103 protein-coding genes (1 of these 103 cut by a window edge) are annotated in these 112,987 nt (G+C 64.8%); 55 read left to right on the top strand and 48 right to left on the bottom strand.

The window, feature by feature from the left end:
- The 9 genes from ureC to AC0YKC_RS22915 form a co-directional block, all read left to right on the top strand.
- Window positions 1-1,310, top strand: partial view of an urease subunit alpha gene (gene ureC / locus AC0YKC_RS22955; protein WP_430699224.1) — the 3' portion only. The gene continues 403 nt to the left of window position 1, outside the view; only the last 1,310 of its 1,713 coding nucleotides appear in the window; its start codon lies off the left edge, out of view; its stop codon occupies window positions 1,308-1,310.
- A 62-nt stretch (window positions 1,311-1,372) separates the two neighbouring features.
- Window positions 1,373-1,861, top strand: coding sequence for a DUF29 domain-containing protein (locus AC0YKC_RS22950; RefSeq protein ID WP_488512695.1), 489 nt, complete (start codon window positions 1,373-1,375; stop codon window positions 1,859-1,861).
- Window positions 1,862-1,899: 38 nt separating this feature from the next.
- Window positions 1,900-2,493, top strand: coding sequence for a hypothetical protein (locus AC0YKC_RS22945; protein ID WP_488512693.1), 594 nt, complete (start codon window positions 1,900-1,902; stop codon window positions 2,491-2,493).
- 56 nt (window positions 2,494-2,549) lie between these two features.
- Entirely contained in the window at window positions 2,550-3,185 is a 636-nt protein-coding gene (locus AC0YKC_RS22940; RefSeq protein WP_488512692.1) for a glutathione S-transferase family protein, read from the top strand.
- 72 nt (window positions 3,186-3,257) lie between these two features.
- The gene (gene ureE / locus AC0YKC_RS22935) at window positions 3,258-3,842 is read left to right on the top strand and encodes an urease accessory protein UreE (protein WP_488512691.1); all 585 of its coding nucleotides are present in this window, start codon (window positions 3,258-3,260) and stop codon (window positions 3,840-3,842) included.
- Entirely contained in the window at window positions 3,805-4,506 is a 702-nt protein-coding gene (locus tag AC0YKC_RS22930) for an urease accessory protein UreF (RefSeq protein ID WP_488512740.1), read from the top strand. The genes ureE and AC0YKC_RS22930 overlap by 38 nt, the downstream gene beginning before the upstream one ends.
- Window positions 4,503-4,943: a DUF3995 domain-containing protein gene (locus AC0YKC_RS22925; RefSeq protein WP_488512690.1), complete on the top strand. Its 441-nt coding sequence runs from the start codon at window positions 4,503-4,505 to the stop codon at window positions 4,941-4,943. Before AC0YKC_RS22930 ends, AC0YKC_RS22925 begins: the two co-directional genes overlap by 4 nt.
- A complete protein-coding gene (gene ureG / locus AC0YKC_RS22920; protein ID WP_434724825.1) occupies window positions 4,940-5,572 on the top strand; it encodes an urease accessory protein UreG in 633 nt (210 codons plus the stop codon). The genes AC0YKC_RS22925 and ureG overlap by 4 nt, the downstream gene beginning before the upstream one ends.
- A gap of 74 nt (window positions 5,573-5,646) precedes the next feature.
- A complete protein-coding gene (locus AC0YKC_RS22915) occupies window positions 5,647-6,414 on the top strand; it encodes a class II aldolase and adducin N-terminal domain-containing protein (RefSeq protein WP_488512689.1) in 768 nt (255 codons plus the stop codon).
- Window positions 6,415-6,492: 78 nt separating this feature from the next.
- Here AC0YKC_RS22915 and AC0YKC_RS22910 read toward each other — a convergent pair whose 3' ends face one another.
- Window positions 6,493-7,125 carry an HAD family hydrolase gene (locus AC0YKC_RS22910; protein ID WP_488512688.1) on the bottom strand — a complete coding sequence of 211 codons (633 nt, stop codon included), beginning with the start codon at window positions 7,123-7,125 and terminating at the stop codon, window positions 6,493-6,495.
- Between the two features lie 207 nt (window positions 7,126-7,332).
- Between AC0YKC_RS22910 and AC0YKC_RS22905 the strand changes: the two genes are divergently transcribed.
- On the top strand, window positions 7,333-8,289 hold the full coding sequence (locus tag AC0YKC_RS22905; protein ID WP_320294070.1) for a sugar-binding transcriptional regulator: 957 nt from the start codon (window positions 7,333-7,335) through the stop codon (window positions 8,287-8,289).
- Window positions 8,290-8,308: 19 nt separating this feature from the next.
- Here the strand turns inward: AC0YKC_RS22905 and AC0YKC_RS22900 are convergent, their stop codons facing one another.
- On the bottom strand, window positions 8,309-8,494 hold the full coding sequence (locus AC0YKC_RS22900) for a hypothetical protein (RefSeq protein ID WP_127883346.1): 186 nt from the start codon (window positions 8,492-8,494) through the stop codon (window positions 8,309-8,311).
- A 212-nt stretch (window positions 8,495-8,706) separates the two neighbouring features.
- Between AC0YKC_RS22900 and gcvA (AC0YKC_RS22895) the strand changes: the two genes are divergently transcribed.
- The 9 genes from gcvA (AC0YKC_RS22895) to AC0YKC_RS22855 all read left to right on the top strand — a co-directional run bounded on the left by gcvA (AC0YKC_RS22895) (window position 8,707) and on the right by AC0YKC_RS22855 (window position 18,827).
- Entirely contained in the window at window positions 8,707-9,615 is a 909-nt protein-coding gene (gcvA, locus tag AC0YKC_RS22895) for a transcriptional regulator GcvA (RefSeq protein ID WP_488512687.1), read from the top strand.
- Window positions 9,616-9,788: 173 nt separating this feature from the next.
- The gene (locus tag AC0YKC_RS22890; protein WP_320294072.1) at window positions 9,789-11,099 is read left to right on the top strand and encodes an ABC transporter substrate-binding protein; all 1,311 of its coding nucleotides are present in this window, start codon (window positions 9,789-9,791) and stop codon (window positions 11,097-11,099) included.
- 141 nt (window positions 11,100-11,240) lie between these two features.
- Entirely contained in the window at window positions 11,241-12,113 is an 873-nt protein-coding gene (locus AC0YKC_RS22885) for a carbohydrate ABC transporter permease (RefSeq protein WP_320294073.1), read from the top strand.
- A 10-nt stretch (window positions 12,114-12,123) separates the two neighbouring features.
- The gene (locus AC0YKC_RS22880; RefSeq protein ID WP_434724828.1) at window positions 12,124-12,948 is read left to right on the top strand and encodes a carbohydrate ABC transporter permease; all 825 of its coding nucleotides are present in this window, start codon (window positions 12,124-12,126) and stop codon (window positions 12,946-12,948) included.
- Between the two features lie 46 nt (window positions 12,949-12,994).
- Window positions 12,995-13,999 carry an ABC transporter ATP-binding protein gene (locus AC0YKC_RS22875; RefSeq protein WP_320294075.1) on the top strand — a complete coding sequence of 335 codons (1,005 nt, stop codon included), beginning with the start codon at window positions 12,995-12,997 and terminating at the stop codon, window positions 13,997-13,999.
- A gap of 24 nt (window positions 14,000-14,023) precedes the next feature.
- Window positions 14,024-14,794, top strand: coding sequence for an L-iditol 2-dehydrogenase (locus tag AC0YKC_RS22870; protein WP_320294076.1), 771 nt, complete (start codon window positions 14,024-14,026; stop codon window positions 14,792-14,794).
- A gap of 164 nt (window positions 14,795-14,958) precedes the next feature.
- The gene (locus tag AC0YKC_RS22865) at window positions 14,959-16,437 is read left to right on the top strand and encodes a mannitol dehydrogenase family protein (protein ID WP_488512686.1); all 1,479 of its coding nucleotides are present in this window, start codon (window positions 14,959-14,961) and stop codon (window positions 16,435-16,437) included.
- Between the two features lie 123 nt (window positions 16,438-16,560).
- Window positions 16,561-17,244, top strand: a complete 684-nt coding sequence (locus AC0YKC_RS22860) for an HAD family hydrolase (protein WP_320294078.1) — start codon at window positions 16,561-16,563, stop codon at window positions 17,242-17,244.
- Entirely contained in the window at window positions 17,241-18,827 is a 1,587-nt protein-coding gene (locus tag AC0YKC_RS22855; RefSeq protein WP_488512684.1) for an FGGY-family carbohydrate kinase, read from the top strand. The genes AC0YKC_RS22860 and AC0YKC_RS22855 overlap by 4 nt, the downstream gene beginning before the upstream one ends.
- A gap of 27 nt (window positions 18,828-18,854) precedes the next feature.
- Here the strand turns inward: AC0YKC_RS22855 and AC0YKC_RS22850 are convergent, their stop codons facing one another.
- The 6 genes from AC0YKC_RS22850 to AC0YKC_RS22825 all read right to left on the bottom strand — a co-directional run bounded on the left by AC0YKC_RS22850 (window position 18,855) and on the right by AC0YKC_RS22825 (window position 25,219).
- On the bottom strand, window positions 18,855-19,940 hold the full coding sequence (locus tag AC0YKC_RS22850) for an ABC transporter ATP-binding protein (protein ID WP_488512683.1): 1,086 nt from the start codon (window positions 19,938-19,940) through the stop codon (window positions 18,855-18,857).
- A gap of 3 nt (window positions 19,941-19,943) precedes the next feature.
- Window positions 19,944-20,990 carry an NAD(P)-dependent alcohol dehydrogenase gene (locus tag AC0YKC_RS22845; RefSeq protein ID WP_488512739.1) on the bottom strand — a complete coding sequence of 349 codons (1,047 nt, stop codon included), beginning with the start codon at window positions 20,988-20,990 and terminating at the stop codon, window positions 19,944-19,946.
- A 16-nt stretch (window positions 20,991-21,006) separates the two neighbouring features.
- Complete coding sequence (locus AC0YKC_RS22840) at window positions 21,007-21,834, bottom strand: carbohydrate ABC transporter permease (RefSeq protein ID WP_434724831.1); 828 nt, start codon at window positions 21,832-21,834, stop codon at window positions 21,007-21,009.
- A complete protein-coding gene (locus AC0YKC_RS22835; protein ID WP_488512682.1) occupies window positions 21,831-22,697 on the bottom strand; it encodes a carbohydrate ABC transporter permease in 867 nt (288 codons plus the stop codon). The genes AC0YKC_RS22840 and AC0YKC_RS22835 overlap by 4 nt, the downstream gene beginning before the upstream one ends.
- A 100-nt stretch (window positions 22,698-22,797) precedes the next feature.
- A complete protein-coding gene (locus AC0YKC_RS22830) occupies window positions 22,798-24,072 on the bottom strand; it encodes an ABC transporter substrate-binding protein (RefSeq protein WP_488512681.1) in 1,275 nt (424 codons plus the stop codon).
- Window positions 24,073-24,301: 229 nt separating this feature from the next.
- Window positions 24,302-25,219, bottom strand: coding sequence for an AraC family transcriptional regulator (locus AC0YKC_RS22825; protein WP_488512680.1), 918 nt, complete (start codon window positions 25,217-25,219; stop codon window positions 24,302-24,304).
- A gap of 244 nt (window positions 25,220-25,463) precedes the next feature.
- Between AC0YKC_RS22825 and AC0YKC_RS22820 the strand changes: the two genes are divergently transcribed.
- Window positions 25,464-26,867, top strand: coding sequence for an MATE family efflux transporter (locus AC0YKC_RS22820; protein WP_488512679.1), 1,404 nt, complete (start codon window positions 25,464-25,466; stop codon window positions 26,865-26,867).
- A 21-nt stretch (window positions 26,868-26,888) separates the two neighbouring features.
- On the opposite strand, the gene AC0YKC_RS22815 is transcribed toward AC0YKC_RS22820, so the two are convergent.
- From AC0YKC_RS22815 to speB, 5 genes are all read right to left on the bottom strand, one after another.
- Window positions 26,889-27,749, bottom strand: coding sequence for a dienelactone hydrolase family protein (locus AC0YKC_RS22815; RefSeq protein ID WP_488512678.1), 861 nt, complete (start codon window positions 27,747-27,749; stop codon window positions 26,889-26,891).
- Window positions 27,750-27,865: 116 nt separating this feature from the next.
- Window positions 27,866-28,510 (bottom strand): amino acid ABC transporter permease, encoded by a 645-nt coding sequence (locus AC0YKC_RS22810; protein WP_434724836.1) that lies wholly within the window; start codon window positions 28,508-28,510, stop codon window positions 27,866-27,868.
- Window positions 28,507-29,175 (bottom strand): amino acid ABC transporter permease, encoded by a 669-nt coding sequence (locus AC0YKC_RS22805; protein ID WP_488512677.1) that lies wholly within the window; start codon window positions 29,173-29,175, stop codon window positions 28,507-28,509. Before AC0YKC_RS22805 ends, AC0YKC_RS22810 begins: the two co-directional genes overlap by 4 nt.
- Before the next feature lie 67 nt (window positions 29,176-29,242).
- Window positions 29,243-30,052, bottom strand: coding sequence for a transporter substrate-binding domain-containing protein (locus AC0YKC_RS22800; protein ID WP_320294088.1), 810 nt, complete (start codon window positions 30,050-30,052; stop codon window positions 29,243-29,245).
- A gap of 162 nt (window positions 30,053-30,214) precedes the next feature.
- Complete coding sequence (gene speB / locus AC0YKC_RS22795) at window positions 30,215-31,270, bottom strand: agmatinase (RefSeq protein ID WP_488512676.1); 1,056 nt, start codon at window positions 31,268-31,270, stop codon at window positions 30,215-30,217.
- 218 nt (window positions 31,271-31,488) lie between these two features.
- On the opposite strand from speB, the gene gcvA (AC0YKC_RS22790) reads away from it, so the two are divergent.
- The 8 genes from gcvA (AC0YKC_RS22790) to AC0YKC_RS22755 all read left to right on the top strand — a co-directional run bounded on the left by gcvA (AC0YKC_RS22790) (window position 31,489) and on the right by AC0YKC_RS22755 (window position 40,579).
- Complete coding sequence (gene gcvA, locus AC0YKC_RS22790) at window positions 31,489-32,463, top strand: transcriptional regulator GcvA (protein ID WP_320294090.1); 975 nt, start codon at window positions 31,489-31,491, stop codon at window positions 32,461-32,463.
- 199 nt (window positions 32,464-32,662) lie between these two features.
- Complete coding sequence (gene pncB, locus AC0YKC_RS22785) at window positions 32,663-33,967, top strand: nicotinate phosphoribosyltransferase (RefSeq protein WP_488512675.1); 1,305 nt, start codon at window positions 32,663-32,665, stop codon at window positions 33,965-33,967.
- Window positions 33,968-34,177: 210 nt separating this feature from the next.
- Window positions 34,178-35,617, top strand: coding sequence for a hypothetical protein (locus AC0YKC_RS22780; RefSeq protein WP_488512674.1), 1,440 nt, complete (start codon window positions 34,178-34,180; stop codon window positions 35,615-35,617).
- Window positions 35,618-35,772: 155 nt separating this feature from the next.
- Window positions 35,773-37,077: an ABC transporter substrate-binding protein gene (locus AC0YKC_RS22775; protein ID WP_488512673.1), complete on the top strand. Its 1,305-nt coding sequence runs from the start codon at window positions 35,773-35,775 to the stop codon at window positions 37,075-37,077.
- Between the two features lie 215 nt (window positions 37,078-37,292).
- Window positions 37,293-38,174 (top strand): branched-chain amino acid ABC transporter permease, encoded by an 882-nt coding sequence (locus AC0YKC_RS22770; protein ID WP_434724841.1) that lies wholly within the window; start codon window positions 37,293-37,295, stop codon window positions 38,172-38,174.
- Window positions 38,171-39,133: a branched-chain amino acid ABC transporter permease gene (locus tag AC0YKC_RS22765; RefSeq protein ID WP_488512672.1), complete on the top strand. Its 963-nt coding sequence runs from the start codon at window positions 38,171-38,173 to the stop codon at window positions 39,131-39,133. The genes AC0YKC_RS22770 and AC0YKC_RS22765 overlap by 4 nt, the downstream gene beginning before the upstream one ends.
- On the top strand, window positions 39,130-39,858 hold the full coding sequence (locus AC0YKC_RS22760; RefSeq protein WP_488512671.1) for an ABC transporter ATP-binding protein: 729 nt from the start codon (window positions 39,130-39,132) through the stop codon (window positions 39,856-39,858). Before AC0YKC_RS22765 ends, AC0YKC_RS22760 begins: the two co-directional genes overlap by 4 nt.
- Window positions 39,851-40,579, top strand: a complete 729-nt coding sequence (locus AC0YKC_RS22755; RefSeq protein WP_488512670.1) for an ABC transporter ATP-binding protein — start codon at window positions 39,851-39,853, stop codon at window positions 40,577-40,579. Before AC0YKC_RS22760 ends, AC0YKC_RS22755 begins: the two co-directional genes overlap by 8 nt.
- Window positions 40,580-40,677: 98 nt before the next feature.
- Here AC0YKC_RS22755 and AC0YKC_RS22750 read toward each other — a convergent pair whose 3' ends face one another.
- The 3 genes from AC0YKC_RS22750 to pncA form a co-directional block, all read right to left on the bottom strand.
- Window positions 40,678-41,640, bottom strand: a complete 963-nt coding sequence (locus tag AC0YKC_RS22750; RefSeq protein WP_488512669.1) for an ornithine cyclodeaminase family protein — start codon at window positions 41,638-41,640, stop codon at window positions 40,678-40,680.
- A 58-nt stretch (window positions 41,641-41,698) separates the two neighbouring features.
- Window positions 41,699-43,108, bottom strand: coding sequence for a sodium:proton antiporter (locus AC0YKC_RS22745; protein ID WP_488512668.1), 1,410 nt, complete (start codon window positions 43,106-43,108; stop codon window positions 41,699-41,701).
- Between the two features lie 157 nt (window positions 43,109-43,265).
- The gene (gene pncA / locus AC0YKC_RS22740) at window positions 43,266-43,880 is read right to left on the bottom strand and encodes a bifunctional nicotinamidase/pyrazinamidase (protein WP_320294098.1); all 615 of its coding nucleotides are present in this window, start codon (window positions 43,878-43,880) and stop codon (window positions 43,266-43,268) included.
- Between the two features lie 303 nt (window positions 43,881-44,183).
- Here pncA and AC0YKC_RS22735 point away from each other — a divergent pair, with 303 nt between their 5' ends.
- The 6 genes from AC0YKC_RS22735 (at window position 44,184) to AC0YKC_RS22710 (ending at window position 51,338) form a co-directional block, all read left to right on the top strand.
- Window positions 44,184-45,041, top strand: a complete 858-nt coding sequence (locus AC0YKC_RS22735) for an FAD binding domain-containing protein (RefSeq protein ID WP_488512667.1) — start codon at window positions 44,184-44,186, stop codon at window positions 45,039-45,041.
- 92 nt (window positions 45,042-45,133) lie between these two features.
- Window positions 45,134-47,881 carry a molybdopterin-dependent oxidoreductase gene (locus tag AC0YKC_RS22730; protein ID WP_488512738.1) on the top strand — a complete coding sequence of 916 codons (2,748 nt, stop codon included), beginning with the start codon at window positions 45,134-45,136 and terminating at the stop codon, window positions 47,879-47,881.
- A complete protein-coding gene (locus AC0YKC_RS22725) occupies window positions 47,878-49,419 on the top strand; it encodes a 6-hydroxynicotinate reductase (RefSeq protein ID WP_488512666.1) in 1,542 nt (513 codons plus the stop codon). The genes AC0YKC_RS22730 and AC0YKC_RS22725 overlap by 4 nt, the downstream gene beginning before the upstream one ends.
- Entirely contained in the window at window positions 49,419-50,303 is an 885-nt protein-coding gene (locus AC0YKC_RS22720) for a UPF0280 family protein (protein WP_488512665.1), read from the top strand. The genes AC0YKC_RS22725 and AC0YKC_RS22720 overlap by 1 nt, the downstream gene beginning before the upstream one ends.
- Window positions 50,296-50,880 (top strand): amino acid synthesis family protein, encoded by a 585-nt coding sequence (locus AC0YKC_RS22715; RefSeq protein ID WP_488512664.1) that lies wholly within the window; start codon window positions 50,296-50,298, stop codon window positions 50,878-50,880. Before AC0YKC_RS22720 ends, AC0YKC_RS22715 begins: the two co-directional genes overlap by 8 nt.
- Window positions 50,877-51,338: a MarR family winged helix-turn-helix transcriptional regulator gene (locus AC0YKC_RS22710; protein ID WP_320294459.1), complete on the top strand. Its 462-nt coding sequence runs from the start codon at window positions 50,877-50,879 to the stop codon at window positions 51,336-51,338. Before AC0YKC_RS22715 ends, AC0YKC_RS22710 begins: the two co-directional genes overlap by 4 nt.
- Before the next feature lie 264 nt (window positions 51,339-51,602).
- Here AC0YKC_RS22710 and AC0YKC_RS22705 read toward each other — a convergent pair whose 3' ends face one another.
- Both AC0YKC_RS22705 and AC0YKC_RS22700 read right to left on the bottom strand, forming a co-directional pair.
- On the bottom strand, window positions 51,603-53,291 hold the full coding sequence (locus tag AC0YKC_RS22705; protein ID WP_488512663.1) for a hydantoinase B/oxoprolinase family protein: 1,689 nt from the start codon (window positions 53,289-53,291) through the stop codon (window positions 51,603-51,605).
- A gap of 1 nt (window position 53,292) precedes the next feature.
- The gene (locus AC0YKC_RS22700; protein WP_488512662.1) at window positions 53,293-55,365 is read right to left on the bottom strand and encodes a hydantoinase/oxoprolinase family protein; all 2,073 of its coding nucleotides are present in this window, start codon (window positions 55,363-55,365) and stop codon (window positions 53,293-53,295) included.
- Window positions 55,366-55,586: 221 nt separating this feature from the next.
- On the opposite strand from AC0YKC_RS22700, the gene AC0YKC_RS22695 reads away from it, so the two are divergent.
- The 5 genes from AC0YKC_RS22695 to AC0YKC_RS22675 all read left to right on the top strand — a co-directional run bounded on the left by AC0YKC_RS22695 (window position 55,587) and on the right by AC0YKC_RS22675 (window position 62,298).
- Entirely contained in the window at window positions 55,587-56,414 is an 828-nt protein-coding gene (locus AC0YKC_RS22695; protein ID WP_320294105.1) for a ferredoxin--NADP reductase, read from the top strand.
- Between the two features lie 397 nt (window positions 56,415-56,811).
- Complete coding sequence (gene deoC, locus AC0YKC_RS22690; protein WP_488512661.1) at window positions 56,812-57,858, top strand: deoxyribose-phosphate aldolase; 1,047 nt, start codon at window positions 56,812-56,814, stop codon at window positions 57,856-57,858.
- 72 nt (window positions 57,859-57,930) lie between these two features.
- The gene (locus AC0YKC_RS22685; protein WP_488512660.1) at window positions 57,931-60,306 is read left to right on the top strand and encodes an aldehyde dehydrogenase family protein; all 2,376 of its coding nucleotides are present in this window, start codon (window positions 57,931-57,933) and stop codon (window positions 60,304-60,306) included.
- A gap of 218 nt (window positions 60,307-60,524) precedes the next feature.
- Window positions 60,525-61,256 carry an SDR family oxidoreductase gene (locus AC0YKC_RS22680; RefSeq protein WP_488512659.1) on the top strand — a complete coding sequence of 244 codons (732 nt, stop codon included), beginning with the start codon at window positions 60,525-60,527 and terminating at the stop codon, window positions 61,254-61,256.
- 196 nt (window positions 61,257-61,452) lie between these two features.
- Window positions 61,453-62,298 (top strand): fumarylacetoacetate hydrolase family protein, encoded by an 846-nt coding sequence (locus AC0YKC_RS22675; protein WP_488512658.1) that lies wholly within the window; start codon window positions 61,453-61,455, stop codon window positions 62,296-62,298.
- 208 nt (window positions 62,299-62,506) lie between these two features.
- On the opposite strand, the gene AC0YKC_RS22670 is transcribed toward AC0YKC_RS22675, so the two are convergent.
- The 6 genes from AC0YKC_RS22670 to AC0YKC_RS22645 form a co-directional block, all read right to left on the bottom strand.
- Window positions 62,507-63,505, bottom strand: coding sequence for an ABC transporter ATP-binding protein (locus AC0YKC_RS22670; protein ID WP_320294110.1), 999 nt, complete (start codon window positions 63,503-63,505; stop codon window positions 62,507-62,509).
- A gap of 226 nt (window positions 63,506-63,731) precedes the next feature.
- On the bottom strand, window positions 63,732-64,793 hold the full coding sequence (locus tag AC0YKC_RS22665) for a Gfo/Idh/MocA family protein (protein ID WP_488512657.1): 1,062 nt from the start codon (window positions 64,791-64,793) through the stop codon (window positions 63,732-63,734).
- Window positions 64,790-65,629: a carbohydrate ABC transporter permease gene (locus AC0YKC_RS22660; RefSeq protein ID WP_434724858.1), complete on the bottom strand. Its 840-nt coding sequence runs from the start codon at window positions 65,627-65,629 to the stop codon at window positions 64,790-64,792. Before AC0YKC_RS22660 ends, AC0YKC_RS22665 begins: the two co-directional genes overlap by 4 nt.
- Before the next feature lie 8 nt (window positions 65,630-65,637).
- The gene (locus AC0YKC_RS22655; RefSeq protein ID WP_320294460.1) at window positions 65,638-66,567 is read right to left on the bottom strand and encodes a carbohydrate ABC transporter permease; all 930 of its coding nucleotides are present in this window, start codon (window positions 66,565-66,567) and stop codon (window positions 65,638-65,640) included.
- A 242-nt stretch (window positions 66,568-66,809) separates the two neighbouring features.
- Complete coding sequence (locus AC0YKC_RS22650) at window positions 66,810-68,069, bottom strand: ABC transporter substrate-binding protein (RefSeq protein WP_320294113.1); 1,260 nt, start codon at window positions 68,067-68,069, stop codon at window positions 66,810-66,812.
- 50 nt (window positions 68,070-68,119) lie between these two features.
- Window positions 68,120-69,028: an N-acetylmuramic acid 6-phosphate etherase gene (locus AC0YKC_RS22645; RefSeq protein WP_488512655.1), complete on the bottom strand. Its 909-nt coding sequence runs from the start codon at window positions 69,026-69,028 to the stop codon at window positions 68,120-68,122.
- A gap of 200 nt (window positions 69,029-69,228) precedes the next feature.
- On the opposite strand from AC0YKC_RS22645, the gene AC0YKC_RS22640 reads away from it, so the two are divergent.
- From AC0YKC_RS22640 to nagA, 4 genes are read left to right on the top strand one after another with little or no spacing between them, the layout of a single operon-like run.
- Window positions 69,229-70,110, top strand: coding sequence for a glucosamine kinase nucleotide-binding domain-containing protein (locus AC0YKC_RS22640; RefSeq protein ID WP_434724861.1), 882 nt, complete (start codon window positions 69,229-69,231; stop codon window positions 70,108-70,110).
- A complete protein-coding gene (locus AC0YKC_RS22635; RefSeq protein WP_040979934.1) occupies window positions 70,107-70,886 on the top strand; it encodes a GntR family transcriptional regulator in 780 nt (259 codons plus the stop codon). The genes AC0YKC_RS22640 and AC0YKC_RS22635 overlap by 4 nt, the downstream gene beginning before the upstream one ends.
- On the top strand, window positions 70,883-71,914 hold the full coding sequence (locus tag AC0YKC_RS22630) for an SIS domain-containing protein (RefSeq protein WP_488512654.1): 1,032 nt from the start codon (window positions 70,883-70,885) through the stop codon (window positions 71,912-71,914). The genes AC0YKC_RS22635 and AC0YKC_RS22630 overlap by 4 nt, the downstream gene beginning before the upstream one ends.
- Window positions 71,911-73,071, top strand: coding sequence for an N-acetylglucosamine-6-phosphate deacetylase (gene nagA, locus AC0YKC_RS22625; protein ID WP_488512652.1), 1,161 nt, complete (start codon window positions 71,911-71,913; stop codon window positions 73,069-73,071). The genes AC0YKC_RS22630 and nagA overlap by 4 nt, the downstream gene beginning before the upstream one ends.
- Before the next feature lie 230 nt (window positions 73,072-73,301).
- Here nagA and AC0YKC_RS22620 read toward each other — a convergent pair whose 3' ends face one another.
- The 12 genes from AC0YKC_RS22620 to bcoG all read right to left on the bottom strand — a co-directional run bounded on the left by AC0YKC_RS22620 (window position 73,302) and on the right by bcoG (window position 91,215).
- Window positions 73,302-74,819: a malonate--CoA ligase gene (locus AC0YKC_RS22620; RefSeq protein ID WP_488512649.1), complete on the bottom strand. Its 1,518-nt coding sequence runs from the start codon at window positions 74,817-74,819 to the stop codon at window positions 73,302-73,304.
- Window positions 74,820-75,022: 203 nt separating this feature from the next.
- Complete coding sequence (locus AC0YKC_RS22615; RefSeq protein WP_488512646.1) at window positions 75,023-75,760, bottom strand: GntR family transcriptional regulator; 738 nt, start codon at window positions 75,758-75,760, stop codon at window positions 75,023-75,025.
- A gap of 261 nt (window positions 75,761-76,021) precedes the next feature.
- Window positions 76,022-76,699, bottom strand: a complete 678-nt coding sequence (rpe, locus tag AC0YKC_RS22610; protein WP_488512644.1) for a ribulose-phosphate 3-epimerase — start codon at window positions 76,697-76,699, stop codon at window positions 76,022-76,024.
- 277 nt (window positions 76,700-76,976) lie between these two features.
- Window positions 76,977-80,855 (bottom strand): DUF7929 domain-containing protein, encoded by a 3,879-nt coding sequence (locus tag AC0YKC_RS22605; RefSeq protein ID WP_488512641.1) that lies wholly within the window; start codon window positions 80,853-80,855, stop codon window positions 76,977-76,979.
- An 11-nt stretch (window positions 80,856-80,866) separates the two neighbouring features.
- A complete protein-coding gene (locus AC0YKC_RS22600; RefSeq protein ID WP_488512640.1) occupies window positions 80,867-82,819 on the bottom strand; it encodes a hypothetical protein in 1,953 nt (650 codons plus the stop codon).
- Between the two features lie 463 nt (window positions 82,820-83,282).
- Complete coding sequence (locus AC0YKC_RS22595; protein ID WP_488512639.1) at window positions 83,283-84,218, bottom strand: alpha/beta hydrolase; 936 nt, start codon at window positions 84,216-84,218, stop codon at window positions 83,283-83,285.
- Window positions 84,219-84,432: 214 nt separating this feature from the next.
- On the bottom strand, window positions 84,433-85,215 hold the full coding sequence (locus tag AC0YKC_RS22590) for a carnitinyl-CoA dehydratase (RefSeq protein ID WP_488512638.1): 783 nt from the start codon (window positions 85,213-85,215) through the stop codon (window positions 84,433-84,435).
- A complete protein-coding gene (locus AC0YKC_RS22585; protein ID WP_320294125.1) occupies window positions 85,208-87,286 on the bottom strand; it encodes an acetate--CoA ligase family protein in 2,079 nt (692 codons plus the stop codon). Before AC0YKC_RS22585 ends, AC0YKC_RS22590 begins: the two co-directional genes overlap by 8 nt.
- Window positions 87,287-87,350: 64 nt before the next feature.
- Window positions 87,351-88,514: an acyl-CoA dehydrogenase family protein gene (locus AC0YKC_RS22580; protein WP_320294126.1), complete on the bottom strand. Its 1,164-nt coding sequence runs from the start codon at window positions 88,512-88,514 to the stop codon at window positions 87,351-87,353.
- A 4-nt stretch (window positions 88,515-88,518) separates the two neighbouring features.
- Complete coding sequence (locus tag AC0YKC_RS22575) at window positions 88,519-89,649, bottom strand: carnitine 3-dehydrogenase (RefSeq protein ID WP_488512636.1); 1,131 nt, start codon at window positions 89,647-89,649, stop codon at window positions 88,519-88,521.
- Between the two features lie 5 nt (window positions 89,650-89,654).
- Window positions 89,655-90,278 carry an HD domain-containing protein gene (locus AC0YKC_RS22570; protein ID WP_488512633.1) on the bottom strand — a complete coding sequence of 208 codons (624 nt, stop codon included), beginning with the start codon at window positions 90,276-90,278 and terminating at the stop codon, window positions 89,655-89,657.
- 13 nt (window positions 90,279-90,291) lie between these two features.
- The gene (bcoG, locus tag AC0YKC_RS22565) at window positions 90,292-91,215 is read right to left on the bottom strand and encodes a 3-dehydrocarnitine:acetyl-CoA trimethylamine transferase BcoG (RefSeq protein ID WP_320294129.1); all 924 of its coding nucleotides are present in this window, start codon (window positions 91,213-91,215) and stop codon (window positions 90,292-90,294) included.
- Between the two features lie 131 nt (window positions 91,216-91,346).
- On the opposite strand from bcoG, the gene AC0YKC_RS22560 reads away from it, so the two are divergent.
- A complete protein-coding gene (locus AC0YKC_RS22560) occupies window positions 91,347-92,327 on the top strand; it encodes a GlxA family transcriptional regulator (RefSeq protein WP_488512632.1) in 981 nt (326 codons plus the stop codon).
- Window positions 92,328-92,489: 162 nt separating this feature from the next.
- On the opposite strand, the gene AC0YKC_RS22555 is transcribed toward AC0YKC_RS22560, so the two are convergent.
- From AC0YKC_RS22555 to xylA, 3 genes are all read right to left on the bottom strand, one after another.
- A complete protein-coding gene (locus AC0YKC_RS22555; RefSeq protein ID WP_488512631.1) occupies window positions 92,490-93,275 on the bottom strand; it encodes a TIGR01458 family HAD-type hydrolase in 786 nt (261 codons plus the stop codon).
- A gap of 61 nt (window positions 93,276-93,336) precedes the next feature.
- Window positions 93,337-93,540 (bottom strand): hypothetical protein, encoded by a 204-nt coding sequence (locus AC0YKC_RS22550; RefSeq protein ID WP_488512630.1) that lies wholly within the window; start codon window positions 93,538-93,540, stop codon window positions 93,337-93,339.
- Between the two features lie 230 nt (window positions 93,541-93,770).
- Entirely contained in the window at window positions 93,771-95,096 is a 1,326-nt protein-coding gene (gene xylA, locus AC0YKC_RS22545; protein ID WP_488512629.1) for a xylose isomerase, read from the bottom strand.
- A 113-nt stretch (window positions 95,097-95,209) separates the two neighbouring features.
- Here xylA and AC0YKC_RS22540 point away from each other — a divergent pair, with 113 nt between their 5' ends.
- Window positions 95,210-95,572, top strand: coding sequence for a nuclear transport factor 2 family protein (locus tag AC0YKC_RS22540; RefSeq protein ID WP_488512627.1), 363 nt, complete (start codon window positions 95,210-95,212; stop codon window positions 95,570-95,572).
- A gap of 197 nt (window positions 95,573-95,769) precedes the next feature.
- Here AC0YKC_RS22540 and xylB read toward each other — a convergent pair whose 3' ends face one another.
- The 3 genes from xylB to AC0YKC_RS22525 all read right to left on the bottom strand — a co-directional run bounded on the left by xylB (window position 95,770) and on the right by AC0YKC_RS22525 (window position 99,254).
- Complete coding sequence (xylB, locus tag AC0YKC_RS22535) at window positions 95,770-97,224, bottom strand: xylulokinase (RefSeq protein ID WP_488512626.1); 1,455 nt, start codon at window positions 97,222-97,224, stop codon at window positions 95,770-95,772.
- Between the two features lie 82 nt (window positions 97,225-97,306).
- A complete protein-coding gene (locus AC0YKC_RS22530) occupies window positions 97,307-98,626 on the bottom strand; it encodes a tetratricopeptide repeat protein (RefSeq protein WP_488512624.1) in 1,320 nt (439 codons plus the stop codon).
- 4 nt (window positions 98,627-98,630) lie between these two features.
- On the bottom strand, window positions 98,631-99,254 hold the full coding sequence (locus AC0YKC_RS22525; RefSeq protein ID WP_488512622.1) for a LysE family translocator: 624 nt from the start codon (window positions 99,252-99,254) through the stop codon (window positions 98,631-98,633).
- 332 nt (window positions 99,255-99,586) lie between these two features.
- Here AC0YKC_RS22525 and AC0YKC_RS22520 point away from each other — a divergent pair, with 332 nt between their 5' ends.
- The 8 genes from AC0YKC_RS22520 (at window position 99,587) to AC0YKC_RS22485 (ending at window position 106,386) form a co-directional block, all read left to right on the top strand.
- Entirely contained in the window at window positions 99,587-100,255 is a 669-nt protein-coding gene (locus AC0YKC_RS22520) for a L,D-transpeptidase (protein ID WP_224610225.1), read from the top strand.
- Window positions 100,256-100,515: 260 nt separating this feature from the next.
- Window positions 100,516-101,682 carry a diphosphate--fructose-6-phosphate 1-phosphotransferase gene (locus AC0YKC_RS22515; RefSeq protein WP_488512621.1) on the top strand — a complete coding sequence of 389 codons (1,167 nt, stop codon included), beginning with the start codon at window positions 100,516-100,518 and terminating at the stop codon, window positions 101,680-101,682.
- Window positions 101,683-101,696: 14 nt separating this feature from the next.
- Window positions 101,697-102,443 carry an MBL fold metallo-hydrolase gene (locus AC0YKC_RS22510; RefSeq protein WP_488512620.1) on the top strand — a complete coding sequence of 249 codons (747 nt, stop codon included), beginning with the start codon at window positions 101,697-101,699 and terminating at the stop codon, window positions 102,441-102,443.
- A 186-nt stretch (window positions 102,444-102,629) separates the two neighbouring features.
- A complete protein-coding gene (locus AC0YKC_RS22505; protein ID WP_320294140.1) occupies window positions 102,630-104,165 on the top strand; it encodes a DegQ family serine endoprotease in 1,536 nt (511 codons plus the stop codon).
- A gap of 112 nt (window positions 104,166-104,277) precedes the next feature.
- Window positions 104,278-104,889, top strand: a complete 612-nt coding sequence (locus AC0YKC_RS22500) for a molybdopterin-dependent oxidoreductase (protein ID WP_434724880.1) — start codon at window positions 104,278-104,280, stop codon at window positions 104,887-104,889.
- Between the two features lie 38 nt (window positions 104,890-104,927).
- On the top strand, window positions 104,928-105,674 hold the full coding sequence (locus tag AC0YKC_RS22495; protein WP_488512617.1) for a ferredoxin reductase: 747 nt from the start codon (window positions 104,928-104,930) through the stop codon (window positions 105,672-105,674).
- Between the two features lie 77 nt (window positions 105,675-105,751).
- Window positions 105,752-105,985, top strand: coding sequence for an AbrB/MazE/SpoVT family DNA-binding domain-containing protein (locus AC0YKC_RS22490; protein ID WP_488512616.1), 234 nt, complete (start codon window positions 105,752-105,754; stop codon window positions 105,983-105,985).
- Entirely contained in the window at window positions 105,982-106,386 is a 405-nt protein-coding gene (locus AC0YKC_RS22485) for a type II toxin-antitoxin system VapC family toxin (protein WP_488512615.1), read from the top strand. The genes AC0YKC_RS22490 and AC0YKC_RS22485 overlap by 4 nt, the downstream gene beginning before the upstream one ends.
- A gap of 65 nt (window positions 106,387-106,451) precedes the next feature.
- Here the strand turns inward: AC0YKC_RS22485 and AC0YKC_RS22480 are convergent, their stop codons facing one another.
- Genes AC0YKC_RS22480 through AC0YKC_RS22455 form a run of 6 tightly spaced genes read right to left on the bottom strand, consistent with a single transcriptional unit; the run spans window position 106,452 to window position 111,663 of the window.
- Complete coding sequence (locus AC0YKC_RS22480; protein WP_488512613.1) at window positions 106,452-107,924, bottom strand: nucleotidyltransferase family protein; 1,473 nt, start codon at window positions 107,922-107,924, stop codon at window positions 106,452-106,454.
- The gene (locus AC0YKC_RS22475; RefSeq protein WP_488512611.1) at window positions 107,924-108,601 is read right to left on the bottom strand and encodes a glycosyltransferase family 2 protein; all 678 of its coding nucleotides are present in this window, start codon (window positions 108,599-108,601) and stop codon (window positions 107,924-107,926) included. The genes AC0YKC_RS22480 and AC0YKC_RS22475 overlap by 1 nt, the downstream gene beginning before the upstream one ends.
- Window positions 108,601-109,353 carry a glycosyltransferase family 2 protein gene (locus tag AC0YKC_RS22470; protein WP_320294147.1) on the bottom strand — a complete coding sequence of 251 codons (753 nt, stop codon included), beginning with the start codon at window positions 109,351-109,353 and terminating at the stop codon, window positions 108,601-108,603. Before AC0YKC_RS22470 ends, AC0YKC_RS22475 begins: the two co-directional genes overlap by 1 nt.
- A 46-nt stretch (window positions 109,354-109,399) precedes the next feature.
- Window positions 109,400-110,152, bottom strand: coding sequence for a glycosyltransferase family 2 protein (locus AC0YKC_RS22465; protein ID WP_488512609.1), 753 nt, complete (start codon window positions 110,150-110,152; stop codon window positions 109,400-109,402).
- Window positions 110,121-111,197, bottom strand: coding sequence for a serine kinase (locus AC0YKC_RS22460; RefSeq protein WP_488512608.1), 1,077 nt, complete (start codon window positions 111,195-111,197; stop codon window positions 110,121-110,123). Before AC0YKC_RS22460 ends, AC0YKC_RS22465 begins: the two co-directional genes overlap by 32 nt.
- A gap of 37 nt (window positions 111,198-111,234) precedes the next feature.
- Window positions 111,235-111,663 (bottom strand): PqqD family protein, encoded by a 429-nt coding sequence (locus AC0YKC_RS22455; protein WP_488512607.1) that lies wholly within the window; start codon window positions 111,661-111,663, stop codon window positions 111,235-111,237.
- A 622-nt stretch (window positions 111,664-112,285) separates the two neighbouring features.
- Between AC0YKC_RS22455 and AC0YKC_RS22450 the strand changes: the two genes are divergently transcribed.
- Together AC0YKC_RS22450 and AC0YKC_RS22445 are read left to right on the top strand one after the other, a co-directional pair.
- The gene (locus AC0YKC_RS22450; RefSeq protein WP_434724890.1) at window positions 112,286-112,492 is read left to right on the top strand and encodes a DUF680 domain-containing protein; all 207 of its coding nucleotides are present in this window, start codon (window positions 112,286-112,288) and stop codon (window positions 112,490-112,492) included.
- A gap of 69 nt (window positions 112,493-112,561) precedes the next feature.
- Window positions 112,562-112,795 carry a DUF680 domain-containing protein gene (locus AC0YKC_RS22445; RefSeq protein WP_320294152.1) on the top strand — a complete coding sequence of 78 codons (234 nt, stop codon included), beginning with the start codon at window positions 112,562-112,564 and terminating at the stop codon, window positions 112,793-112,795.
- Window positions 112,796-112,987: the final 192 nt, after the last annotated feature.

Raw genomic sequence — 112,987 nt, 5'->3', positions numbered from 1 at the left:
CGCATATCCACTTCATCTGCCCGCAGCAGATCGAGGAAGCGCTGATGAGCGGCGTCACCACGATGCTGGGCGGCGGCACTGGCCCGGCGCATGGCACTTTAGCCACCACCTGCACGCCCGGCCCCTGGCACATGGCGCGCATGATCCAATCCTTCGACGCCTTCCCGATGAACATCGGCCTGTCCGGCAAGGGCAACGCGTCAAAGCCGGCGGCGCTGGAAGAGATGGTGCTGGCCGGCGCCTGCTCGCTGAAGCTGCATGAGGACTGGGGCACGACGCCGGCGGCGATCGACTGCTGCCTGTCGGTCGCCGACGCCTACGATGTGCAGGTGATGATCCACACCGACACCCTGAACGAATCGGGCTTCGTCGAGAACACGGTGGCGGCCATCAAGGGCCGCACCATCCACGCCTTCCACACCGAAGGCGCCGGCGGCGGCCATGCGCCCGACATCATCAAGGTCTGCGGCCTGCCCAACGTCATCCCGTCCTCGACCAATCCGACCAGGCCCTACACGGTCAACACGCTGGCCGAGCATCTCGACATGCTGATGGTCTGCCATCATCTGTCGCCCTCGATCCCCGAGGACATCGCCTTTGCCGAAAGCCGCATCCGCAAGGAGACGATCGCCGCCGAGGACATACTGCACGACATCGGCGCCTTCTCGATCATCTCCTCCGACAGCCAGGCCATGGGCCGTGTCGGCGAGGTGGCGATCCGCTGCTGGCAGACCGCCGACAAGATGAAACGCCAGCGCGGCGCGCTGCCCGGCGAGACCGGCGACAACGACAATTTCCGCGTCCGCCGCTACATCGCCAAATACACCATCAATCCGGCCATCGCGCATGGCCTATCGAAGGAGATCGGCTCGATCACGGTCGGCAAGCGCGCCGATCTGGTGCTGTGGAATCCGGCCTTCTTCGGCGTCAAGCCGGAGATGGTGCTGGTCGGCGGCTCGATCGCCGCGGCCCCGATGGGCGATCCCAACGCCTCGATCCCGACGCCGCAGCCGATGCACTACCGGCCGATGTTCGGCGCCTATGGCAAGGCGCTGACCAATTCATCGGTCACCTTCGTCTCGAAGGCCGCCCTCGACGCCGGACTGCAGGGCAGGCTGGGTGTCGACAAGGCGATGATCGCGGTCGAGAACACGCGCGGCGGCATCGGCAAGCGCTCCATGGTGCTCAACGACGCGACGCCGCATGTCGAAGTCGATCCGGAAACTTATGAGGTTCGCGCCGACGGCGAGCTGCTGACCTGCGAGCCGGCGACCGTGCTGCCTATGGCGCAGCGGTATTTCCTGTTTTGAATGTCCACCTGTCCTGTGCGGCATTTCTTTGCGATTTTCGCGAATTGGGGCATGATGCGCAGATGAACAGGATTGATCGTCTCAGGGCGTCGACGCCCTACGAAGCGGACTTCGTCCAGTGGTGTGCGGAGCAGGGCGCCCTGCTGCGCGAAGGACGTCTTTCCGAGCTTGACCGCGAGAATTTGGCCGAGGAGATCGAGAGCTTGGGGAGGAGGGACAGGCGCGAGATTCGCAGCCGTATGGAGGTATTGATTGCGCATCTCCTGAAATGGGAATTTCAGCCGGGGCACAGATGCCACAGCTGGCAGGCATCAATCTCCGAGCAACGCACCTGGATTGGCAATATCGTCAAGGATAGCCCAAGCCTTCGCCGATTTCCCGCTCAAGTTTTCGAAGAGGCGTACAAAGACGCTTTGCCCGTTGCAGTGCGAGAAACGGGATTAAGAAAGTCGCACTTCCCGATTGAACCTTCTTTCACGGCCAAGCAAGCGCTCGACGACCGATTTTGGCCCGGCGGACCGCTTTCGATGGATGATTTCCTGCGAGACTGACCTACCCGTGTCTCTCCTCCGCATTCCCAGCTAAGGCCATGGCCACCGAAATCGCCTCTCCGCACGATATCTTTCCGCATATCCGCATCGTCATGGGCATGGTGATCGGCCTCGGTGTGACCCGACTGCTTTCGGGAACCGCCCGTATCGTCCAGCACCCCGGCCAGTACCGGATCTACGCGGTGCACCTCGCCTGGGTCGGCTCGGTGCTGCTGATGCTGGTGCATTTCTGGTGGTGGGAGTTCGGGCTCTACGCCATCGAGACCTGGACCTTCGGAAAATACCTTTTCATCATCTTCTACGCCATCACGCTGTTCCTGCTCTGCGCGCTGCTGTTCCCGGATTCGATGCTCGATTACACCTCCTACGAGGACTATTTCTACTCGCGCCGTGCCTGGTTCTTCGGGCTGCTCGGCGCGACTTATCTGCTCGACGTGATCGATACGCTGCTGAAGGGGCCGGAGCATTTCGCCCGCTTCGGCAACGAATATCTGTTCCGCACGCCGGTCTTCGTCGCGCTCTGCGTCGCCGCTATCCTGGTCCGCGACCGCCGCTTCCACATCGCCTTCGTCGCGGCGACGCTGATCTACCAGATATCGTTCATCCTGCGGCTGTTCGACACCATCGTCTAAGTGGGATTGGGCCGATGCCTGCGTTGGTCTAGGATTGGGAGATGCAGGATTCAATCATGTACAAGGCCGTCGGATCGCGCGGCTCCCGCGTCAGCCGGGTGCTCTGGATGCTCGAGGAGCTCGGGCAGCCCTATGAGTTCGTCGAGGTCAAATTGCGCTCGCCCGAGGCCTTTGCGCTCAATCCTTCCGGCAAGGTGCCGATCCTGATCGACGGCGACGTTGAGATTACGGATTCGGCGGCGATCTGCGTCTATCTGGCGGACAAGCACGCGGAGCAGGGCATGGGCGCCACTCCCGGCCTTGCCGGCCGCGCCGAGATGGATTCCTGGATGCATTTCGCCCAGAGCGAATTGGAAGCGCCGCTATGGAACAAGCTGCGCCATCGCTTTCTTTTGCCCAGGGACGTGCGTGTGGATGTCGGGCCAGCCGCGGCCTATGACTTCGCATCCGAAATAAAGGCGCTGGACCGCCGGCTCGGCGACAGGCCCTTTGCGTTGGGCGACCGGTTTTCCGCTGTCGATGTACTGCTCGGCGACATGGGCGGCTGGGCGCGCGCCGGCCGTTTCCCGATCGAATCCGAACGGGTCGATGCCTATTTCGACCGTGTGCTGTCGCGACCCGCTCGTGCCCGCGCCCAAGCCAATGCATCGGCCCGAAAATCGGAATCGATTTTCGGAAAGCACGATGCATAGATTCAAAAAGTGTTAGAGCGTCCTTTTGTGCGTCCAAGAGGACGCGCGGCGCTCTAATGGCGGAGCCATGAAATGAAGCTCAACATCAACACCGATTTCACCAAGTTCCCGCGCGCTGTGTCGGTTCTTGCAGCCGGCCAAGCCGGGGCAGCGAAGCCCTACGACAAGGCCGTGCTGCCGCATGACGAGCGGCATCTGCGCCGACGTGCTATCGAGACCGCGAGCGGCGACAAGGTGCTGGTCGACCTGCCCGAACCGGTCGCTTTAGCCAATGGCGACCGGCTGGTGCTGGAGGACGGCCGCCAGCTTGAGATCGTCGCGGCGCCGGAAGAGGTCTACGACATCCGCGCCCGCGACGCGGTTCATCTCACCGAGCTTGCATGGCACATCGGCAACCGCCATCTCGCGGCGGCGATCGAGGCGGACAGCATCCTCATCCTGCGCGACCATGTCATCAAGGCGATGCTGGAAGGCCTCGGCGCCACGGTAAGCGAGGTTTCGCAACCGTTCAGCCCGGTGCGCGGCGCGTATTCCGGCCATGGCCACGACCACGGCCATTCGCATGATCACCACGATCATGACCACCATGACCATGATCATGACCACGGTCACGATCATCATGATCACGACCATGGTCACCACCATCGCCATGACTGAGCAGCCTTCCACCGTCGCGCTGCTGCGGCTGATGGCCTGGCTGTCGCCGGCCTTTCCGGTCGGTGGCTTCGCCTACAGTCATGGGCTCGAGCGCGCCGTGCATGACGGACTGATCGCTGATCGGAAAGATCTCGCCGGCTGGCTGGAGACGCTGGTCGAGTTGGGGTCGGGCTGGAACGACGCCGTGCTCTTCGCGGAAAGCTGGCGGCGTGCCCGCGACGGTGGCGATCTCGGCGAAGTTGCCGCGCTGGCCGAAGCGCTTGCCGGGTCGCGGGAGCGGCACATGGAAACCATGCTGCAGGGCGCGGCCTTTCTGCGGGCGGCGTCTGCCTGGTCGTCTCCGGCTTTGGAGCGTTTGCCGGCCGATTGCCCCTATTGCGTTGCGGTCGGCGCCGTTGCCGGCAGCGGCGGCATCGATCTTTCGCAAGCGCTGTCCGCCTTCCTGCAGGCATTCTTCTCCAATCTCGTGCAAGCGGCGATCAGGCTCGGCGTGGTTGGCCAGGCCGACGCCGTCGCATTGTTAGCCGGCTTCGAACCTCTGGCGCTGGCGACCGCATCGCGCGCCGCTGCTTCCAGCCTGGACGATCTGGGCGGCGCGGCCTTCATGTCCGACATAGCGGCGATGAGCCACGAGACACAATATTCGCGGCTGTTCCGCTCATGACCGTCCTTGCCGTCATCCTCTCTTTCGTCCTGCTCTTGATCACCACCTTGCATGTCTATTGGGGCATAGGCGGCATCTGGCCGGGCACGGATCAGGCCTCCTGCGCGCGCGCCGTCGTCGGCTTCCGTGGCGTCGACGAGATGCCCTCGACGGTCGCAAGCTTTGCTGTCGCCGCTTGCCTTATTCTCGCGACGCTCTGGCCGCTGGCGCTCGCCGGCGTCTTTGCGACGCCCTTTCCAAGAGAAGGCCTGGCAGCCACGGCGCTGATGATCGGCCTCGTCTTCCTCGGACGCGGCATCGCCGGCTTCACGCCCTGGTGGCGCAAGCTTGCGCCCGAGCAGCCTTTCGCGCGGCTCGACCAGCGTCTCTATTCGCCGCTCTGCCTGCTGATCGGGTTGGGCTTCGCAATCCTTGCAATCACGGAGTTCCCGGCATGACGTCGAAAAACGGTCCTCTTCGCATCGGCATCGGCGGCCCGGTCGGCTCCGGCAAGACCACGCTGACCGAGAAGCTCTGCAAGGCGCTACGCGACGACTTCTCCATCGCCGTCGTCACGAACGACATCTACACCAAGGAAGATGCGATGATGCTCGCGCGGCTACAAGCATTGCCTGAAGAGCGCATTGTCGGCGTCGAGACCGGCGGCTGCCCGCACACCGCCATCCGCGAGGACGCCTCGATCAATTTGCGGGCGATTGCGGAGCTGAACAAAAAGTTCCCGGACCTCGACATCATCTTCATCGAATCCGGCGGCGACAATCTCGCCGCCACCTTCTCGCCAGACCTCGCCGATCTCACCCTCTATGTCATCTCGGTCTGCCAGGGCGAGGAAATCCCGCGCAAGGGCGGCCCGGCCATCACCCGTTCGGATTTCCTGATCATCAACAAGAGCGATCTGGCGCCCTATGTGAACGTCAACCTCGACGTCATGGAGTCCGATGCCGGCCGCATGCGCGGCAAGCGGCCCTTCGGCTTCACCGATCTGTCGCGGGGCAAGGGTCTCAAGGAGGTCGTCGACTTCATCGTCGAGCAGGGCGGGCTGCAATCGGAACGGCCTGCCGCCTGAGCCGCTGACCCACCAGTTTGCGGTTGCTGGCAGCCGTCAGGCACGGCATTCTCATCCAAACAGGAGGATTTTCGATGAGCCTTGCCCGCCTGCACAAGGAACCGCTGAGCAACCTGCCCTATTATGAGGAGCGGGTCGATCTCGCCGCCGCGTTCCGCTGGACGGCCCGGCTCAACATGCATGAGGCGGTGGCCAACCACTTCTCGCTGTCCGTCAACGAGGATGGCACCAAGTTCCTGATGAACCCCAACCAGGTGCATTTCTCGCGCATCAAGGCGAGCGACCTGCTGTTGATCGACGCCAACGATCCCGAAACGCTGTCCGGCCCCAACGCGCCCGACCCGACCGCCTGGGGTCTGCATGGCGCCATCCATCGCAATGTCCCGCATGCGCGCTGCGCCATGCATGTCCATTCGATCCACGCCACCGTGCTTGCCTCGCTCGCCGACTCGACGCTGCCGCCGGTCGACCAGAACTCGGCCATGTTCTTCAATCGCCATGTCGTCGACGCCAATTATGGCGGCCTGGCTTTCGAGGAGGAAGGCGAGCGCTGTTCGCAGCTTCTCACCGACCCTAAGGTCAAGGTGATGGTCATGGGCAATCACGGCGTCATGGTCATCGGCGACACTGTCGCCGACGCCTTCAACCGCATGTTCTATTTCGAGCGCGCCGCCGAGACCTACATCAAGGCGCTGTGGACCGGCCGCCCGCTGCGCACGCTCTCCAACGAGATCGCCGAGAAGACCGCGCGCGAGATGGACGATTATCCTGGCCAGGCCGAACGCCATCTGGCCGAGTTGAAGGCGATCCTCGACGAGGAAGAGTCGGTCTACCGGAATTGAGCGGTCATTTCCCTTCTCCCTGTTCACGGGGAGAAGGTGCCCGAAGGGCGGATGAGGGGCAGCGCTGACGTCCGAGGGCTAAAGCCCCAGCTGCGCCCGCAATTCCGCCGCGCTGTTGATGACGATGGCGCCGGGCGGACCTTCCATCGGCGCTTCCGGCCAGAAGATCGTCTTCATGCCCGCAGCCAGTCCGGCCATGGCGCCGGTCAGGCTGTCGTCGACGGCAAAAGCATCCACCGGATCGACGCCGGCGAGATAGGCGGCGCGCAGGAAGGGTTCGGGAAGCGGCTTGCCGTCGATCACGTCGTTGCGGCTGACCGTCATCATGCCCGGATAGATGAGGCCGACGGCGCGCAGATTGGCATCGACGATCAGCCGGTCGGAGTTGGACACCACCGCCTGCTCGACGCCGAGCGCGCGCAATTCGTTGAACACTTCGATCGCGCCCGGGCGTGGCTTCAGCGTTTCGGCCAGCGGCAGATAGTGATCATATTTGCGCACGATCCAGTCGTCGAAGGGCAGGCTAAGGCCGAACTCGTCGCGCAGCATCTCGTAGACCGGCCATGCGGCGACGCCAAGCACACGCTCGTGCAGGTCGACCGGCGGCGCGACGCCGACGCTGCGCAGCGCCGCCACAAGCGCCGCCTCATGCAGCGGCTCGCTGTCGACCAGCGTTCCGTCCATATCCCAGAAAACGGCTTTCGGCGTCATGTGCGGCTCCCTTCGCCGATCCCCTTAATGGGTTTCCCGGTTGAGATAAACCGTCCCGTCGGCAAATGGTTGGGCAAGCGGCGGATTGGTCCTTCGGCAGCCTGCGACACCCCCAAGCAATTGCCCTTTCGATAGACAATTGCGCGCTGGCATATTCGCTGTAAGCTATGGCGCCCGTTTCAGCATCGCGCGGGCTGGAGGCAGGACGTGAATTCGCGACAGGAAACCGGCAGCACCAGGTTGGACGACGCCGCGCGCGCCGGCTGGCTTTATTATGTTGCCGGCAACACGCAGGACCAGATCGCGGCCAAGCTTGGTATCTCCAGGCAGACGGCGCAGCGGCTGGTGTCGCTCGCCATGTCGGAGGGGTTGATCAAGGTGCGCGTCGATCATCCGATCGCCAACTGCCTGGATCTTGCCGCGCGGCTCAAGTCACGCTTCGCGCTCGACCTTGTCGAGGTGGTGCCGAGCGACCCGACATCGAACTCGACGACGATCGGCATCGCCGAGGCTGCAGCGGCCGAAATCGAACGCCGGCTGCGCTCGGAGGCGCCCATCGTCATGGCGATAGGCACCGGGCGCACGCTGAAGGCGGCGATCGAGCAGCTGCCGCCGATGGAATGCCCGCAGCACAAGGTCGTGTCGTTGACCGGCAACATCTCGCCCGACGGTTCGGCCGCTTTCTACAACGTCATCTTCACCATGGCCGACCGCGTCAAGGCGCGGTCCTTCCCGATGCCGCTGCCGGTCATCGCGTCCTCGCCGGAAGAGCGCGAGATGCTGCTCAACCAGCCGATGATCCAGCCTACATTGGCGCTGGCAGCCGAGGCCGACGTCACCTTTGTCGGCATCGGCGATCTCGGGCCTAGGGCACCCCTCTACGAGGACGGCTTCATTTCCGAAAGCGAGCTGAAGGCGCTGCAGAAGGCCGGCGGCATTGCCGAGATCGTCGGCTGGGTCTTCGACCGCGAAGGCCGCATGATCGAAGGCATCACCAACGACCGCGTCTCTTCCGCCGCGCTGCCGTCGCGGGAACGGTCGCTGGTCATCGCTTTGGCCATGGGCGAGCGCAAGCTGCCGGGCATCCTGGCCGCCGTGAATCGGCGGCTGGTCAACGGCCTCATCACCGACGAACGGACGGCCGAAGCCTTGCTTGCCGGCTGACTGCCCATAAAAAGAATGGCTATTGCGAAGGGCCGCGCGGGTCGTTGCCGTCGAGAAAACCCATGTCGCGCTGCAGATGCTCGGATAGTTCCCGAACATCGATATAGCCGCGCCTGCGGCCCGAAAACCGTGCAAATTCCCGCACGAGCGTGAAAAGCCAGCCGCGTGCCGGGGTGGAAACGAGTTTTTCCTGAACCGTGACCATGATCGTCAGCCTTCGTTAGAGCAATTCCAGGAAAAGTGTGAGCGGTTTTCCGTCCGGAATTGCGTAAAATCAAAGAGTTAGAGCGATTTGCCGTTTCCGTGAAACGGCGAAGCGCTCTAGCGCTTGAACTGGATTGATCGTCGACCCCAAATATCGGGTTGGCCGGTTCGTGCTTCCAATTAAACCTCGATCATGACCCATAAGGAGGCCTTATGCCCGATCTCAGCTCTCCGCAGCTTGCGCCGCTGCCGCCGCTGCAGGCGGTCCGGGTGTTCGAAGCGGTGGCTAGGCACCTGTCGTTCACCAAGGCGGCGCAGGAATTGGGCATGACCCAGGCGGCTGCCAGCTACCAGATCAAGCTGCTCGAGGAGCGCATTGGCGCGCCACTGTTCCTGCGTCGTCCACGGCAGATCGAGTTGACCGAGCCCGGCCAGCGCCTGGCGCCTGCCGTCAGCGAGGCCTTCGCCATCCTGGGCCAGGCCTATGCCGCGGCGCGCGGCGGCGCCGACGGCCTGCTCTGCGTCACCACCGTGCTGACCTTCGCCTCGAACTGGCTGGCGCAGCATCTGGGCTCGTTCCAGATCGCCCATCCGGCACTTGCCGTGCGGCTCGACACGTCGAGCCGCCTGACCGATTTCGCGCGCGAGGATGTCGATCTCGCCATCCGCTCGGGCGGCGGCAAATGGCCGGGCCTCGAGGCGCACAAGCTGCTCGACGCCGATTTCACCCCGATGCTTAGCCCCAAGCTCGCGGCGAGCATCGGCGGCGTCAACGAACCGGCGGATCTGCTGCGATTGCCGATCCTCGACCCCGGCGACATCTGGTGGACGCAATGGTTCGAGGCCGCCGGCGTGAGCGGGCATGATCTCGCCAAACGGCCGGGCTCAAGCATGGGCGCGCAGGCCTATGAGGCGAACGCGGCGATGGCTGGCCATGGCGTGGCGATCCTGACCAGGGCCCTGTTCAAGAACGAGATCGCCGACGGTCGCCTGGTCCAGCCCTTCGATCTGGTTGGCGACGACGGCCATGCCTATTGGCTGGTCTATCCGACGGCACGCCGCAACGTGCCGAAGATCCGCGCTTTCCGCGACTGGATCCTGGCCGAGATCGCCTGCCCTTAAGCCGACTGCCCGTACCTTCCACCGCCAAAGTGACCGGCCGCGTCGCCGGGCGGGTCACGTAGCGTCATTTCTGCTGCGTTGCAGCATAGATTCAGGGTTGACATAAATCACGGCAAGTGAGTAATTGCTCAAAGCCAAGGCAAATGCTCATCTTGGTTTATGGGAGGAATTTGATGAAACTTCGCACGCTCACCCTGGGCCTGTTGTCGGCAAGCGCTCTCGCTTTCGCCGCGCACGCCGAATCCATCACCATCGCCACCGTCAACAATGGCGACATGGTCCGCATGCAGAAGCTGACGGACGACTTCACCAAGGCCAACCCCGACATCCAGCTCAACTGGGTCACGCTTGAAGAGAACGTGCTGCGCGAGCGCGTCACCACCGACATCGCCACCAAGGGCGGCCAGTACGACGTCATGACCATCGGCACCTACGAGGTTCCGATCTGGGCCAAGCAGAGCTGGCTGCTGCCGCTCGACAAGCTCGGCGACGACTACGACGTCAAGGACATCATCCCGGCCATTGCCGGCGGCCTTTCGGTCGACGGCAAGCTCTATGCCGCGCCCTTCTACGGCGAAAGCTCCTTCGTCATGTACCGCAAGGACCTGATGGAGAAGGCGGGCCTCAAGATGCCCGACGCGCCGACCTGGGACTTCATCAAGCAGGCCGCCGACAAGATGACCGACCGCGCCAACGGCGTGAACGGCGTGTGCCTGCGCGGCAAGGCAGGCTGGGGCGAGAACATGGCTTTCCTGACCGCCATGTCGAACTCCTTCGGCGCGCGCTGGTTCGACGAGAACTGGAAGCCGCAGTTCGACCAGCCCGAGTGGAAGAAGACGCTGCAGTTCTATGTCGACCTGATGAAGGCCGACGGCCCGGAAGGCGCTTCGTCCAACGGCTTCAACGAGAACCTGGCGCTATTCCAGCAGGGCAAGTGCGGCATGTGGATCGACGCCACCGTCGCCGCGTCCTTCGTCTCCGATCCGAAGGCCTCGAAGGTCGCCGACAAGGTCGGCTATGCGCTGGCGCCCGACAATGGTCTCGGCAAGCGCGGCAACTGGCTGTGGGCATGGTCGCTGGCGGTCCCCGCCGGCACCCAGAAGGCCGCCGCCGCCGAGAAGTTCGTCTCCTGGGCAACCAGCAAGCATTATGCCGAGCTGGTCGCTTCGAAGGAAGGCTGGGCCAACGTTCCTCCGGGCACGCGCTCCTCGCTCTACGCCAATCCGGAGTACCAGAAGGCAGCGCCTTTCGCGAAGATGACGCTGGACTCCATCAACGCCGCCGACCCGACGCATCCGACCGTCAAGCCGGTGCCCTATGTCGGCGTGCAGTTCGTCGCCATTCCTGAATTCCAGGGCCTCGGCACCACCGTCGGCCAACTCTTCTCGGCAGCGCTTGCCGGCCAGTCGAGCGTCGACGATGCCCTCAAGCAGGCCCAGGACGCAGCCACCGCGGCGATGACCGAAGGCGGCTACATCAAGTAAGGCTCCTCCCGGTGCCGAACGCCGGTCGCGCATCATGACCGGCAGGTGGGCGCCCGAAACCCAGTTCGGGCGGCCACTTCTCAAAACCAGGAAAATTCTGGCACAACTCTTAATCCGGCTGACCTTGGGAGGGTGACCGTCATGGCTACTCAGCAAACCCGTTCGCTTGCGCGCTTCATGATGGCGCCATCGGTGATCCTGCTGTTTGTCTGGATGATCGTGCCGCTCGTCTTCACGCTGTGGTTCTCGTTCCAGCAGTACAATCCGCTGAACCCGATCCGTGACGGCTTCGTCGGTTTCTCCAACTACGCGCTGTTCTACTCCAACCCGGCCTTCCTCTCCTCGATCCTCAACACGCTGACCATCGTCGTCAGCGTGCTGGTCATCACCGTTGTCGGCGGCATCCTTCTGGCGATGCTGCTCGACCAGCCGATCTGGGGCCAGGGCATCGTGCGCATCCTGGTTATCTCGCCGTTCTTCGTCATGCCGCCGGTCGCGGCCCTTGTCTGGAAGAACATGATCATGCACCCGCAATACGGCGTCTTCGCCGATATCGCGCGCTTCTTCGGCGCCGAGCCGATCGACTGGTTCGGCCAGCATCCGCTAACCGCCATCATCCTCATCGTCGCCTGGCAGTGGCTGCCCTTCGCGACGCTGATCCTGCTCACTTCCTTGCAGTCGCTCGACGGCGAGCAGAAGGAAGCGGCCGAGATGGACGGCGCCGGCTTCCTCAGCCGCTTCTGGTATCTGACGCTGCCGCACATGTCGCGGGCGATCACCGTCGTCATCCTGATCCAGACGATCTTCCTGCTCTCGGTCTATGCCGAGATCCTGGTCACCACCAATGGCGGCCCGGGCTACGCCTCCACCAATCTGCCCTTCCTCGTCTACCAGAAGGCGCTGCTGGAGTTCAAAATCGGTCAGGCATCCGCCGGTGGCGTGATCGCCGTCATTCTGGCCAACATCGTTGCCTTCTTCGCCATGCGCGCCGTCGGCAAGAACCTGGACAAATAGGGAGGACAAGATGGCCCGCGCAGTCACCACCCAGCACAAGACCATCGCCACGGCCGCGGCCTGGATCGTCGCCCTGCTGATCTTCTTTCCGATCCTTTATACGATCATCACCTCGTTCAAGTCGGAGCAGGAGGCGATCCAGGGCTTCAACCTGATCCCCTCCGGGACCTTCGAGAGCTATTCCGAGGTGCAGGCGCAGAGCGGCTACTTCAAGTTCTTTTTCAATTCTGTGCTGCTCTCGGTCGGTTCGACCATTCTGGCCTTGCTGGTCGCGATCCCGGCGGCATGGTCGATGGCTTTCTCGCCGACCAAGCGCACCAAGGACATCCTGATGTGGATGCTGTCCACCAAGATGATGCCGGCGGTCGCGGTGCTTTTCCCGATCTACCTGATCTTCCGCGACACCGGCCTGCTCGACAGCCGCATCGGCCTGATGGTCATGCTGATGCTGATCAACCTGCCGATCGTGGTCTGGATGCTCTACACCTATTTCCGCGAGATACCGGGCGAGATCCTGGAAGCGGCGCGCATGGACGGCGCCTCGCTGTGGAACGAGATCATCTATGTGCTGACGCCGATGGCTGTTCCCGGCATCGCCTCGACCATGCTCTTGAACATCATCCTGGCCTGGAACGAGGCGTTCTGGACCATCCGGCTCACCACCACCAATGCCGCGCCGCTCACCGCCTTCATCAGCTCTTTCTCCAGTCCGCAAGGCCTGTTCTGGGCCAAGCTCTCCGCGGCCTCGACGCTGGCGATCGCGCCGATCCTGATCATGGGCTGGTTCAGCCAGAAGCAGTTGGTGCGCGGCCTGACCTTTGGCGCCGTGAAGTAAAAGCGCCCAAGCGGCGGACGACGAAGACCATCCCCGGGAGGAAACCATGGGAAACATCACGCTCAAGAACGTCTCCAAGTCCTTCGGGTCGACGGTGATCATTCCGAACATCGACCTCAACATCGAGGACGGCGAGTTCGTCGTGTTCGTCGGCCCATCGGGTTGCGGCAAGTCCACGCTGCTCAGGCTGATCGCCGGGCTCGAGGATACCAGCGGCGGCACCATCTCGATCGATGGCCGTGACGTCACCCGCGAGGCGCCGGCCAAGCGCAAGCTTGCCATGGTGTTCCAGTCCTACGCGCTCTATCCGCACATGACGGTCGCCAAGAACATCGCCTTCCCATTGAAGATGGCCGGCGAGGACCAGGCGACCATCGACAAGAAGGTGAAGGACGCCGCGCGCGTGCTCAACCTCACCAACTACCTCGAGCGCCGCCCCGGCCAGCTCTCCGGCGGCCAGCGCCAGCGCGTCGCCATCGGCCGCGCCATCGTGCGACAGCCCTCGGCCTTCCTGTTCGACGAGCCGCTGTCCAACCTCGACGCGGCTCTGCGCGGCACCATGCGGCTGGAGATCAGCGAGCTGCACCATCAGCTGAAGACGACGATGATCTACGTCACCCACGACCAGGTCGAAGCCATGACCATGGCCGACAAGATCGTCGTGCTCAACGCCGGCAACATCGAGCAGGTCGGCTCGCCGATGGAACTCTACAAGACGCCGAAGAACCTCTTCGTCGCCGGCTTCATCGGCTCGCCCAAGATGAACCTCATCGAAGGCGCGCCGGCAGACAAATACGGCGCCAAGACCATCGGCATCCGGCCCGAACACTTGAACATCTCGACCACGGCCGGAGACTGGAAGGCGACGGTGGGCGTTGCCGAGCATCTTGGCTCCGACACTTTCCTGCATGTCCAGACCGACGGCATCGGCACGATCAATGTCCGCGCCGACGGCGAGGTCGCGGTGAAGCACGGCGACACCGTCTACCTGACCCCCGACAAGACCAAGCTGCATCGCTTCGGCGCCGACGGCAAGGCGCTGGCCCAGTGACGACGGCAAAGTGAGGACGGGACAGTGAGGTTGAAAGGCAAATCGGCGCTGATCACCGGATCGGCGCGCGGCATCGGCAGGGCTTTCGCCGAGGCCTATGCGCGCGAAGGCGCGACGGTGGCGATTGCCGACATCGACCTCAAAGCGGCGGAAGCGACGGCGAAAGCGATCGGTCCACAAGCTTACGCTGTCCAACTCGACGTGACCGATCAGTCTTCGATCGAGGCGGCGGTGAAGGCGGTCGAAGCGAAGACCGGTGGGCTCGACGTGCTGGTCAACAACGCCGCGATCTTCGATCTCGCGCCGATCGTCGAAATAACGAAGGCGAGCTACGAAAAACTGTTCTCCGTCAACGTCGCCGGCACGCTGTTCATGCTGCAGGCGGCGGCCCGTTCGATGATCGCGCGCGGCAAGGGCGGCAGGATCATCAACATGGCGAGCCAGGCCGGCCGCCGCGGCGAGCCGCTGGTCGCGGTCTATTGCGCCACCAAGGCCGCCGTCATTTCGCTGACGCAGTCAGCGGGTCTCGACCTCATCAAGCATCGCATCAACGTCAACGGCATCGCGCCGGGCGTCGTGGACAGCGACATGTGGGACCAGGTCGACGCGCTGTTCGCCAAATACGAGAACCGCCCGAAGGGCGAGAAGAAGCGCTTGGTCGGCGAAGGCGTTCCCTACGGCCGCATGGGCAAGCCGGAAGATCTCGCCGGCATGGCGGTTTTCCTCGCCAGCGACGAGGCCGAATACATTGTCGCCCAGACCTACAATGTCGATGGCGGCCAATGGATGAGTTGACGGGGATGGGTTGAGGGGGGAGGCGCTTCTCTTCTTCCTCCGGAGAAGACGCCGCGGGGCAGGTGAGGGGCAGCATACTGGAACACCGGGTGTTGCCCCTCATCCTCGCTCTCCCGAAGGAGGCGTTAACAGTCGGGCTGCAGATCGGCCAAAGGGTGAATGAGATGACCGTGAAACTCTCCTCCTCGAACCTCGCCAGGCTGCCGGCCAAGGTCGCCGGCCCGAAATATGACCGCTCCGTCCTGAAGGCCGGCATCGTCCATTTTGGCGTCGGCAACTTCCACCGCTCGCACCAGGCGGTCTATCTCGACGACCTGTTCGGCACCGGCGAGGGCCATGACTGGGCGCTGATCGGCGCCGGCGTGTTCGAAGGCGAGAAGATCGGCCGTTCCAAGCTGCAGGAACAGGACTGGCTGACCACCGTCGTCGAGCAGGACCAGGGTCATATGAGCGCCCGTGTCACCGGCGCCATGATCGATTTCCTGACGCCCGGCGATGCCGCTGCGATCATCGAGCGGCTTGCCGATCCGGCGATCAAGATCGTGTCGCTGACCATCACCGAAGGCGGCTATTTCATCGACCCGGCCTCCGGCAAGTTCAACCCGGCTCATCCCGACATCGTCGCCGACGCGCAGCCTGGGGCCGTGCCGAAGACCGTCTTCGGCATCATCCTTGCCGGGCTGCTGCGCCGGCGCGCCGACGGCATCGTGCCGTTCACCGTCATGTCCTGCGACAACATCCCCCATAACGGCCACGTCACCTCCGACGGCGTCATCGGCCTAGCCCGGCTGATCGACGAGGACCTCGCCAAATGGGTGGAAGACAAGGTCGCCTTCCCGAACGGCATGGTCGACCGCATCACGCCGGCCACCAGCGACCGTGAGCGCAAGATCCTCGCCGACGATTTCGGGCTGGAGGACAACTGGCCGGTGTTCTGCGAGCCGTTCAAGCAATGGGTGCTGGAGGACCATTTCACCGCCGGCCGCCCGGCGCTGGAAAAGGTCGGCGTGCAATTCGTCAAGGACGTCTCGCCCTACGAATTGATGAAGATCCGCATCCTCAACGGCGGCCACGCCACGATCGCCTATCCGGCGGGGCTGATGGACATCCATTTCGTCCATGAAGGCATGCAGGAGCCGCTGGTGCGCGCCTTCCTGTCGAAGCTCGAGCATGACGAGATCATTCCGACCGTGCCGCCGGTGCCTAACACCGATCTGGAGGAGTACTACCAGCTCATCGAGCGCCGCTTCTCCAACCCCAAGATCGGCGACACCATCCGCCGGCTTTGCCTCGACGGCTCCAACCGCCAGCCGAAATTCATCATCCCGACGATCGCCGACCGGCTGAAGGCTGGCAAGGGCGTCGCCGGCCTCGCGCTGGAATCCGCACTCTGGTGCCGCTACTGTTTCGGCACCACCGACAGCGGCGCCGTCATCGAGCCGAATGATCCCAGCTGGGATCGCATGCAGGCCACCGCGAAGGCGGCGAAGGGCGATCCGAAGGCCTGGCTGGCGATGGAGGACATCTATGGTGATGTCGGCCGCTCGCCCGTCTTCGCCGAGGCCTTCGCCCATGCCTTGAAGGCGCTGTGGGCGAACGGCGCGCGCGAAACCCTGACGCGCTATCTCGCCGGCAAGCTCTAGAGCGTGATCCCAAAAAGTGGGAACCGGTTTTCGGCAAAGATCACGCTCCGACAAAAAGTTGGATCAGGATGACGATCCAACGAAGCGTTATCCTGATCTAACCGCGCTGGAAGCAACGCCGCGATGACGCCTGAGCTGGTCATCTTCGACTGTGACGGCGTGCTGGTCGACAGCGAGGCGCTTTCGGTCTCGGCGCTGCTTGGCATGATCGAGCTCGCCGGCGGCACGGTCAGCGAGGACGCCGCCTACGAGCATTTCCTCGGCAAGAGCATGAAGAGCGTGCGCGAGATCCTCGGCCAAGAGTTCGGGCTGGAGATCAACGACCAGCATCTGACCGCCATGCGCGTCGACCTGATGCGCAAATTCCGCGAGGAGTTGAAGCCGATCCCGGGCGTCAAGGAGGTGCTGCCGAAGCTCGGCCTGCCTTGCTGCGTCGCCTCGTCCGGCACGCTGGAGCGCATCCGCTACGCGCTCGACGTCACCGGCCTGCTCCCCTTGCTGGAGCCGCATCTGTTCAGCGCCAGCATGGTCGAGCGCGGCAAGCCGGCGCCCGACCTGTTCCTGCACGCCGCCGCCAGCATGCGGGCGCATCCGCGCGCGTGCCTGGTGATCGAGGACAGTCCCGCCGGCGTTGCCGCCGCCCGCGCGGCGGGCATGCGCGTCCTCGCTTTCACCGGCGGCTCGCATGCCTCCAATCCCGCCCTCAAAGCGCGGCTTGCGTCGACGGAACCGGACTTTATATTCGCTGACATGCTGCAATTGCCCGATCTGATTGCAGGCCTGGGAGCGAGAGTAAAAGCATCTTGACGAAAAGTTTCGTTTGCGCGGTCGATGTCGGCACCGGGAGCGCTCGCGCGGGCATTCTCGACTCCGAGGGCAACCTGCTCGGCCGCGCCGATCATCCGATCGCCATGCATCAGCCCAAGCCCGATCATGCCGAGCATGATTCGGAAGATATCTGGTCGGCGGTGTGCAAATCCGTGCGGTCCGCCCTGCAGAAATCCGGCGTCGCCGCCGGCGATATCGCCGGCATCTCCTTCGACGCGACCTGCTCGCTGGTCGCGCGCGACAGACAAGGCGACCAGATCAGCGTCTCGGTCAGCGGCGAGAAGCGCTGGGACACGATGGTTTGGCTCGATCACCGTGCCATCGCCGAGGCCGACGAATGCACGACGAGCGGCCACGCCGTTCTCGATTACATCGGCGGCGTGATGTCGCCCGAGATGGAAACGCCGAAGCTGATGTGGCTGAAGCGTCATCTGCCGAAGACATGGAATGAAGCCGGCTATCTGTTCGACCTTGCCGATTTCCTGACCTGGAAGGCATCGGGCTCGCTCGCCCGTTCGCAATGCACGCTGACGGCGAAGTGGACCTATCTCGCCCACGAGGAAAAAAGCTGGCGGCGCGATTTCTTCGAGCTGGTCGGCCTCGGCGATCTTTTCGAGCACGGCAATCTTCCGGAAAAGGCAAGCCCGGTCGGCGCCGATATCGGACCGCTGACGGCGAAAGCCGCCGCCGCGCTCGGCCTGACCGAGAAATGCCGCGTGGGCGCCGGCGTCATCGATGCCTATGCCGGCGCGCTCGGCGTTTTGGGCGGCTTTGCCGGCGACGAGAAGGACATCAGCCGGCATCTGGCGCTCATTGCCGGCACATCGTCCTGCGTCATGGCGATGTCGCTCGACCCGCAGCCCTTCGCCGGCGTCTGGGGTCCCTATTACGGCGCGGCCTTGCCGACGCTGTGGCTCTCGGAAGGCGGCCAGTCGGCCACCGGCGCGCTGCTCGACCATATCATCCGCTGGCATGGCGCCGGCGGCGAGCCGGACGCGGCCATGCACATGAAGATCGCCCGGCGTGTCGCCGAGCTGCGCGCCGAGGATGGCGATGCGCTTGCTGCAAGGCTGCATGTGCTGCCGGATTTCCACGGCAACCGTTCGCCGCTCGCCGACCCGCACGCGGTCGGCGTCATCAGCGGCCTGACGCTCGACGCCTCCTTCGACAGCCTGTGCAAGCTCTACTGGCGCACCGCCGTCGGCATCGCGCTCGGCGTGCGCCATGTGCTCGAGGCGCTGAACGAGAACGGCTATCTGATCGACACGCTGCATGTCACCGGCGGCCACACCAAGAACCCGCTTTTGATGGAGCTCTATGCCGACGCAACCGGCTGCACCGTGGTCGAGCCGCTGGCCGACGAGGCGGTGCTGCTCGGCACCGGCATGGTGGCGGCGACCGCCGCCGGGCTCTATCGCGACCTCAACGCGGCCTGCGTCGCCATGCAGCAGGGCGGCAAGACCCGCGCGCCCAACAAGGAAGCCGGCGCCCGCTTCGACCGCGACTACCGGATCTTCCTCGAAATGCACCGCCAGCGGCAGATGCTCGACGCGATCGGGTAGAGCGCTTCCAGCGACGCTCTGGCCGTCTTATTGTCGGCGCAGCGACTTGCCGGTCTCGGCGGCGAACAGATGGATGCTGTCCTCGTCAAACGTGTAGCGGACAGGCGTGCTCTGCTCAGGGCATTCGCGGGCCGGCACCAGTGCGCTGATCTCCTTGCCACCGGAGCCGAACGTCACCAGCGCGTCATTGCCATGGAACTCGATGAGGTCGGCGGTGCCTTGCAACAGGTTTCCTGTGCCGGCTTCCGCCGTCTTCAGATCCGGGGGCCGGATGCCGAGCACCACGCGATCGCCATGCTGCAGATGGAAGTCGCCGCCTTCCAGCGATAGCACCGTCCCGGCGCCGGTCAGCGTCCAGCCATCGCCCTTCCGGCCGACCATGGCCTCGATGAAATTCATGTTCGGCGTGCCGATGAAGCCGGCGACGAACAGATTGCCGGGACGGCGATAGATCTCCGCCGGCGAGCCGATCTGCTCGATCACGCCGTCCTTCAGAAGCACGATGCGGTCGGCCAGCGTCATCGCCTCGAGCTGGTCATGCGTGACATAGACGGTTGTCGTCTTCAGCGACTGGTGCAGCCTGGCTATCTCGACCCGCATATGGTTGCGCAGCTTGGCGTCGAGGTTGGACAGCGGCTCGTCGAAGAGAAAAACTTTCGGCGTCTTGATCATGGCGCGCGCGATCGCCACGCGCTGCTGCTGGCCGCCGGAAAGCTCGGTCGGCTTGCGGCCGAGATAGGGTTCGAGGCCAAGCGTCTTCGCGACGGCTTCGACGCGCTTCTTGATTTCGGCCGCCGGCACCTTCTGCCGCTTCAATCCGAAGGCGACATTGTCGAAAATCGTCATATGCGGATAGAGCGCATAGTTCTGGAACACCATGGCGATGCCGCGGTCACCGGGATCGAGATCGTTCACCACCTTGCCGCCGATCGACACCTCGCCGCCGCTGATGTCTTCCAGACCCGCCAGCATCCGCAGAAGCGTGGACTTGCCGCAGCCGGAGGGCCCTAGGAACACGACGAATTCATGCTCCTCGATCGCGAGGTTGAGGTCGCGGATGACGGACGTGGCGCCATAGGCCTTGTCGACATGGGAGCAGGTGATCGCGGACATCCCTTAATCCTTCTCGCCGGTCAGCAGGATCTGCAGCTTCACGTCCTGCGGCTGGCCTTGCGCGGCGCGCTCGAACGCCTTGATGCTCTCGGAAAAATCATAGGTGCCGGTGATCAGCGGCTTGAGGTCGACCTTGCCGGAGGCGATCAACTGCAGTGCACGATCGAAGATGTTGGCGTAGCGGAACACGGTCTCGATGCGCACTTCCTTGGAGATCGCCGCCGGCACATTGAGCTCGACCGTTTCCACCGGCAGCCCGACCAGCACCACCGCGCCGCCCGGCCGCACGATGTCGAACAGATTGGCGAAGGCCTTCGGGCTGCCGCTCGCCTCGAACACGATGTCGGCGCCCCAATTGCCGGTGGCCGACCGCACCGCCTCGACCAGGGACTGCTCGCCGATATTGACCGGCACGATGCCGGTATACTGTGCGGCGATCTCCAATTTGGGGGCGGAAAAATCGGAGATCAGAACCTTGGAGCACCCGCCCGCCAGCGCCGCGAGCGCGATCATGATGCCGATCGGGCCGCAGCCGACGACGACGGCGACATCGCCCGGCACGATCCGGGCGCGCGCCGCCGCCTGCATGCCGATGGCGAAGGGCTCGACCATCGCGCCTTCGGCAAACGAGACATTGTCCGGCAGTTTGTAGGTGAAGGCCGCGGGGTGCACGGCGTAGGGCGCGAGCACTCCATGCACCGGCGGCGTCGCCCAGAAGCGGACGTCCGGATCGACATTGTAGATGCCGAGCTTCGTCGCGCGTGACGAAAGGTTAGGCACGCCGGGTTCCATGCAGACGCGGTCGCCAACCTTCAGGCTCGTGACATTGGCGCCGACCTCGACGATCGTGCCCGACGCCTCATGGCCGAGCACCATGGGCTGGCGCACGATATAGCTGCCGATGGCGCCATGCGTGTAGTAGTGCACGTCGCTGCCGCAGACGCCGACCGTATGGATGGCGATCCTGACGTCGTCCGGCCCGACATCTTGCGGCAACGCGATCTCGCGCAGCGACAGTTCGCCTTTTTTCTCAAGCACCAGTGCTCGCATCGGGATAAGCCTCACTTCAACTTTTCTTTTGCCGGAAAACGGAATTCAGGAAGCCGCTCAAGACGCCGAGGAACAGCAGCGGTGGCAGCGACAGGAGCACGACCGAGGCGTTGAGGATGCCCCACGGCACGTTCATGCCTTGCTGGGAGAGTTCCGAAGCGACGATCGGCAGCGTCTTGGCGTTGGAGCTCGACAGCATCAGCGCGATCAGGAACTCGTTCCAGACCAGCACGAAGCTGAAGGCGATGGCGCCTATGAGCGAGCGCGCCGCCACCGGAAGCGCGATCCGCCAGAACACCGAATAGGCGCCGTAGCCGTCGACGAAGGCAGCTTCCTCGATCTCCTTAGGCACGCCCTGGAAGGCAGGAATCGCCAGCCACATGATCACCGAGATGGTCAGCAGCGAATAAGTGACGATCAGCGCCGGCAAAGTGTCGTAGAGCCCGACCTGCAGCCAGATCACCATCAGCGGGATGGCCACCGCCACTGGCGGCAGGAAGCGCAGCGACAGCACGAAGAACTGGATGTCTCCGGCAAAGCGATTGGGATAGCGCGCCACCGCATAGGCCGCCGGCAACCCCAGTACGATGCCGATCAGCACCGCCGAGCCGCAGGCGACGACCGAATTGTAGAGGCCGGTCAGCACGCTGTCGCGGCCGAGGATATAGGTGATGTTGGCCAGCGTCGGCGTGAAGATCACCTTCGGCACGCGCGTGATGATGTCGACATTGTTCTTCAGCGCATTGAGCGCCGTCCACACCAGCGGGAACACGGCCAGGAATCCGGCCAGCGCCAGGATGGCCTTGGCGATCAGGCGGCCCGGTCTTGCCCGAAACTGCCTCATGCCTGCACCCGCTTCCAAAGCATTGTGAAGGTGATGACGGTCGCGATCATCATCAGCACCGCCATCGCCGAAGCGTAGGAGACCTTGCCGGACTCGATGAAGCCTTGCGAGAAGGCGTACATGTCGAGCGTCTCGGTCGCGACGCCGGGACCGCCGCGCGTCATCACATAGATCAGGTCGAAGGAGCGCAGCGACTCGATCATCTTGACGAACATCAGGCTGATCAGCGGCGCTTTCAGCATCGGCAAGGTGACATAGGCATGGATCTGCCAGCGCTTGGCGTGATCGAGCCGCGCCGCCTCGATCGGTTGCGGCGGCAGGGTTTCGAGCAGCTTCAGCACGATGACGGCGAAGAACAACCCCCATTGCCAGACATCGACCGATGCCACGGCAAACAACGCGGTCGCGGGCTTGGACAGCGGATCGAAGATGAGGCCGCCCGTCACCAGCCGGTAGGGATAGGTGGCGATGCCGTAGAGCGGGTGGTAGGCGAACTTCCAGACGAAGGCGGCCGAGACGCGCGGCAACAGCACCGGGATGATGAACAAGAGGCAATAGAAATTGCGCAGGCGTGGGCCGGCGACCTCGAACATCAGCACGCCGAGCCCGATCGCCACCACCATCGTCGCCACCACGGTGACGATCTCCCATTTCACCGAAACCCAGACGGCGTTGAGGAAACGGCGGTCGAGGAAGAGATCGGCGAAGTTAGAGAACCAGACCCAGGAATAGCCCGTCGTGCTCAGCTCGCGGTTCTGCAAGGCGATGACGATGGCGTAGAGCGTCGGCACCATCGACAGCACCAGCAGGATGGCTAAAGTCGGAACCAGAAATGTGACCGGCAGGGAAGAGCGTCGGCGCATTGCCTATCCTCGGATTTTTGCTGTGTCTGGCGAAGGTCCCGCGGCGCGCAGATCCGGCATTCCTTCGAATGCCGTGGACCGCGCGCCACGGGTGGGAGGATTACTTCTTCTTCACCAACTCGTTGGCATAGGCCTCGAGCTCGTTGAGGCCGCCCTTGATGTCGGTGCGCGTGCCGGTGACGAGCTCTTCGAGGATAATGCCCCAGCGGTCGCCGAGATCGGGCCAGCGCGGATCCTGCCAGAAGTTCACTGCCGTCACCTTGCCGGTATCGGCCAGCGCCTTGCCGAGATCGGCGCCGTAGATGTCGGCGAATTCCTTGCTGGTGAGGATGCTGGTGCGGTTCAACTCGCCGAACTGATGCGCGTCGAGCCGGCGCTTTTCATTTTCCTTGGACGTTGCCCAGGCGATGAACAGGCCGGCGCATTTCTTCGCGGCGTCATCCGCATTGGCCTTGGTGCCGATGGCGAGCCCGTGGCCGTAGCCGCCGCCGGGCAGTGGCGAGGGCGGCGGCAGGAAGCCGACCTTGCCGACAACCTGCGAGGTCTTCGGGTCGACCGCCATGCCCGACAGCGGCGTCGATTCGACAAGGATGGCGACCTGGCCCGACAGGAAAGCGCCGGTCGATTCATCCCAGCTGCCGGTCTGTGTGCCGGGCGCCGAGTCCTTGAACAGCTTCAAATAGGTCTCGGTCGCCTTGACGGCAGCGTCCGAATTGAAAGCCGGCTTGTCGCCGTCGAACCACTTGCCGCCATAAGCCTTGAAGAACGGCATCCAGCGCCAGACATTGGCGCCCGAGCCGCGCGCGCCGCGCAGCGCAATGCCGTATATGCCCTTGTCGGGATCGTTCAGTTTCTGGACGTCGGCAATCAGCTCGTCCAGCGTCGTCGGTGGCTGGATGCCGGCGGCCTCCAGCACGTCCTTGCGATAGACCATCAGGTCGCCGCCGCCGGTCAGCGGCGCGAACCACACCTTGCCGTCATAGGTGGCGACCTTCTGGCGGCCGGGATCGAAATCGGCATAGTCGTAGTCAGCCGGATAATAATCGGTCAGCGGCGCGATCCAGCCGGAAGACGCGAACAGCGCCACATTGGCCTCGTCGACATAGTAGACGTTGTAGTTGCCGACGGTGGAGGCGTCGGCGCGCGACTTGGCGCGTCGGTCGTTCTCGTTGAGGTAATCGATCTGGAAGGAAGCGCCGGAGAGTTTTTTGAACTCATCCTTGGAGTCCTCCAGAAGCGTCAGGCCGTCGCGCGGCTGCGCCAGCACCTTGACCGGCGCCGAGCAGACCGGCGCCTGGGCAAGTGCTGCGGTTGATACGGAAGCGGTAAGCACGAAAGCTGCACCGAGGCTGGCAGCGAGCCGTGTTGATTTCATTGATGTTTCTCCTCCAGGAACAAGCAAGTCTGTGGGCTAAGCGATCCTCACCGTCGCCCGCATGACTGCGACCCGCCGCCAAAATGAGGAGTTGGAAGGGGCGAGACTAGAAGCCCCGTTGCAGCAGACCTGTACTTTTATGCATTGTGCGGCGCAAAAAATGGCACAGGCAGAGTCTGCCCGTCACACGAGTATCAGTGCCATCAGAAGTGGTCGGACCCCGGCCAGATCAGGCTCGCAGCGTCAACCGCTGCCGCGACAGTTTGCGGTAGGAGGAAGGCGTCATCTTGTGCTTGCGCAGGAAGGCACGGTTGAAGTTCGAGATGTTCATGTAGCCGACCTGGAAGCAGATGTCGGTGATCGGGATCTCGGTATCGGCGAGCAGCTTGCAGGCCTGCCAGAGCCTGAGCTTGGCGACATGGTCGCTGAAGGAGTTGCCGGTGTTCTTCTGGAAAAAGCGTGAGAATGTGCTTTCGCTCATCCCGGCCAATGCAGCCACGTCCGGCAGCTTCAAATCCTCGGCAAAGTGCTGGAACAGATAGGTCAGCGAGCGCTGGATGATATCGAGCGATTCCGCGTCGAGAAGCGGGGAAAAATCCGGCGACGACAAAAGCGCGTATTCGTCGGTGGTGGCCAGAAGGTCGAGCAGTTCGAGGAACAGGCGGAACCTCGCCAGCCCATGCACCTCTCCCATCCGCTCCATCAGCTCGGCGCCGTCGAGCGCCGTCTGGCCGTGGAAGACCATGCCGCGCAGCGAGCGTTCCAGGAACGGTTCCAGCTCGCGCAGTTCCGGCAGCAGCCCGGACGAGCCGCGCAGCCGTTCGGGATCGAATTGCAGGACGATATCGCGGCCTTCGATCAGCTCGCCCGGCTGCACCGCGGTCACCCAGTCATGCGGCAGGCCGCCGCCGACGATCGTCAGATAGCCCGGGCCGAACTCGCCGATATGGTCGCCGACCAGCACCACGCCGGACGATTTCCGCAGAAGATGGATTTCGTATTCGGGGTGGAAATTCCAGACATTGCGCTCCCACGGATAGTCGTCCAGCCGCCACAGGAAACTGTCGCTTGCCTCGGTCACGATGTGCTCGAACGCGGGCACGGTGCGCGGGATCGCGGCGGTGTTCTTTCTGCGCCTGAACGGCATCATTTCCTCCCGGCACGCTGCGACGGCTGCGCATGCCAAGGGCATCCGTAGCAGCCTGCGGCCGGCAAATGAAAGAGGCGTCGCGGATTCCCCGGCTCCGGCTGGATCAATCGCTAGCCGGACCTCCTCCCTTGCCAACATGTCGCATTTCGTTCACAAGGCGACGCAAACGGCGCCATTTGCGCCGTTGTTGTGCGGCTTCCGGCCCTTTGGCCGATGCGCCGTGTTCTGAAAGAGCGGAACAATGTCTGCGATCGAAGCCGGCGCTCGCGCGCCGGAAAATCTTTGGCGTCAGGAAATCAGGGCGACGATCGCGCTCGCCTGGCCGATGGTGCTGACCAATCTCGGCCAGACTGCCATGACCGCGACCGACGTCATGATGATGGGCCGCCTGGGGCCTGATACTCTGGCCAGCGGCGCGCTCGGCGCCAACCTCTATTTCATGCCGCTGATCTTCGGCCTCGGCCTGATGCTGGCGACCTCGCCGATGATGGCGACCGAGCTCGGCCGCCGCCGTCATTCCGTGCGCGACCTGCGCCGCACCGTGCGCCAGGGCCTATGGCTGGCGATCCTGATCTCGATCCCGATCTGGCTCGTCCTCTGGCATGGCGAAGAGGTGCTTTTGGCCATGGGCCAGAAGCCGGAGCTCGCGCGGGAAGCCGGCATCTACCTGCACTGGCTGCAATGGGCGGTGCTGCCCTTCTATTTCTATATCGTGCTGCGCTCCTTCATCTCGGCACTGGAGCGGCCGGGCTGGGCGCTGATCATCGTTTTCGTCGCGGTCGCCTGCAACGCCGTCTTCAACTGGGTGTTCATGTTCGGCAATCTTGGCGTCAAGTCGATGGGCATCGCCGGCTCCGGCCTCGCCACCACTCTGTCCAGCACGCTGATGTTCGTCGGCATGGCGGCGGTGGTGATCAAGGAGAAGAAGTTCCGCCGCTACCATCTGTTCGGCCGCTTCTGGCGCTCCGACTGGCCGCGTTTTCGCGGCCTGCTCCGGCTCGGCCTGCCGATCGCCGGCATCCTCGCCTTCGAGGTGACGATCTTCAACGCGGCGGCTTTGCTCATGGGCCTGATCGATGCGGATTCGCTGGCAGCCCACGCGATCGCCATCCAGATCGCCTCGATCTCCTTCATGGTGCCGCTCGGGCTCAACCAGGCGGTCACGGTACGGGTCGGCCTGGCGCATGGCGCCGGCAACCCGGAAGGCGTTTCGCGCGCCGGCTGGACAGCCTTCGTCATCGGCGTCTCCTTCATGGCGCTGATGGGCCTGGTGATGGTCCTGTGGCCGCATGCGCTGATCAGCGCCTTCATCGATCTCGCCGATCCGGCCAATGCCAGGGTGATCACGCTTGCCGTGTCGTTCCTTATGTTCGCCGCGCTGTTCCAGATTTTCGACGGCGCCCAGGCGGTTGCGGCCGGCATGCTGCGCGGTCTGCACGACACCAAGGTGCCGATGATCTATGCGGCGATCGGCTATTGGGGCGTCGGCCTGCCGCTCGGCGTGCTGCTCGCCTTCCATTTCGGCCTGAACGGCGTCGGCATATGGATCGGCCTGGCCTCGGGGCTGGCGGTGGTGGCGGCATTGCTGCTGGCGCGCTGGCTCAGGCGCGACCGCATCGCGCCGGCGCTCTCCTTCGGGCATTGAAGCGGCGCCGGTTCACGCTGCCTACTGCTTCAATACGGCGAGAAAATCCGGCACGTCCTTGAGCGCGGCCGCGCGGGCGGCCGGATTTAGGCCGGCATGGGCAATGCCGTTGTCATTGGCCGTGTAGGCCAGGCCATGCAGCTCGTGCAGCTTCTGCGCCTCATTGTCGAAGTCATGATAGGCGCCTGGATAGAGGATGAGTTTCACCTTGTCGGGATTGGCGTCCGCCAGTTGCTTGCACGGCGCGGCCGGCGTCCAGTCGTCCGCTTCGCCCATCACGATGAGCAGCGGCACGCGTGTCGCCCAATCGCCCTTGTCGGCCATGGCGGTGCAGCCCGGATAGAAGGCGACCGCCGCGCGAAAATCCGGCGAGCCAGCCTTGGGCCTGTCCTTGGGACGGACCGTATAGAGCACGCTGGAGCCGCCATTCGACCAGCCGAGCAGGGCGATCGCGTCGGGTTTTACATAAGGCAGCGTCTGCAGATAGCGGCGGGCGGCGTTCGCATCTTCCACGCGTTCGCGAAAAGGTTCGACCCGCCGGTCGTCGTTTTTGCATTGCGGGCCGAGGTCGCGCGAGCCGTAGCTGTCGGGAAAGAGCACGACGTAACCGAGGGCGGAGAGCCGCTTGCCCCAATCGGCATGGCGCGGACTGAGTCCTATGTTCTTGCTGCTCCACAGCCCGCTGCAGCCATGCATGGCGACGATCGCCGGAAATGGCCCCTGTCCCTGCGGCTTGAACAGCATCGTTTCCAGCTTCCCCGGCTGGTTGTCGCCATCGGCCGGGATGCTGACGCTTTCCGGTGTCGGTTCGGCGGCCGTGGCCGGCTGTGCAGTCCAAAGGGCGAACAGCCCCGCAAGCGCGACCAGGTGTTTCGTCCACATCGCCGGATGCTCCCCCGAAAGCGGTCGGTGAGGCTCAGAGTGAGATGCATCGCGGCCGGACTGCAAATCACAGTTGCGTGGCGAATGGCTCGCGCACTGGCGAGCATTGCCTAGGTCTAGCGGGCGGCCGCACGCTCGAGCCGCCGCGCATATTGCGTCAGCGGGAAGCACAGGGCGAAGAAGATCAGCGCCACCAGCCCGTAGACCTTGAACGGCTCGAAGGTCGCGTTGTTGATGGCGTTGGAGGTCCTGACCAGCTCCTCGAAGCCGATGATCGAGGTCAGCGCCGTCGATTTGATGAGCTGCACCAGGAAGCCGACGGTCGGCGCGCGGGTAATCGCGAAGGCCTGCGGCAGGATGATCAGCCTGAGCTCCTGCAGATAATGCAACCCGAGGCTGGCCCCGGCGTCCCATTGGCCGCGCGGCAGCGCGTCGACGCCGCTGCGCCAGATCTCGGCCAGATAGGCGCTGGCGAAGAAGGTCAAGCCCAGCGCCGCCGCCGTCCATGGCTCGATGCGCAGCCCCAGCATCGGCAGGCCGAAGAACATCAAAAAGAGCTGCATCAACAGCGGCGTGCCTTGGAACAGCGCGATGTAGCCCGAGGCGATCCGCTTCACCCATTTGTTCTTGGCGATGCGGAAGAACAGCACCACCAGCCCGACCAGCGCGCCGCCGATGAAAGCGGCGAGCGACAACAGCACCGTCCAGCGCGCGGCGAGCAAAAGGTTGCGGACGATGTCCCAGAAGGTGAATTCGATCATGATACACCTGCCCCCAGCGCCCGGCGTCCGCCGGCAACCAGCAGCCGGCGCAGCCCCATCGACAGGCCGAGATAGACCATGGTCACGACGAGATAGGTCTCGAAGGCGCGAAAAGTGCGCGCCTGCAGCATGTCGGCCTCATAGGTCAGCTCGCGCACCGCGATCTGCGACACCACGGCCGATTCCAGCATCATGATGACGATCTGGCTGGTCAGCGCCGGGTAGATCACCTTCAGCGCCTGCGGCAGCACGATCTTGATGAACACTTGCCGGGGCCTGAGGCCGAGCGCCAGTGCGGCTTCCGTCTGGCCGCGCGGCACGGCGTCGAGCCCGGCGCCGACGATCTCGATCGTATAGGCCGCCATGTTGAGCGTCATCGCCAGCATCGCGGCCAGGATCGGATCGAGCCGGACGCCGAGGCTGGGCAGGCCGAAGAAGATGAAGAAAAGCTGCACCAGGAACGGCGTGTTGCGCATCACCTCGACATATGTGGCGATCGCCAGTTGAAGCGGCTTGGGGCCGTTTCTTTTGCCGGCAGCGCCCAGGATGCTGAGAACGGTTCCCACCAGCGTAGTGACGGCGATCAGCAAAACCGTCGTCGCCGCGCCGCGCGTGATCGCGCCCACGGCACCCGCAAGCCAGCCGAAGTCCAGGCTGTAGCCCATCGCGATTGACCTTGTTGGAACAGTCGGAGCGGTTCAGCGCTTTGTGCGAGCCGAACCGCTCAAGAGATCAATCCTTGAGGTTGTCGGGATTGAGCGGCGTCTTCAGCCATGCCTTCGAGCTCTCGTCGAGCTTGCCGTCGGCCAGCATCTTGGCGACGGCGTCGTTCACCGCCTTCTTCAGCCTATCCTCGTTCTTGTTGAGGCCGATATGCGAGGGCGAGGTGAGCAGCTGGAATTTCTGCTCCGGCTTCAGCGCGTCCTGCTTGGCCAGCACCTGGGCGCCGACATCGTTGCCGACCACCATCAGCTGGGTCTGGCCGGAGATGAAGGCCTGGATGACGGAGTTGTAGTTGTCGAAGCGGCGGATGTCGGCCGAGGCGGGCGCTGCCTGCGTGAGCGAGGTATCCTCCAGCGTGCCGCGATTGACGGCGATCGACTTGTCGGCAAGGTCTTCCTTGCCTTTGACGGCAAGCGCGGCCGGGCCGATGACGGCGATATAGTAGGGCGCGTAGGCGGCGGCGAAATCGATCACCTGCTCGCGTTCCTTGGAGTAGCCGACGCTCATCAATATATCGACACGCTTGTCTGTGAGATAAGGGATGCGGTTCTGTCCGGTGACGCTGACCAGGTTGAGCTTCACCTTCAAGGCATCGGCGATCGCCTGCGCGACGTCGATGTCATAGCCCTTGATGCTCATGTCGGCGCTGGCCGAGGAGAAGGGCGGGAAGTCGGAGAAGATGCCGACATTGATGGCGCCGGCCTTGGTGATGTCGTCGACGGCGTCGGCTTTTGCTGCTTGGGTGGCGAGACCGAACCCTGCCGTGGCGAGCATCATCGCAGCGGCAATGGATGATTTGAACTTTGCATGAAGAGTCATTGTTATTCCCCTGCTGGAAGCTTGTTGTTGCATCCGGCCGCCGGCTCCAGCGCGGCGGCCGTGTTGGTAGAGCAATTCCAGGAAAAGTGAGACCCGGTTTAGGCTTGGCGACTTCGCCATAGCTTCCGTTCGGAATTGCGTGAAAATAAAGAAATGCCAGTCTCAGTCCTTCTTGATTGCCGGGCTGAACACCATCAGGCTCAGGATCTCGAACAGGACCTGGGCGCCGACATGGGCGGTGTTGGTGGTCGAGTCATATTGCGGCGCAACCTCGACGACGTCGCCGCCGACGATGTTGAGGCCTTTCAGGCCACGCAGCAGCTCGAGCACCTCGCGCGTGGTCAGCCCGCCGACTTCCGGCGTGCCGGTGCCGGGCGCGAAGGCCGGATCGATGCTGTCGACGTCGAAGGAGATATAGGTCGGGCCGTCGCCGACGATCTTGCGCGCTTTCTCGATGATGGCGGGAATACCGAGCCCGGTCACCTCCTCGGCATGCACGACCGTCATGCCGGACTCGTAGGTGAACTCCCACAGATATTCGGCCGAGCCGCGGATACCGATCTGGATGGTGCGCGAGGGATCGAGCACGCCGTCCAGCACGGCGTTGCGGAACGGTCCGCCATGGTGGAACTTGGTCATGTCGAACAGCCCGCTGGTGTCGCAATGGGCATCGATATGGATCATGCCGACGGGAGCTTGTCTGCCGACCGCCCTCAGGATCGGATGGCTGATCGAGTGATCGCCGCCGACCGAGAGCGGCAGCACGCCGGCATCGACGATCTGGTTGGTGCGCTTTTCGATGTCCTCATGGCTGATCTCCAGCCGGTAGCGGCTGCGGAACGGCGTGTCGCCGATGTCGGCGACGCGCAGCTCATGCGTCGGCGCGCATTCCAGCACATGGTTGTAGGGCCCGATGCGCTCGATGGCGCGCAGCGCGCGCGGTCCAAAGCGCGAGCCGGGACGATTGGTGACGCCGAGATCCATCGGCACGCCGATCATCGCCACCTGCAGGTCGCCGAAATCCGGGTTCTCGGCGGCGATTTCGCGGTAGGGCGCGGCGAGGAAGGTCGGGATGCCGGAATAGGGCGCCAGCCTCGTGCCCGATTTGTTGAAGATCTTGTCGGCGACCTTGCGGAATTTCGGGTCGAACATCTCGCCGCCATGGCTCTCGCCATATTTGCGGCGCAACGCTTCGAGCTTGCCGCGATCGTAACCCATGTCCGGTCTCCTCTTCTTGCCTGCTTGCAGCGCTGTCCGCATGGACGATTTGCCAAGCCAGCCTGGTGTCCGGCTGGATCGTTGCCCGCCGGCTGCGCTGCGGATTTCACGTCTCTTGAAGCTGTTCCGGGCAAAAGTGTCGGGCAGCCGCATTGAAAAATCAATTGATATTGTTAGGGTCTTTTCTGTGAGAAAATCTCACAAAGTAGGAGCCCTTCATGGCCAAGCGCCTGCCGCCGCTGAACCCGTTGCGCGCCTTCGAGGCCGCGGCGCGGCACGCCTCGCTGACCAAGGCTGCGGGCGAGCTGAATGTCACGCATGGCGCCGTCAGCCACCAGATCAAGGCGCTCGAGCAATCGCTTGGCGTGAAACTCTTCGAGCGTACCGGTCAGCGCGTGAAGCTGACGCCGCATGGCGCCGAGTTCCTGCCGGCGGTCTCGGCTGCCTTCGACGGCATCGCCGCCGCGACCCAGCGCATGACGCGGCCGGCAAGCGCCGGCGCGTTGTCGGTATCCTGCGTGCCGGCGCTGTTGCTGCTCTGGATGACGCCGCGCCTCGGCTCCTTTACCGCGCAATATCCGGATATCCAGCTGACGCTGATCCCGTCCAACGACGCCCGCGACATCCGTGCGCCGGATATCGATGTCTGCGTGCATTATGGCGACGGCAGCTGGAGCGACTGCTGGATACGCAAATGGTCCGGGCTGGAACTTTTTCCCGTGGTCAGCCCGACGCTGATCAACAACCGGCCGATCCGCAGCGTCCGCGACCTTGCCGACCACGTCTTCCTGCACGGCGACGACGGCCGTGAGTGGCACACCTGGCTCGCCGCCGCCGACGCGCTCGATCTGGAGCGCGGCCGCCGCCATCATCTGGGCGATGCGCGCATGGCGACCGAGGCCGCCGTGCACGGCCATGGCGTGGCGCTCGGCGATTCCGTCACCGCGCGCGCCTTGCTGGCCAGGGGCATGCTCGTCGCGCCCTTTACATTGTCGGTGCCGGCGGTCGACGATTTCTACGTCGTCTGCCGCAACGAAATGCGCTCGACGCCGATCGTCCAGCTGTTCATCGACTGGCTGTTCGCCGAGAAGGAGCAGGACGAGGGCCGCGCCGACGCCCCGGTGGCCGGCCGCGTGCCCAGCCGGAGAAAACGCCCGGCGCTAAAGGTGATAGGGGCCAGAACGGCCTCTTGAAGGCTGGACTTGCATCGCTGCTTTTTGTCGGGCCAGCTTGCAAAGCGACAAGCGCGTTCGAAAATACAGTGCTAAGAGGCAGTTGGCTGAGGCAATTCCAGGAAAACCGCGCGAGGGTCTTCCATCCGGGATTGCTCGAACGAGGACTTGAAGCGTGGCGCCTGCGTTTCCGTGCGTCGTGCCTTATGGGTGAGGAAGAATGGCAAAGACCGATATAGCGCGGCGCGTCTACAACCACACCTGGAAGCTGGACCCGATCGTCCGCAGCCTGCTGGACACCGACTTCTACAAGCTTCTTATGCTGCAGATGATCTGGGGCATGTACCCCAAGGTCGACGCCACCTTCACGCTGATCAACCGCACCACCTCGGTGCGCCTCGCCGACGAGATCGACGAGGGAGAGTTGCGCGAGCAACTCGACCATGCCCGCACGTTGCGCTTCTCCAAGAAGGAGATGATCTGGCTGGGCGGCAACAATTTCTATGGCCGCAAGCAGATCTTCGAGCCGGAATTCCTAGCATGGCTGGAAGGTTTCAGGCTGCCCAATTATGAGCTCACCAGGCGCGACGGCCAGTACGAGCTCTCCTTCCCGGGACCGTGGATGTACACCACACTCTGGGAGATCCCTGCTTTGGCCATCATCAACGAACTGCGCTCCCGCGCCGCCATGCGCTCTTATGGGCCGTTCGCGCTCGACGTGCTCTATGCCCGCGCCAAGGCCAAGATGTGGGCCAAGACCGAGCGGCTGAAGGCGCTGCCCGGTATCCGCATCTCCGATTTCGGCACCCGACGCCGCCATTCCTTCCTGTGGCAGCGCTGGTGCGTGGAGGCGCTCAAGGAAGGCATCGGCGACGCCTTCACCGGCACCTCCAACGTGCTTCTGGCCATGGACAACGACCTCGAAGCCTTGGGCACCAACGCGCATGAACTGCCGATGGTCTTTGCAGCCCTTGCCAATTCCGAGGCGGAGCTGCGCGAGGCGCCCTACAAGGTCCTGCAGGACTGGCAGCGCTATTATGGCGGCAATCTGTTGATCGTGCTGCCCGACGCCTTCGGCACGGATTCCTTCCTGCGCGACGCGCCGGACTGGGTCGCCGACTGGACCGGCTTCCGCCCCGACAGCGCCCCGCCCATCGAGGGCGGCGAAAAAATCATCGACTGGTGGCGCAAGAAGGGCAAGGACCCCAAGCAGAAGCTGCTCATCTTCTCCGACGGGCTCGAGGTCGAGACCATCGAGGCGACCTACAGGCATTTCCGCGGCAAGGTGCGCATGTCCTTCGGCTGGGGCACCAACCTCACCAACGATTTCGAAGGCTGCGCGCCGACCGAAACCGACAGCCTCGATGCGATTTCGCTGGTCTGCAAGGTCACCGAGGCCAATGGCCGGCCGGCGGTGAAGCTGTCGGACAACCCCGCCAAAGCAACGGGGGATGAGAAGGAGATCAAGCGGTATCTGAGGATCTTCGGCGAGAAGGGGCGGGTGGAGCAGCTGGTGAAGGTGTGAGGGTCTTTCCCTGTGACCTGTGCGTATCCCGCATCGTCGAGCAATGCTGCGCGGCTGGATAGGTCGAGTTCCTTCGCCCCCCTCTCTGTCCTGCCGGACATCTCCCCCTCAAGGGGGGAGATTATCTTGTCGCCTCCGCTTTCGCCAATTGCCAACGTTGAAAACGGGGAGCCGGCGCCGAAACCGCCAATCTCCCCCCTTGAGGGGGAGATGTCCGGCAGGACAGAGAGGGGGGCCGTAGAACGCCGTCGCCACAGGTTAGCCCTCCCTCTAGCTTTCCTCGCCATCGCTCCCACCCCCGCCTTCGCCCACGCCTCGGACCGCGGCCACGTCCTGCTTCTCCCGACCGGCTACTACCTCGTCGGCGGCGCGCTGGCGGTCGCCGTCAGCTTCCTCGTACTGGCGCTGCTGCCGCCCGCCACCCTCGACAATTTCTGGCGCCGGCGCCTGCCGCTGTCCACCTTCGGCGACGCTCCGCGCACCCTCATCAGCCTGCTTTCCTTTGCCGGCTTCGCGCTGCTCGTCGCCGCCGGCGTCCTCGGCAGCCGTGATCCGCTCTCCAACCCGCTGCCGCTGATGGTCTGGACGCTGCTTTGGGCCGGCTTCACCCTGCTGCAAGGCATCTTCGGCGACCTATGGGCGTGGCTCAACCCGTGGTATGGACCGTGGCGCGTCGTAAGCCGGCTCTTCGGCCGATACGGTGATGAAACACAGCCGTCGCGCCTGCCCAACGGGCTCGGCTTCTGGCCGACCTTCGTGCTGTTCTTCGCCTTCGCCTGGTTCGAGCTGATCGATCCCGCCCCCGACGATCCCGCGCGGCTGGCATACGCTGCCGGCATATATTGGCTGGCCAGCTACATCGCCATGCTCGTCGTCGGCTACGACGATTGGAGCAAACGTGGCGAATTCCTGACTGTCTTCTTCGCCATGGTCGCCCGCTTTGCGCCCTTTGAGCGTCACGAAGGCCGCCTCTCGCTCGGCTGGCCCGGCGCCAAGCTGCTGGCAGCCGAGCCGCTGCCGCCAAGCGGCACGGCCTTTCTCCTCCTGGCGCTATCCTCGGTATCCTTCGACGGCCTGTCGAAGACCTTCTTCTGGCTGGGTCTCTTCGGCATCAACCCGCTGGAGTTTCCCGGCCGCACCGCGCTGATCGGCATCGGCAGCTTCGGCCTCGTGCTGACCTTCATCCTGCTCGCGGTGGTGTTCGCGTTGGCCGTAATTCTCGGCCAGCGCCTCGCCGGTGATGCGCAGTCGTTCGGAAAAGCCGCCGGCCTGCTGGTCTGGTCGATCGTACCGATCGCGCTTGCCTACCACATCGCGCATTACCTCACCGTGCTGCTGGTCGACGGCCAGTACGCCCTGGTCGCGCTGTCCGACCCGTTCGCGCTTGGCTGGAACCTGTTCGGCACGGCCAACAGGATGGTCGAGGCCGGCGTCGTTGCCGGCGCCGAATCCGCCTGGTGGCTGTGGAATGTCCAGGCGGGTGTCATCATCGCCGGCCATGTGCTGGCCGTGCTCGTCGCGCACGGCCTCGCCTGGCGTCTGCACAAGCAGCCGTCGCGCGCGGCGCTCAGCCAGCTCCCTCTCACCCTGTTGATGATCGCCTACACGATATTCGGCCTTTGGTTGCTTGCCACGCCGACCGCCGGATGAGACAAGGGCGCGCCTCCGGTGCCGTCAGGTAAGCTCGCTTGCCACGTCGCGGCTTTGGTGATTTAGTTTGTACACATGCAATTTTTCCATCCTTCGGAAGGGGGATGGTTTAGCCGCCTTATCGCTGGTCAAGACTGAAAAACAGGGGAACGGACATGGCTGACAAGAACGGATTTTTCGACCTCTCCAAGACGACGCTGTCGCGCCGCACGGCGCTGAAGGGCATGGCCGCCGGTGCCGGTCTCGCGCTGGCGCCGGGCTTCGTCCGCTACAGCCAGGCGCAGAGCTCGGCGCCGATCAAGATCGGCTTCCAGTCACACCGCACCGGCATCGGCGCCGCCTATGGCCGCTGGTATGAGAAGACGAGCGCCGCCGCCGTCAAGGCGATCAACGATGCCGGCGGCATCAGCGGCCGCCAGGTCGAGCTGGTGATCGAGGATGACGGCACCGATCCGGCGCGCGGCGCCGAGGTGGTTGCGAAATTCGCCAAGCAGCACAAGACCGACATCGTCTTCGGCACTTTGTTCTCGCATGTCGTGATAGGCTCGGCGCCCGCCGCCGGCGAGAACAAGATCCCCTATTTCGTGGTCAGCGAGGGCCACCACGTCGCCTCCACCAAGCTCAACCGCTACGTCTTCCAGCCCGGCATCACCGACGTGAAAAGCCAGATCCAGTCGATGGCGCCGTGGATCGCGGCGAACGCCGGCAAGAAGGTGACGCAGATCTTCCCCGACTTTGCCTTCGGCTACGATCACCGCGACTACCTGCCGCCGGCGCTGAAGGCGCAAGGGGCCGACGTGATCGCCCAGATCGCCATCCCGCCGACGGAGAGTTCCTTCACGAAGTACTTCCCGCAGATCCCGGCCGAGACCGAGGTGATCTACCACGTCATGGTCGGCCCGGCCGTCCTCACCTTCGTCAAGGAACTCGGTGAGTTCTACGGTTCGCAGCGGCCGCAGCTCTTCGGCTTCATGGATTCTCTGGAGGCCACCGACATCAACAGCCCCGGCCTCGAATTCCTCGACGGCAGCCATTTCTGGGAAGGCTCGCCGCGCTATGCGCAGCCGGATGATTCCGCCGCGCAGAAAGCCTATCGCGCCGCCGTCGGCATCGATGACAATGGTGCTGCCGTCGGCGATGCCAAGGACGTTTCCACCGCCTCGCATATGTTCGGCTGCTGGGAGACGCTCTACGTCGTCAAGAAGGCGATGGAAGATGCCGGCTACAAGGGACCGGAGGACCGCGCCAAGCTGGTCGAGGCGACCGAGGCGCTTAAGGAATTCGCCGAAGGGCCGGAACATCCGCAGGGACCGAAGACCTTCAACGGCAAGATCCACCAGTGCTTCGGCATCCAGAACATCTCCAAGGTCGAAGGCGGCAAGCTCAAGGTCGTGCACAAGACCAAGATCGAGGACGGCCTCTACGAGCCGGAAGGGGATTACACCACCCAGGCGCTGTAGGGCCACCCTGGCAAGCGTGAGCGCCAAGCCACCCCCCTCTGTCCTGCCGGACATCTCCCCCGCAAGGGGGGAGATCAGCGGTTCACGCGGCGGCGCCTATCTGGCGGCGTCGGCGATTGGCGAAGCCCGTCGCGACATCCAATCTCCCCCCTTGCGGGGGAGATGCCCGGCAGGGCAGAGGGGGGTGCCTCGCGCCGCCGTAACCGGGTAGCCTCATGCACTTCGGACCCCATCTCCTCCTCGCCGCCCTCGAAGGCCTCGTCACCTCCGCCGTATTGGCGCTGACGGCGCTCGGCCTGTCGCTGGTGTTCGGCGTCATGCGCGTCGTCAACGTCGCGCATGGCGAGTTCTTCATGCTGGGAGCGGTGCTGGCCTGGGCGGTCTCGACGGCGATCGCGGGTCATCCGGCGATCGGTTTCGTGGCAGCACTTGTGATCGCGCCCTTGCTCGTCGGGCTGGTCGCGCTGATCGCCGAATGGCTGGTGCTGCGCCGGCTCAACTACAACCCCGAGAGCACCATCGTCGCCACCATCGGCATGCTCTACATCATCCAGCAGCTGGCGCTGACCTTCTACGGCCCGGAAGCGCGCCCGGTGGAGCCGCCCTTCAGCTACCGCATCCTTTTGCCGTGGTTCGGCTATTCCGGCTACAAACTGTCGGTGGTTGCCGCTTCCGCCATTCTGCTCGTCATCACCTGGCTGGTGCTGACGCGCACGAAGATCGGCCTGATCATGCGAGCCACGCAATATGACCGCGAGACGGCGCAGGCCTTCGGCATTCCGGTCGAGCGCGTTTATGCCGGCGTCTTCGCCATCGGCGCCATGCTGGCGGCGATCGCCGCGGTGCTGATCGTGCCGATCAGCCAGGCACATTACCTGATGGGGCAGGACCCGCTGCTTTTGTCCTTCATCGTCGTCATCATCGGCGGCCTCGGCTCCCTGCGCGGCACGGTGGTCGCCGCCATCCTGATCGGCCTTTCCGACGGCATCATCTCGATGTTCTTCTCGCCGACCCTGGCCAAGATCATCGCCACGCTGGTGGTAGCCATGGTGCTGGTGTTCCGGCCGCAAGGCCTGTTCGGGACCACGTCCAGATGAAGGATGCTTCGCCGGCAAAGACCTACGCGCTGCATATCGGCGTCATCGCGCTTCTCTTCGCGCTGAACTTCGTCCTGCCGGACTACCACCAGGGCCTGTTCGCCCGCATCATGGCGCTGGCGGTCTTTGCCATGGGCTACAACCTGCTCTTCGGCTATGTCGGCCTGCTCAGCCTCGGCCACGCTATGTTCTTCTCGGCCGGCCTCTATGGCGCGGGCTTGACCGTCTATCACCTCGGCTGGGGTGTGCCGGAAGCCTTCGTCGCAGGGGTCGCCTGCGGCGCTCTGCTCGCTCTGGCCGTCGGCGTGCTGGCGCTGCGCACCTCAGGCGTGGCGTTCATGATCGTCACCATGATGTTCGCGCAGGTCTTCTTTCTGCTCATCCTCTATTTCGCCGCCTGGACCGGCGGCGACCAGGGCCTGGTCATCCAGCAGGCGTCACGAGTGATTTCGATCGGCGGCGCCTCCCTCGACCTGACGAATTCGACCGTGCGCTACATGAGCGCGCTGGCGCTGTTCTCTGTCGTGCTTCTCATCACCTTAGCCATCGTCCGCTCCCGCTTCGGCCGTGTGCTGGTCGCCATCCGCGAGAATGAGGAACGGACAAAAATGCTTGGCTACGACACAGTCGCCAACAAGCTCGCGGCGGTCGTGGCCTCCGGCGCCATCTGCGCGGCCTCGGGCGCGGCCTATGCCTTGCTGTTCGGCTATGTCGGATCGAGCCTCGCCTCGGTGCAGTATTCCATCCTGCCGCTGCTCTGGGTGCTGCTCGGCGGTGCCGCGTCCACGCTCGGGCCGCTGATCGGCACGCTGTTCATGTATTACGTCACCGACATCACCAGCGGATTCACTTCCGCCTATCTCCTGATCGTCGGCGTGGCGCTCATCCTGCTCGTCCTGTTTGCCCCGAAGGGCATCATGGGCAGCATTCGTGAGCGCTGGCTGGGGTGGCTGCCATGATGCCGCTGCTCACCACCAAAGGCCTGTCGCGCCAGTTCGGCGGCCTGCGCGCGGTCGACGGCGTCGACTTCACGCTGATGCCGGGCGAAATCCGCGCCATCATCGGCCCGAACGGCGCCGGCAAGACCACCTTCGTCAGCCTGCTCTCGGGCCGCATCCGGCCGTCGTCGGGCGCAATCGTCTTCGACGGCGCCGACATCACGACGATGCCGGCTTACAAGCGGGTTCGCCTCGGCGTCGCCTATACTTTCCAGATCACCAGCGTCTTCGCCAACCTCACCGCCTTCGACAATGTCGCGCTGCCGGTGCAGCGCACGCTGACGGACGGCCGCACGAAGGGGCAGGTCAGGACCGGCGTGATGGCGGCGCTCGAACGCACCGGCCTGGCCGACCGCGCCGGCACGCCGGCGGGGCAGCTTTCCTATGGCCACCAGCGCCTGCTCGAAGTCGCGATGGGCTTGGCGCTGAAGCCGCGCCTGCTGATCCTCGACGAGCCGACGCAAGGCCTTGCCGACAGCGAGATCGACAATTTCATCACGCTGGTGCGCGAGATCGCCAAGGGCGCAACGGTGCTCCTGATCGAGCACAACATGCCGGTGGTCATGCAGCTTGCCGACCGCATCACCGTCTTCAATTCGGGAAAGATCCTCGCCGAAGGCACGCCGGAGCAGATCCGCGCCGACCGCCAAGTCCAGGACGCCTATCTCGGAGCGACCCATGGCTGAGTCCGTTAGCGCCGATGGCGGATTGCTCACCATTTCCGGGCTCGACTGCTTCTATGGCGAGGTGCAGGTGCTCTACGGCCTCGACCTGGCCCTGAACAAGGGCGAGGTGCTGTGCCTGTTCGGTCGCAACGGAGCCGGCAAGACGACGACGTTGAAGGCGATCATGGGTCTGGTGCCGGCGGCTGCCGGCTCGATCAGGCTGGACGGCAAGGAGCTGACCGGGCTCGCCGCGCATGACGTGCCGAAGGCCGGCGTCGCCTATGTGCCGCAGGGCAGGCGGCTGTTCGCCGAGATGACGGTGGCGGAAAACATCGAGATCGGCCTGATGGCGCGTGGCAAGAGCAAGCAGACCCGCGAGAGCGTGCTCGATCTCTTCCCGCTGCTCAGGGAGCGGCTGAGGCAGCGCTCCGGCACGCTCTCCGGCGGCGAGCAGCAGATGCTGGCGATGGCCCGCGCGCTTTGCCTCGAGCCGCAAGTGCTCTTGCTCGACGAGCCGACCGAAGGGCTGATGCCGTCGATGATCGCCAAGATCCGCGAAACGGTGGCGAAGCTGCGCGATCTAGGCGTCTCGACCATCCTGGTCGAGCAGCGCGTCGACGCGGTGCTCTCGGTCGCCGATCGGGTTTGCTTCATCGAGAACGGCCGCAACCGCGAGACGGTCGATGTCGAGGCTTTGCGGGCAGACCCGTCAGCCGTGCGCCGCTATGTCGGCGTGGGCTAGAGCAGTTCCAGGAAAAGTGTGAAACGGTTTTCCGTCCGGAATTGCGTAAAAACAATGAGATAGAGCGGTTCGGCGATTCTGTGAAATGCTGAACCGCTCTAGGCGCCCAGCGCGCCGACCGATTTCGCGCGCAGAAATGCAAGGCCGGCGATTGCGAGATCGCCTACCGCGATGCCGCGGAACGCGAAAGCGGTTCGCTCAGCTGCACTCTGGCGACCCGGCACATCGCCTCCAACCAAACCTGTCAGGTCGCCCACAATGAGTTCGGGCTTCACCATCGGTTTGCTCATCTGCGCCTCTTGCGCCAGGTCGTCTATGACGATGCGATCGAAGGCAGCCATGCTTTCCGGCAGCCAGGGCAGGGCCAGATCGGTCATGGTCACAAAAACGCCGGCCTTCAGCCAGCGCGCATCCAAAAATGGAGCGGGCTCAGGCACCAGGGTGACCGTCGTCACCACGATGTCTGCTGCTTCGACCGCCGCCTTGGCGGTATCGCAGGACGTCGCGGTAAGGCCGCGCATCTCAGCCATACGACAGAATGCGTCGCGGCTGGCTTTGCCCCGACTGAAGGCCCTGATCTCCTGCAAAGGGAAAAGGTCGGCCAGGACCTCGAGATGGCCGCGCGCCTGAACGCCGCATCCGATGAACGCGACGCTTGTCGAGCCGGCCCGGGCCAGGCGCCGTGCCGCCACGGCGCTCAGGCCGGCCGTGCGCTTCTCCGTCACCCAATTGCCGTCGACCACGGCAAGCGGCAGCCCCGTCTCGGCGTCGAGAAGGCTGACGATCGAGTTGAGGGTTGCAAGTCCGCGCTCGGCATTGCGGGGGTTGACCACCAGCGATTTGGTCGTCAGCACCCGGGGCTCGGTCGCGACACCGAGAGTGGCCATGATGTAGCGGTCGTCGCCTGGCCGCACCACCGCCTTCGGCGCGCACCATACCTCGCCTCGCCTTTGACCGATGATCTGCCGCTCGATTTCGTCGACCACATCGGCGGTCGAAATCGCCAGGCGGTCCAGGAACCCGGCTGACAGATAGGGCAGGCTTTCAGCTTGAATGGTCATTGTCGCCCCCACGAATGGCTTGCCTTGGATAAGCACTCCCCGGCGATGGTTTCCCAGCTCACCTGAAAAACAAGAACCCGGCAATCAAGAACGTCGGGATCAGCACCAGGCCGGACCACATCATATAGCCGAAGAAGCCCGGCATCTTGAAGCCGCGGTGCCTGGCGATGGCAAAGACCATGAAGTTGGGCGCGTTGCCGATATAGGTGTTGGCGCCCATGAACACCGCGCCGGTCGAGATTGCGGCCAGCGTCGAGGCGGCCTCCGTCATCAGGTGCCTGGCATCGCCGCCGGCAAGCTCGAAGAACACCAGATAGGTCGGCGCGTTGTCGAGGAAGGATGACAATGCCCCGGTCAGCCAGAAATAGGCGAGGTTGTTCGGTTGGCCGTCGGCGGAGGTGACCAGCGACACCAGCGGCGCCAGCGCACCGTCGTGGCCGGCTCGCAGGATGGCGATGACCGGCACGATGCAGACGAAAATGCCGGCAAAGAGTTTCGCCACCTCGGCGATCGGCCCCCAGGTGAAGCCATTCGCTTCGCGATGGCTCTTGTACGAGACTTTTAGCGACAGGAAGGCCAGCGCCAGGATGATGGCGTCGCGCACCAGGTTCTGCAGCTCGAGGCTGACGCCGAGGATCGGGATGCTGATGCCCGGCTTCCAGCTCGCCGAAAGCAGGATCGCGCCGATGACGCCGGCGAGCAGGGGCAGGTTGGCCAGGCCGCGCAGGCGCACTTTCGAATCAGGCGTCGGATCCTTGATCTTCGGCATGCCGCCCTCACGGCGGTGCAGCACGATATCGAGCGCCAGGAAGACGATGAGCACCAGTCCGCCGGTGAACAGCGTCTCGCGCCACAGGCTCGCGGTCGTCCAGAAGAAGTCGACGCCGCGCAGGAAGCCGACGAACAAGGGCGGGTCGCCGAGCGGGGTCAGCGAGCCGCCGATGTTGGAGACCAGGAAGATGAAGAAGATCACCACATGCGCGTTGAACGGTCGGTTGTCGTTGGCGCGCAGCATCGGCCGGATCAGGATCATTGAGGCGCCGGTCGTGCCGATGACCGAGGCAAGGAGCGCGCCGATCAGCAGCAGGCCGGCATTGGTGAGCGGCGTGCCGTGGATGTTGCCGGCAAGCAGGATGCCGCCCGAGATCGTGTAGAGCGCGAACAACAGGATAATGAAGGACAGATATTCGGTGAGCAGCGTGTGCAGCACCGCTTCGCCTGCCGAAGCAAGGCCGAAGGCGACCGCCAGCGGCACGACCACCAGAGCGGCCCAGGCGGCGGCGATCTTGCCGTAGTGATGTTCCCAGACATGATGAAAGAGCAGTGGCCCGGTCGCGATCGACAAGAGCAGGCCGGCGAAGGGAAGTGCCCACCACAGCGACATCGCGGCGCCGGGCAGTTCGTGGATTTCGGCGGCGAATGCCTGCGCTGGAAGCAGCACCGCTATCGCGGCGACAAGCCCCCTCATCCGGCCGCTTCGCGGCCACCTTCTCCCCGTGGGGGAGAAGAGGTTGGCGCCGGCGCTCGCTATCCCCTCTCCCCTCGGGGAGAGGTCGGATTGCCCCGAATTGCCCTTCGCAATTCGGCTGGCAATCCGGGTGAGGGGGACCTTCCCCACAGCCCGGTCAGTCCGCCGAATGGTCTTCGAGCGTCACGCCTGCTTCGTCCATCCGCTTCAGCATCATCTCGACCGAACCGTTGAGGTCGATGCCGCGGCAGGCGTCGAGCCGCACCGTTGTCTTAAAGCCCTGCTTCACCGCGTCGAGCGCCGAGAAGGCGACGCAGAAGTCGGTGGCGAGGCCGACCAGGGTGATCGTGTCGATGCCGCGTTCCTTCAGATAGCCTCCGAGGCCGGTCGGCGTCGTGTGATCGTTCTCGAAGAAGGCCGAATAGGAGTCGATCGCCGTGCGGAACCCTTTGCGGACCACCAGTTCGGCCTTGGTCCAGGCAAGCCCGGAATGGAAATCGGAGCCGAGACTGCCCTGGATGCAATGATCCGGCCACAGCGTCTGCGGCCCGTAGGGCATCTCGATCGTCTCGAAAGCCTGCTTGCCGGGATGGCTGGAGGCGAAGCTCGAATGGCCGGCGGGGTGCCAGTCCTGCGTCAGGATCACATGCTCGCTGCGCCGGATCAGGTCGTTGACCAAAGGCACGATCTCGTCGCCGCCGGCAACCGCCAGCGCGCCGCCGGGACAAAAATCGTTCTGCAGGTCGATGACGATGAGCGCTTCTTCGGCCATGCGGCTCCCTCTCGTTTCAGCCCTCTCGTCCGGCTTGGGGCTCCAGTCAAAAAGCCGCTCACGCGACCGGACACGGAACCTTGACCAGATGGCCGGCGGCGTCAACCTCCGGCGCCATAACAATCGCGTTGAGGTCTTGGCGGCGCAAACTCCGGCTTTGACAATTGCGACCGGCCTGATATCATTTGCATACGAATGAATTTGACCGGTCCGGAGACCGGCAAGAAGACCCGAAGCCGGCACTTCGGGAGGCCACGGGAAGGCCTAAGCTCTGGGAAAGGCCCTTTTTCGGGAAGGCAAAGCGTGATCCGTTACGCGAAACCCACCACGGTCGACGAGGCGCTCGCTTTGCTTGGCGAGGATCGCTGGCGCATTCTGGCCGGCGGCACGGATTTCTATCCGGCGCAGGGCGCCAAACCCTTCCGCGACAACATCCTCGACATCAACGGTCTCGCCGAACTGCGCGGCATCGCCGAGACGGGCGATCATTGGCGGATCGGCGCCCGCACGACCTGGACCGACATCGTGCGCCACTCCTTGCCGGCGGCGTTCGAGGCGTTGAAATCGGCCGCACGCGAGGTGGGCTCGGTGCAGATCCAGAATGTCGCTTCCGTTGCCGGCAATCTCTGCAATGCCTCGCCCGCGGCCGACGGCGTACCGGCGCTGCTGACGCTCGACGCCGATATCGAATTGCGCTCGGCGAAAGCCATCCGCCATCTGCCGCTCGGCGCGTTCATCCTCGGCAATCGTCGCACGGCGCTGCAGCCCGGCGAGATGGTCACCGCCATTCGCGTGCCGAAGCGTTCTGCCATCGGCGCCTCGGCCTTCGTCAAGCTCGGCGCCCGCCGCTATCTTGTCATCTCGATCGCCATGGCCGCGGCGCGGCTCGTGGTCGAGAATGGCGTCGTCGCCGAAGCGGCGATCGCCGTCGGCTCCTGCTCGGCGGTCGCCCGCCGTCTCGCCGGGGTCGAAGCGGCCCTGGGCGGGCGCCCGATCGATGAGGCACTCGCAGAAGCGGCGCTGTCCGCGCCGATCGACGAACTGTCGCCGATCGCCGATGTGCGCGGCAGCGCCGAGTACCGGGAGCAAGCGGCGCGCGAGATCGTCGCTCGCGCGGTGCGCGCCGCAATCGACCCCGGTGAAGGCAAGGTGGCCGCATGAGCATTGCCCAGTCCGGCATGACCCGATCCGGCGTGGCCCAGTCCGGGGTGGCCCAGTCCGGCATGGCCCAATCCGGCATGGCCCAATCCGGCATGGAGCGCGCCGACATTGCCTTCGAGGTCAACGGCGCTGCTGTCAACGTGTCGGTGCCGCCGGTGCGCCGCCTGTCGCAGGTTTTGCGCGACGAGCTGCGGCTGACCGGCACCAAGGTCGGCTGCGATGCTGGCGATTGCGGTGCCTGCACCGTGCTGGTCGACGGCAATCCGGTCTGCGCCTGCCTGATGCCGGCGGCCTCGGTGTCCGGCGCTTCCGTCACCACTGTCGAAGGCCTTGCCAATGGCCGACTGTCCGCCCTGCAGGCCTCGTTCCTCGAACATGGCGCCGCGCAATGCGGCATCTGCACGCCTGGCCTGCTGGTCGCGGCCACCGCGCTTTTGCAACGCAACCCCACGCCGAGCGAGGCCGAGACGCAGGACGCGCTGGGTGGCGTGCTCTGCCGCTGCACCGGCTACAGGAAGATCGTCGCGGCGGTGATGGGCGCCTCGCGGCATATGAACGGCATCGATCATCGTCTGCCCGAAGCCGGGCGTGCGGTTGGCGCCTCTCCCATCCGTCTCGACGGCGTGCCGAAAGTCACGGGCGACGAGATGTTCGGCGGCGATTCCTTTCCGGCCGATGCCCTGGCGGTGCTTGTCGTCCGCTCGCCGCATTATCATGCCCGCTTCAGCTTCGGCGACCTTGACGCCTGGACCAAGGCGCATCCCGGCATCGCCGGCGTCTTCACCGCCACCGACATTCCTGGCAAGAATTGCTTCGGCGTCATCGGCCCCTTTGCCGACCAGCCGGCGCTGGCCGAGGGCTTTGCCCGTCTGCGTGGCGAGGCGGTGGCGCTGGTGGCGGGCGAACGCGAGGCGATCGTCGATCTCGACCTGACGGATTTTCCGATCTCATGGACGGAACTGCCGCATATTCTGCAGCCTGGCGAGGCGAAGGCCGAGGGGGCCGCGCTGATCCACAGCCACCGGCCGGCGAACCTGCTCACCTCCGGCTATGTCGAGCGCGGCGATCCTGAAGGAGCGCTGGCGGCTTCCGCTGCCACCGTGTCGGGGGCCATCGAGACCTCCTTTGTCGAGCACGCCTATATCGAGCCGGAAGCCGGCTACGCTTATATGGATGGCGACACGCTGGTCGTCGTCGCCTGCACCCAGGCGCCCTATATGGACCGCGACGAGACGGCGAAGGTGCTGGGCCTTGCCGTCGACAAGGTGCGCATCGTGCCGACCGCCACCGGCGGTGGCTTCGGCTCGAAGCTCGATGTCTCGCTGCAGCCGCTCATCGGCCTCGTGGCGATGAAGACCGGGCGGCCGGCGGCGCTTGCCTACACGCGCAACGAATCGATGATGTCGACCACCAAGCGCCACCCGGCCGAGATGAAGGCGACCATCGGCGCCGATGCCGAAGGCCGCGTCACCGGCATGGTCTTCGAGGGCGATTTCAACACCGGCGCCTATGCAAGCTGGGGACCGACGGTCGCCAACCGCGTGCCGGTGCATGCCTCCGGCCCCTATCTGACGCCGAACTATCGGGCGACCGGCTATGCCATCCACACCAATGGGCCGATCGCCGGCGCCTTCCGCGGCTTCGGCGTGCCGCAGGCGACCATCATGCAGGAGACGCTCTATGACGAGCTCGCCGGCAAGCTCGGTATCGATCGGCTGGATTTCCGCCTGAAGAACTGCCTGCGCGACGGCTGCGAAACGGTCACCGGCCAGCGCCTGGAGTCGGGCGTCGGCATCGGCGAATGCCTGGAGCAGCTTCAACCGCATTGGGCACGCGCGCTGGCCGATGCTGAGACCTTCAATGCCAACAACACGGCAAGCAAGCGCGGCGTCGGCGTCGCCTCCTGCTGGTATGGCTGCGGCAACACCTCGTTGCCCAATCCTTCGACCATCAAGGTCGGTATCTCGGCCTCCGGCGACGTCGTCCTGCACCAGGGCGCGGTCGATATCGGCCAGGGCTCCAACACCGTCATCACCCAGATCTGCGCCGACGCGCTCGGCCTGCCGCTGGACAGGTTCAGGCTGAAGAGCGCCGACACCGGCATCACGCCCGACGCCGGCAAGACATCCGCCTCGCGCCAGACCTTCGTCACCGGCAAGGCGGCGGAGAAGGCAGGCCGGGCGCTGCGCGAAAAAATCCTGCGCTTCGCCAATGTCTCCGGTCAGGCAACCATCGTGCTCGACGGCGCCAGCATCTCAATCCGTGAAGGCGATGCCGCGCGGCGCATCGATCTGTCGGCGCTCAAGGCCGATGCCGACGGTTACGTCTTCGTCGCCGAGGAAACCTACGACCCTCCGACGCTGCCGCTCGACGCCAAGGGCCAGGGCAAGCCCTACGCCGTCTATGGCTATGGCGCGCAGATCGCCGAGCTCGAGGCCGACCTCAAGCTGGGCACGGTGAAGCTGATCAGGATCACCGCCGCGCATGATGTCGGCAAGGCGATCAACCCGGTGCTGGTCGAAGGTCAGATCGAGGGCGGCATCGCCCAGGGCATCGGCATGGCGCTGATGGAGGAATACATCCCCGGCCGCACCGAGAACCTGCACGATTACCTCATCCCGACCATCGGCGACGTGCCGCCGGTCGAGCATATTCTGGTCGAGGTTCCGGATCCGGAAGGGCCCTTCGGCGCCAAGGGCCTGGGCGAACATGTGCTGATCCCGACCGCGCCGGCGATCCTCAACGCCATCCGCCACGCCACCGGTGTCCTTGTCACCAAGGTGCCGGCGACGCCGAGCCGCATCCTGGCGGCGATCCGCGAGAAGGAGGCGCGCCGATGAGCGAGCTTGCCGAACGTTTCGAAACCCACGATCCCGGCGAGAAGCAGGTGGCGGAAAAGATCCGCTGCGATGCCTGTCCGGTCATGTGCTACATCGCCGATGGCCGCACCGGCGCCTGCGACCGCTACGGCAATGTCGGCGGCCGCATCGTGCGCATGGACCCGCTGACCATCCTCGATCACGCGGCCGAAACCGGCGGCGCCGTCGTGCCTTTCGTCGCCGAGGGCGAAGCCTGGAACGGCGAGCTGGTCAACACCGGCCGCCGCTTCGTCACGGCGATCGGTGCCGGCACCACCTATCCGGATTATAAGCCGGCGCCCTTCATCGTCAGCCAGGAGGTCGAGGGCGTCGATCTCGTCACCGTCGTCACCGAAGGCATCTTCTCCTATTGCGGCGTCAAGGTGAAGATCGACACCGATCGCCATATCGGCGACGAGACGGCGATCGTGCGCTCGCAAGGCGAAGCGATCGGCCATGTGACGACCGGCGAATATGGCTCGCAGATGCTGTCGCTCGGCGGCGTTCATCACCTCACCGGCGGCTCCAAGGCCGAGGGGCGCGCCACCTGCGACGCAATGCTCAATCTTTGCAACAGGAAGCCGGTCGAGCTCACCATCGACGGTGGCGCGACGGTCATCGTCGAGGCCGGCAAGGCGCCGGTCATCGATGGCAAGGTCGAGCACCGCATGCGCGTCGGCTGCGGCTCGGCCACCATCGGCATGTTCGCCACGCAATGGCGCGGGCTGGTCGACGAGGTCGTGGTGGTCGACGACCACATCACCGGCGTCGTCTCCGAGCATCAGGCCGGCAAGGTGCTGGGCTGGGAGGACACCGGGATAAAGATCATCGGCCGCCGCTCGACCCCCGGCCGCTATTTCAAGGTCTCGGAACCCGGCCTCGGCTGGGGTGGGACGACGATCTCCGACCCGCTGTCGATCCTCGGCGACTGGAACGCCAAGAAGGGCGCGCGTCCCGGCCTGTCCATGCTGATGGTGTCGACCACCGGCGAGCAGTTCGCCTATTACGAGCTGGACGACCAGTTGAAGCCGGTCCAAAAGCCATTTCCCGAGCGGCTGCAAAAGTCCGTCGGCCTGATCGAGGACAATTGCGAGCCGGCTTTGTGCACGGTTCTCTTCATCGGCGGCGCCGGCGGCTCGCTGCGCGCCGGCGTAACCGAAAACCCGGTCAACCTCACCCGCTCGGTGCAGGGCCTGAAGACCTATGTGACGGTCGGCGGCGCGCCGGTCTATGTCTGGCCGGGCGGCGGCATCACGCTGATGGTCGACGTCACCCGCGTGCCGGAAGGCGCTTTCGGCTATGTGCCGACGCCGGCGCTGGTGGCGCCGATCGAGTTCACCATGCGCCGCGACGACTATGTCCGGCTCGGCGGCTACGAAAACGAGATACGCAGCGTCGAGGATATCCTCGCCAAGGGCGGCGAGTATCTCAATCCGCGCAGCAACACCGGCGCGCCGGCCGGCAATCCCTGGCCGCCGCTGGCGCAACTGCGGCGTTCAGCGGCGAACGGTGCCGGCTGATGAACGGCCCGCAGGCGCATTGGCTTGCCGACGGCAGGCGACTCCATCTCAACCACGGGCCGATCGACCTGGTCGTCGAGGCCTTTGGCGATGCAGTTGAATGCCGCGCCGCTTACGGGCAGGCGGTCGCCCGCTTTCAGACGATCCTGATCGAGGTGGTCGAAGAGCTGCCCGAATTGCGGCTTCCCGCATTCTTCCTGGCGCCGCGCAGTTTTGCCGGCGCTACGGCGCGCCGCATGGAAGCAGCCGTCACGTCGCTGGCGGAATGCTTCATCACGCCGATGGCCGCCGTTGCCGGTTCGGTAGCCGACGAAATTCTTGAAGCCCTGCTCGCCAGCCGCCGGCTCGACCGCGCTTACGTCAACAATGGCGGCGATTGCGCGCTTCATCTCGGCACAAGTCAGTCGATGACCGTGGCGATCGCCGGCACCGGCAATGGCATGGCCGACCGCGTCACCATCCGCGCCGAGGATGGCGTGCGCGGCGTTGCCACCAGCGGTTGGCGCGGGCGCTCGTTTTCGCTGGGGATCGCCGACGCTGTTACCGTTCTCGCACGCACCGGCGCGGAGGCCGACGCGGCGGCGACGCTGATAGCCAACGCCGTCGACCTGGCTGGCCATCCGGCCATCACGCGCATTGCGGCGCGCGACCTGGCGCCCGACAGCGATCTCGGTGAGATGCTGGTGACGCAGAGCGTCGGCGCGCTCACGCCCGGCGAGATTGCGCGGGCGCTGGACAACGGCCTTGCCGTCGCCGAAGATTTTCGCCGGCGCGGCCTGATCGCCGCATCGGCGCTGTTCCTGGCGGGCGAGGCCCGCATCAGTGGTTCGGTGGCGCTCGCCGTGCCCAACAAACATAAAGCGAAGGAAACTGCCCATGCCTGACTTTCCGATCCGCAAGGTCGCGGTCCTGACCGAGGAGATTTTTCATGATGGCGGCCCCGTGGCTAAAGAGCCGCGCTTGCGTGCCGCAGCCATGGCTGTGGTGAAAAATCCCTTCGCCGGCCGCTATGTCGAGGATTTGCAGAGCGCGATGGAGGACTTGAAGCCGCTCGGGCTGCTGCTCTCCGACAGGCTGGTCGCGGCGCTCGGCGGCGACGTGAAGAAGATCGACGGCTACGGCAAGGGCGCCATCGTCGGCTCCGCCGGCGAACTGGAGCACGGCGCGCTGTGGCATGTGCCCGGCGGCTACGCCATGCGCGAGCGCCTGGGTGACGCCAAGGCGATCGTGCCGTCGGCGAAGAAGGTCGGCGCCTTCGGCTCGCGGCTCGACGTGCCGCTCGGCCACATCAATGCCGCCTATGTGCGCAGCCATTTCGATGCCATGGAAGTGGGCATCAGCGACGGCCCGCGCCCCGACGAGATCCTGTTTTGCCTCGCCATGACCTGCGGCCCGCGCGTCCACGACCGCATGGGTGGCCTGGCGGCCGAGGACATCAAGGCATGGGACGGCCTGAGATGAGCGGCGAGGACAATCTGCTGCGGCTGGTGGAGGCCGAAGACGGCGACGAGAACAACTACCATCTGCAGGACCAGGTCGGCTTCATCCTGCGCAAGGCTCATCAGCGCCATGTCGCGATCTTCGCCTCGCAGATCGGCGACCTGACGCCGCCGCAATTCGCCGCTCTGGCCAAGCTTCACGATATTGGCGAGACCTCGCAGAACCAGTTGGGGACGCTCATCGCGATGGACGCCGCCACCGTGAAGGGCGTCATCGACCGGCTGAAGGCGCGCGGGCTGGTCGAGGTTTCCAAGCACGAGGTCGACAAAAGGCGGCTGCTGGTCAATCTGACGCCGGAAGGCCGCGCAGCGATCGAGCGGCTGATCCCTTTAGCCCGCACCATCACCGAGGAAACGCTGGCGCCGCTCACGGCCAAGGAAGCGGCGACTTTTCTCAGGTTGCTGGCGAAGCTAGCGTAGCCCCCAACTTCGTCATTCCAGGGCGAAGCAGGAGCGAAGCTCCGTCGCGAAGACCCTGGAATCCATGCCGTTACCTCAGCCGAAGAAAGCAGCGGAGCAGAATTCTGCACCGTGAGCGGCGCTTCTGCGTAACGGCATGGATTCTATGGTCTGCGCGCGTCGCTTCGCTCCTTGCTGCGCCATAGAATGACGACGCGATGCGCGTTGCAGCTAACCTCGAAACAGGCGGATCCAGCGGCGCAGGCATGTTCGCCAGCGCGTCGCCTACACCTCCACCCCAAACATCTCCCTGGCCTGCTCAGCTGTATAGTAGCCGAGCCTGACATCTTCCGCGACCTGCTTCGGGTCGCGCTGGCGCGGATCGCCATAGCCGCCGCCGCCCGGCGTGCCGACGCGCACGCGGTCGCCGGCCTTAAGCGCGATGTCCTGCTCCTTCGAAAGATGGGGCGGCACATGCGCTTCGCCGCCCCGGAACACGGTCACGCTGTTCGGCGCGCCGTCCTTGCCGCCCAGCGCGCCCTGCGGCCCGAAGCGGCCATGATCCATGACGAAGGACGCGCGCGCCTCGCCGCGCAATATCTCGACCTCATAGGCGAGCCCGAAGCCGCCGCGATGCTTGCCCGCGCCGCCGGAGCCTTCGCGCAGCGCATAATGCCGGTAGAGCACCGGAAAAGCCTGCTCCATGATCTCGACCGGCGGCGACTTCGAAATGCCGATCGTCGAGCAGCCATTGCTTAGTCCGTCGTGGTCGGCATTACCGCCATAGCCGCCGCCGGAGATCTGGTACATGACATAGTCGCGGCCGCGCGCCGGATCGTTGCCGCCAAGCGCGAAATTGCCGCTGGAGCCGGCGGGCGCCGCCGTCACCTTTTCCGGTAGTGCCTGCACCATCGCTGCGAACACCGCTTCGGCGATGCGCTGCGACACCTCGGCCGCGCAGCCCGACACCGGTCGCGGATATTTGGCGTCGAGGAACGTGCCTTCCGGCCGTTTGACGTTCAGCGGCTCGAAAGCGCCGGCACTGATCGGCACTTCCGGGAAGATGTGGCGCATGGCGAGGTAGACCGACGACAGCGTGGTCGCCAGCACGCTGTTCATCGGCCCGGCGCAGGGTTTCGACGAGCCAGCAAAGTCGAAGGTCAGCGTATCGCCCTTCTTCTCGACGGCAAGATCGATGGTCAGCGGCTCGTTCACCACCCCGTCGGAATCGACGAAGGCCTGCGAGCGGTAGACGCCGTCCGGTATGGCGGCGATCGAGGCGCGCATCTGCTCCGCCGCGCGGCGGCGCAGTTCCGCGATCGCCTCGACAACGGTTTCGTCACCGTAACGATCCAGGATTTCATTGAGCCTGTCCTGACCGATCAGCAATGCGGCGGCCTGCGCGCGGATGTCGCCGATGCGCTGATCGGCGACCCGAATGTTGGAACAGATGATGGCGTAGATTTCCGCGTCGAGCACGCCTTTCTTGAAAAGTTTCACCGGCGGCAGCCGCAAGCCTTCCTGTTCGACCGCGGTGGCCGAGGCCGAGAAGCCGCCTGGCACCGAGCCGCCGATGTCCGGCCAGTGTCCGGTGTTGGAAAGCCAGCAAAAGATCTTGCCGTTCCGGTAGACCGGCATGACGAAGCGCACATCCATCAGATGCGTGCCGCCGAGATAGGGGTCGTTGACGATGTAGATGTCGCCCGGCTCAGGAGCGAGGCATCGGCCGTCGGCGATCATCTCGATCACGGTCCTGGTCGAATATTGCATGACCCCGACGAACACCGGCAGGCCCTGGCTGCCTTGCGCGATCAGCGAGCCGTCGACCGCCGAATAGATGCCGTCGGAACGGTCGTTGGCTTCCGCGATGACCGGCGAGAAGGCCGCGCGGGAAAAGGTCAGGTCCATCTCGTCGCAGACCTGCTGCAGGGCCGCCTGCAGCACCGAAAGCGTGATCGTGTCGAGCTTCGCCATCTTAGGCCTCGCCGATGTCGATGATGATGTTGCCGTCGGCGTCCGAGCGCGCCCGGTCGCCCGGTTCGAGCACGGTGGTGGCGTCCATCTGCTCCAGGATCGCCGGTCCCTCGATCACGGCGTCGAGCGGCAGCTTTTCGCGGGCATAGACCGGCGTGTCGTGCCATGTGCCGTGATACCAGACCGGCCGGATCTCGCGCCGCGCCTCCTCGAGCGTCGCCGTGCGGCCAGCCGGGTCGATCAGCTTCGACAGGTCGATCTGCGGCCTCACGCCGGTGACCGATGTGTTGAGGTTGACGAGATTGGCGCGGATCTCCGGCAGCTCGACCTTGAAGCGCGCGAAATAGGCTTTTTCGAACAGAAGCTGCAGCGTTTCTCGTGAAACCGATGAGGAGGGCAGCGGCACGTTGATGATGTGTGTCTGGCCGACGAACTGCATGTCGGCGGAATGCGTCACGCGGATCGCGTCCGGCTTCACCGCTTCCTTGGCGATCAGCGCCTCGCCTTCGTTTCGGTGCCGTTCCAACACCTCGCGAAGCGCAGCTTCATCGAGCAACTTGACCGGCTGGTTGATTGTGTTGACGAAGTCGTGGCGTAAATCCGCGACGACGCAGCCGAGCGCGTTGGTGATGCCGGGGCGCGCCGGCACCAGCACCCGGGGCAGGCCGAGCTCGCGGGCGAGCGCCGTCGCATGCAGCGGCCCGGCGCCGCCGAAGGCGAACAGCGCGAAATCACGCGGGTCGTGGCCGCGCGACACCGACACCATGCGGATGGCGCCCGCCATCTTCATGTTGCCGAGCCGAAGCACGGCACCCGCGGCCTCGACGCCGGAAAGGCCGGTACGCTTGCCGATCTTGTCCTCGAAAATGCCGGTCACGCGTTCAACGGTCACAGGGTTGTCGACCGCGAGCAGTTTCTTCGGCGCCAGCCGGCCAAGCACCAGATTGGCGTCGGTGATGGTCGGCTCCAGGCCGCCGCGCCCGTAGCAGATCGGACCCGGATTGGCGCCGGCGCTTTCGGGGCCGATCTGGATCAGCCCGGCCGCGTCGACGCGCGCGATCGAGCCGCCGCCGGCGCCGACCGTGTGCACCGCCACCATAGGCACATGGATCGGCATCGCATATTCGATCTCGATCTCGTTCGACACCGCGGGCTCCGCATTGCGGATCAGCGCCACGTCAGTCGAGGTGCCGCCCATGTCGTAGGTGACGAGATTGCCGAAGCCGGCGCGCTTGCCCGTGTAGGCGGCGGCGATCACGCCGGACGCCGGGCCGGACATCACGGTCTTGGCCGATTCCAGCGTGACGAAGCGGGCCGAGATCATGCCGCCATTGCCGTTCATGATCAGGAAGTCGCGCGCGTAGCCTTTCGCGCCGAGTTCCTTGCGCAGCCGTTCGACATAGCGCTCCAGGATCGGCTGCACCGAGGCGTTGACGGCCGCCGTCACGCCGCGCTCGAACTCGCGCGCTTCCGAAAGCAGCGCATGTCCAGTGGTGATATGGCCGTTCGGCCAGAGCTCCGCCGCGATCTCGGCTGCGCGCCGCTCATGCGCGGGGTTGGCGTAGGAATGCAGGAAGTGGATGACCAGCGACTCGCAACCGGCGTCGAGCAGCTTTTTCACCGCGTCGCGCATTTCGGCTTCGTCGAGCTGAATGCGCACCGCGCCCGAAGCCTCTACCCGCTCCGATACTTCGAGCCGAAGGTCGCGGGGAATGACGGGGACAAAAGTGCCCGTCATGCCATAGGCCTGCGGCCTTGTGCGCCGGCCAAGCTCGATCACGTCGCGAAAGCCGCGCGTGGTAATCATGCCGGTCCTTGCCAGCCGGCGCTCCAGCACGGCGTTGGTGGTGGTCGTGGTGCCGTGCACGATGAGGTCGATGCCGTCGATCGGAAAGCCTGTCGCGCCAAGTGCTGAGACCACGCCAAAAGCCTGGTTTTCGACCGTGGTCGGCGTCTTGGCGATATGGACTTTTCCGCCCGCCTTGCCGTCTATCAGCAACAGATCGGTGAAGGTTCCGCCGACATCGATGCCGGCAACGACACTTCCCGCCGATGCCGAAAATTTCTCATTCATTGCCGAAACCCGAAATGCCAGGACTACGGATATGCCTTGGTTTGGAAAGGCGTTTTACGCTGCCATCTTGACCTGGAGATCATTTGTATACTAATAAATTCCGGACACAAGAGCTTACCGCTTGGCAGTGTGCAGGGAGCACGCCGGAACCTGACCGTTCGGGTGCGCAGGAAAAGTTTGGCGCCCGGTGCGTTCCATCTGGGCCGGAAAGTTGGGTTGGAATGAACACGACATCCGCGTTGAACGTCGCCGGCTCGAAGCCGCTGCAGTTCCCCATCCCGGCCAATGTCTATGCCGAGACCGTGGTGTCGGTGAAGCATTACACCGACCGGCTGTTTTCCTTCCGCATCACCCGGCCGCAGTCGCTGCGCTTCCGCTCCGGCGAGTTCGTCATGATCGGCCTGCCCAATGCCGAAAAGCCGATCTTCCGCGCCTACTCCGTCGCCAGCCCCTCCTGGGACGACGAGCTCGAATTCTTCTCGATCAAGGTGCCGGACGGTCCGCTGACCTCCGAGCTGCAGAAGATCCAGGTCGGCGACACCGTCATCATGCGCCAGAAGTCGACCGGCACGCTGGTGCTCGACGCGCTGACGCCCGCTAAGCGCGTGGTCATGATCTCGACCGGCACCGGCATCGCGCCCTTCGCCAGCCTGCTGCGCGACCCCGATACCTACGAGAAGTTCGACGAGGTCATCCTCACCCATACCTGCCGCGACAATGCCGAGCTCACCTACGGCCAGGAGCTGGTCGCGGCGCTGGAGAGCGATCCGCTGATCGGCGAGCTGACCGGCGGCCGCGTCACGCTTTACAATTCGACGACGCGGGAAGAGTCGGCGCGCATGGGCCGCATCACCGCGCTGATCGGCTCGGGCAAGTTCTATTCCGACCTCGGCATCGACAAGCTCAATCCCGAGACAGACCGCATCATGATCTGCGGCTCGATGCATATGCTGAAGGACGTCAAGGAACTCGCCGAGAGCCTTGGCTTCCAGGAAGGCTCCTTGAGCCATCCCGCCAGCTTCGTCGTCGAGCGCGCCTTCGTCGGCTGAGGCGCGCCGCCAGCCAGCTCTGTTAAAGCGTCTGAGATTAGCGACGACATTCGCGCTTCGTCGTTCTAGGGCGAAGCAAGGAGCGGAGCGACGCGCGCAGACCCTGGAATCCATGCCGTCACGCTAAGGCGTTGCGGTGGTTACAGAATTTTGCACCGTTGCACTCCGCGGCAGAGGTCACGGCATGGATGCTCGGGTCAAGCCCGAGTATGACGAAGGGGTAGGCGTTTCAGCCAATCTCCAACGCCGGGAGCGCCTACTCAGCATGATGTTTTGACCATATGGTCAAAAACAGGCTGCTTTCGCCGCCTTTTTCCACTATGACCCACTGAAGGACTCGTGAAGGACAACTTCGCGGGTTATCTTCGGCTGAGGTCGCTGAGTGAAAGGGCAGGAGATGAGCACGATCCGCGAAGCAGGCGCTGGCGCCTCCAAGGTGATGCCGCTGCCGGCGCGCGCCGCCGCCAACACGCCGCTGCCGCTGGAGCATGGCATTGCCCGCAATCCCGGCATGAAGCTCGATCTCGGCTTCCTGGAATCGGTGCGCAGCGTCAACCGCTCGGCGCTGGAGCGCCGTGTCGCCACGCTCACCAAGCGCCGCTCGATCAAGGCCGACAACCAGGCCGCCTGGCTGCTGCGGGCCATCGCCTGCATGGACCTGACCACGCTGAACTCCAACGACACGGACGAGCGCGTGCGCCGGCTCTGCGCCAAGGCGATCAACCCGCTGCGCCGCGATATTGTCGAAGGGCTCGGCATATCAGGCGAAACCATCCGTCCGGCGGCCGTCTGTGTCTACCATCCCTTCGTCGCCACCGCGGTCGATGCCGTACGCGGCACTGGCATCCATGTCGCCGCAGTCTCCACCGCCTTTCCGCACGGCCTCGCCCCTCTGTCGACCCGCCTGCAGGAGATCGAGGCCTCGGTGAAGGACGGCGCCGACGAGATCGACGTCGTCATTCCGCGTGGCCTGGTCTACGGCGCCAAATGGCGCGAGCTGTTCAACGAGATCGTCGCCATGCGCGCCGCCTGCGGCGAGGCGCATCTCAAGGTCATCCTCGGCACCGGCGATCTTGCCACTTTGCGCAACGTGATGCTCGCCTCCATGGTGGCGATGATGGCGGGCGCCGATTTCATCAAGACGTCGACCGGCAAGGAAAGCGTCAACGCCACGCTTCCCGTCGGCCTTGCCATGGTGCGCGCCATCCGCGCCTATTTCGAGGAGACGGGCTACCTCATCGGTTTCAAGCCGGCCGGCGGCATCTCCACCGCCAAGGTCTCGCTCGACTGGCTGGTGCTGATGAAGGAAGAGCTTGGCCGGCCCTGGCTCGAGCCGGACCTGTTCCGCTTCGGCGCCTCCAGCCTGCTCACCGACATCGAACGCCAGCTCGAACATCATTTGACCGGCCATTATTCGGCCAACCATCGCCACGCGATGGCGTGAGGCGAGTGAAGGCCGTGAACGCCGAGTTCCTTCGCCGGCTTCGCTAAAAACCCTCTCTTGCGAGTGCGCCCCATGAATATCCTCGAACGTTATCACGCCATGGAATACGGCCCGGCACCGGAAGCCCGCAACGAGGCCGATGCCTGGCTCGCCACACGCGATTTCTCCAAGTCTTTGTTCATCGACGGCGCTTGGAAATCGGCGGCCAGCGGCAAGACTTTCGACACCAGCGAGCCGTCCTCCGGCAAGCTGCTCGCCAAGATCTCGGATGCGGGCGCCGCCGATATCGACGCCGCGGTGGCGGCGGCGGCCAAGGCGCTGCCGAAATGGAGCGCCAGTTCAGGCTATGCCAGAGCCAAGGTGCTCTACGCCGTTGGCCGGGCCATGCAGCGCCATCAGCGCCTGTTCGCGGTGCTGGAATCGATCGACAATGGCAAGCCGATCCGTGAGAGCCGCGACATCGACGTGCCGCTGGCGATCCGCCATTTCATTCATCACGCCGGTTGGGCACAGACGCTCGAAAAGGATTTTCCCGACCACAAGCCGGTCGGCGTCGTCGGCCAGGTCATTCCGTGGAATTTCCCGCTGCTGATGCTGGCCTGGAAGATCGCGCCGGCCCTGGCCGCCGGCTGCACCGTGGTGCTGAAGCCGGCCGAATTCACGCCGCTCACCGCCATCCTGTTCGCCGAGATCTGCGAGCGTGCCGGCGTGCCGAAAGGCGTCGTCAACATCGTCCAGGGCGGCCCTGAGGCGGGCGCTGCCATCGTCAATCATCCCGGTGTCCAGAAGATCGCCTTCACCGGCTCCTCGGAAGTCGGCAAGATCATCCGCAAGGCGACGGCCGGCTCCGGCAAGAAGCTGTCGCTGGAGCTCGGCGGCAAGTCGGCCTTCATCGTCTTCGAGGATGCCGACCTCGACAGCGCCGTCGAGGGTCTGGTCGACGGCATCTGGTTCAACCAGGGCCAGGTCTGCTGCGCCGGCTCGCGCCTCCTGGTCCAGGAAGGTATCGCCGAAGCCCTCATCGCCAAGGTCAAGGTCAGGATGAGCCGGCTGCGGGTCGGCAGCCCGCTCGACAAGAACACCGATATCGGCCCGCTCGTCGACCGCACCCAGCTCGACCGCGTCAAGGGGCTGATTGCCGAGGGCGCGAAACAGGGCGCCGTCTGCTGGCAGCCGGACGCCACCTTGCCATCCTCCGGCTACTATCATCTGCCGACGCTGGCGACAGCTGTTTCGCCGGCTAACATTCTGGCGCAGGAAGAGGTCTTCGGTCCGGTGCTGGCGACGATGAGCTTCCGCAACACCGAGGAAGCAATCGAGCTCGCCAACAACACGCGCTATGGCCTTGCCGCCTCGGTGTGGAGCGAGAACATCAACCTTGCGCTGCATGTCGCGCCCCAGCTGAAAGCTGGTGTCGTCTGGGTCAACGGCACCAACATGTTCGACGCCGCCTGCGGCTTCGGCGGTTATCGCGAAAGCGGCTTTGGCCGTGAGGGCGGTCGCGAGGGCATGTTCGAATATCTGGCGGTAAAACTGCCGGTCGGCCCGGCCATCAAGCCGGCCGCGGCCGGCCCGACCCAGCCGGTCGAACAGGCCGACGGCACGGCCATCGATCGCACGGCAAAGCTGTTCATCGGCGGCAAGCAGGTGCGGCCGGACGGCAATTACTCGCTGGCCGTCGCCACTGCCAAGGGCAAGCTGGCCGGCGAAGTCGGCCTCGGCAACCGCAAGGATATCCGTGACGCCGTCGCCGCCGCGCGCGCCTGCAAGGCCTGGCCGGACGCGACGGCCTTCAACCGCAGCCAGGTGCTCTATTATCTCGCCGAAAACCTGTCCGGCCGCGCCGAGGAGTTCGCCGCGCGCCTTGTCCAACTCACCGGCGCTGCCGCCAAGGCCGCGCGCGAGGAGGTCGAGCAGTCGATCGAGCGGCTGTTCCTCTATGCCGGCCTCGCCGACAAGTTCGAGGGCCGCGTCCATCAGGCGCCGGCCCGCGTCGTGACACTTGCCCTGCATGAGCCCGTCGGCGTCGTCGGCATCGTCGCGCCGGACAACCAGCCGCTGTTGGGCTTCATCTCGCTGGTGGCTCCGGCGCTCGCCATGGGCAACACCGTGGTTGCGGTCCCGTCGGAGCGGCACCCGCTTTTGGCCACCGACCTCTACCAGGTGATCGAATATTCTGACATTCCGGCCGGTGCCATCAACATCGTCACCGGCCGCAGCGCCGAGCTCGCCGGCGTGCTGGCCAAGCATGACGATGTCGACGGGCTCTGGGTGTTTGCCGATGCCGACACCTGCGCCAAGGCGGAGGCCGACTCCATCGGCAACTTGAAGCGCGTCTGGACCGGCAATGGCCGCACGCTCGACTGGTCGTCGGAGGAGGCCGCCGGCGGGGCCTTCCTGCGCCGCGCCATCGAGGTCAAGAACGTCTGGGTTCCCTACGGCGACTGATGCCTCTTGCCTGACGCACTCCGCGCCGGCGCCATTTTGGCTGCAGTGGCGAAGGTTATGGCGTTTGGGCTTGACGCTTGTGCGTGTGTTCTTTAACGAGAAAAAACATCTTTATCTGTGAAGCGGAAAATCTGACCGCATGATGCCCGGCTGTCTGGCACACGACGCCGAGGCCGGCCATGGATAAGGCGGACGCATCAGGCAGGCAGGAGAAAAGCATGGCGGATCTGACGGGCAAGGTGGTTGTGATCACCGCGGCGGCGCAAGGCATCGGCCGGGCGAGCGCGCTGGCCTTCGCCAAGGCTGGCGCGACCATTCACGCCACCGACATCAACGAGGCGGCCCTGGCCGAACTTGGCAAGACCCCCGGCATTGCGACGCGAAAACTCGATGTGCTGAACGATGCGGCCGTCGCTTCAGGCTTCGCCGCGATCGGTCGCGTCGACGTGCTGTTCAACTGCGCCGGCTTCGTCCATGCGGGCTCCATCCTCGAAATGAAGGACGAGGATCTCGACTTCGCTCTCAACCTCAACGTCCGTTCGATGATCCGCACCATCCGCGCCGTGCTGCCCGGCATGCTGGAGCGCGGCGACGGCTCGATCATCAACATGGCGTCGCTGGCAAGCTCGCAAAAGGGCGTGCCGAACCGCTTCGCCTACGGCCTGACCAAGGCAGCGGTGGTCGGCCTCACCAAGGCGGTCGCCGCGGACTATGTCGCTAAGGGCATCCGCTGCAACGCCATCTGCCCGGGCACGGTCGAAAGCCCGTCGCTGCAGGACCGCATGCATGCGCAAGGCGACTATGAGGCGGCGCGTGCGGCTTTCATCGCCCGCCAGCCCATGGGCAGGCTTGGCACGCCGGAGGAAATCGCCGATCTGGCGGTCTACCTTGCCGGCGCCACCTACACGTCGGGGCAGGCCTATAACATCGACGGTGGCTGGTCGATCTGACGAAAGGCTCGGAAGGATTGTCGGCGAGGATCGGAGCCGATCCTGTGTCTGGGTGGATCGAAGCGTCTGAAAATCCTCCCGGTTGGCCGGCCCGAACAGATGGCAAGCTTGCCGCCGGCGGGGTCGGCGACTACGGTCCGCTGGCTTTGACGGAATTTGTGAAAACGGCCATTGGCCGCATGGTGGAGAAGTTGAGATGAAGTTGTTGCGCTATGGCGAAGTAGGCAGCGAGAAGCCCGGCCTGCTCGATGCGGATGGGACGATCCGCGACCTTTCCGCTCATGTCGCCGATATCGCCGGCACGACGCTTCATCCGGCCTCGCTGGAGATGCTTTCCAAGCTCGATCCGAAGTCGCTGCCGGCGGTCTCCGGCAAGCCGCGCCTGGGCGCCTGCGTCGCCGGCACCGGCAAGTTCATCTGCATCGGCCTCAACTATTCCGACCACGCCGCCGAGACCGGCGCCACCGTGCCGCCGGAGCCGATCATCTTCATGAAGGCAAGCTCCGCGATCGTCGGGCCGGATGACGACGTGCTGATCCCGCGCGGTTCGGAAAAGACCGATTGGGAAGTCGAGCTCGCAGTGGTTATCGGCAAGACCGCGAAATATGTCTCGGAAGACGACGCGCTGGATTATGTTGCCGGCTACGCCGTTGCGCATGACGTGTCCGAGCGCGCCTTCCAGACAGAGCGCCAGGGTCAGTGGACCAAGGGCAAGTCCTGCGACACGTTCGGCCCGACCGGCCCGTGGCTGGTCACCAAGGACGAGGTCGCCGACCCGCAGAACCTGAAGATGTGGCTGACCGTCAATGGCAAGACCATGCAGAACGGCTCGACCAAGACCATGGTCTACGGCGTGAGGTATCTGGTCTCCTACCTCAGTCAGTTCATGTCGCTGCATCCCGGCGACATCATCTCCACCGGCACCCCGCCCGGCGTTGGCCTCGGCATGAAGCCGCCGGTGTTCCTGAAGGCCGGCGACGTTGTAGAGCTCGGCATTGAAGGGTTGGGTCAGCAGAAGCAGACTTTCAAGGCGGACGTGTAGCGCAGACCTGGCCTTCTCCCCTTGTGGGAGAAGGTGGATCGGCGCGCAGCGCCGAGACGGATGAGGGGTGCTCCAGCGGAGTGCGACCTTCAAGATCGAAGGAATCCCGCGCGCTTATTTCTGCTGCGTCGCGATCCTTCCAACACCCCTCATCCGGCCGCTTCGCGGCCACCTTCTCCCACAAGGGGAGAAGGGAACGTCGCGCCAACTACTTCAACACCTTCCCATCCGCGCCGAACCGGTACGTCTTCGCCGCATCCGGCGTTGCATAAAGCGTCGCGCCCGGCTCGGCATTGTAGACGCCGAAGATGCGCACCGTGATCAGCCCGGCCTTCTCGCAATCGAGATAGAGGTTGGTGTCGGCGCCGAGATGCTCGGCATGCACCACCGTGCCTTTCCAGGCGCCGGACTTCGTGTCGACCGTCAGGTGCTCCGGCCGCACGCCGATGGTCTTCGCCGTCTCGCCCAGCTGCGCGCCGTCAATGAAATTCATCTTCGGCGAGCCGATGAAGCCGGCGACGAATTCGTTGGCCGGCGAATTGTAGAGCTCCATCGGGCTGCCGATCTGCTCGATGCGGCCGGCATTGAGCACGACGATCTTGTCGGCCAGCGTCATCGCCTCGACCTGGTCGTGGGTGACATAGATCATCGTCGCCTTCAGCCGCCGGTGCAGCTGCGCGATCTCAAGCCTGGTGTTGACGCGCAGCGCCGCGTCGAGGTTCGACAGCGGCTCGTCGAAGAGGAAGAGCTTCGGCTCGCGCACCACGGCGCGCCCGATGGCGACGCGCTGGCGCTGGCCGCCCGACAATTCCGCCGGCCGGCGCTCGAGATAGGGTTCGAGCGACAGCATCGCAGAAGCGATCTTGATGCGCCGCTCGATCTCGGCCGCTGGCGTGCCGGCCTGCTTGAGGCCCAGCGCCATGTTGTTCTTCACCGTCAGATGCGGATAGAGCGCGTAGGTCTGGAACACCATGGCGATGCCGCGCTTCGCCGGCGGCGTGACCGAAACGTCCGCGCCGTCGATCAGCACGCGGCCGGAGGTTGAATCCTCCAGGCCGGCGATCACGCGCAGCAGCGTCGATTTTCCGCAGCCCGACGGGCCGACGAAGACGACGAATTCGCCGTCATTGACCTGAAGGTCGATGCCCTTCAGCACCTCGACCGGCCCGAAAGCCTTCTTCACATTCTCGATCTTCAGCGAGCCCACGGCAGTCCTCCAAATTGATGAGCAGGCGCCAAGGCACCCCCCTCTGTCCTGCCGGACATCTCCCCCTCAAGGGGGGAGATTGGCAGCTTCGAGGCCTCGCGCCACTCTGCGGCGCTGACAAGTTGCGAAGGCCGTGGCGACATCTGATCTCCCCCCTTGAGGGGGAGATGGCCGGCAGGCCAGAGGGGGGCGCCGTAGAGCGCAACCCCTGATGACAATTCCTTTGTCATAACCGCACCGCCTTGCCGCTGCGCACGCTCTCATCCGCGGCAAGGCAGACGGCGAGCGACTTCACGGCATCGTCCATGTGGCGGGTGAGGTCGATATCCTCGCGGATGGTCTTGAGCAGGAAGGCCTGTTCGAGGTCGCAGAGCTCCTGGTGGCCCGGCTCGCCTTCCATCGACAGCAGCTGGTCTTCTTTGGCGAACTTGCCGTCCGACCCGGTCTCGGCGCTGTGCAGGCGGATCGTCGAGGTCTTGGTGTGGGTGTCGATGTCGTCGGATTTCACGCCCTCCTTCATCACGATCGACACGCAGCCCTTTGGCGACATCACGTCCTTCACGAAGAAGGCCGTCTCCGAGATCATCGGCCCCCAGCCGGCTTCATACCAGCCGACCGAGCCGTCCTCGAACAGCACTTGCAGGTGCCCGTAATTGTACATCGAAGGCGAAACCTCATTGCTCAGCCGTACGCCCATGCCGCGCACTTCGACCGGCCTAGCGTCGGTGATCTGCAGCATCACGTCGAGGTAATGCACCCCGCAGTCGACGATCGGCGATGTGGTCTGCATCAGCTGCTTGTGCGTGCCCCAGGTATGGCCGGAGGACTGCTGGTTGAGGTTCATGCGGAAGACGTAAGGGCCGCCAAGCTTGCGCGCCTCGGCGATCAGCCGGATCCAGGACGGGTGGTGGCGCAGGATATAGCCGATCACCAGCTTCCTGCCGTTGGCCTTGGCCGCATCGACGACGCGCTGCGCGTCGGCAACCGTCGTCGCTAGCGGCTTCTCGACGAAGACATGGCAGCCGGCCTCGAAGGCCCGCACCGCATAGTCGGCATGGCTGTCGGAATAGGTGGCGATCGCGGCGACGTCCGGCTTCTCGTCGCGCAGCGCATCCTCGAAGGAGCGCCTGATGCCGTAACGCCCAAGCCCCTCCGGCAGCGGCACGTCGGAGCGGTTGATCAACGCCGCGATCTCGAAGCCCGGATTGGTGTGATAGGCCAGCGCATGGCTGCGGCCCATGTTGCCGAGGCCGGCGACCACAACGCGAAGGGGTCTCTCTGTACTCACTTCACAGCTCCAGACGTGATGCCGCGGATCAGCTGCCGCGAGAAGATGACATAGAGGATCAGCACCGGCAGGATCGCCAGCGACAGCGCCGCCAGGATCGCGTTCCAGTTGGTGACGAACTGGCCAAGGAAGAGCTGGGCGCCGAGCGTCACGGTCTTGGTCTCTTCCGAAGGCGCCAGGATCAGTGGGAACCACAGGTCGTTCCAGATCGGGATCATGGTGAAGACGGCAACCGTCGCCATCGCCGGCCGCACCAGCGGCAGCACCAGGCGGAAGAAGATCGTGTATTCCGACAACCCGTCGATGCGCCCGGCGTTCTTCAGGTCGTTGGACACCTGCTTCATGAATTCCGACAGGATGAAGATCGCCAGCGGCAGCCCCTGCGCGGTGTAGACCAGGATCAGCGCCGTCAGCGTGTTGACCAGCCCGCTCGCCACCATCAATTGCAGGATGGCGACGGTGCCGAGCCTGATCGGGATCATGATGCCGAGCGCAAGGTAAAGCCCCATCAGCGTGTTGCCGCGGAAGCGGTATTCCGACAGCGCGAAGGCGGCCATTGCGCCGAACAACAGCACGAAGAACAGCGAGGCGACGGTGACGACGAGGCTGTTCTGGAAATAGTGGAAGAAATCGCCCTGGCCGATCACCGTGGTGTAGCCGATCAGGTCGAAGGTTTTCGTCGTCGGCGGCGTCAGCGGCGCGCCGAAGATGCCCGCGCGGGACTTGAAGGAGTTCATCACCACCAGGATCACCGGAAACAGCGCGATCGCCGTGTAGGTCAGAAGGATCGCATGCGCGCCGATGGAGCGGGGGAGCGAATGGGTAGCTGTGCTCATGGCGTGCCTCAGAACTGGTAGCGACGCAGGCGCGTCTGCACGAGGAACAGGTAGACGCAGACGCCGGCGAGGATGATCAGAAACATGATCGTGGCGATCGCGGCGCCCATGTTGGGATCGCCGACCTGCAACTGGAAGCCGAAGAAGGCGCGGTAGAGGAAGGTGCCGAGGATATCGGTCGAATAGTTCGGCCCGGCCAGCGCGCCCTGCGCGGTGTAGATCAGGTCGAAGGCGTTGAAATTGCCGACAAAGGTCAGGATCGAGATGATGCCGATCGAGGGCAGGATCAGCGGCAGCTTGATCTTCCAGAACTGCGCCATGCCGGTGACGCCGTCGCATTCGGCGGCCTCGATCACCTCGTCGGGGATCGACAGAAGTGCTGCATAGATCAGCATCATCGGGATGCCGACGAACTGCCACACCGAGACCAGGCTGAGCGCGGTGAGCGCATACTGCTCCTTGCCGAGCCACGGCGTGAAGAAGCTCTTCAGTCCGACGAAATCCATCAGGTGCGGCGCCACGCCCCAGATCGGCGACAGGATCAGCTTCCATGCGAAGCCGACGATGACGAAGGAGAGGATCGTCGGCACGAAGATCGCCGTGCGGTAGAACGCGGTGAAGCGCAGCCTGGGGCTGGAAAGCAGCGCCGCCAGGAGGATGCCGATCGGGTTCTGCACCAGCATGTGGATGATGAAGAACCAGACATTGTTCCTGAGCGCATTCCAGAAATTCACCGACCAGTTCGGATCTCCGAACAGCGTGCGGAAATTGCTAAAGCCCACAAAGACCTGGGACTGCTCGATGTTGCGGAACAAGGACAGCTGGAGCGTGCCGACCAGCGGCAGGATCATGAATGCGGTGTAGACCAGCACCGCCGGCGCCAGGAAGACGCCGACATGCCAGCGGATCGGTCTTTTCGCTCGCGTTTCTGCAGCCATAGTTTCGGTAGCCATGAGTTCGGTTCCCCGCCGTCTCTGGGTTCCAGTTCAGTCGATGCTAGCTGATGCCTCGATGCACGGCCCGCTTGTCCCCTGTTGGGGGTAAGACAAGGCCAGCGACAGATCGGCTCCGTCTTCCCCGCAAGGTGAGGGTAAGACCGGGAGGCTGCGCCGACAATCGCTATCTGGAACTGTTTGAATGCCGGCCGGGCATGCGCCCGGCCGGTCCGTTGCCTGATCTCTTACTTCGCCGGCTTGTACCAGCTGTCGAGGCCGGTCTGCAGCTTCTTGGCCGCGGCTTCCGGCGTATCGGTGCCGTTGATCACATTGGCCGATTCAACCCAGGTCTCGTTCTCGAGGTTCGGCGTGCCGCGCGACAGGATCTGGTAGGTCGAACGGATCGTCGACTTGCACTTGCCGCGCCAGGAGACGAATTCCTGAGCCAGCGGGTCTTCCATCTTCACCGGCGCGGAGTTCAGGCTGAAGAAGCCCGGCAGCGCGTTGGCGTAGATGGTGGCGAAGTCCGGCGAGGCCACCCAGGACAGGAATTTCTTGGCCGCATCCGCATGCTTCGACGCTGCATTCAGGCCCATGCCGATGTCGGTATGGTCGGAGATGTAGCAGGTGTCGCCGGCCTTCTCGACCGGCGGCGGGAAGGCGCCCATCTTGAACTGCGCCTGGGTGTTGAACAGCCCGATTTCCCACGAGCCGGCCGGATAGATGGCGGCGCGGCCGAGCGTGAACAGGTTCTGGCTGTCCGGATAGGTCTGTGCCTCGAAGCCGTCGCCGAGATAGGGTTTCCACTTCGCCAGTTCCTTGAAGGGTTCGACCCACTGAGCATCGGTGAGCTTCTGCTCGCCCTTGATCAGGGCAGCGCGGCCTTCCTCGCCCTTCCAGTAGTTCGGGCCGATGTTCTGGTAGCCCATGGTCGCGGCTTCCCAGAGGTCCTTGGTGCCCATGGCCATCGGAATGTAGGTGCCGTCGGCCTTGATCTTGTCGAGCACGGCGAAGAACTCGTCCCGGGTCGTCGGCACCTTGAGGCCGAGCTTGTCGAAGGCATCCTTGTTGTAGATGAAGCCGTGGATGACCGAGGCCATCGGCACGCAGAAGCTCGACTTGCCGTCATCGGTCTGCCAGGCGGACTTGGCGACGGGCGAGAAGTTCTCCATGCCCGGCAGCGAGCTCAGGTCGGCGAGGTTGCCCTTCTTGAACAGCTCGAGCGACTTGTCGAAGGGGCGGCAGGTGATCAGGTCGCCCGCCGAGCCGGCGGCGAGCTTGGCGCCCAGCGCCGCGTCATACTCGGTCGGAGCCGAAGGCGCGAACACCACCTTGATGCCAGGGTTCTTGGCTTCGAAAGCCGGGATCAGCTTGTCCTTCCAGATGGTCAGGTCGTCGCCGCGCCAGCTTTCGATGTTGAGCGTCACGTCCTCGGCCAGCGCCATCCCGGTCGTGCCGAGGATGCTTGTGCCGAGCAGAAGGGCCGTCAGTAGCTTGGTCTTCATCTTCAGTCTCCCTGTTGACCTTTTTCAGGTTCCGTTTTGAGAACAAAGGCTCAGCGCCTCTTGCTCCCCTCGATCGCGGAAAGCGCCGGCCTGAGCTTCTGGCCGGTTCCTTCCAGTATCTTCTCGGCCGCGTCGGCGTTGGCAGCGCCGGCGGCGAGCAGAATGGCTGTCTTGACGACTCCGCCGCATTCCTCAAGCAGGCGGGCGGCGTCGTCGCGGCTCTTGCCGCTGATGGCGGCGACCATGCGCACGGCGCGGTCGCGCAGCTTGATGTTGTCTGCGGTCAGGTTGACCATGTAGCCGTCATGGACATGGCCGAGATGGACGGCGGTGAGCGTCGAAAGCATGTTGAGCGCGATCTTCTGCGCCGTGCCCGCGCCCATGCGCGTCGAGCCGGCGATCAGCTCCGGCGGCGTTTCGAGCAGGATGGCGACATCGGCTCGGCTGAACAGCGCCGCACCCCGGTTGTTGGCGATGGCGATGGTGGCGGCGCCCCGGCGCCGCGCGTCCTGCAGCGCCTGGACCGCATAAGGGGTCGAGCCGCTGGCCGAAATGGCGATCAGGCAGTCGCCCTTGCCGATATCGGCCGCGGCGACGGCCGCCGCCGCTTCCTCGGTGTCGTCCTCCGGGCCGCCGGCCAGCGTGCGGAAGGCCTCGTCGCCGCCGGCGATCAGGATGGCGATGCGGTCGCGTGCGATGCCGAAGGTGCCGGGCAGTTCCAGCGCGTCGGCCGCCGCCATCAGGCCGGAGCTGCCGGCGGCCGCATAGGCGAGCTTGCCGCCGCTCTTCAATTGCTTCGCGATGAGCTCGGCGGCGACGGCGATCGCCGGAATGGCGCCATGGACGGCCTTGCTGGCCTCGATCTGGGCATTGGCGAGGAACGCAAGGATGGCTTCCGGGGTCTGGACATCCAGCCCCTCGGCATTCTGGTGGAGCGCTTCCGTGCGCGTCTCGGCCATCCGTTTTCCTCCAACTGAGCGAACAATACCAAAAAAATACCACTTGTCCATACGCATTAACGAACTTCAGGCGGGGGAACTCGCTTGCCGGCAAATTACCGTGGGTTTTCAATAAAATACGGCTTAATCTTTTTTGAACCGAAATTAACTCTTGGCTATTGGTATTTTATTGGTATTATCTCGGCCGAGGAGAAAATCGCGTGAAATTTGTGCTTGGTATCGATGGCGGCGGCACCAGCTGCAGGGCGGCCCTTGCGACCGTCGACGGCACCGTCGTCGGCCGCGCCAAGAGCGGCGCCGCCAACATCCGCACCGACCTCACCGGCGCCCGCGCCAACATCGTCGAGGCGGCCAGGCAGGCTTTCCTCGCCGCCGGCCATGATCCGGAGCTGATCCCGCGCACGCCTGCCATCCTTGGTCTGGCCGGCGCCAATGTCGGCACCTACCGGCAGCAGCTCGAAGCGATCCTGCCGTTCAGCAAAAGCCGCGTCGAAACCGACGCCGAGATCGCGCTCGAGGGCGCGGTCGGTGCAGGCGATGGCGCCATGGCCATTTTGGGTACCGGCACCGCCTATATGGCGCGCAAGAATGGCAAGTCGCGCGCCATCGGCGGCTGGGGTTTCCAGGTCGGCGACCAGGGCAGCGGCGCCCGTATCGGCCGCGACCTGCTGGAGCAGACGCTGCTTGCCTATGACGGCATCCGTCCGGGCTCGCCGTTGACGGACGCCATGCTCGCAGTCTTCCGCAACAATCCCGAAGACGTGGTCGAATTCACCACCAACGCCAAGCCGGGCGATTTCGGCGGCTTCGCGCCAAAGGTCTTCGAGCATGCCGAAAAGGGCGATCTCATCGCCAATTGGATCCTCGCCAAGGCGGTGGCCGATGTCGAGGCTTCGCTCGGCGCGCTCGATCTTGCCGACGATGCTCCGCTCTGTCTGCTCGGCGGTCTGGCGCCGCTCTACGCGCCGCGCCTGTCGGCGCGCTATCAGGCGCTGCTTAAAGCCCCGCTCGACGATGCGCTCGGCGGCGCCGTGCAGATGGCCCTGCGCATCTTCGCCAGGGGTTCGGAGGCCGGCCGATGAGCGCTGCCGACCAGATCTTCGCCATGCTGCGGGAATCTTCGCAGAGCGGCGCGCCGCTCTATTTGCAGCTGAGGAGAAGCATCGAGGAAGCGGTCAATCGCGGCCTCATCGGCCCCGGCGATGCGTTGCCTTCCGAGCGCGACATCGCCAGCAAGGCCGATATCTCGCGCGTCACCGTGCGCAAGGCTGTGCAGGACCTGGTCAAGGGCGGCATCCTCGTCCAGCGCCATGGCTCGGGCACCTTCGTCGCGCCGCGCATGGAGCGCGTCGAGCAGTCGCTGTCGCGGCTCACCTCCTTTACCGAGGATATGGCGCGCCGCGGCATGAACGTGCGCTCCGTCTGGCTCGACCGCGGCCTCTATGCGCCGTCGCCGGACGAGATGATGGTGCTTGGCCTGTCCTCGACCGAGCTGGTCGCGCGGGTTGCGCGCCTGCGCATCGCCAACGACACGCCGCTGGCGATCGAGCGCGCGGCGCTCTCGGCCAGCGTGCTGCCGGATCCCGAAGCGATCGGCTCCTCGCTCTATGCGGCGCTGGGCACGACCGGCAATCGGCCGGTCCGCGCCGTGCAGCGTATCTCGGCCACCAATCTCGGCGACGCCGATGCGCGCCTGCTGGAAGTGCCGCCGGGGGTTGCCGGCCTGCAGATCGAGCGCATTTCCTATCTGGCGAGCGGCAAGGTGATAGAGTTCACCCGCTCGGTCTACAGGGGCGACGCCTATGATTTCGTCGCGGAACTCCGGCTGACTGGGCCGGGAGAGGAGATCCGGCCATGATGGCAAACACCACCCATATGCGGCGAGAGATCGACGAGATCCCGGAAGCCGCCGCCCGCCTTCTCGACGGTTCGGCCGTGGCGCTGGCCGAGGCGGGTCGCGGCCTGCGCGAACGCGACCCGCATTTCGTCGTCACAGTGGCGCGCGGCTCGTCCGACCACGCCGCGACCTTCATGAAATATGCCGTCGAACTGACCGCCGGCCTTGCGGTCGCTTCGGTTGGCCCTTCGATCGCGTCCATTTATGGCGCGAAGCTCAGGCTGCGCGGCTCCGCCTGCCTGGCGGTCTCGCAGTCGGGCAAGAGCCCCGACATCGTCGCCATGGCCGAAACGGCAAGGGCAGGAGGAGCGCTGACCGTCGCCATCACCAACACGGCCGACTCGCCGCTGGCGCGCGCTTCCGACTATGCCATCGACATTCTGGCGGGACCGGAGCGCTCCGTCGCGGCCACCAAGACCTTCGTCAATTCGGCCGTCGCCGGCCTTGCGCTAATGGCGCACGCCACCGACGACAAGCCGTTGCTTCAGGCGCTCGCCGGCCTGCCCGGCCATTTCGAGAAGGCGATCGCCTGCGACTGGATGGCGCTCGCCGGCGCGCTGGAAAATCCGCAGTCGCTGTTCATCCTCGGCCGCGGCCCGTCCTTCGCGATCGCCAGCGAGGCGGCGCTGAAGTTCAAGGAAACCTGCGCCATGCACGCCGAAGCCTACAGCGCAGCCGAGGTCATGCACGGGCCGCTGGCGCTGGTCGGACCGAGCTTCCCGGTTCTGGCGCTTGCCGCGCGCGATGCGTCCGAACTCTCGGTCGCCGAGGCGGCTGACGGCCTGACGGCCAAGGGCGCCGCCGCCTTCATCACCTCCGACAAGGCGAAGGCCGCGAGGCTTCTGCCGTATGTCGCCACCGGCCACCCGCTGACCGATCCGCTGCCGCTTATCGTGTCTTTCTACGGCTTCGTCGAGGCCTTCGCACGCCATCGCGGCCTCGACCCCGATACGCCGCGCAACCTGCGCAAGGTGACGGAAACCGTATGAGCGACCGTTTCGCACTCACCGGCGCCCGCATCTTCGACGGCGCCGACTGGCATGACAACGCCGCCCTTGTCGTCAAGGGCGACGCGGTCGAGGCCATCCTGCCCAAAGGCGCCATTCCGTCCGGCGTTCCGGCGGTCGAGACCGGTGGCGGCCTGCTGGTGCCCGGCTTCGTCGACATCCAGGTCAATGGCGGCGGCGGCGTCATGCTCAACGACCATCCCGACGTCGCCTCGATCGAGACCATCTGCCGGGCGCATGCGCCTTTCGGCACTACGGCACTGCTGGTGACGCTGATCACCGACACGCCGGCGATCACCGCCGCCGCCATCGCCGCCGGCGCCGAGGCCACTAGGCAGAAGGCGCCGGGCTTCCTTGGCCTGCATCTGGAAGGGCCGCATCTTTCCATAGCCCGCAAGGGCGCGCATGATCCGGCGCTGATCCGGCCGATGACCGATGCCGATCAGGCCGCGCTCATGGCCGCGCGCAAAGAGCTTCCCGTGCTGCTGACCACGGTCGCGCCGGAATCGGTCGAACCGTCTCGCGTCGCGGCGCTGGCCAAGGCCGGTGTCGTCGTCAGCCTCGGCCACAGCGATACCGATTACGCGACAGCCAGCGCCTTTGCCGAGGCGGGCGCCACGGTGGTGACGCATCTGTTCAACGCCATGAGCCAGATCGGCAACCGCGAGCCGGGCCTGGCGGGTGCTTCGATCGACACCGGCGGCTTGTATGCCGGCATCATCGCCGACGGCATCCATGTCCATCCGGCAACGATGATCCTTGCGCTGCGCGGCAAGCAGGGGCCGGGCAAGATCGTGCTGGTCACCGACGCCATGGCGACGATCGGCACCGACATGACGTCGTTCACGCTCAACGGCCGCACCATCTACCGTAAGGATGGCAGCCTCAGGCTTGCCGACGGCACGCTGGCCGGCGCCGATCTCGACATGATCTCCGCCGTCCGCTTCGTCCACCGCGTCGTCGGCCTCGATCTCGACGAGGCCCTGCGCATGGCCTCGCTCTATCCGGCCGAGGCAATCAGCCAGGCGCACCGGCTTGGCCGTTTCGCCAACGGCACAGCCGCTGATATTGTTGGGCTGTCGAACGACCTGGATGTCCGGAATGTCTGGATCGGTGGCAAGAAAGTGTTTGGGGCGTAGGGCTCCGCGATTTTCGTCATCCTCGGGCTTGACCCGAGGATCCATGCCGTGACCTCTGCCGCAGAGTGCAGCGGTGCAGAATTCTGAACCGCAGCAACGCCTTGGCGTCACGGCATGGATTCTAGGGTCTGCGCGCGTCGCTTCGCTCCTTGCTCCGCCCTAGAATGACGAAGCGATGGGCGTTTCGGCCAATCTCCGAGGCTCTGTACTCCGATAATTGTTAGCCGGCGTTATTTCGCTGCGTAGATATCCTTGTACGCATCGCGCAGCACATTCTTCTGCACCTTGCCCATCGTGTTGCGCGGCAGTTCGTCGACGAAGATCACTTGCTTCGGATGCTTGTATTTCGCCAACCGGCCGGCGATGGCGTTCGCAATGTCGGCAGCATCGATCGTCGAGCCCGGCTTGCGCACCACGACCGCGGTGACGCCTTCGCCGAAATCTGGGTGGGCGACGCCGATCACCGCGCTTTCGCCGACGCCGTCGAGCGCGTCGATCTCGCTCTCGATCTCCTTCGGATAGACGTTGTAGCCGCCCGAGATGATCAGGTCCTTGCCGCGCCCGACGATGTGGACGTAGCCGTCGGCGTCGACGAGGCCGAGATCGCCGGTGATGAAGAAGCCGTCGTCGCGAAATTCGGCCCTGGTCTTCTCGGGCATGCGCCAATAGCCGGCAAAGACGTTCGGGCCCTTGACCTCGATCATGCCGATCTCGCCCTGGGCCAGCGGCTTGGCCGTCTCGGGCTCGGTGACGCGCAGCGAGACGCCGGGCAAGGGGAATCCGACCGTGCCGGCGCGCCGCTCGCCGTCATAGGGGTTGGACGTGTTCATGTTGGTCTCGGTCATGCCGTAGCGCTCAAGGATGGCGTGGCCGGTCCGGTCGCGCCAGGCCTTGTGCGTCTCGGCCAGCAGCGGCGCCGAGCCGGAGATGAAGACCCGCATGGCGCTGGCCGCCTCGCGCGTCAGGCCGTCCTGCTGCAACAGCCGCACATAGAAGGTCGGCACGCCCATCAGCGCGGTCGCGCGCGGCATCAGCGACAGGACGCGCGCGGGGTCGAATTTCCGCTCGAAGAACATTGTCGCGCCGGCCATCAGGATGACGTTGGTGGCGACGAACAGACCGTGCGTGTGGAAGATCGGCAGCGCGTGGATCAGCACGTCGTCGACGCCGAAGCGCCACTGCTCGACCAGCACGCGGGCATTGGAAGCAAGGTTCTCGTGGCTGAGCATCGCGCCCTTCGAACGGCCGGTCGTGCCGGACGTGTAGAGGATGGCGGCAAGATCGTCCGGCCCGCGCCCGACATCGCTGAAGTCCGTCGCCTGCCTCGAAGCCTGGCTGGCCAGCGTTCCCTGCCCGTCGCGGCCGAGCGTGAGCACCGTCGCGCCGATCGCCGCGGCAAGCGGCTCGACGCCCGAAAGACGGTCCGGATCGCAAACGATCAGCCTCGGCTCGGCGTCGCGGAAGAAATAATCGAGCTCCGGCAGCGTGTAGGCGGTGTTGAGCGGCAGGAAGACCGCGCCGGCGCGTAACGAAGCGAGATAGAGCAGCGCCGCCTCCGGGCTCTTCTCGACCTGGACGGCGACACGGTCGCCGGGCTCGACGCCGGCCTGCGCCAGCGCATGCGCCAGTTGCGCCGACTTCCCCAGCATGTCGCCATAGGTGATCGAACGGCCGTCATCCGTCTCCATCAGCAGCCGGTCGGGCGCCGGCATGCGGGAACGGAAAGCATCGAACAGATGGTTGGTCATGAATGTCCTCTAGAGCAATTCCAGGAAAAGTGTATGCGGTTTTCCGTCCGGAATTGCGTCAAAACAAGGAGATAGAGCGGTTCGCCGTTTTCGTGAAACGGTGAAACGCTCTAGGCGCATGCCGAATGGCACATGCGTTGCGCTGCCTGAGCGAATACCAGATTTGGCGGCCGGAGCAAAAACTGCGTGGCAGTTTTCCGTCGCTATCTGCGGCGCGGCTTGCTGACGCCGGCCCTCGGGTCATAGCCCTGTGCGAAACGTTCCATGCACATCGCTGCGGTGAGGCGGTAATGATTGAGAAGCGCCTCGACCGCGCCGTTGGCGTCCCCATCCAGCGTGCGCTCGGCAATGATGCGGTGCTCGCCGAGATCGTCGCGGCCCGTCCCCGGCGCGTTTTGCGAGATCAGGCGGTAGCGCGACGCCTGGTCGGAAAGCTGATCGCAAAAGCCGATCAGCCAGTGCGACCGGCACGCCGCGATCAGCGCACGATGAAAGGCGCCGTGCAGCTTCTCCCATTCTGGATTGTTGGTTGCCGGGTCGTCCGGCAGGCGGCGCTCGGCGCGCGCAAGGCGGTGCAGGGCCAGCACCAGCTGCTCTTCCCATTCGGCGGTGCGGTGGGCGATGGATTCGCGCAGCGCCCGCTCCTCCAGCCAGCAACGCGTGCGCGTCAACTCCTCCAGCTCCGTAGCGCTGGCCGGCATCAGGAAGAAGCCGCGTTGGTCGTGGCGGCCGAGCAGGCCCTCGGCGGCCAGGCGGTTTAACGCCTCTCGCACCGGCGAGGCGCCGGCGCCATAGCGGGAAACGACCCACTCGACACGCAGTTTCGTCTCGGACTCCAAGGCCCCGCGCAGCAAGTCGTCGCGGAGTTGCTGGTAGACCGAACTGGCAAGCGTGCTTTTGCCGCCCTTGCTCTCACCCGGCTCGGTACTTCCGTTTGTCAATCGAGCTCCTGTTGCTTTGCCCCTGGTTTGCCAGGGCCCCGCGGCGAAGCAATTCCCGTACAAATATCATACAGCCGGGCAACGACGCCTCAAAGCGGAAGATGACGATATTCGACTTTAAGACAAGGCGGACCGTCTATTTATCGGATGAAGTAGTTTCTCGGTGAAAAGCCGATATTCCGGCGCCGCTTCGTATATTGAACAGTCGTTCAATCGACCCGCGATTGTGCAACTTCCGCTAGAGGTCGGACGATTATACGTTTAACTGACGGCCCTGTCGGCAGCCGTTCGAATTGCTTCGATATTTGACCTATAGGCTTCGGCGCTGCCGCCCTTGAAGACGGCGGCGCCGGCCACCAGCACATTGGCGCCGGCCGCGGTCACCAGCGGCGCCGTTTCGGCCGAAACGCCGCCGTCGATCTCGATATGGATCGGCCGGCTGCCGATCAGCGCCTTGACCCGTTTCACCTTGTCGACTATCGCCGGGATGAAGGCCTGCCCGCCGAAGCCCGGATTGACGGTCATGATCAGGATGAGGTCCAGCCGGTCGAGCACATATTCGATCGTCGTTTCCGGCGTCGCCGGGTTGAGCGAGACGCCGGCCTTCTTGCCAAGGCTCTTGATGGTCTGCAGCGAGCGGTCGAGATGCGGCCCGGCCTCGGCGTGCACGGTCATGCCGTCGCAGCCGGCTTCCGCAAAGGCCGCCAGGTAAGGATCGGCCGGCGCAATCATCAGATGGCAGTCGAAGAACGCCTTGGTGCGGTTGCGGATCGCCTTGATCACCGGCGGGCCGAAGGTGATGTTGGGCACGAAATGGCCATCCATCACGTCGAGATGGATCCAGTCGGCGCCGGCCGCCGCGACAGCCTCGACCTCGTCGCCGAGCTTGGAGAAGTCCGACGCCAGCACCGATGGCGCGATCAAGGTCTTCTTGCTCATGGTGCAAATTCTCCCGGCAGTCCTGCGCGCGTGGTCGCGCCTGTCAGGGCGATTGCCTAGAGCAATTCCAGGAAAAGTGCGAGCGCTTTTCCGTCCGGAATTGCGTCAAAACAATGAGATAGGGCGTTTCACCGTTTCCGCGAAACGCCCCAGACCATGATCCGGCCAAGGGGAAGCATGTTTTCGACAGGCACACTCGCCCGCCTGCCCGCAGCTTGTCTTTGTGAAAGAAAACCCGCCGGATCGCTCCGGCGGGTCTGGGTCTTGAGCCGCAAGATTACGGCTTGAAGTTTTGGATGTTGGCGCCCGCCGGATCCTGCAGCACGCGCCGCGGCTGGCGCTGCGGCACCAGTTGCTGCAGCACGTTCGGGTTGAGCAGGATGCCGGGGTTGATCTCGACGCCCGGCCGCCTGCGGATCGGCGTGCAGTCCGGGAATAGTCCCGTCGTCCCGACCGGGCAGCGCCGCCTGGTCAGTATCGGCTGGCACTGGCCGTCGACAACGCGCGAGCCCGGCGCGCATTCCTGCTGTGGCTTGCGGCAGGCGCCGTCGCGGATTTCGGTCCCGCGCGGGCAGACGCAGTCGCCCCGCTTGTTGTGGACCTGACCGCGAATGGTGCACTGCTCCTGCTTCGGCCTTGGCGGCCTGCAGGCTTTGCCCTGCACCTCCAGGCCGTCCGGGCAGGCGCAGTTGCCGTTGGCGTCGCGCACCTGGCCGCGTATCGGGCATTGCCTCGACACGACCGGCCGGCAGGCGCCGTCACGGACTTCCATGCGGCTCGGGCAGACGCAATCGCCATCGGCATTGCGGGACTGACCGCGGATGCGGCACTGGGCAGGCGGCTGCCTGTCGGGTACGCAGGCCTTGGCTACCCGGTCGAGATGCGTGCCGTCCGGGCAAGTGCAGCCATTGCCGTCCGAAGTCGGCACCGCGCCGCGCACCGTGCATTTCGGCGGAACGACCTGGCAGACGCCGTCCACCAGCTCGCCACGGCGGCACACGCAGTTGCCGTCCTGGTCGCGGTACTGGCCGGGACGCAGCGTGCACTGCGGCTCCTGCGGCTGTTCGCCCCGCACGCATTTGCCGTTTTCCAGCTCCGTGCCGCGCGGGCAGACGCAGCGTCCGTCCTCGGTCCGGATCTGGCCCTGCAGCAGGACGCAGCGCGGTGGTGGCGGGAGAGGCAGGAGCTTGGTGCCGCCACCCGTGCCCCCAACACCCGAACATTGGCCGTTGCGGAAGATAGTACCTTCCGGGCAGACGCAGCGGCCGGCCGAGTTCAGCACCAGCCCAAACGAGCACTGGTTCTTCACCTCGTGCCTGATGGTGAAGGGGTGGCACGCATAGGCCTTGCCGCGATCGCCCTGGTTGGTGGTCAGGTCGCGCGACAGCACCTCGCCGCCCTGCACCGGTGTGTTCGGGGGCAGCACGCCGACGCAGTTCTGCCCGTTGACCGTTCCCTGCAGATTGGCGAGGCGCCCGTCATCAGGAAGGATCACGGTGACGTGGTGGGTGTGGCTCTCGCCGGCCCCCAGCGTCAGGTTGGCGATGCAGGACGCCGGCAGCGTCGTCGGTTCCGGCGAGCAGCCGAACGGCGGATCGATCGAGCTGATCTCAACGCCTTCCAGCCGGCCGAGGCCCTCCACGCCGATCGCATCGCCGATGCGGACCGGACCGGAGAAGGGATTCGGCCCGTCATTTGTGATGGTGATCTCGAACGAGCATGGCTGGCCGGGCTGGCACTCGGCATCGCCGGTCTTCTCGACCCGGATGGTCGAGGCGCCGCCGCCCTTCGCGCAAGCCTGGCCGATCGGGTAGACGATGTCGTCGCCCGGCGCCGGCCCGTAGGAGCCGCGCGCGCAGTTCTCGAACGCGCCGTTGCCGCTTACCGTCACGTCGAAGTGCCTGGAGGTTCCGGGCGTCATCACGGCGCCTGGAATCTGGCACGACAGCGTGTTGGCAGGCACTGGTCCGCAGCTCCACTCCGCGCCGTCGGGGGCCACGGTCTGGATTTGCACCGGAGCACCCCCCGACACCAGCGTCGCGGCGTCATTGACCCGCACCGGTCCGGTGGGGGCCGCGGTGCCGGCATTGGTGACGGTGATGCGGCAAGAGACCCGCCCGGCGGCAATGAGTCGATCGCCGCCGCATTCCTTGGTGATGCGCAGGCCGGGCCGGCCGCCATTCGGATGGCGGATGCGCTCGGTGGCGCAGGCCTTGTTGTTGGCGAGGTCGACCTCGCCGGGAATGGCCTTCACCTCGGCGCAGTTCTCCACCGTATCCGGCCGGTAGTTTGCCGGCATCACCGCCTTGACCACGATCGGCGTCGAGGCGCCCGGAGTCAGCGAGATGCCCGCATTGTCGCAACGGAACTGTCCAGGCCCATTCGGTCCGCAGGTCCATGGCGGGCTCGGCCCGAAGGTCGACGAGGTGGGTGCGCCGCCGGGGTAGTTGTCGATCACCGTCAGCGGCCCGTTATAGGTGTTGGTGCCGTTGTTGATGATGTCGATCACAAAGTAGCAGACGCCGTCGGCCGTGCAGACCGGGATGCGGGCGCGCTTCTTCAGGATCAGGTCCACCTTCTTTTCGACCGGGTTGCACTGCGGATCGCGGTCGCCACGGCGGCAGATCGGGATCGAGGCGCAGCCGCGGTCGTTGAGCTGGCTGCCGAACAGCGGCTTGCCGCTGGCGTCGTAGTCATAGGCGGCGCAGTTGCGCAGCACGCTGCCCTGCCATCCGCCTGCCGGCTTGAAGCCGAGCTTGAGGTTGACGGAGGCGCCGGGGTTGAGCGTCGTCACCGGATAGGTGCAGGTCATCGGCGTCGTGCCGGGCACGCAGACCCAGGGCGCATTCGGCCCGGAGGTCAGCACGGAGCCTGCCGGCAGCGTCACCTCGTCGAGCACGATCTTGCCGTTATAGGGCGCATCGCCGACATTGGTGACAGTGATGGTGAAGTCGCAGCCGCCGGCCATCGTGCATCGCGGCACGTCGGCATGCTTCTCGACCTTGAGGTCCGGCTCCTTGTCCTTCGGCGGGCACCTCAGATCGCGCGGGATGACGATGTCTATCACCTGCGTGCAGCAGAGCCCCCAGCCTTCTTTCGGTCCGGCGTAACCCTCTATGCCGGTGACGATGAGGTGGATGGCCTCGCCGGGCGAAGCGCCGATGATCTTCCAGTTCAGCACGCCGCCGCCGGCCGGCACTTTCTGCATGGCGGGCACGATGGCGATGCCGGGCGTCGTCGTCGACACCTGCACCCACTTGCCGCCCATCTCCGGACCGACCGGCATGTGATAGATGAAGGCGCCGCCGCCGGGCACGCAGTCGACCGTGCCGCGCTCGACCTTGAAGCATTCCTTGCCGGGTGGTGGTGGCGGGTTGCACTTGGTGACGTCGATATGGATCGTCGTCTTGGCGCCGGTGAGGAAGTCGCCGTCATCCGGCTTGCTCGGATCCTGCGACGGGATGATGGTCCCCGGGCCGGCTCCGACTGTCACCTTGATCAGGCCCTGATTGTCGACATTGGCCGGCGCGGGAAACGCCGCCCGGTCGATCTTGGCCAGGATCTGGAAGGTGATGACGCGTTCGTTCGGCGCGCCCGAGCCGTCGAGATCGGTGGCGGAAATCCGGAAGTCGGACACCGTCGCCGTATCGTCGGGATTGGCCGAGCTGCTGATCGTGGCCGCCGGCAGCGCGCCGCCGGAGCCGTCCGTGCCGTCGCCCGTCACATGCACGCTGACGATCTTCAGGCCATGCGGTAGCTGGTCCTTGAACTCGATCTTGGCGTTCTTCAACGCGTTGACCAAAGCCGGATTGGCGAAAGCCTGTTCGCTGCCGCGCAGACCGAAAGTCAGCGTGTAGGAAACATAGTCGCAGCTTCGCTGGCCGCCCGTCTTGGTGAAGAAGGGCACGATGCGGCCGGGTTCGGGGTTGACGATGCGCGGGTTGTCCAGGTCGAGCCTGGGCTCCGGCCCGGCAACTTCCACAAGCTTGGCCGGCGCGGTGTCGTCGGCAAGCGCCGGCAGGGCCGGCATCATGGCGACCGCGATACCGGCCGCCATCAGCCAGCGCGCGCCGCGCCTGGCGTATGACAGGGGTTTCATGATCGTCTCCATGACGGTTTTGCGTGAGGCGAGGCGGGAAAGGGCGAGATTGTCCATCTGTCCCTCCCTCAACGTTCGCAGCTGACGGCTGGCGTTCTGAGCGGCAGCGTCATCTTGCAGCAAGGGTAGTAGCCACCCTTGTCCTGGTCGGACTTGCGATAGAAGCAAAGCCCGACATTGACGGTGTCGCCAGGATAATGGCCGGTGATATCGATCGTGTAGGGCCTGCCCGGAACATGCGACATGGGGGTTGTCACCCCGACGCCGGGCGTCCCGGACTGCGCCTTGATCGAATCGCCGCCAAAGCCGGCATGGTCATGGAGATAGAGATCGGCCTGGAGGCCGCGCGGCGTGCAGTAATACTGCACGTCCTCGACATCCACGCAGGGTGGCAGGTTGCCGGGCGGTGGGAAGTCCGGCGGGTAGAAGGGAGGCAGATAGCCGCCCGGGATTTCCTCATAGTAGCCGGCGCGGCCCTCGCAGGGGCGCCAGACCCTGACGTCGCCGACATGGCCTTCGACCTCAGGGTCTTCGAAATAGCCGTCGAAATCGACGAACCACGAGCCGAAGGGCGGCACGTTGGCCGGCTTGACCAGCGCGCTCGGCGTCAGCTGCACGCCATGCACGGCAAGCGGCCCGCCGGCGGCGAGCCGCTCGGCAAGCTCGGGGTTGTCGCGCAGCTTGTCGCCGGTGTTGTCGACAGTGTCGGTACAGACGGAGGTGTCGAGATTGCCTTCGGCGTCATAGCCATATTGCAGATCGACCCCGCCGGCCGACTGGCGGTTGCCTTGCGGGAAGCCGACCGCATATTCCTGCGGCACCTCGACCCAGGCCGATTCCGTCGCCGGATCATCCGGGTCCTCGCGCCAGTAGCGGATCAGCTCGCCTTTGCCGGAATCGGCGAAGCGGCTGTAATCGTAACGGTTTTCGACCGGGCCGCGCTGGGCCAGATACATGAAGCCCTTGTTGTCGAAGGCGATGTCGGTGACGGCATAGTCCTTGTCGGCCTTGACCGTCAGTTCCCAGCGCGGATCGCCGGCGAACGTGCCGTCGCGCGCGATGCCGACCGACCAGATCTCGGACTTTTCGCCGACCGAATAATAGAGCCGGCCGCCATGATAGGAGACCGCCCAGACGCGGCGCTCGTCCTGCGTATAGCCCCAGGTCTCGGGATCTTCGGTGTCGAAGGCGGCGCCCTGGATGTCCATGACGGCGCCGTCGTCGGCGACGGGACCAAGCCCATGCGCCGGGCGGCCGGCGACACCATGGTCGAACGTGTCGATCAGATGGCCGCTGGCGTCGATGCGGTGGATGAGGCCGGTGTCGAGGTCCGAGGCGAAGAATTGGCGGTGGATCGGGTCGAAGGCGAGGTTGCCGATGCCCGGCCCGCTGTTGGTGTCGATGTCGGCGAATTTCGAGACGGCGCCGGTGATGCCGTCGATCTTCCAGATCGTGCCTGGTCCGCCGCCATTCTCGGTGCCGAACTGGCCGTCCATGAAGGCAGCGCCCGCGGTGCCGCGACGCTGCCGCTCCGGACGCCCGTCATCGTCGGCGTCGGGCGTGACGATCTCGACGCCATGCAACGAGGTCGCGGCGGCATAAAGGTTGGGGATGCCCGACGGTATGCCATCGCGCACGCCGTCGTCATAGGTGAGGCCGAACACCTCGCCGATCTGGCCGGCCGTCACCTCGAAGGGCGGCGGCGTGTTGACGAGCTGGCCCGAGGCCGGGCCGCCCAGATGCGAGACGTCGAAAACGCGCAACGTCGCGCGCGATGTGTCGATAAACGTTTCATCAACCGGGTCGACGCCGGGCGGCAGGCCTTGGTCGAAACCGGGGATAACGGTGCCCGGGAAGCCGGTGACCGCCATCGAGCCGGGATAGATGATCTGGGTTTCCTGCGCCTGGGCGGCGCTGCCGAACCAGAGGCCGGCGCTCAATGCCAAAGCAAGAATTCCGCTGGTTGCCTTGATTGCGCGGCGCAAACGGGATGCGCGCGTGGGCACGAACGAGCAAGACATTGAACTCCCCCCGAAGCCGCTGGGAGGGACGTCCCGCCCTACCGCGCCAACCAGGGCAAGTCGCGGCGTTGCGGCACGTTCTTCCCCGATCGAATTGTCTGCTTTCCTCCGCGTAACGATACGCCTGCTCCTGGGCAGGGTCAACGGAATCAGCCGAAAGCCCAGCGCGTCGACCCCGTCCCGAAGGCGGTGATCGCGCTGGGCTCCCGTTGTTCCCGGAGACCGTGGAGTCTCTGGGTTTCTGGTCATGGGGCTTTCCCTTTCCGGGCCGCATCATTGCGGCGCCTGGCCATCAGTCGCCGGCCGGCGTGGAAAGGTTCACGTCAGGATAGCGGAGCGGAACGCGTTCCCGGCCGCTAGAGCAATTTCAGGAAAAGTGTGAGCGGTTTTCCGTCCGAAATTGCGCCAAAAGGAGATAGAGCGGTTCGCCGTTTCCGTGAAACGGTGAAAAGCTCTAGCGGCGTTACCAGATCCAGTCGCCCCGGCCGAGGGCCGATACCGCCTCGACGATGCGGGTGAAGCTCGTCCGTGCCCGGCCGACCATGTGCCGGGCTCTGAGGTAGCCATGCACCAGGCCCGGCTCCTCGAACCAGGTGGCGTGTCCGCCGGCTGCGACGATGCGGTCGCGATAGGCCTCGCCGTCGGACGACAGTGGGTCGCACTGCGCGGTGATCAGCACCGTCGGCGGCAGATAGGCGAAGTCGGCATCGGCAAGCGGGTAGAGCGTGATGTCGCCGGTACGGTCCACGCCGCCGCCGGTGCGGATATGCTTGTAGAAGTCGAGGTCGCGCACGGTGAGCATCGGCGCCTCGGCATGCGTGACGTAGGAGCCGTTTGAGTGGTCGCCGCCGAGGCCGGGATAGATCAGCATCTGGCCGGCTGGCTTCTTCACATGGCCCCGCGTTGCGTGCGCGACCGCGGCGCAGAGATTGCCGCCGGCGCTGTCGCCGCAAAGCACGACGGGGCGATCGTAGGTCCTGGCGGCCCATTCGAAGGCGTCCATCGCGTCGTCGAAAGCGGCCGGATGCAGATGCTCCGGCGCCAGCCGGTAGTCGACCGAGACCACCTCATAGCCGGTGCGCGCGCAAAGCTCGGCGCAGACATCGTCATGGCTGTCCAGCCCGCCAAGGATGAAGCCGCCGCCATGGATGTAGAGCACCATCGCGGCTTTGTTCGGCGCCGCGTTGCGGTAGATGCGGACCGGCACGCCGTCGGCGATGGTCGTTGTCTCGGCGCTCACGCCTTGCGGGTAGCCGGCAAAGAATTCCCGGCACATCCGGTCGTAGATCGCGCGCTGCTGGGTGATCGTGTAGTCGATCGTATCAGGCGGATAATAGGCGTTGGTCTTCTCGATGAAGGCCCAGGTCTCGGCATCGATCAGGGTTTTGTAGTCGGTCATGAAGGGTGGCCAACTCTAGATGACGGCGCCCAGGCCCCCCTCTCTGTCCTGCCGGACATCTCCCCCTCAAGGGGGGAGATCAGATGTCGCCAAGGCTTTCGCCAATCTCCTACGTCCCAGGAAATGCGCCGGGTCAGAAGCTGCCAATCTCCCCCCTTGAGGGGGAGATGCCCGGCAGGGCAGAGAGGGGGGCCTGGCGCCGTCATCTCCGACGTTATCGACCCTTCCACACCGGGTCGCGCTTTTCGGCGAAGGCCCGGAACCCTTCCATATTGTCCTCCGACCCGTAGAGAACATCGACCGTCGGCAACTGCCGGCGCGTCACCTTGTTCATGGCGTCCTGGAAGGTCAGTGCCTCGGCCACGCGCGCCGTCTCCTTGATCGACGCGAAAACCAGCGGCGGGCCGCCGGCGAGCAATCTTGCGATCTCCCAGACACGCTCCTCGAGCTTGTCCTTGGGCAGCACTTCGTTGACCAGGCCCCAGCGATGCGCCTCGGCGACATCCATCCAGCGGCCGGTGAACAGGAGGTCCATGGCGATGTGGTAGGGAATGCGCTTCGGCAGCTTGATGGTGGCTGCGTCGGCCAGCGTGCCGGCGCGGATCTCGGGCAGCGCGAAGGAGGAATGGTCCGAGGCATAGATGAGGTCGCAGGACAGCGCCAACTCGAAGCCGCCGCCCACTGCCATGCCGTTGACGCAGGCGATCACCGGCTTGTTGAGGTCGCGCAACTCCTGCAGCCCGGCAAAGCCGCCGACGCCATAGTCGCCGTCGACCGCGTCGCCGCCCGCCGCCGCCTTCAGGTCCCAGCCGGCGCTGAAGAACTTGTCGCCGGCCGTCTTGACGATGGCGACGCGCAGGTCGGGATCATCGCGGAATGCCTTGAAAGTCTCGCCCATCAGCCGCGACGTCTTCAGGTCGATGGCGTTGGCCTTCGGCCGGTCGAGCGTGACCTCCAGGATCGTGCCTTCGCGGCGGGTGGTGATGACGTCAGCCATTCTTCTTTTCTCCAAGCACTAGCAGGGCGTCCGCGATCCAGGCGCCCTTGCCTTCGGCGCAGACGATCAGCGGGTTGATGTCTAGCTCCTCGATCTCGCCTTCGTTCTTCTGCACGAAGTCGGCAATGCCGGCGATGGCGTCGATGGCGGCGTTGACGTCGGCCTTCGGCCGGCCGCGATAGCCTTCGAGCAAGGGATAGAGCTTGAGCCCACGCAATGCCGCCTCGATGTCGTCGCGCGTCGCCGGCAGCATCAGGGTGACGCTGTCACGCAGGAGCTCGACCAGCACGCCGCCGGTGCCAAGCGTCATGACGGCGCCAAACATCGGGTCGCGGGTGAAGCCGACGATCAGCTCGGCGACGCCGTCGCGCACCATGCGCTCGGCATAGAGCCCGGTGCCGAGCGGCAGAAGGTCGTGCGCCGCGGTGCTGACGGATTCGGCGTCCTTGAGGTTCAGCCTGACCGCGCCGACCTCCGACTTGTGCGTCACGCCGAGCGCCTTCAGCGCCACCGGGAAACCCAGCGCCATGGACGAGATCACCGCCTCGACCGCGTTGGAAGCGCGCTCGCCCTTCGGCACCGGCAGGCCGGCCTTGATCAGCCTCTCCTTGGCCTCGGCCTCGTCCGGCGTGACACGCTTGGCTTCGGCCGCACCCGCCGCCGTGGTGTCGACCGGCTGCGCCTGCGGTTCAGCCCAGGCCCAGCCAATAAAGGCCGCAGCTCCGGCGGCATCCATCGCCTCCGAGATGCCGAACAATGGTACCATGCCGCGCGCCATCAGCCCGGCGGTGTATTCCTCGGGCAGGTTTTCCGGCAGCGAGGAGACGATCGCGCCTTGCGCCTCGTTGGTCTTCAGCGCCGCCTCGAAGGCGCGCAGCGTCGCCCACCAGTCGACGTCCGAGCAGCGATCCGGGCGCGGAAAGTCGAGCACCAGCATGTTGAGGTCGAAACCGCCCGACACCATGGCGGTGAAGGTGGCCGTCATCGCCGGCTCGTTGTTCCAGATGAAGGTGTGGTAGTCGAGCGGATTGGCGACCGCGACCAGCGGCCCGAGCGTCGATTTCACATGCGCGCGGTGCTGATCGGTGAGCGCCGGGAAATGCACCCAGCGCCCTTCGGCGCTGTCGGCCATCACGGAGGCCTCGCCGCCCGAGCAACTCATCGACGACAGCCTGTAGCCGGGCAACGGACCGGTGATGTGCAGGAGTTTCAGCGCCTCGATGAAGGCCGGAATGGAATCGACACGCGCGATGCCGAGCCGCTTCAGGAACGCACCGGAGGCGGCGTCCGAGCCGGCGAGCGAGGCGGTGTGCGACACCGTCGCCTGTCGCGCCTGTTCGGACCGCCCGACCTTCATGGCGATGATCGGCTTCTTCAGCTCGCGTGCCCGCGCCGCCAGCCTCTCGAAGCCGGCTACCGAGTCGAAGGCCTCGATATGCAGGCCGAGCGAGGTGACGCGCTCGTCCTCGATCAGGCCCAACGCCATTTCCGAAAGGCCGGTCTGCGCCTGGTTGCCGGCCGTCATCAGGAAGGCGATCGGCAGGCCGCGCTTTTGCATCGTCATGTTGATGGCGATGTTGGATGACTGGGTGATGATGGCCACACCCTTGCCGCCCTCCGGCAGCCTGATCCCGCCATGCTGGTCGGGCCACAAAAGCGCGCCGTCGGCGTAATTGATGAGGCCGTAGCAGTTCGGGCCGATGATCGGCATATCGCCGGCAGCAGTGACGAGCTCCGCCTGCAGCCGCTCGCCGTCCTCGTCATAGGCCTCGGTCTCGAGGAAGCCCGCGGCAAAGCAGACGGCGCCGCCGGCGCCGCGTTCTGCCAGCGCCTTGATCACCTCGATGGTGAGATGCCGGTTGACGCCAACAAAGGCGGCGTCCGGCGCTCCGGGCAGATCGGCGACGGAGCGGTACGCCTTGCGTCCGGCGACCTCGTCCTTGGTCGGATGCACCGGCCAGATTTCGCCGGCAAAGCCCATCTTGATCGATTGCGCCACGACGGCGGCGGCCTGCGCCCCGCCGAACACGGCGATCGATTTCGGGCGCAGGAGACGTTCGAGTTTATGCATGGCCATCTTTTCGTTTGAGCACGATCCCGTCCAAAGCCGGATCCTGGCTTTGGCGCATCATGCCCTAGGCTCCGAACGGACGCAGCAGCGCCCGCGAAATAATATGTCGCTGAATCTCCGAGGTGCCTTCCCAGATTCGCTCGACGCGCGCATCGCGCCAGATGCGCTCCAGCGGCAGGTCGTCCATCAGCCCCATGCCGCCATGGATCTGGATGGCTTCGTCGGCGACGAAGGCCAGCATCTCGGTGGCCTTCAGCTTGGCCATCGCCATGTCCTGGTCGGTGACGGTGCCCTGATCGTACTTCCAGCCGGCTTCGAAGACCATCAGGTCGGCGGCCTTCAGTTCCGTCGCCATGTCGGCGAGCTTGAACGAAACGCCCTGGAACTTGCCGATCTGCTGGCCGAACTGCTGGCGCTGCGCGGCATATTCGATGGCGTGCGACAGTGCGCGCTCGGCGCGGCCGAGGCAGGTCGCGCCGACCTGCAGCCGCGTGGCGCCGAGCCAGGAATTAGCGACGTCGAAGCCCTTGTGCACTTCGCCGAGCACCTGTGAAGCCGGCAGCCGACAGTCGTCGAACTCCAGAATCGAGTTGGTGTAGCCGCGATGCGAGACATTGCGGTAGCCGTCGCGCACCGAAAAACCCTTGCTGCCCTTGTCGACGAAGAAGGCGGTGATCTTCTTGCGCTTGCCGCGCGGCGAATCCTCCTCGCCCGAGGCCATGAACACGATGGCGAAGTCGGCGATGTCGGCATGGGAGATGAAGTGCTTGGTGCCGTTGAGCACCCAGTCGGACCCGTCCTGCACCGCGGTCGCCTTCATGCCGCGCAGGTCTGAGCCGGCGCCCGGCTCGGTCATCGCCAGGCAGTCCCATTTCTCGCCGCGGATGCAGGGGAAGAGGTACTTCTCGCGCTGCTCCGGCGTGCCGGCGAGCAGGATGTTGGACGGGCGCGCCACGCAGGTCCAGTGCAGCGCGTAATTGGCGCGGCCGAGCTCCTTCTCATAGAGCAGCCAGCTTACCGTATCGAGGCCCGCGCCGCCGACATCGGCCGGCATGTTGGCGGCGTAGAGCCCGGCTTCGATCGCCTTGGCCTTCAATTCGTCGATCAGCTCGCGGCGCAGTTCGCCGGTGCGCTCCACCTCGCGCTCATGCGGGTAAAGCTCGTTCTCGACGAAGGCCCGTGTCGTCTCGACGATGAGCTTCTGTTCTTCCGAAAGACCGAAATCCATCGCCTCAGCCCTTCTTCTTGCTCTTCTTCGCCTTGTCGGCCTTGGCGGGTTTTTCAGCCTTTGCCGGCTTTGCGGCTTTCTTCGCCGGCTTGGTCGCCTTGGTCTTTGCGGGAGCCGTGGCGGGGGCTTTCTTCGCCGCCAGCTTGGCGAGCTGCCTGGTATAGTCCTTGTGCAGCGCGCCGGCGCCCCAGCCCTTGCCCTTGTTCTGCTTCGACAGCGCTTCCATGATCGCGACCAGATTGTCGTCGCGGATATTCTCCAGCTCGCGGATCGACAGGCCGTGCGCCTGCTCGTCCGACTGGGTGGCGATCAGGTCGACCAGCTCGTCGTTGAACTCCGGCACGTCCATCAGCTTGGTCCACGGCCATTTCAGGCAGGGTCCGAACTGCGCCATGAAGTGGCGCATGCCTGCCTCGCCGCCGGCGACGCGATAGACCTGGAACATGCCCATCTGCGCCCAGCGAAGGCCGAACGAATAGCGCATGATGTCGTCGAGTTCCTCGACGGTGCAGATGCCGTCCTTGACCAGCCACAGCGCCTCGCGCCAGGCGGCTTCGAGCAGGCGGTCGCCGACGAAGGCCTCGATCTCCTTGCGCACCACCACCGGCTTCATGCCGATCGAGGCGTAGAGCTCCTTGGCGACCTCGATCGCTTCCGGAAAGGTCTGCTCGCCGCCGACGATCTCGACCAGCGGCAGCAGATAGACCGGGTTGAACGGATGGCCGACCACCAGTCGCTCCGGATGCTTCTTCATCGCCACCTGCATGTCGGTCGGCTTGATGCCGGAAGTGGACGAGCCGACGATGGCATTGGCCGGCGCATGCGCGTCGATCTCGGCCAGCACCCTGTGCTTGAGGTCGAGCCGCTCCGGCACGCTTTCCTGGATGAAATCGGCATCGGCCACCGCCTCGGCGATGGTCTTGGCGTAGGTGAGCTTGCCTTCCTTGGGCAGGCCGCCGGGCAGCATCTGCTTATAGGCGCGGCGCGCGCCCTTCATCACCTCGCCTACTTTGCGCGACGCTTCCGGATCGGGATCGAAGATCGATACGTCGATGCCGTTCAAGAGCAGCCGCGCCACCCAGCCGGCGCCGATGACACCGCCGCCGATTGCGGCCGCCTTGTTGATGATGCTCATGCTTGTCAGGCTCCGGTTCTGATCTTGGCTGTATCGAGGTTGGTGAGGGCCACGCGCTCGCCGGCGCGGATCACCGCCGGGTCGTAGGCCTTGCGGGCGAAGACTTCGAGCACGAAGGGCCGGAAGAACTCGACCGGCAGCGTCTCGTAGTCGGGATCGAAGCTCGACTGGTCCCAGCGCTCGCAGAACCGGTCGCAGTCGTCGAAATAAGGATGGCCGGCGAAGCGCTCGCGCGCGTGCCGGTTGCCGCCCAGGTGGTGCGCGTAATAGAGGCGCTGGAAGTCGCCGTGCTTTTCCACCACCCAGGTGCATTGCTCGCGCACGAAGGGTTTCAGGATCGCAGCCGCATATTCGTCGTGATTGTAGGGCGCGTAGATGTCGCCGATGTCATGCAGCAGCGCTGAGACGATCCAGTCGGTGTCGGCGCCGTCCTGCCAGGCGCGCGTCGCCGCCTGCAGCGAATGGCCGAGACGGGTGATCTTGTAGCCGGAAAGACCCTCGTCCAGCTGCACGAGCGCATCGAGCAGCCGATCGCCGGTCCTGGCGGCGTAGTCGATCTCATGGGCGGTCAGGAATTCGTAGTCTTCCTTGTCGCCGTCCTTCATCGCGGTGAATTTGACGGTAGCCATTCTCAGCTCCCGCTCAAGCCGCGACAGCTAGGGGCGCCCGCTTGGTGAGGTTGAGCTTCTTGCGCACTTCCTCCGGCCCGAGGATGCGGGCGCCGAGATTGGTGACGATGCTGGCCGCGCGTTCGACCAGCTGCGCGTTGGTCGCCAGCACGCCCTTGTCGAGCCACAGATTGTCTTCCAGCCCGACGCGGACATTGCCGCCGGCAAGCACGGCCGCCGCCGCATAGGCCATCTGGTTGCGGCCGATCGAGAAGGCCGACCAGTTCCAGGTCGAGGGCACGTTGTTGACCATCGCCATGAAGGTGTTGAGGTCGTCCGGCGCGCCCCACGGCACCCCCATGCAAAGCTGCACCAGCGCATCCGGGTTGAGTACCTTTTCCTCGACCAGCTGCTTGGCGAACCACAGATGTCCAGTGTCGAAGGCCTCGATCTCCGGCTTGACGCCCAGCGCCGTCATCATGCCGCCCATGGCGCGCAGCATGCCGGGCGTGTTGGTCATCACATAGTCTGCCTCGTTGAAATTCATCGTGCCGCAATCCAGCGTGCAGATCTCCGGCAGGCACTGGCGCACATGCTCGATGCGGTTGGTGGCGCCGCCCATGTCGGTGCCCTTCTCGTTGAGCGGCAGCGGCGCCTCGGTCGAGCCGAACACCATGTCGCCGCCCATGCCGGCGGTGAGGTTCAGCACCACGTCGACATTGGCCTCGCGGATGCGCTCGGTCACCTCGCGATAGAGATGCACGTCGCGCCTGGGCTTGCCGGTCTCCGGGTCGCGCACGTGGCAGTGGACGATCGCGGCGCCAGCCTTGGCCGCGTCGATCGCCGAATCGGCGATCTGCTTGGGCGAGCGCGGCACATGCGGGCTGCGGTCCTGCGTGCCGCCGGAGCCGGTCACGGCACAGGTAATGAAGACCTCGCGGTTCATCGCAAGCGGCATCTTGATCCTCCCAGATTCGATCGGCCAAGCATGCCACCCAGAAGCGTGAGCCGACAACGGCACGGCATGCACAGGAATTCATCAAGAATGCCCGACTTGCCGGAAACTGTTTTGCGTTTTACGAAGACCTCATGATCAAAAGCGAAAAACCGACCATCTTTCGATCCGAACGCGAAACACTCAAGGTGACGTTCCTGGTGTTTTCGGGCTCGTCGATCATGTGCGTCGCTTCCGCTGTCGACCCGTTGCGCGCCGCCAACCGCATTTCGGGCGAGACGCTGTTCGATTTCAAGCTGGTCTCGGTCACCGGCGAGGCGCCGGTGACCACGTGCGGCCTGCCGGTGGCGGTCAGCGGCCGCTTCGATGCCACCGAGTCGACCGACATGCTGGTGGTCGTCGCCGGCTTCGGTACGCAGAACTACGCCACGTCGGCGCTGCTTGCGGGCCTGCGCAGGGCGGCGCGCGCGGCCCGCGCCTGCGGCGGTGTCGAGGCTGGCACCTGGCTGGTGGCGCGCGCCGGCCTGCTCGAAGGCCGCAGCGCCACCACGCATTGGGAGGATATGGAGGATTTTTCCGCCGCCTTTCCGGGCGTCGACGTGCGGCCGGACCGCTATGTCATCGACGGGCCGGTCTTCACCTCCGGCGGCGCCTCGCCAACCTTCGACCTGATGCTGCATCTGGTCAGAACCAGGCTCGGCATGGCCGCCGCGCTCGATGTGGCGAGCGTCTTCATCTACGACCAGGCGCGCGCCGCGACCGACGCGCAGCCGCTGGTCTCGCTCGGCCGGCTCGACGGCTATGATCCAAGGCTCGCCCAGGCGATCCGGCTGATGGAAGCGCATGTCGACCAGCCGCTCACCATCGACGCCGTGGCCAGGCGCGCCGGCGTGACGGCGCGGACGCTGGAGAGCATTTTTCGCAAGTCGATCGGCGAAACGCCGGGTGCCTATTATCTAAGGCTGCGTCTCAGCGCCGCCCGCCGCCTGGTGGTGGATACGCGTATCGCCATGGCGGATATTGCCGGGCGTACCGGCTTTTCGTCCGCCGCGGCATTTTCCAGGGCATTTTCAAGAGCGTTCGGCGAAGCGCCGGTCAGGCTGCGGCGCGGCTAATGCATGTCGCCCAAAAGTGCGAAGCGGTTTTGGGACAACGACATGCATCAAACAAAGGCTTAAAGCACGTCGCCTGAATCCGCTTCAGCGCGACGTGCTTTAATGCATGTCTCCCGAAAGTGGGCCCGGTTTCGGGACAAAGACATGCTTAAAATCAAAAACTTAAAGCAGGTCGCGTGAATTCTTTTTCACGCGACCTGCTTTAAGTATCCAGTCGGTCGCTGCCGCAAGATCGTCGACCACAGCGGTAGGCGCCGGATCGAAGCGCGTTTCGTCGCCGGGGCGATATTTGCCGGTCCGCACGAGCAGTGCCGCACCAAGCCCCGCGCGCAATGCGCCGGCGACATCGCTTTCGGCATCGTCGCCGACCATCACCGCATCGGCCGCCGGGCAGTTCAAACCGGTAAGCGCCGACAGGAAGAAATCCGGCGACGGCTTGCCGAGCACGACAGGGCTGCGGCCGCTGGCGAATTCCAGTGCCGCGACGAAGGCGCCGGTGTCGAGGCTGAGCAGGCCATCGGCGTCCTTGAAGGTGCGGTTGACGGCAAGCGCCAGGAAATCAGCGCCGGCGACCAGTTCACGGAAGGCGCGGTTGAGGCTGGCATGGTCGAAGGCCTCGCCGGCATCGCCGACGACGACGGCACGCCCGCTTCCGCCTTCCAACCCGGAGAACTCGGTCTCAAGGTCGGGATGGACGAGCAGATGCGGTCGGCGGTCATGCCTGCGCAGCCATTCGACGGCGGCGCGCGCCGGCGTCAGCAATTCTTCGTCGCCAACTCTTATGCCCATGGCGGCGAGCTGCGCGATGATTCTCTTGCGCGGCGAGCGCGTCGTGTTGCTGACGAAGCGAAGCGGCAAGCCCGCCTCGCGCAGACGTTCGATGGCTGCAACAGCACCTGCTATCGGGGTGTCGCCGTCATAGACGACACCCAGAAGGTCCAGGAGCACCGCGCGTATCATCGCTGCAGGATGGAGAAACAGCCCCCGATCGTCAAACCGTCAGGGCGTATCAGGCGGCGTCGCGGCTTTCGCCGTCAATGCGCGAGCGCATGCTCTTGGCGAGCGCCGTTTCGAGACGCGCGACGACCGCGCGATCCCATTCATTTGTCCTGCGGCCGCCGTCTTTCGAATGCGGCAGCGCCATCAGCCGATCGATGATCGAACCAGCCTCGCTAGGAGAGAGCAGGGCGTCGATTTCGCGTTCGTGCTGCATATCGGTTCGCCTCCTTCTTCTTCACCCGCCACAGGAGGCATCTTTATACGAGATCCGTGACGGCTGTTTGAAGGCAAGAACGAGGTCATTGAGGGGCAGCGCGGGACAAAGTTTTGTCAGCCGAACTTGTTTTGCGGCAAGTCGATTCCAGGCGCGCTTATGCGCTCTCGAAAAGAAAATGCCGCGGCGGCTTTTCGTCCGCACGCGGCAGATTTCAGAGTTCCGATCGGTCAGACGTAGCGGTTGACGATGTTTTCGAGCAATTCCTGCCGGCCGGAGCGCGGCTGCGGCTCGATCTTCTTCTTCACCACGCGTTCGGCGATCTCCTCAAGCGTGCGCTTGCCGGACAGCATCGCCTTGCCTTCGGCCGTGTTCCAGCCGGCGTAGCGTTCGGCGAGCGGGCCGGACAGCGCCTTGTCCTCGATCATCTTGGCGGCGGCCTTGAGACCGCGAGCGCAGGCGTCCATGCCGCCGATATGGCCGATCAGGAGATCGTCCGGGTCGAGCGACTGGCGCCGGAGCTTGGCATCGAAATTGGTGCCGCCGGTCTTGAAGCCGCCGCCCTGCAGGACCTGGTAATAGGCCAAAGCCATTTCCGGCACGTTGTTGGGGAACTGGTCGGTGTCCCAGCCCGACTGGTAGTCGTTGCGGTTCATGTCGATCGAGCCGAAGACGCCAAGCGCATTGGCCAAGGCCAGCTCATGCTCGAAGGAATGGCCGGCGAGAATCGCGTGGCCCTGCTCGATGTTGAGCTTGACTTCCTTCTCCAGCCCGAAGCGCTTGAGGAAGCCGTAAACCGTGGCGACGTCGTAGTCATACTGGTGCTTGGTCGGCTCCTGCGGCTTCGGCTCGATCAGGATCGTGCCCTTGAAGCCGATCTTGTGCTTGTAATCGACGACCATGTTGAGGAAACGGCCGGCCTGCTCCTGCTCACGCGCAAGGTCGGTGTTGAGCAAGGTCTCATAGCCCTCGCGCCCGCCCCACAGCACATAGTTCTCGCCCTTGAGCTTCTTGGTGACGTCGATGCAGCTCTTCACCGTCGCCGCCGCATAAGCGAACACATCCGGATCGGGATTGGTGGCCGCGCCCGACATGAAGCGGCGGTGCGAGAAGAGGTTTGCCGTGCCCCAGAGCAACTTGACGCCGGTCTCTCTCATCTTGGTTGCGAAATAGTCGGTGATCTCGTCGAGCCGCGCGGCGCTCTCCGAAAAATCCTTGCCCTCCGGGCGCACGTCGGCGTCGTGGAAGCAGAAATAGGGCGCGCCAAGCAGCGAGAACATCTCGAAGGCGACGTCGGCCTTGAGCTTGGCCAGTTCCATCGTGTCGACGCCGCCCGGCTTGGCGAACCAGGGCCGGTCGAAGGTCTGGCCGCCGAACGGGTCGCCGCCCGGCCATGCGAAGGAATGCCAGTAGGCGACGGCGAAGCGCAGATGGTCTTCCAGCCGCTTGCCGGCCACCACCTCATCAGGGTTGTAATAGCGATAGGCCAGCGGATTGGTCGAATCCGGCCCCTCATATTTGATTGTCTCGATGTCGCCGAAAAATCCGCTGCTCATGGTTTCCTTCCTCTCCAAGATGGCTTCGCCCGATTACCTCAGGCGTAATTGGTTTCACTCTTTTGCGGGGCGAAAAGGGTCATGTCGAAACGATCCAACGAAGGAACCTGACAATGACCGACCTCAACACGATCGCCCGCAACTACATCACCGCCTGGAACGAGAGCGATGCGGCCCGCCGCAAGGCGCTGCTCGAAGTGGCCTTCACCAAGGATGTCAGCTATCGCGACCCTGTCATGCAGGGCGACGGCCATGACGGCGTCGCGGCACTTATCGACGGTGTGCAGCAGCGCTTTGCCGGCTTCCGTTTCTCGCTGAAGGGTCAGCCAGACGGTTTCGCGGACCAAATCCGCTTCTCGTGGAACCTGGGGCCGGAGGGTGTCGAGTCCGTCATCGAAGGCACCGATATCGGCCTCATCGAGGACGGTCGGTTGAAGAGCGTCACCGGCTTCCTCGACAAGGTGCCGGCGCAGTGAGGCTTTGCCGTTAAGGTAGGCGTGAGGCCCCCCTCTCTGGCCTGCCGGCCATCTCCCCCTCAAGGGGGGAGATTGATCGTCACGCAGGCCTTCGCCAACCACCAACGTCGAACAAAAGGAGGCGGCGCTGAAGCTGCCAATCTCCCCCCTTGAGGGGGAGATGCCCGGCAGGGCAGAGAGGGGGGCCTCGTGCATAGTCACGCAGTTACAGCCCTTACCGCCGGATAAAGCGCGCGATACCTCTGATAGGCATCCGCGAAAGCCCCACCCAGCCCGGCGTCCGGCTCGATCGTGGCGTCTGTCGCGGGAGCCGTGCACACGCCGAGCGGATCGGCGCCTGTCGCGGCAATCAACCCCAGCCTTGCCGCACCAAACGCCGCGCCGAAATCGCCGTCGGCGGGAATATCGACCGGAACCTGCAGCGCGGTGGCGATCGCCTTCAGCCAGTAGCGCGAGCGCGAGCCGCCGCCGATCGCGGTCACCCGTGTCAGCGTCGTGCCGGCTGTCTTCAGCGCTTCCAGACTGTCGCGGAAGGCGAAGGCGACGCCTTCCAGCACCGCCTGCGTCAGCACGGCCCGGCTCGACTGATGCGCCAGCCCGGTGAAGGAGCCGCGGATGACGGAATCATTGTGCGGCGTGCGCTCGCCCGAAAGATAAGGCAGGAAGGTGACGCCCGTCGGCGCCTTCAGCGTATCGCCGAGCTCGCCGGTCAGGTCGCCGGCGCTCTTTCCGGTGATTTCCGATAGCCAGTTGAGCGAATCGGTGGCCGACAGGATCACGCCCATCTGGTGCCATGTGCTGGGCAGCGCATGGCAGAACGTGTGCACCGCGCTTTCCGGATTGGGCAGATAGGAGGCGTTGGCGGCGAAGAGCACGCCCGACGTCCCGAGCGAGACGAAGGCGTGGCCGGCGCCGACAGTGCCCATGCCGCAGGCCGAAGCCGCGTTGTCGCCGGCGCCGCCGGCAATTGGAATGCCCGCCGCGATGCCCCATTTCGAGGCGAGCTCGCCGCGCAAGCCGCCCGCCTTCTCAGTGCCTTCGACCAGCGAGGGCATGTGCTTTTCGTCGAGCGACGTCGCTGCAAGCAGTTCGGGCGACCAGCGGCGCTTGCCGACATCGAGCCACGAGGTGCCGGCCGAATCCGACATTTCGGAAATATGCTCGCCAGTCAGCCAGAGCCGCAGGTAGTCCTTGGGCAGCAGCACCTTGGCGACGGCGGCAAAGATCCTGGCTTCGTGTTCCTTCACCCAGGCAAGCTTCGGCGCGGTGAAGCCCGGGAAAACGATGTTGCCGGTGAGCTGGCGGAAACGCGGATCGGCATCGAGCGCGGCCGCCTCGACATGGCTGCGCGTGTCGTTCCACAGGATGCAGGGGCGCAGCACCTTGTCCGATGCATCGAGCAGGGTAGCGCCATGCATCTGGCCGGAAAGGCCGATGCCCTTGACCGCGGCCAGCTCTTTCGGATGAGAAGCCTTGAGTTCGGCAATGGCCGTCTCGCAGGCCTCGATCCAATGCGCCGGATCCTGCTCCGACCAGCCCGGATGCGGCCGCGAGACGTCGAGCGATCCATGGCCGGAGCCGATGACCTTCTGGCCGTCGTCGATCAGCAGCGCCTTGACGCCCGAAGTGCCCAGGTCGAGGCCGAGATACATGATTTCCTCCCAATGCCGTTAATTTTTTCGGATCTCGAAAAAATCTGGCTTGGCCAGTTTTTAGGGCAAGATCCGTCCCGGGTCAATTCTCTGACAAATCGGCGGCGCGCCTCGAGAACAGCGCCGACAGCGGGCTGTCCGGCCGGGCCAGTTGCCGTTCGGCGGTCAATGCCCGCGCGAGCGCGGTATCGCCGGCGCGCAGAGCGGCCTCGATCAGCGTCAGGTCGATCACGTCGCGTTGCGCGTGGCTGCCGCCGAAACGATGCGCGATCGAGCGGATCGGCCGGATCAGCCGTGCCGCCTCGTCGTGCTTGCCCTCGCCGAAGGCCTTGATCGCAAGCGTCAGCGGATGGCCGACATCGCGCGTGAAGGCGGCATTGTCGTCGCTGCCGCGCATCGCTTCGCGCTGCGCCTCGAGCAGCGTCCCGGCTGGCGCCTCCAGCCCCGCGCCGACAAAGGCCATCATCGCATGCGCGTCGTTGAAGGCGTAATTGCCGGCGGCGGCTTTCGGGATCCAGTTGGCGGCAAGCGTCGCCCAGCGGTCGCCGACATCGACGTCGCCGAGGCTGAGGCGCCACAGGATCGCCGAGGCATCGACCATGTTGAGCGCCAAGGTCGAGCGGTCGCCATAGATCGGCCCGTCATAGAGCTTGAGCACCTCGTCGGTTTCGCCGAGATCGTAATGGAACAGCGCCAGATGCCACCAATTGTGGATTTTGAGGAAGCTGTCCTTCGACCACGCGTTGGGATTGGCCCGCATCCAGGCGATGCCGTCTTGTTGCCGGCTTTGCATTTCCATGACGTGGGCTACCGCGTGTTGCGCCCAGCCGTCGCGCGGCTCGATCTCGACGGCCTGCCGTCCAAGCGATTCGGCGCGCCCATAGTCGCCCATTTCCTCCAGCCCAAAGGCCTGCATGCCGAGAATGGCGTGGTAGCCCGGCATATCCTTTTGCCAGGCCGGCAGCGCCCGACCGATGCGGTCGCGCAGCATGCGGGCGTTGCCGGTGAAGAAATCGATCTGATGCCCCACCTGCAAAGCCAGCGCATCGTGCGGACTGTCGATCGCGATATCCTCGAGGATGCGCGCGGCCTCATGCCAACGCCCTTCGGCGAGATGGCCGAGCGCCGCGACATGCGCCTGTTCGCGCGTGGTGCCGGCCAGCGGCTGCGCCGCCACATGACAGGATCGCACGACGGCCATCGCCTCCCGCTCCGTGGCTAGGCCGAACAGATAGCCTTTGAACACATGCGCCATCACGAAGCCGGGATCGTCGGCGATGGCGCGGTCGATCGAGCCGACCGGATCGCCGATGAAGCATTGCAGCTCGTGCACGGCGCGGGTGTAGGACGAAAACCCGGCTTCGGTCGCGCCCGAATAGGTGAGGCCGAATGCGTCCTTCATAGCGTCAGTTGGCCGACCGCATCGCCACCGTGGCGATGCCGGCGCCGACCAGCAGCGTGCCGCCGGTGCGATTGAAGAGGCGGATCGCCTTCGGGTTGCGCACGATCGCGCGGGCCCTGGATGCGATCAGCGCGTAGCCGAACGCGTTGGCGAAGGCCAAGGTCAGGAACGTCGTCTCGAAGATCAGCATCTGCGACCAGAAGTCGGCGTGCCGGTCGAGGAACTGCGGCAGGAAGGCGACAAAAAAGGTGATGCTCTTCGGGTTGAGCGCCGTCACCAGCCAGGCATGCGCCATCATCTTTGCCGCCGACACGGCGTCGGTGCGCGGCTCCGCCTTCAGCGCGCCGCCGGCGCGGAACAGCTTTATGCCGAGATAGATGAGATAGCCGGCGCCGATCACCTTAAGCATGGTGAACACCGTGGCCGAAGCCGCGAGCAGCGCGCCGATGCCGAGCATCGACAGCGTCATGGCGGTGAAGTCGCCCAGCGCCACGCCCACCGCCATCGGCAGCGCGGTGCGCCAGCCTTGCCCAAGCGCGTAGGAGACGACCAGCAGGATCGTCGGGCCTGGAATGACGAGAAGGATGGAAGAGGCGGCGGCGAAGGCGGCCCAGTTTTCGAAGGACATTTCCCTGCTCCTTGAGCGCAAAGAAAAGGATAAATCCTGGGGCCGGCGGTAATGTAAAGGGCCTGTTGGAAAAATCTTCGGGGGCCGTGCCGCAGGCCCACTGGCCGCCGCAACGATCCGTTAGGGTTAAGCCCGGCTTCCGCTCTTTCACCCTTTTTCAACCATGCGTGGCGAAAATGCCTGCGATCCGGCCGGACCGTGCTTCCCGCCGGCAGCGTAGGGTTTGGTGCATGCGCGAGTTGCCGCAACGTCTGACGCCGCCTTCCAACGGCGCCGCAATCGATACCGAAATTCAGTTCTCCCGCCGCGCCGTGCTTTCGGGCGCCGGCGCCATGGCGTTGCTCGGCCTGGCCGGCTGCAGCACCACCGACACGCTCGACCTGCCGCAAATGCAGCTCGACAACACCGTCACCGGTTCCGTGCCGCCCATGCGCCCGGCGATCAGCGTCGACAAGAACATCACCGGCCCTGATGTCATGTACGCCTCGCTCACCGATGGCGGCTTCCAGGTGCCGGAGGTGCCGTGGCAGAAGGTCAAGCCGCAGTTTCGCCGTCAGATCGTCGTTGACAAGACCGGCGAGGCGCCCGGCACCATCGTCGTCCATTTGCAGGAGCGCATGCTCTATCTGGTCCAGCCCGGCGGCGACGCCATCCGCTACGGCGTCGGCATCGGCAAGGATGGCTTCCGCTGGTCGGGCCGCGCCAACATCCAGTACGGCCGCGAATGGCCGGTGTGGACGCCGCCGCCGGAAATGATCCAGCGCAAGCCCGAACTGGTGAAATGGCAGGGCGGGCAGCCCGGCGGCCTCACCAATCCGCTTGGGGCCCGGGCGCTCTACATCTACCAGAACGGCAAGGACACCGGCTACCGCATCCACGGTTCGCCCGAATGGTGGAGCATCGGCCAGGCGATGTCGTCGGGCTGCGTGCGCCTGATCAACCAGGACATCATCGACCTCTACAGCCGCGTCTCCAAGAAGAACCCGGTCGTCGTGGTCTGACGCACGCCGTCCGTCGTCTCTTCTGGCGCGTGCCGCCCAAAAACCGCTGAGCATTTTTGCGCGGCAGGCATGAGTTTCTTCCGTTGCGCGATGCCGCAAGACAGGCGAAGGTGCCATGAAAACCTTCGCCTGGAGCCGGATGATTTCAGGTCCAATGGACCTGAAATCTGAATCCGCCTCTACATCAAAGAGATAGAGCATGATGTCGCCCGAAAACCGCTTCTCACTTTTCGGCATCATGCTCTAGGGAGAGAAAAAGCATGGCTGGAACCTTCGTCATCGCGCAGGGCGGCGGCCCGACCGCCGTCATCAACCAGACGGTCGTCGGCGCCACGCTGGAAATCCGCAAGCGTCATCCCGGCGCCAAGGTGCTGGGCTCGATCCATGGCGTGCGCGGCATCCGCGACGGCAATTATGTCGACTTGTCAGGCATCCCGGAGGACAGGCTGCGGCTGATCGCCGGCACGCCGAGCGCCGCCCTCGGCTCGACCCGAGACAAGCCGGACGCCGCCTATTGCGAGATCATCCTCAACGGCTTGAAAAAGGCCGGCGCCGACGCCTTCATCTATATCGGCGGCAACGACACGTCGGGCACCCAGCAGATCCTGACCGATGCAGCCGGAGGCTCGATCGCCTTCGTGCATGCGCCGAAGACCATCGACAACGACCTCGAGGAGAACGACCATACGCCGGGCTTCATCTCGGCCGCCGAATTCGTCGCCGGCGCCTTCCTCTCGGTCGATCTCGATTTCCGCGCGCTGCCCGGCATCTATGTCGGCATCGTCATGGGCCGGCATGCCGGCTTCCTCACCGCCGCCGCGGCCGCCTGGCAGCTCGATCCCGACAGCGGGCCGCATCTGATCTACGTGCCGGAGCGCGCCTTCTCGGCGAAGCGCTTCATCGATGAAGTGCGCGAAAAGCTGGACCGCCACAAACGCTGCATCGTCGCCGTCTCCGAAGGCGTCAGCACCGCCGACGGCAAGGCGCTGGTCGAGAGCCTTGTGCCGCCGGAAAAGCTCGAGCGCGACCAGCACGGCAATGTCAAGCTGTCCGGCAGCGACCTGCCGGCAGCGCTGGAGCGGGCTTTGGCCGAAGGCCTGCCGGGGAAGCGCGCGCGGGTCGACGCGCTGGGCTACATGCCACGCGGCTATGTCGGCGCGATCAGCGCTGTCGACGCCAGGGAGGCCTTCGACGCCGGCGCCTTCGCGGTTGCCGTCGCCGGTGAAGGCGGCGGCTCGGTCGCGATCCAGTATGACGGGTCGAAGACCGTGCTGAAGAAGGTGCCGCTGAAGGCGGTGGCCGGCAAGACACGGCATATGCCCGACGATTTTATGAAGCCGGACGCCAACCAGCTTTCGGAAGCCGGCATGGCCTATCTGAAGCGGCTGGTGCCGGAAAAATACAAGGTCGGGAAGCCGTTCGTCTGATGGGCGGTGGCCCGATGCCCGAGCTCGAGGTTGGCGACTGGTTCGGCAAGGCGAAAGTCGATGCCGGCACGACGATGCTGACCGAACCCTTCGTGCATGATTTCGTGCGTGCCAACATGTGGCACTTGAAGGGTCGCGACGCGGACCTGCTGGTCGACACCGGCATGGGCATCCGGCCGCTGGCACCCGAGATCGACACGCCGGCCGGCAAGCCGCTCATCGTCGTCGCCACGCACATCCATCTCGACCATGTCGGCTCGCTGCACGAATTCCCGCTGCGCATGGGGCCGAAGATGAGCGCGGCGCGGTTCGACGACATGGATGATGCCGTCACCTACGCCTACATGTTCCACAATCTCGACGGCGCCGTCTCGAAGCTGCCGGCGCCGGACTGGAAGGCGGCCGATTACCGCATTCCCTCCGCCCCGCTGATCCGCGCGCTGGACGAGGGCGATATCGTCGATCTTGGCGACAGGAAATTCCGCGTGTTGCATCTGCCTGGACACTCGCCGGACTCGATCGCGCTTTTCGACGAGGCCGACGGCCTCTTCTTCGCCGGTGATGCCATCTATGACGGCATGCTGATCGACGATCTGGCGGATTCGGATCGTACGGCCTATTGCCGCACCATGCAGCGCCTGCTCGACCTGCCGATCCGCATCGGCCATGGCGGTCATGGCCCGAGCTTCGATGCCGCCCGCATGCGCGAAATGGCCTCGTCCTACCTGCGCCGGCGGGAGCGTTTCGTAAGCGCCCTCTGAATTAAATCTTCGTAAGGTCGCCCAAAAACCCTAATTCGGGCCATTCCACGACCTAGATGCTTGTCTGTCGAGACGGCCGGCTGCCATGCACGGCGAGACAGGCAAATCCGGCCATCGGCACGTCGACGGACGATCCCGCGGGAGCGCCCGCGACGCTGGATCAACTCTCGCCCGGACAGAACGACCATGTCACCCTCAAGCATTCTTCGCAGACATCGCGTCGCCGCCCTGCTGGGCGCCGCGCTGATCATTTCGCCCGTCGTCGTTTCCTTCGCCCAAAGCAATGCCGGCCTCAGCACCGTGGCCGCGACGACGCAGACCCCCGTCCCCGGCATCACGGCCCCGAACGGCTCTTTTGCGCCGGTCATCGCCGTTACCAAGCCGGCCGTCGTCACCATCACTTCGGTGATGAAGGCGCAGGCCGAAGATGGTTCGCCGATGGGCGGCAATGTGCCTTTCGACCAGTTCTTCCAGCAATTCTTCGGCGACCAGGGCATGCCGATGCCGAAGACGCCGCCGCAGCAGCAGCCGCAGCGGCAGGAGGCCCTGGGCTCCGGCTTCATCGTCGGCGCTGACGGCACCATCGTCACCAACAACCACGTCGTCGACGGCGCAAGCTCGATCAAGGTGACGCTCGACGACGGTACCGAGCTTCCCGCCAAGCTCGTCGGCCACGACGCCAAGAACGATCTGGCGGTGCTCAAGATCAAGGCCGACAAGCCGCTGCCGACCGTCAAATGGGGCGATTCCGACAGACTGATGACCGGCGACCAGGTGCTGGCGATCGGCAATCCGTTCGGCATCGGCACCACGGTCACCGCCGGCATCGTTTCGGCGCGCGGCCGCGACCTGCATAGCGGGCCGTTCGACGACTTCATCCAGATCGACGCGCCGATCAACCACGGCAATTCCGGCGGTCCGCTTGTCGACGTCAACGGCAATGTCATCGGCATCAACACCGCCATCTATTCGCCCAATGGCGGCAGTGTCGGCGTCGGCTTCGCCATCCCATCGGACCAGGCTGAGAAGGTCGTCGCCAAGCTGATGAAGGGCGGCGACATCGAATACGGCTATCTCGGCGTGCAGATCCAGCCGGTCACCCCGGATGTCGCCAGCGCCATCGGCCTCGATCATCCGGCCGGCGCGCTGGTTTCCCAGGTCACCGACGGGTCGCCGGCGGCCAAGGCTGGTATTGAAACCGGCGACGTCATCACCGGCTTCGGCGGCCAGGAGATCAAGGATCCGAAGGACCTGTCGCGCGCCGTGGCCGACGTGTCGCCGGGCGCCAAGGAAACCGTCGATGTCTGGCGCAAGGGCAAGGCGATGCAGATCTCCGCCGATGTCGGCCGCAACGCCGATGATCAGAAGACCGCCTCGAACGGCAATGAAGGCCGCAGCCCATCGGCCGAACAAGGACTTCGCGTTCCTTCGCTCGGCCTCGGCCTGACCGACCTCACGCCCGATATCCGCGACCAGCTCAATCTTGCCAACAACCAGCACGGCGCGGTGGTCGCGCGCGTCAATCCGGACAAGGCGGCCTCGGCCGCCGGCCTCCAGCCCGGCGATCTTATCGTCGCCGTCGACCAGACGCCGGTGAAGAATGCACGGCAGGCCAACCAGGCGATCGCCGAGGCCGGCAAGTCCGGCAAGAAGTCGGTGCTCTTGCTGGTCGATCGCGGCGATGCGCAGATCTTCGTCGCCGTGCCCTTCGCCGCCGGCTGAGCGCGCGTGGCGACCCGCCGGATACTGGCGGGTCGCCGAGATTCCTGTTGCCCGCGGCGACATCTTCGAGAACACTGCGCCGATCGTTTCCGCCGGCGCAGGAGATGTCTCGATGGTGACCCGTGGTTTCTTTTCCGGACGGCGTCCTCCTTCCGACACTGACGCGCGCATTCCGCCCGGCCAGTATCTGGAGCAGGGTTTCCCGGTTCTGTCGGCCGGGCCGACGCCGCGGGTGCGCACCGAGGACTGGTCCTTCACCCTCAAGCAGGGGCCGCGGCCGATCAAGAAATGGAACTGGGCAGAGTTCAACGCCCTGCCGCAGAGCAAGATGACGCGCGACATCCATTGCGTCACGGCCTGGACCAAGTTCAACACGCCCTGGCAAGGCGTAATGGTCGACGACATCCTCGCCGACGCCGGCATCGAGCCGCCGACTGCCTACACGCTGGCGCTGTCTTTCGACGGCTATTCCACCAATGTGCCGACCAAGGACCTCGTCACCGGCAAGGCGATGGTGGCGCTGCTCTATGAGGGCAAGCCGATCACATCGGATCATGGCGGGCCGGCGCGGCTGTTGGTGCCGCATCTCTATTTCTGGAAATCGGCCAAATGGGTGAACGGGCTTCAGTTCACCGAACGCGACGAGCCGGGCTTCTGGGAGCTGCGCGGCTATCACATGTATGGCGACCCCTGGCGCGAGCAGCGCTATTCGAGCGATCCATGAGGGGCGATCCATGAGGGGCGATCCGTGAGCAGCAATCGATGAGCGCCGAGCCGTCGCCGCAATCGCCTTGGCAGGCAGCCACGATCGCCCGCATCGAAAAGCGCACGCCGCGCGTCACCAGCTTCTGGTTCCGACCGTCGCGGCCCGTCGCCCATCTGGCCGGGCAGCACGTCGACATCAGGCTGACGGCGCCGGATGGCTATCAGGCGCGCCGCTCCTATTCCATCGCATCGGCGCCGGTAGCCGGTGCTGCTATCGAGCTGGCGATCGAGCGGCTAGACGACGGCGAGGTCTCGCCCTTCTTCCATGACGTGGCCGCCGTCGGCGACGAGATCGAGTTGCGCGGGCCGCTCGGCGGCCATTTCATCTGGCAAGAGAGCGACGGCGGGCCGATCCTGCTGGTCGGCGGCGGCTCGGGCGTCGTGCCGCTGATGGCGATGGTGCGCCATCGCACGCTGCGCAACAATGCGGTGCCCGTTGCGCTGGTGTTCTCGGCGCGGGTCTGGGACGAGGTGATTTTCCGTGACGAGCTGATCGGCCTCGACGATCGCCGCGACGGGTTCGATCTGGTGCTGACGCTGACCCGCGAACCGGCGAGGCGGCCGTCCGATTACTCCCGGCGCGTCGACGCCCGCATGATGGCGCAGGCCATCGAGCGCCTGCCGAAAGCGCCAAGGCTCGCCTATATCTGCGGCTCGAACGCGTTCGTCTCGGCCGCCGCCGATGCTCTGATCGGCGCCGGCGTTCCGGCGGAAATCATCCGCACCGAGCGTTACGGAGTTTGAATTGCAATTGCGAGCCGTTGAAATTCGATCCAGAAAGTAATACCTTACTTGTATCAGGTATTACCGAGGGGGCGAAGATGGCCACCACCGTTACAGCAAAGGGGCAAGTGACCATCCCCAAACCGCTCCGCGACCTGCTGGGGATCGTTCCCGGAAGCAGGGTCGATTTCAGGCGCGCCGCCGATGGAAGCATCGTGCTGGCTCGTGTCGACAAAAAACGGCCGGTGAGCCGCTTTGCCAAGCTGCGCGGCCATGCTGGTGAGGGACTCACGACCGACGCGATCATGGCTCTGACCCGCGGCGAAACGTGACGCTCGTCGATACCAATGTTCTGCTCGACCTCGTTTCGGACGATCCAAACTGGGCGGATTGGTCTGTTGCGCAGCTTGAGGCGGCAAGTCTCAATGGACCATTGTTGATCAACGACGTGATCTATGCCGAGCTTGCCGTTCGCTACGCCCGCATCGAGGATCTTGAGGCGTTTCTTGATGTGGCCGGTCTTGAGATGACTGCCATGCCAAGAGCGGCTCTTTTCCTTGCCGGAAAGGTATTCACACAGTACCGCCGGTCAGGAGGACACAAAACCGGCGTGTTGCCTGACTTCTTCATCGGAGCTCATGCTGCGGTCGGCCGCCTCCCGCTTCTGACCCGCGATGTCGGCCGATATCGGACCTATTTCCCCTCCTTGGAACTGATCACTCCGGACTCCTGAGCAACTGCCAGGCTGCCCTCGCCGAGCCGCTGACGCCGTAATCAACGCCAGCGGCCCGCCAGGGCTCATCCGGTCGGAGAAAATTTTGCTGAAACGAGCTGGAAAGGCAGCGCGCCATAGGTGGCGACGGCCTGCTCGTTGTCCCAGACGCGAAACTGCCGTGACGGCCGTGCCTCCAGCACCAGGGCCTGTCCCGTCCGGTCAAACTTCAGTTTGCCGCGAAAGCGCAGCATCCGCTCCCCACCGGAACGACTGATCATCATCGAGCGCAGCCGCGCCACGTGCCGGTCGCCCGCATTGATCTCCATTTCGATGCGTCGCCTGACCGGCGGGACGACGATGCGCACGACGAGATCGAGCATCATCTCGCTGATTTCGCCCTGCGGCTCATCCAGCGCCTGGGAAAGCACGAACGGAGCCGGCGCGCCGGTTGCCTTCGCCGTCATGGACTTCCCGCGCCACACGATGTCCGGCTCGGTCTGCTTCAGCCGGCCTTTCTTGCGCCGCAGGCGCAACTGCTTCGCAAATCCCCGCGACAGCCAGGTCAGCGCGCCGAAATCAGTGCGCGGCTTGGCCTGCAGGACCGACGACAGGCGCGCGGCGCCGCGCCGGTCGGCCATATCCACCACCTTGGTCAGGATGGCCTCCGGCACCGCGATGCCGATCTCCAGCGCAAGGTAGGAAAGCGCCACGGCCGCGGCCACGGCGAGGCCGCGCCTGGCGATGACATCGAGGAATATGCCCCAGTCGACATCGCCGCCTTCGATGGCCACGGCGCAGTCGACCAGCCAGTCGCTATGCGTATGCGCGTCGAGGCCGCCATGCGCGATAGCCAAAGCGATGCGGTCGGCGGGCGAGGGCACGACCACGCCGACGTCGCTGAATTTGGCGGCAATCGCGCGGCGCCAAATCGCCAGGTCGTCCTCGGCATTCTGCTGCGAGCCATCATAGGCGAGCTGGTGCAGGTCGATGTCGCCGTAATTGCCCTTGAAGAAATTCATCGAGCGCAGCGACGCCAGCCTTGTGCGCAGATATTGCGGGGAAACACCGGTGGCGATCTGCCAGCCACGGTCGCGCAGCACGTCGAAAGCCGGCTGCATATCGTCGGGCCGCACCAGTATATCGATGTCATGCGCCACGCGCCCGCGCTGCGCGGCGGCGTCGAGCGCGATGCGGCTGGCGCCTTTGATCAGCATCACCGTGCAACCGGCATCGACCATCGCCTTCAGCGCCGGCTCGGCCTCCCGCATGGCCATGCGCGACTTGGTCCACAGCATCTTCTGCAGGCCGACCAGGCGCGGATAGGCGGCGTGGCCGGCAAGCTTGCGTCCGAACCGGTCGGAGATCGCGGCAAGCAACCGGTGTTCCCGGAACGAGACATGGTCGATGTCGTTCTCGTCCAGCCAGCGTTCGGCGCAAAGGCGCGCCGCCTCTTCGTCGGGCAGAAGCGCTGCCTTGAGCAATTGGTCGAGCGAGCCGGTCGGCCACGACCAGCCATAGTCGGGAAAGCGCCTGCCGATGCGCCGGATTTTCGCCATCAGCTGGAGCCGGCCTTGCTTTGCGCCCGTCGCAGCATGGCAAGCCGTGCCACTTCCAGGTAACCGCGGTCGCGTGCCGAATCGCGCCCGTAGGACAGGCTTCCCGGCCTGATGCGCCGCAGCGCCAGGACGTCAGGCATCATGTCGAGGATAAAACCGCTTTCCCGCGCACGGGCGATCCAGTCGATCATCTCGCCACGGCCGCCTGGCGGGTCGACCATCGGTCCGACGCTCTGCGCGGCCGCCCGGCGTATCAGCATCGTCGAGCGCGACCAGCCGGGCGTCGCGGTCGGGGCCATCGCGGCGGGCTCTCCGTCGCGGAAACTGCGTATATGGGTGAAGACCCCGGATGTCGCCGGAAGCCGTTCGAGATGGGCAAGCTGCGCCGCTATCTTTCCGGGCAGCCAAAGGTCGTCGGCATCGAGCGTGGCGATGAAGTGCGTCGACAGCGCGGCGATGCCGCGCGTGGTCGCGCTGCCGGGCCCTGCATTGTCCTGGCGCAAAAGCTTGAGCGGCAGGTCGATGCCGCCGATCGCGGCGGCGAGATCGTCGGTCGAGCCGTCATCGACAACCACGACCAGCTCTGGGCGCGCCGTCTGCGCCGCTACCGACCGCAGCGTCTCGGCGATCGTGGCGCTGGCGTTGTAGGCCGGAATGACGACGCCGTATCCGCTCATCACATGAACCGCCAGTCCGCGAGTTTCTTCAGTTCGAAGATGCCTTCGATCGGCTTCAGCGACGGGTCGGCCCTGCGGCGCTTCATCGATTTGTAGATGGCGCGCATGAACTCGCGCGCCTGGACGTCTTCCTGCCTTGTCATGTTGCCGGCGTGCCGCCGGTAATAAAGCGCCAGCGTGTCCGGCAGCACGTATCGGGGGCCGACCTCGAAGCTGCGCAGCAGGAAGTCCGTATCCTCGGCCTGGGCGAAGTCCTCGTCGAAACTGCCGATCCGGTCGACCAGGCGGCGCGAGAAGATCGCCGCCGAGAGATGGATGCCGCGCACGGTGATGCTGTTGCTGTCGCGGGTTGGTTCGAGCGTCTCGTCGTCGAGCCTGTCGACCAGCATCATCCTGGAATAGGTGAGCTCGAGCGAGGGATCCCGCCTGAAAAGGTCGAGGTCCGCCGCGAAGCGCCCGGCTGGCGAGATGTCGTCCGAATCGAGAAAGGACACCAGTTCCGTCTCCGGCCTGAGCCGCCCGAGCCCGCTGTTGCGCGCCCTGGTCACGCCCATGTTTTCCTGCCGGAACAGCCGGATGCAAGATGCTTCGCCCATCATCGAGCGCACCGCTTCGGCCGAACCGTCGGTCGAGCCGTCATCGATGACGATGATGTCGAGGTCGGCGGCGTCGCGCTGCCTTATGAGCGAGCGAAGCGCCGCGCCGACATAGGTCTCGCGATTGTGGACCGGCATGATCACGGAGAGCTTCATCCGAAGCTCCTCGTTGGTCTTGCGCTGTCTCGCCCCCCGGCGCTCATCACATGACCTGCCAGTCGGGCGGGCTCTTGAATTCGAAAATTCCCGGAGCCTCGCGCAGCGAAGGATCCGCCCTGCGCCGTCTGATCGATTTGTGGATCGCCCGCAGGTGGTCGCGCAACCTGCCGTCATTCTCCCTGGTGGCGTTTCCCGCATGGCGCCGGTAGTAGATCGCGACGCTATCCAGGAGCTCGTAACGGGGGCCCGTTTCGAAGACGCGCAGCAGATAGTCTGTGTCCTCGGACAATTCGAACTCCTCGTCGAACCAGCCGATGCGATCGACAAGCGCCCGGCTGAACAGGGCGGTGCTCAAGGAGAGCCCGCGAAGCGTCATGATACGGCTGTTCGCGGCCGGCTCCAATGTCTCGTCGTCGATCCGGTCGGCCAGCGTCATAAGCGAGTAAGTCAGGTCGAGGGCGGGATGCGTTTCGAAATGGACGAGGTCGGCCTTGAACCGGCCGGGAAGCGAGATGTCGTCGGAATCGAGGAAGGACACGAAGCTGGCATCCGCCGGCAATTGCCGCAGACCTGCATTGCGGGCGCCGGCAACACCCGTATGAGCGTGCCGGAACAGGCGTATGCAGCTGTTTTCGTCCATCATCGAGCGCACCGCCTCGGCCGATCCGTCCGTCGAGCCGTCGTCGATGACGATGATGTCGAGGTCGGCGGCGTCGCGCTGCCGCAGCAGCGAGCGCAGGGCCGGGACGACGAAGCGCTCGCGGTTATAGACCGGCATGATCACGCTCAGCTTCATCGGGCACCCGCGCTAGGAAATCCGCAATCGTACCGGCAATCTCCTCCGGATGCGTCCCGAGGAAAAGCCGGTAGCACGGCAGCAAGCGTGTGAGATCGCTGAAGAAGCGAAAGCCGCTTTCCCGCTCGCCAGGCATCTGGGCAATGCCGGAGGGCGCCAGCGCGATGATGGCATCCTTGCGCGAAATCGGTGCGATCGAACTCGTCTTTCCGCCACTGACATGTGGCACCATCAACGCAGAAATGTCCAGAGTCGCACGCATTGGCCGAGGTGCTATCTCGTTAATGTGAAAGGCGTGCTTGCCTTGCCAGTTGATCGGGCGGTCTCCGCCCAGTCGTCTTTCCAACCCGAGCCGGGCAAAACCTTGGGGGTCCTGCTTCAGGAGTGAAAACAGCGGCCGCGCGGTCACGCCGTTATCGAGGTCGATCAGCACATAGTCGTCGCCGACGCTGTCCAGCCCGTTGAGCAGGCCGGCAACGACGGTTCCGGATTTTCCCGCGCCCCCGGCGCCGGCCAGCAGCACGCCCTTGCCGTCGAGGCCCAGCGTGCCGGCATGGGCCAGGCGCATGCCGCGTGCGGCGTATTCCCAGTGCAGGAACGCGCGCAACGGCGCCCCCTGCTCCCAGGGTGGAAACGCGTCGGCGGACCGCATCAGCTGGACGCCGACCCGTCGGTCGGGATCATAGACCTGCCAGAAATCCAGATCGTGGAAATGATGGCCGCGCAGCCCCGCCTCGGCGAGTTTCTGGGCAAAGCCATGTTCGGTGAAATGCGCATCGCCCCAGCTTGCCGGCACCGGCATGTCGCCGACGCCCGGATGGCCGATGAAAATGCGGCATTGGCGCAAGTCCCGCCGACCGCCGTCGGCTTCCACGAACGCGTGGCCAAGGGCATCCGCGAGCGTGCCGGAATCGAGGTGCGCGATCAGTTCCAGCCCGGGCAGGCGGATGGTTCGCTGGACCGGGAATTGCGCGGCCGCGCTTTCGGCGGCGGCGAGGAGAAAGCGGGCGTAGTCCGGCAGGGTCTCGATCGTGACGCGTGGCATGGTCTGTTCCAGCCTGACCTGGCCCGTCGCCGGTCGCTCAGGAAACCTGCTTGACGGCGGGCCAGCCGAGCGGTTCCTCGACTTCGTGGATCGGGTCGACGGTGATGAGGTCGGCAAGATCGTCGTGGACGCTGACATTGAGCGGCTCGCGCGCCGCCGCCAGCGCCGCCGGCAAATCGTCGGAAGAGGGCAGCGGCATTGCGTCGGAAGGGGCCAGCAGCCCAAACTCGACCAGCTGCCCAATGAAGGACTCGAGCGTTGCGACGTCGATCATGGCAGCGCCCGCCGCGGATCGGATCAGCGCCTCGGTGCCGACACCCGAGGACAGCGCCTGCCACACCTTGCTGCCGGAATCGGAGAAGCCGAAATACTTGCCATTGGAGAGGTCGAGCACGACGGCTTCGCCGTCGAAGGATTCGAAGACGATGTCCCTGCTCGCAACGGCATAGACGTCGGAAAGAGGCATGTCCTTGACCCCGCTCTGCAATTCCAGCCGGCCGGCTGCGCCGGTCGCATCATTGCCTGACCCCTGGACAACGCCTGTAAACGCTCGATCCTTGCTTGGCAAGGCAAGGGGTGCCGGCGCCGTCTCGACCATTTTGGGGTTTGGTTGGCGGATCGAGACTTGATTTCCAGCATGGACAAGCAGGCGGCTGCAACCTCTTCCGGCGCGAACGCGCTCTTGGCTCTCAGCCAGAACACGGTCCTGCAGCGGCCCGAATCGGCCTTTGAAACAGGGGGTAGGATGATTAACAGTATCGAAAAGTGACTATTAGGAGATTCTAAAATCGAACTGAACGGTTCGTTTCTGTTGACGGTGCGTGCAGGACGGTGTGAACGTCGAGCCTCCGATACATTTTGTGAGCCAACTGCCGAATGCGCATAAGAGTATGATTTCATTCAATAAAAATAAAATCATAGGCATGCTTATCAAAATTTCAAGATGCGGAAACATGGTCCAGGCGGAAAAACTTCGTGATTGGAATCAGGCAGCCGGTTCACCCAAATCAGCGTTGTCCGAACGACGCGATTTCATTCCCAAGACACGCCGCTAGACGGACTGAATAATGATACTGGAGTAGCAAAAAATGAAAAAGATTGTTCTCACTGCCGCAGCCCTTCTGGCAATTTCCGGCAGCGCCTTCGCTGGTAGCGACCATTACAACCCGAACGAAGCCAATCAGGCGGCCGCCAAGGTCGACTCGTCCTACACGGCTTCGGTCCACCAGTCCGCGCCGGCCACTCAGCAGCCTGCGACCACGGGCGCCGACCACAACCTTTTCGGCAACAACTAACAGCCGACCTTGAACCGGCGGCGGGCTTGCCCGCCGCATCGGTCGGATGTGAAATTCAGGAGTACTAAAATGAAGAAGATTGTTCTTGCCACTGCGGCCTTGCTGGCCGTTTCGGGCGCCGCCTTTGCCGGCAGCGACAACTACGGCAACAGCGGCGTCAACCAGCCGGCCCCGGCTGTCGACACCACCCGCACGTCGTCGATCGGCACCGATTCGCCTGTCTACAAGCTGCTGAACTCGTCGCGCGACGCGCAGAAGTCGGCCCCTCAGGGTAGCGACCGGGACCACTTCGGCAACCGGTAACAGTCGGCTATGGTTTGAAGGAAGGAGCGGCGGGCTTGGCCCGCCGCTTCAGACTGCTGACAAACCCCTGGCGTTAGCCGGGGGTTTTTGATTCCCTGGGTCATGTTGAAGCGACCCGCCCCCGAACAGACCGCGCTTGAGATGGTAACGTTGGATCAGCTGGTTCCGGCTGATCATCTGCTTCGCAAGATC

The organism is Mesorhizobium sp. CNPSo 4661 (genome assembly GCF_057784215.1).
Note: the sequence above shows the minus strand (reverse complement) of the source record. Positions and strands in the feature narration are given on the sequence as shown.

Excerpts from the sequence above, each read along its gene's own strand:
- AC0YKC_RS22630 (WP_488512654.1), top strand. The coding sequence starts at position 70,883 with ATGATGGCAAACACCACCCATATGCGGCGAGAGATCGACGAGATCCCG.
- AC0YKC_RS22700 (WP_488512662.1), bottom strand. The coding sequence starts at position 55,365 with ATGAATGAGAAATTTTCGGCATCGGCGGGAAGTGTCGTTGCCGGCATC.
- AC0YKC_RS22830 (WP_488512681.1), bottom strand. The coding sequence starts at position 24,072 with ATGAAATCAACACGGCTCGCTGCCAGCCTCGGTGCAGCTTTCGTGCTT.
- AC0YKC_RS22680 (WP_488512659.1), top strand. The coding sequence starts at position 60,525 with ATGGCGGATCTGACGGGCAAGGTGGTTGTGATCACCGCGGCGGCGCAA.
- AC0YKC_RS22650 (WP_320294113.1), bottom strand. The coding sequence starts at position 68,069 with ATGAAGACCAAGCTACTGACGGCCCTTCTGCTCGGCACAAGCATCCTC.
- AC0YKC_RS22755 (WP_488512670.1), top strand. The coding sequence starts at position 39,851 with ATGGCTGAGTCCGTTAGCGCCGATGGCGGATTGCTCACCATTTCCGGG.
- AC0YKC_RS22730 (WP_488512738.1), top strand. The coding sequence starts at position 45,134 with ATGGAGCGCGCCGACATTGCCTTCGAGGTCAACGGCGCTGCTGTCAAC.
- AC0YKC_RS22710 (WP_320294459.1), top strand. The coding sequence starts at position 50,877 with ATGAGCGGCGAGGACAATCTGCTGCGGCTGGTGGAGGCCGAAGACGGC.
- AC0YKC_RS22620 (WP_488512649.1), bottom strand. The coding sequence starts at position 74,819 with ATGACCAACCATCTGTTCGATGCTTTCCGTTCCCGCATGCCGGCGCCC.
- AC0YKC_RS22825 (WP_488512680.1), bottom strand. The coding sequence starts at position 25,219 with ATGCCGTTCAGGCGCAGAAAGAACACCGCCGCGATCCCGCGCACCGTG.
- AC0YKC_RS22495 (WP_488512617.1), top strand. The coding sequence starts at position 104,928 with ATGAGCGCCGAGCCGTCGCCGCAATCGCCTTGGCAGGCAGCCACGATC.
- AC0YKC_RS22720 (WP_488512665.1), top strand. The coding sequence starts at position 49,419 with ATGAACGGCCCGCAGGCGCATTGGCTTGCCGACGGCAGGCGACTCCAT.
- AC0YKC_RS22715 (WP_488512664.1), top strand. The coding sequence starts at position 50,296 with ATGCCTGACTTTCCGATCCGCAAGGTCGCGGTCCTGACCGAGGAGATT.
- AC0YKC_RS22520 (WP_224610225.1), top strand. The coding sequence starts at position 99,587 with ATGGCGTTGCTCGGCCTGGCCGGCTGCAGCACCACCGACACGCTCGAC.
- gcvA (WP_320294090.1), top strand. The coding sequence starts at position 31,489 with ATGGCCAAGCGCCTGCCGCCGCTGAACCCGTTGCGCGCCTTCGAGGCC.
- ureG (WP_434724825.1), top strand. The coding sequence starts at position 4,940 with ATGACGTCGAAAAACGGTCCTCTTCGCATCGGCATCGGCGGCCCGGTC.
- AC0YKC_RS22460 (WP_488512608.1), bottom strand. The coding sequence starts at position 111,197 with ATGCCACGCGTCACGATCGAGACCCTGCCGGACTACGCCCGCTTTCTC.
- AC0YKC_RS22590 (WP_488512638.1), bottom strand. The coding sequence starts at position 85,215 with ATGGCTGACGTCATCACCACCCGCCGCGAAGGCACGATCCTGGAGGTC.
- deoC (WP_488512661.1), top strand. The coding sequence starts at position 56,812 with ATGAGCACGATCCGCGAAGCAGGCGCTGGCGCCTCCAAGGTGATGCCG.
- AC0YKC_RS22770 (WP_434724841.1), top strand. The coding sequence starts at position 37,293 with ATGCACTTCGGACCCCATCTCCTCCTCGCCGCCCTCGAAGGCCTCGTC.
- AC0YKC_RS22560 (WP_488512632.1), top strand. The coding sequence starts at position 91,347 with ATGATCAAAAGCGAAAAACCGACCATCTTTCGATCCGAACGCGAAACA.
- AC0YKC_RS22820 (WP_488512679.1), top strand. The coding sequence starts at position 25,464 with ATGTCTGCGATCGAAGCCGGCGCTCGCGCGCCGGAAAATCTTTGGCGT.
- AC0YKC_RS22685 (WP_488512660.1), top strand. The coding sequence starts at position 57,931 with ATGAATATCCTCGAACGTTATCACGCCATGGAATACGGCCCGGCACCG.
- AC0YKC_RS22600 (WP_488512640.1), bottom strand. The coding sequence starts at position 82,819 with ATGTCTTGCTCGTTCGTGCCCACGCGCGCATCCCGTTTGCGCCGCGCA.
- AC0YKC_RS22655 (WP_320294460.1), bottom strand. The coding sequence starts at position 66,567 with ATGGCTGCAGAAACGCGAGCGAAAAGACCGATCCGCTGGCATGTCGGC.
- AC0YKC_RS22800 (WP_320294088.1), bottom strand. The coding sequence starts at position 30,052 with ATGACTCTTCATGCAAAGTTCAAATCATCCATTGCCGCTGCGATGATG.
- AC0YKC_RS22530 (WP_488512624.1), bottom strand. The coding sequence starts at position 98,626 with ATGAAGGACGCATTCGGCCTCACCTATTCGGGCGCGACCGAAGCCGGG.
- AC0YKC_RS22540 (WP_488512627.1), top strand. The coding sequence starts at position 95,210 with ATGACCGACCTCAACACGATCGCCCGCAACTACATCACCGCCTGGAAC.
- AC0YKC_RS22645 (WP_488512655.1), bottom strand. The coding sequence starts at position 69,028 with ATGGCCGAGACGCGCACGGAAGCGCTCCACCAGAATGCCGAGGGGCTG.
- AC0YKC_RS22775 (WP_488512673.1), top strand. The coding sequence starts at position 35,773 with ATGGCTGACAAGAACGGATTTTTCGACCTCTCCAAGACGACGCTGTCG.
- AC0YKC_RS22470 (WP_320294147.1), bottom strand. The coding sequence starts at position 109,353 with ATGAAGCTCTCCGTGATCATGCCGGTCCACAATCGCGAGACCTATGTC.
- AC0YKC_RS22750 (WP_488512669.1), bottom strand. The coding sequence starts at position 41,640 with ATGACCATTCAAGCTGAAAGCCTGCCCTATCTGTCAGCCGGGTTCCTG.
- gcvA (WP_488512687.1), top strand. The coding sequence starts at position 8,707 with ATGCCCGATCTCAGCTCTCCGCAGCTTGCGCCGCTGCCGCCGCTGCAG.
- AC0YKC_RS22845 (WP_488512739.1), bottom strand. The coding sequence starts at position 20,990 with ATGCGAGCACTGGTGCTTGAGAAAAAAGGCGAACTGTCGCTGCGCGAG.
- xylB (WP_488512626.1), bottom strand. The coding sequence starts at position 97,224 with ATGTATCTCGGCCTCGACCTGGGCACTTCGGGCGTCAAGGCGCTGCTG.
- AC0YKC_RS22900 (WP_127883346.1), bottom strand. The coding sequence starts at position 8,494 with ATGGTCACGGTTCAGGAAAAACTCGTTTCCACCCCGGCACGCGGCTGG.
- AC0YKC_RS22925 (WP_488512690.1), top strand. The coding sequence starts at position 4,503 with ATGACCGTCCTTGCCGTCATCCTCTCTTTCGTCCTGCTCTTGATCACC.
- AC0YKC_RS22860 (WP_320294078.1), top strand. The coding sequence starts at position 16,561 with ATGACGCCTGAGCTGGTCATCTTCGACTGTGACGGCGTGCTGGTCGAC.
- AC0YKC_RS22675 (WP_488512658.1), top strand. The coding sequence starts at position 61,453 with ATGAAGTTGTTGCGCTATGGCGAAGTAGGCAGCGAGAAGCCCGGCCTG.
- AC0YKC_RS22465 (WP_488512609.1), bottom strand. The coding sequence starts at position 110,152 with ATGAAGCTGAGCGTGATCATGCCGGTCTATAACCGCGAGCGCTTCGTC.
- pncB (WP_488512675.1), top strand. The coding sequence starts at position 32,663 with ATGGCAAAGACCGATATAGCGCGGCGCGTCTACAACCACACCTGGAAG.
- ureE (WP_488512691.1), top strand. The coding sequence starts at position 3,258 with ATGAAGCTCAACATCAACACCGATTTCACCAAGTTCCCGCGCGCTGTG.
- AC0YKC_RS22885 (WP_320294073.1), top strand. The coding sequence starts at position 11,241 with ATGGCTACTCAGCAAACCCGTTCGCTTGCGCGCTTCATGATGGCGCCA.
- AC0YKC_RS22570 (WP_488512633.1), bottom strand. The coding sequence starts at position 90,278 with ATGGCTACCGTCAAATTCACCGCGATGAAGGACGGCGACAAGGAAGAC.
- AC0YKC_RS22595 (WP_488512639.1), bottom strand. The coding sequence starts at position 84,218 with ATGACCGACTACAAAACCCTGATCGATGCCGAGACCTGGGCCTTCATC.
- AC0YKC_RS22450 (WP_434724890.1), top strand. The coding sequence starts at position 112,286 with ATGAAAAAGATTGTTCTCACTGCCGCAGCCCTTCTGGCAATTTCCGGC.
- AC0YKC_RS22575 (WP_488512636.1), bottom strand. The coding sequence starts at position 89,649 with ATGAGCATCATCAACAAGGCGGCCGCAATCGGCGGCGGTGTCATCGGC.
- AC0YKC_RS22660 (WP_434724858.1), bottom strand. The coding sequence starts at position 65,629 with ATGAGCACAGCTACCCATTCGCTCCCCCGCTCCATCGGCGCGCATGCG.
- AC0YKC_RS22580 (WP_320294126.1), bottom strand. The coding sequence starts at position 88,514 with ATGGATTTCGGTCTTTCGGAAGAACAGAAGCTCATCGTCGAGACGACA.
- AC0YKC_RS22760 (WP_488512671.1), top strand. The coding sequence starts at position 39,130 with ATGATGCCGCTGCTCACCACCAAAGGCCTGTCGCGCCAGTTCGGCGGC.
- AC0YKC_RS22445 (WP_320294152.1), top strand. The coding sequence starts at position 112,562 with ATGAAGAAGATTGTTCTTGCCACTGCGGCCTTGCTGGCCGTTTCGGGC.
- AC0YKC_RS22585 (WP_320294125.1), bottom strand. The coding sequence starts at position 87,286 with ATGCATAAACTCGAACGTCTCCTGCGCCCGAAATCGATCGCCGTGTTC.
- AC0YKC_RS22455 (WP_488512607.1), bottom strand. The coding sequence starts at position 111,663 with ATGCCTCTTTCCGACGTCTATGCCGTTGCGAGCAGGGACATCGTCTTC.
- AC0YKC_RS22705 (WP_488512663.1), bottom strand. The coding sequence starts at position 53,291 with ATGGCGAAGCTCGACACGATCACGCTTTCGGTGCTGCAGGCGGCCCTG.
- AC0YKC_RS22850 (WP_488512683.1), bottom strand. The coding sequence starts at position 19,940 with ATGTCCGCGATCACCTGCTCCCATGTCGACAAGGCCTATGGCGCCACG.
- xylA (WP_488512629.1), bottom strand. The coding sequence starts at position 95,096 with ATGAGCAGCGGATTTTTCGGCGACATCGAGACAATCAAATATGAGGGG.
- AC0YKC_RS22865 (WP_488512686.1), top strand. The coding sequence starts at position 14,959 with ATGACCGTGAAACTCTCCTCCTCGAACCTCGCCAGGCTGCCGGCCAAG.
- AC0YKC_RS22915 (WP_488512689.1), top strand. The coding sequence starts at position 5,647 with ATGAGCCTTGCCCGCCTGCACAAGGAACCGCTGAGCAACCTGCCCTAT.
- rpe (WP_488512644.1), bottom strand. The coding sequence starts at position 76,699 with ATGAGCAAGAAGACCTTGATCGCGCCATCGGTGCTGGCGTCGGACTTC.
- AC0YKC_RS22835 (WP_488512682.1), bottom strand. The coding sequence starts at position 22,697 with ATGCGCCGACGCTCTTCCCTGCCGGTCACATTTCTGGTTCCGACTTTA.
- pncA (WP_320294098.1), bottom strand. The coding sequence starts at position 43,880 with ATGGCCGAAGAAGCGCTCATCGTCATCGACCTGCAGAACGATTTTTGT.
- AC0YKC_RS22780 (WP_488512674.1), top strand. The coding sequence starts at position 34,178 with ATGTCCGGCAGGACAGAGAGGGGGGCCGTAGAACGCCGTCGCCACAGG.
- AC0YKC_RS22725 (WP_488512666.1), top strand. The coding sequence starts at position 47,878 with ATGAGCGAGCTTGCCGAACGTTTCGAAACCCACGATCCCGGCGAGAAG.
- bcoG (WP_320294129.1), bottom strand. The coding sequence starts at position 91,215 with ATGCCGCTTGCGATGAACCGCGAGGTCTTCATTACCTGTGCCGTGACC.
- AC0YKC_RS22635 (WP_040979934.1), top strand. The coding sequence starts at position 70,107 with ATGAGCGCTGCCGACCAGATCTTCGCCATGCTGCGGGAATCTTCGCAG.
- AC0YKC_RS22765 (WP_488512672.1), top strand. The coding sequence starts at position 38,171 with ATGAAGGATGCTTCGCCGGCAAAGACCTACGCGCTGCATATCGGCGTC.
- speB (WP_488512676.1), bottom strand. The coding sequence starts at position 31,270 with ATGGGTTACGATCGCGGCAAGCTCGAAGCGTTGCGCCGCAAATATGGC.
- AC0YKC_RS22550 (WP_488512630.1), bottom strand. The coding sequence starts at position 93,540 with ATGCAGCACGAACGCGAAATCGACGCCCTGCTCTCTCCTAGCGAGGCT.
- AC0YKC_RS22890 (WP_320294072.1), top strand. The coding sequence starts at position 9,789 with ATGAAACTTCGCACGCTCACCCTGGGCCTGTTGTCGGCAAGCGCTCTC.
- AC0YKC_RS22950 (WP_488512695.1), top strand. The coding sequence starts at position 1,373 with ATGAACAGGATTGATCGTCTCAGGGCGTCGACGCCCTACGAAGCGGAC.
- AC0YKC_RS22745 (WP_488512668.1), bottom strand. The coding sequence starts at position 43,108 with ATGAGGGGGCTTGTCGCCGCGATAGCGGTGCTGCTTCCAGCGCAGGCA.
- nagA (WP_488512652.1), top strand. The coding sequence starts at position 71,911 with ATGAGCGACCGTTTCGCACTCACCGGCGCCCGCATCTTCGACGGCGCC.
- AC0YKC_RS22940 (WP_488512692.1), top strand. The coding sequence starts at position 2,550 with ATGTACAAGGCCGTCGGATCGCGCGGCTCCCGCGTCAGCCGGGTGCTC.
- AC0YKC_RS22875 (WP_320294075.1), top strand. The coding sequence starts at position 12,995 with ATGGGAAACATCACGCTCAAGAACGTCTCCAAGTCCTTCGGGTCGACG.
- AC0YKC_RS22930 (WP_488512740.1), top strand. The coding sequence starts at position 3,805 with ATGATCACGACCATGGTCACCACCATCGCCATGACTGAGCAGCCTTCC.
- AC0YKC_RS22945 (WP_488512693.1), top strand. The coding sequence starts at position 1,900 with ATGGCCACCGAAATCGCCTCTCCGCACGATATCTTTCCGCATATCCGC.
- AC0YKC_RS22515 (WP_488512621.1), top strand. The coding sequence starts at position 100,516 with ATGGCTGGAACCTTCGTCATCGCGCAGGGCGGCGGCCCGACCGCCGTC.
- AC0YKC_RS22500 (WP_434724880.1), top strand. The coding sequence starts at position 104,278 with ATGGTGACCCGTGGTTTCTTTTCCGGACGGCGTCCTCCTTCCGACACT.
- AC0YKC_RS22840 (WP_434724831.1), bottom strand. The coding sequence starts at position 21,834 with ATGAGGCAGTTTCGGGCAAGACCGGGCCGCCTGATCGCCAAGGCCATC.
- AC0YKC_RS22525 (WP_488512622.1), bottom strand. The coding sequence starts at position 99,254 with ATGTCCTTCGAAAACTGGGCCGCCTTCGCCGCCGCCTCTTCCATCCTT.
- AC0YKC_RS22815 (WP_488512678.1), bottom strand. The coding sequence starts at position 27,749 with ATGTGGACGAAACACCTGGTCGCGCTTGCGGGGCTGTTCGCCCTTTGG.
- AC0YKC_RS22505 (WP_320294140.1), top strand. The coding sequence starts at position 102,630 with ATGTCACCCTCAAGCATTCTTCGCAGACATCGCGTCGCCGCCCTGCTG.
- AC0YKC_RS22880 (WP_434724828.1), top strand. The coding sequence starts at position 12,124 with ATGGCCCGCGCAGTCACCACCCAGCACAAGACCATCGCCACGGCCGCG.
- AC0YKC_RS22490 (WP_488512616.1), top strand. The coding sequence starts at position 105,752 with ATGGCCACCACCGTTACAGCAAAGGGGCAAGTGACCATCCCCAAACCG.
- AC0YKC_RS22810 (WP_434724836.1), bottom strand. The coding sequence starts at position 28,510 with ATGATCGAATTCACCTTCTGGGACATCGTCCGCAACCTTTTGCTCGCC.
- AC0YKC_RS22605 (WP_488512641.1), bottom strand. The coding sequence starts at position 80,855 with ATGGACAATCTCGCCCTTTCCCGCCTCGCCTCACGCAAAACCGTCATG.
- AC0YKC_RS22805 (WP_488512677.1), bottom strand. The coding sequence starts at position 29,175 with ATGGGCTACAGCCTGGACTTCGGCTGGCTTGCGGGTGCCGTGGGCGCG.
- AC0YKC_RS22695 (WP_320294105.1), top strand. The coding sequence starts at position 55,587 with ATGAACACGACATCCGCGTTGAACGTCGCCGGCTCGAAGCCGCTGCAG.
- AC0YKC_RS22475 (WP_488512611.1), bottom strand. The coding sequence starts at position 108,601 with ATGAGCGGATACGGCGTCGTCATTCCGGCCTACAACGCCAGCGCCACG.
- AC0YKC_RS22480 (WP_488512613.1), bottom strand. The coding sequence starts at position 107,924 with ATGGCGAAAATCCGGCGCATCGGCAGGCGCTTTCCCGACTATGGCTGG.
- AC0YKC_RS22510 (WP_488512620.1), top strand. The coding sequence starts at position 101,697 with ATGCCCGAGCTCGAGGTTGGCGACTGGTTCGGCAAGGCGAAAGTCGAT.
- AC0YKC_RS22910 (WP_488512688.1), bottom strand. The coding sequence starts at position 7,125 with ATGACGCCGAAAGCCGTTTTCTGGGATATGGACGGAACGCTGGTCGAC.